The following is a 115,343-nucleotide window of genomic DNA, read 5'->3' as shown; positions in this document are numbered from 1 at the left end:
CAGTAACGGTGCCCGGCTCTTCGGCATCGTGTTTCTGCTGATGGTGATGGGCGTAATGATTGCGGGTGGCCTGGTCGTTCTGAAGTGGATGAACGATGCCTCCCGTTTACCCCTGTCGAAGCTGGTGGTCACAGGGCAACTGCACTACACAACCCATGACGATATTCGTCAGGCGATTTTGTCACTGGGTTCACCGGGCACGTTTATGTCGCAGGACGTGAACGTGATCCAGCAGCAGATAGAACGGTTGCCATGGATTAAACAGGTTAGCGTGCGTAAGCAGTGGCCAGACGAATTGAAAATTCATTTGGTGGAGTTTACACCGGTAGCGCGCTGGAATGACTCACACATGGTGGACAGCGACGGTGTGTCATTCAGCGTCCCGGCTAACCACATGGGTAAAGAAACGCTGCCGATGTTATACGGTCCAGAAGGCAGTGAAAAAGAGGTGCTGGCGGGTTATCACAGTATGGATGACGTGCTGAAAGCCATGAAGTTTACCCTGAAGGTGGCGTCGATGACGGCGCGACGTTCATGGCAGTTAGTGACCAGCGATGATGTCCGCATTGAGCTGGGGCGGACCGATACCATGAAGCGTCTGAATCGTTTTATTGAGCTCTATCCGGTGCTGCTGCAGCAAGGTCAGAATGAACACAAGCGCATCAACTCGGTTGATTTACGCTATGACTCTGGCGCTTCTGTTGGCTGGACACCGATAGTGATGGATCCACAGGACAGTAATCAGCAACAAAACCAGGCACAGGCTAAACAACAATGATCAAGGCAACGGACAGAAAACTGGTAGTTGGACTCGAAATCGGCACTGCGAAGGTCGCCGCCCTGGTTGGGGAAATTCTGCCCGATGGTATGGTCAATATTATTGGGGTCGGCAGTTGTCCGTCCCGCGGTATGGATAAAGGCGGCGTAAACGATCTTGAGTCGGTGGTGAAATGCGTTCAGCGCGCCATCGATCAGGCTGAGTTGATGGCGGATTGCCAGATCTCCTCTGTTTACCTTGCTTTATCGGGCAAACATATCAGCTGTCAGAACGAAATCGGGATGGTTCCGATTTCCGAAGAGGAAGTGACTCAGGATGATGTCGAGAACGTGGTGCATACTGCGAAGTCAGTGCGCGTTCGTGATGAGCATCGTATCCTGCACGTTATTCCGCAGGAATATGCTATCGACTACCAGGAAGGCATCAAAAATCCGGTCGGCCTGTCTGGTGTGCGCATGCAGGCAAAGGTGCATTTGATCACCTGTCACAACGACATGGCAAAAAATATTGTTAAAGCCGTTGAACGTTGTGGCCTCAAAGTTGACCAACTGATTTTTGCCGGTCTGGCGTCCAGCTTTGCGGTCCTGACCGAAGACGAACGTGAACTGGGTGTTTGTGTCGTGGATATTGGTGGCGGCACAATGGATATCGCCGTCTATACTGGCGGTGCATTGCGTCATACTAAGGTGATTCCCTATGCGGGGAATGTGGTAACCAGCGATATCGCCTACGCATTTGGTACGCCGCCCACCGATGCGGAAGCCATTAAAGTGCGTCACGGCTGTGCGCTAGGATCGATTGTAGGTAAAGATGAAAACGTTGAAGTGCCGAGCGTAGGCGGACGTCCGCCACGAAGCCTGCAACGTCAGACGCTGGCAGAGGTGATTGAGCCACGTTATACCGAGCTTTTAAATCTGGTCAATGACGAGATTTTGCAGTTACAGGAACAGCTTCGCCAGCAGGGCGTTAAGCACCATCTGGCAGCCGGGATTGTGTTAACCGGCGGTGCGGCGCAGATTGAAGGTCTGGCAGCCTGCGCACAGCGCGTATTCCATACGCAGGTGCGCATTGGACAGCCGCTGAACATTACTGGCCTGACGGACTACGCCCAGGAGTCTTACTATTCCACGGCGGTCGGGCTGTTGCACTACGGTAAAGAGTCACATATGAACGGTGACGCAGAGGCTGAAAAGCGCGTTTCCGTGGGTAACTGGTTTAAACGTATTAATAGTTGGTTAAAAAAAGAGTTTTAATTTTTGTAAAAGGGGATCATGCTGTTTTCTTTAGTGATCTCCAGGCGACAGGCACATAACGGAGAGAAATCATGTTTGAACCTATGGAATTAACCAATGACGCGGTGATTAAAGTCATCGGCGTCGGCGGTGGCGGTGGCAACGCCGTAGAGCACATGGTACGCGAGCGTATCGAAGGTGTGGAATTCTTCGCTGTGAATACCGACGCGCAGGCGTTGCGTAAAACAGCAGTCGGCCAGACCATCCAGATTGGTAATAACATTACCAAAGGACTGGGAGCGGGTGCGAACCCGGAAGTCGGCCGTAACTCTGCAGAGGAAGATCGCGAAGCACTGCGTTCTGCGCTGGAAGGGGCAGACATGGTGTTCATCGCAGCAGGTATGGGTGGCGGTACCGGTACCGGCGCTGCGCCTGTTGTGGCTGAAGTGGCCAAAGATCTAGGTATTTTGACCGTTGCGGTCGTGACCAAGCCCTTCAATTTTGAAGGCAAAAAGCGCATGGCCTTTGCTGAGCAGGGGATCGCTGAGCTGTCCAAGCACGTGGATTCACTGATCACTATCCCAAACGACAAGCTGTTAAAAGTTCTCGGACGTGGTATTTCCCTGCTCGACGCGTTTGGTGCGGCTAACGACGTGCTGAAAGGCGCCGTACAGGGGATCGCCGAGCTGATTACCCGTCCTGGCTTGATGAACGTGGACTTTGCTGACGTACGTACCGTGATGTCAGAAATGGGTTACGCGATGATGGGTTCAGGCGTGGCTTGTGGTGAAGACCGTGCAGAAGAAGCCGCTGAGATGGCGATCTCCAGTCCACTGCTGGAAGATATCGACCTCTCTGGTGCGCGCGGCGTGCTGGTCAACATTACTGCGGGCTTCGACCTGCGTCTGGATGAGTTCGAAACCGTGGGTAACACTATCCGCGCCTTCGCTTCAGACAACGCGACCGTTGTAATTGGTACCTCTCTGGATCCAGAGATGAATGACGAACTGCGCGTCACCGTGGTGGCAACTGGTATCGGCATGGATAAGCGTCCAGAGATCACGCTGGTAACGAACAAACCAGCCAGCCAGCCTGTCATGGATCATCGTTACCAGCAGCATGGTATGTCCCCGCTGCCGCAGGAGCAAAAACCTGCTGCGAAAGTGGTAAACGATCAGAGTGCACAGTCAAACAAAGAGCCCGATTACCTTGATATTCCGGCGTTTTTGCGCAAGCAGGCCGACTAGGAATAACCTTATAATTGGGATTTCCCGCTCTTTGTGCTAAAGTGTTCGCCCGCTGGTAACGTATACTGGCGGTCGGAAAGCGATATTGCGAGATAATAACGATGATCAAACAAAGGACATTAAAACGTATTGTTCAGGCGACAGGTGTCGGTTTACATACCGGCAAGAAAGTCAGCCTGACCCTGCGCCCTGCGCCGGCTAATACCGGGGTCATCTATCGTCGCACTGACTTGAATCCACCGGTTGATTTTCCGGCTGATGCAAAATACGTGCGCGACACCATGCTGAGCACCTGCCTGGTGAACGATGAAGGCGTGCGTATTTCGACAGTTGAACACTTAAATGCCGCACTGGCAGGTCTGGGCATTGACAACATTATTGTCGAAGTTGATGCGCCAGAAATCCCAATTATGGACGGCAGTGCAGCGCCTTTCATCTATCTGCTGATGGATGCAGGCATCGAGCAGCTGAACAGCGCGAAGAAATTCGTGCGTGTTAAGCAGACCGTGCGTGTTGAAGACGGTGACAAATGGGCTGAGATCAAACCCTACAACGGTTTCTCGCTTGATTTCACCATTGATTTCAATCACCCGGCTATCGATTCCAGCTCTCAGCGTTACCAGATGAAATTCTCTGCCGAAGCGTTTGTTCGTCAGATCAGCCGTGCACGTACTTTTGGCTTCATGCGTGAAATCGAATATCTGCAGTCTAAAGGCCTGTGCCTGGGCGGTAGTTTAGATTGTGCGATTGGCCTTGATGATTTCCGCGTGCTTAATGAAGAAGGCCTGCGTTTTGAAGACGAGTTTGTGCGTCACAAAATGTTAGATGCCATCGGCGATCTGTTTATGTGTGGCCATAACGTTATTGGCGCGTTTACCGCGTACAAATCGGGTCATGCTCTGAACAACAAACTGCTGCAGGCCGTTTTGGCGAAGCAGGAAGCCTGGGAATGGGCGACCTTCGAAGACGAAGCTGAATTGCCACTGGCGTTTAAAGCACCTAATCTGGTTCTGGCCTGATATCGGCTCAGAACGTAAAAACGGCTGGTTGCGCTGACACTCTCTCCGGTCAGTTGCACCAGCCGTTTTTTTATTGCCTCGCCATTCATTTCTGCTTGCTGCGACAGCATTCTCCGCTCAGAACGACCAATTGCTGAATTGCTGAATTGCTGAATTGCTGAATTGCTGAATTGCTGAATTGCTGAATTGCTGAATTGCTGCGACAGCATTCTCCGTTCAGAACGACCAATTGCTGAATTGCTGCACAATCGCGCGCGATTTCTCCCACTGTCGCACTAAACTCAGGTGTCGCCGCGCCACATTAGTGTTACTATCTCTGGCGCTTTTACAGGCTGCATGCTGCTGAAAACAGCAGTGAATAATTAAAATGTTATGCGCAATGGAACAATTGTGATCGGAATTTTTCTACGCTGGCGACAAATAGGTAGACGCTATTTCTGGCCTCATTTCCTCCTGGGAATGGTGGCGGCCAGTCTTGGCTTGCCGGCGTGTGCGCAAACCACTGAACTCAATACGGCATCCGAAGCCTCAGCCAGTAGCCTGTTCATTGGCAATGCGGTCCGTTTTGATCATTTGATCCGTCTTCAGGAAGCCTCGCGACGCCCCAGTTTTACGGTTGACTACTGGCACCAGCATGCCATTCGCACGGTTATCCGCCATCTCTCTTTCACGTTAACGCCACAGGCGCAGGCGGAAGAGCAGGTGCATCCGCTGGCCGCACAAAAGCTGGCGTTGATTGATTCCCTTCATGCGTTATTAACGTCTCAGGCGGCACAGTCCGGCATCCCTGTTGGTTTGTCCCCGCAACCTCTTCCTGCTGCTCCGGTATCCTCACAGGCTGACGGACACGGCAAAGTGCACGGTATCCGTGCCGGACCCGCGCCATTGTTCTGCTAATCTTTGTGCTTTAAATCCCATTTTAGATTTCGCAGTCCGGGTGACCCGGCTGAATTGAGAATATATTTATTATGTTAATCAAAATGTTGACCAAAGTTTTTGGTAGCAGCAACGATCGTACTTTGCGCCGTATGCGTAAAAACGTTGATATCATCAACAAGATGGAGCCGGAATTCGAAGCGCTCTCTGATGAAGAACTGAAAGCCAAAACTGAGCTGTTCCGTGAGCGCCTGAAAAAAGGGGAATCACTCGAAAGCCTGATTCCTGAAGCTTTTGCGACGGTACGTGAAGCCAGTAAGCGTGTGTTTGGCATGCGCCACTTCGACGTGCAGCTGATTGGCGGGATGGTGCTGAATAACCGCTGTATTGCAGAGATGCGCACCGGTGAAGGTAAAACCCTGACGGCAACCCTGCCAGCCTATTTGAACGCGTTAACCGGAAAAGGCGTACACGTCGTTACCGTCAACGATTATCTGGCCCAGCGTGATGCGGAAAATAACCGCCCCCTGTTTGAGTTCCTTGGCCTGAGCGTCGGGATCAACATGTCAGGCCTGCCTTCCGTCGCCAAACGTGAAGCTTATGCCGCAGACATTACTTATGGTACCAACAACGAATACGGTTTCGACTACCTGCGTGACAACATGGCGTTCAGCCCTGACGAGCGCGTACAGCGTAAGCTGCACTATGCACTGGTGGATGAGGTTGACTCCATCCTGATTGATGAAGCCCGTACGCCATTAATCATCTCGGGTCCGGCAGAAGACAGTTCAGACCTGTACACCAAAGTGAATAAAATCATTCCTCATCTGATTCGTCAGGAAAAAGAAGACTCAGACAATTTCCAGGGCGAAGGTGACTACTGGGTTGATGAGAAAGCGCGCCAGGCACATATGAGCGAGCGCGGCCTGGTCAAAGTTGAAGAACTGCTGGTGAGCCAGGGCATCATGGTAGAAGGTGAGTCGCTTTATTCACCGACCAATATCATGCTGATGCACCACGTTACCGCTGCGCTTCGCGCCCATGCGCTGTTCACGCGTGACGTTGATTACATCGTCAAAGAGGGTGAAGTTGTCATTGTTGATGAGCACACGGGTCGTACGATGCAGGGCCGTCGTTGGTCAGATGGTCTGCATCAGGCCGTTGAAGCCAAAGAAGGCGTTGAAATTCAAAACGAAAACCAGACGCTGGCGTCAATCACCTTCCAGAATTACTTCCGCCTCTACGACAAGCTGGCAGGGATGACCGGTACGGCTGATACAGAAGCGTTTGAGTTCAGTTCCATCTACAAACTCGACACGATTGTTGTCCCGACCAACCGTCCGATGGTGCGTAAAGATCTTGCCGATCTGGTTTATATGACCGAGAAAGAGAAGATTGACGCCATCATCGAAGATATTCGTGAGCGTACGGCTAACGGGCAGCCGGTTCTGGTGGGTACGATCTCCATCGAAAAATCAGAAGTGGTATCGAACGAGCTGACACGTGCAGGCATTAAACACAACGTACTGAATGCTAAGTTTCACGCCCGCGAAGCGGACATCGTGGCGCAGGCTGGTCAACCAGGCGCGGTTACCATCGCGACAAACATGGCGGGCCGTGGTACCGATATCATGCTGGGCGGTAGCTGGCATGCGGACGTTGCCGAGCTTGAAAACCCAACCGATGCGCAAATCGACGAGATTAAAGCCGCCTGGCAGATTCGTCATGATGCGGTGCTGGCCTCTGGCGGTCTGCATATCGTGGGTACTGAGCGCCATGAATCTCGCCGTATCGATAACCAGCTGCGCGGTCGTGCAGGCCGTCAGGGTGACGCCGGTTCTTCACGCTTCTACCTGTCAATGGAAGATGCGCTGATGCGTATCTTTGCTTCGGATCGTGTTTCAAACATGATGCGCAAGCTGGGCATGAAACCTGGCGAGGCCATTGAGCATCCGTGGGTGACCAAAGCCATTGCCAACGCACAGCGTAAAGTGGAAAGCCGTAACTTCGATATTCGTAAGCAGCTGCTGGAATATGACGACGTGGCCAACGATCAGCGTCGTGCTATCTACAGCCAGCGTAATGAACTGCTGGATGTGTCCGATGTATCAGACACTATCAACAGCATTCGCGAAGACGTCTATAAATCCATTATCGACAGCTACATTCCACCTCAGTCGCTGGAAGAAATGTGGGATGTACCGGGCCTTGAAGAGCGCCTGCGTAACGACTTCGATCTGGATCTGCCGATTAGCGAGTGGCTGGACAAAGAACCGGATCTGCATGAAGAGACACTGCGTGAACGTATCATGACGCACGCGGCCGAAAGTTATGCGGCAAAAGAAGAGATTGTCGGCGCAGAAATGATGCGCAACTTTGAAAAAGGCGTCATGCTGCAAACGCTGGATTCGCTGTGGAAAGAGCACCTGGCCGCAATGGACTATCTGCGTCAGGGCATCCACCTGCGTGGCTATGCGCAAAAAGATCCTAAGCAGGAATATAAGCGTGAATCTTTTGCCATGTTTGCCGCGATGCTGGAAACGCTGAAGTACGAAGTGATCAGCACGCTGAGCAAAGTCCAGGTGCGCATGCCGGAAGAGGTTGAAGCGATGGAGCAACAGCGTCGTGAAGAGGCCGAGCGTCTGGCGCAACAGCAGCATCTGAGCCACGCCAGCGAAGAAATTCTGGCAGCGGAATCTCTTGCGCAGCAGGGCGGTGAGCGCAAAGTGGGGCGTAACGATCCTTGTCCGTGCGGTTCAGGTAAAAAATACAAACAGTGTCACGGTCGTCTGGCCTGATAAGCGGTTAACGAAAAGGAGCCACTGGCTCCTTTTTTTTACTTTTCCGCTGACCATTCGGCCCCCTGAGCGGTTAACAACCTGCTTAACATGTTTTAGAATCAGCCCTCATTCACCCACTCTTCGGGATATTTTCATGAAGCACCTGCAGGTTGCAGTCGGCATCATTCGTAATGCCAGTAAACAAATTTTCCTTGCCCAGCGTGCGGCCTCTTCCTATATGGCCAATAAATGGGAATTTCCCGGCGGCAAAATTGAAGCCGGTGAGAGCGCAGAGGAAGGGCTGGTGCGCGAACTGGCCGAAGAAACCGGGATTGAAGTGACGCAGGCGCGGGCAATTGGCACGAAAGATCACACTTACGATGACCTGCGCGTGACGCTGCACTTTTTTCTGGTGGAAAGCTGGAAAGGAGAACCCTGGGGCAAAGAAGGGCAACCACAGCGTTGGGTCGATCAACAGGCGCTGATCGCCGATGAGTTTCCGGCGGCGAATCATGAGCTGATCGCACGTCTGGTGGCGGGCGAACTTTAACAGAGTGGGGCAGTAAAGCCCCACGTCTCACTCAGCGCTCTTCCTCACTCCAGTTGTCGCTGTCGTTTAAATCATCACTGCTGGGAATACGCTTCTCTTCCGCCGCCCATTCGCCCAGATCGATCAACTGACAGCGTTTACTGCAAAATGGCCGCCACGGACTGAGTTCATCCCAAATCACCGTTTTACCGCACTGTGGACATTCCACCGTCATTATCTCTTCCTGCATGTTCACCTCTAACAACAGGCCAGTTGGAAATTCAGGCGCGCAGGCACTTCGCCGCGCTCACTGTCCAATGGCATAAAACGAATCGCAAAACGGCTTTTATGGCCTGAAACCTGAGGATACAGCGCATCCTCCATTTCCAGCTGCAGCCGCAGTAAATCAGCGCCTTCAGCATTATCCTGGTAAAACCCATTCAAACTGGTTTGTAAACGGTAGGTACCTGACTGGCGAATCAAATCCAGCAACATCGCCAGCGTACTGTGCAGCGGGATAAGCGTTTCCATCCAGCGCGTCACCTGCGCGTCGCGCGTCGTCTGGGGCAGGTGCAGCCAGATGTGCAGGCCGGGTAAATCAAAGCTACAGCATCCGCCGGGAATGCTGAGTCGCTGGCGCACCAGGGCAATCAGACGATCTTCCCGCAGCTGCTGGCCCATTCGTGGGGCGCTGTTAAGCAAAACAGACTGCGCTTTGAGTTTGTCACGCAATGCATCGACCACGGACATATCGACACCGGGGACATCCGCCCAGGCGCGCAGTTTCGTTTGCTGGCGTTCAAGTTCTTTCAGCAACTCGGTGCGCATGTCGCCGCGCTCGAAGATATCCAGTAATTCGCCAACCAGGCGGAAAAAAGTCAGTGCCGTGGCGGTGTTTTCCAGCGGCATAATGTCATGCAACTGGTCGATCAAAAATTCCACGCGCAGCCAGGTACGCATTTTTTCATTCAGTGGATGTTCAAACAGAACGACTGTACTCATGGGTTAATCCTGTCTCGTTGCCGCAAGCTTTAGATAAAGCTGATGAAGTTTGGCAACCTGGGGTAGCGCCTTTTCAGGTGCGCCACTGTTATCAATAATATCGTCAGCACAGTCAAGGCGCTGTTGGCGCGTGGCCTGTGCTGCAAGAATACGTTTAGCCTGCTCAAGAGAAACATTATCGCGCTGCAGCGTTCGTCTGAGCTGCGTCTCTTCGTCGGTGTCGACCACCAGCACGCGATCGGCCTGGCGCTGCAGCCGGTTTTCGACCAGCAAGGGCACGACCCACAAAACATAAGGTGAGGCCGCCTGAGCTTTAAGCTGTTGCGTCCGGGCATTAATAAGCGGGTGAAGCAGCGCGTTTAACCAGGTTTTCTCATCGGGCGTCGCAAAGATGATTTCTCTTAGCCGTGAACGTTGCAACGTTCCCTGTTCGGTTAATATCGCATCGCCATAGCGTTCGATAATGGCCTGAAGCGCTGGCGTGCCGGGTTCAACGACTTCGCGTGCAATGACATCCGCATCAATGATATCGACACCGGACGCAGCAAAATACCCGGCAATCGTACTTTTACCGCTGCCAATTCCGCCAGTCAGCGCCACGGTGTAGGGGGGATTTCTCACTCGAACTCTCTTAGTCGGTCAGTATCACGCAGGTCAACGCGTCGTTACAGGAAAAAATGCGTGCCGGATCACACTAAAAATCCGCATCTGAATGTAATGGATTGTAGCGTAAATAAAGTGAAATTCGCAGTCTTGTTGCGGCTGGAATGGCGCGTATCATGAGACAGGGAAAACCCTGATGGCGTCATGTACGGCAGTGTATAACCTCTTACCAGGACACGATGTATGCGCATTGAAGAAGATTTGAAACTGGGATTTAAAGACGTACTGATTCGCCCCAAACGCTCCACGCTGAAAAGTCGCTCACAGGTTGAGCTGGATCGCCGCTTCACCTTTAAGCATTCCGGTCTGAGCTGGAGCGGCGTCCCGGTTATCGCCGCCAATATGGATACCGTTGGCACCTTTATGATGGCTGAGGCGCTGGCGGGTTTTCATCTTTTAACGGCCGTCCATAAGCATTACAGCGTGGAAGAGTGGCGGGCCTTTGTTCAGCGCGTGCCGGGTTCAGTACTGAACTATGTCATGGTTTCAACCGGTACCTCGGATGCCGATCTCAATAAACTGATTGCGATCATGGCGATCTCCGATGCGCTGCAATTTATCTGCATCGACGTCGCCAACGGCTACTCTGAACACTTTGTTGATTTCCTGAAGCGTGCCCGTGAAACGTTTCCCGGCAAGACAATCTGCGCGGGTAACGTGGTAACCGGTGAGATGGTGGAAGAGCTCATCCTGTCTGGGGCGGATATCGTCAAAGTGGGCATTGGGCCTGGCTCAGTTTGCACCACGCGAGTCAAAACGGGTGTCGGCTATCCCCAGCTTTCTGCGGTTATTGAATGTGCCGATGCAGCGCACGGTCTGAGCGGTCAGATCGTCAGCGACGGTGGCTGCAGCGTACCCGGCGATATCGCAAAAGCCTTTGGTGGTGGCGCAGACTTCGTCATGTTGGGCGGCATGCTGGCGGCGCATGATGAGTGCGAAGGTCGTATAACAGAAGAAAACGGTGAGCGTTTCATGCTGTTCTACGGCATGAGTTCAGAATCGGCCATGAAGCGTCATGCCGGTAGCGTCGCAGAATACCGCGCGGCCGAAGGCAAAACGGTGAAGCTTCCGTTACGCGGGCCGGTAGAGGAAACCCTCCGCGATATCCTTGGTGGTCTTCGTTCTGCCTGCACCTATGTTGGCGCTGAGCGTCTGAAAGAGTTAACCAAGCGCACCACCTTTATTCGGGTCGCCGAGCAGGAAAACCGAACCTTTAATCGTTAAGGTTGCCTGCTGCGTATGCAGTAAGGGCTATACTGCGCCTTTACTGCATCGCTTCTCCCAGCCCAAACACCGGCAAATACATGGCAATCACCAGCGTGCCAACGATGCCGCCAATCACCACCATCATGACAGGCTCCAACGAGGCGGCAAGGTTATCAGCCCGCATCAGCGTTTGCCCTTCATGCCATTCAGCCAGGCGCGCCAGCATCACATCCAGTGCGCCAGCCTCTTCCCCCACTTGAATCAACTGGCTGCAGAGCGGACTAAATAAGGGATGATTGCTCAGCGCCAGATACAGGGGATTACCCTGCGCAATGTGGTTCTGTAGCAGCCTGATGGCGTCCTGCCACAGTCGCGAGGACAGGGTGACTTTCGCTGCCTCAAGTCCCTGTAGCAGCGTGAGTCCAGCCTGCTGCGTCAACTGGAGAACGCTGTAGATTTGTGTCAGCTGATTGCCCTGCCATAGCCCGCCAACGATCGGAATGTGCATCAAAACGCGCTGTTCGCGCCGCTGCCAGTTTTCAGAACGCCGCCGCCACTGTTGCCACCCTGCGACCAGCAGAATAATCAATCCACTTAGCGGGAATCCCCATGCCTGTAATCGCTCAGAGAGCCCGATCACGGCCGCAGTGAACGCAGGCAAGGGAGCATTGAAGGAAGCATACACGGAAACAAACTCCGGCAAGACGAACAGCAGCATGCCGCAGGTAACGGTCAGTGCGACGGCCAGAATAAACAGCGGATAGCGCAGCGCCTTGATCACCTTGCTCCGCAAATGTTGCTGGCGCGTTTGCTGCTGTGCCAGCTGCTCGCAGCAGACATCCAGCTGGCCCGTCAGCTCACCCACCTCCATGAGCGCCGGGTAAAGCGGGGGAAATATTTGCGGCCACTGTCGTAAGGCGCTGGAAAAAGGTTCGCCCGCTAATATCTGATGTTGTAGAGCCAGCATCAAGGCTCGCCAGGGCGTCTGCGAATGTCCTTCGGCAAGCAGGCTCAGGCTTTGTGAAAGAGGAAGGCCTGCCTTAAGCAGCGTGGCGAGCTGGCGAATCAAGTCAATTTTGTGCTGCCACTTCCAGTCTCTTCGCCGCATCACCTTTCCCCGCGTCCAGCTGACGGGCAGTAAATGACGCTGTGCCAGGTCAGAAAACAACGTCTCGCCGTCAGGCGCAAGATGGTGGCCCGTTTGCAACCTTCCGCTGCCGTCTACCGCATGCCAGCGATACACATAAAGGCTAGTCATTATCCAGTCCGACAACGCGCTGCATTTCTTCCAGGGAGGTATCCCCACGGCTGACGGCTTCAAGACCTGATGCCAGCAGGGTGCGCATGCCCTGCTGTTTTGCCAGACTCAGCAAGCCCTCAAGTGGCATTTCGGCGGCAATGGCGTTTTGTAACTTAGCCGTTATGGGCAGTAATTCAAACAAGGCCAGCCGACCAAAATAACCGGAGAAGCAGTGATCGCAGCCCGGCGCCCGCCAGGTTTGTAACGTTCCGGGCCAAAGTGAGGCGGGAAAGTGGGCAACCGCCTGTGCTGGCTTACGGCAGTGAGGGCACAAACGCCTGACCAGCCGCTGGGCAACGATCAGACGAAGTGCGGAACCCAGCAGATAACCGGGAATGCCCATTTGACGCAAGCGCGTCAGCGTTTCCGCTGTCGAGTTGGTGTGCAGGGTAGAGAGAACCAGATGACCGGTCTGAGCTGCCTTAACGGCAATCTCCGCCGTCTCGCCGTCACGTATTTCACCGACCATCATCACGTCCGGATCCTGACGTAACAGGGCGCGTAACACGCGATTAAAATCAAGGCCATACTTTGGATTAATCTGGGTCTGGTTGATACCGGGGAGAGGGATTTCAACAGGATCTTCCACGCTGCAGACATTCTTATCAGGCTGGTTGATCGCGCTCAGGCCACTGTAAAGCGTGAAGGTTTTGCCACTCCCGGTAGGGCCCGTTACCAAAATCAGCCCTTGTGGCTGCCTGAGCGCGGCGGTCAGAAGGCGTAACTGCGCGGTGGGTAATCCCAGCTTGTCCAGCGACAAGGCCGCGCCCTCACTCTGAAGCAGGCGAACGACGGCTTTTTCGCCGCCCTGAACGGGCAGGGTAGAGAGCCGAAAAGAGGCCGATTTTCCGTCAATGTCACAACTAAACTGTCCGTCCTGAGGCAGGCGCCGTTCGGCAATATCCAGACCGGCCAGAATTTTCAGTCGTGCCAGCAGCGCAGCCGGTTGTGTATCAAACTGCAGGGGGAGAGGATGCAGGACCCCGTCAATCCGCAGGCGAATACGCAGGGTGCTCTGATAAGGTTCGATATGAATATCCGATGCACGACGCAGAGTTGCCTGGCGCAAAAGCTGACTGGCCGTATCAATGGTCGATTCGCCGGGAGCTTTTTCATTGGCCACCAAAGGTTTACGCATCGATTCAAACTGTTCTATCCGGGCACGAGGCCAGCACTCCACCTCTGCCTGACACTGGCTGGCAAACTGTAATGCCTCCATCAGGCCCGCCGGGACGCTTTCAGGAACGGCAAGGCGCAAGTGTGTCGCACTGTGCTCAAGGACAATCGCCCGAAAGCGCTGGCAGATGAGCGCAATCGCATCATCAGACGTGGGCATAGGCACCTCCCCGATCGGCAAAGCGGAACTGCTCCTGACAATTATCACGTAGCGTGGTATTAGCGCTGGTACAGGTGCGCTGCCACTGAATGCTGCCTTCATTGCTGTCCCACACGGGCAGCATTTCAACGCTTAGCCCGTTAAGGCTTTCCTGTCCGGTCAGGGTGATCGTGCCGTTCACGACGGTGACCGCTGAAACATACCGTGATGTTGTGCCTTGCGGAATCCCTCGCAGCCCGGCCTGGCAGGCGTCCGGGCCGCCGCGTTCAATGGCGCAAAGCTCAACCGCCGTTTTAAACGGCACCATCGTTTGCAGCATGTCGGTCAGCGCGGCGCGCTGCAGATAATTTTGGTAGGCGGGCAACCCAATAGCGCTGAGTATTGCCACGATGCCGACCACAATCATTAACTCGACCAGCGTGAATCCACGTTGAGAGATCATTGCATTACCTCCTGAATAAGAAGGTCGCAGTTTAAAAAGCCTGTGATGGCGTTAACAGCAGCAAAAGGAAAGAGTGGAAAAGGGCAGGCAGTAAATACAGCGGGTTACAGCAATACAGCGGTTACGCTGGAAGAAATAGCACAAAACAGGCCGTGCCAAGCGGCACGGCACAAGCTGTTATTTAGCGTCAAAGCGCATAGAAAGATCCAGGGCATGGACATGTTTAGTCAGTGCGCCGACGGAAACATAGTCCACACCGGTCTGAGCAATCTCCCGGATGGTCGTTTCGGTCACGTTGCCTGAGACTTCCAGCAGCGCACGGCCCTCGGTTATCTTCACCGCCTCGCGCATCTCATCCAGCGTGAAGTTGTCCAGCATGACGATGTCGGCCGACGCCGCAAGCGCGTCCTGTAGCTCCTTTAACGACTCAACTTCGACTTCGACCGGTACATCCGGATAGAGCCAGGAGGCTTTTTCCACGGCCTGGCGAATCGAACCACTGGCAATGATATGATTTTCTTTAATCAAAAAGGCATCTGACAGACCCAGACGGTGATTGCTGCCGCCACCGCACAGCACCGCATATTTCAAAGCTGTGCGCAGCCCTGGTAGGGTTTTGCGTGTATCCAGAAGCTGAGTCTGTGTGCCTTCCAGCAGCGCAACATAGCGACTGACTTCGGTGGCAACGCCAGACAGCGTTTGCACAAAGTTCAGGGCGGTGCGTTCGGCGGTGAGCAACAGGCGGGCAGGGCCCTCGATTTCAAACAGCAGTTGATCCGGCGTAAGCGTTTGGCCATCTTCCACGTGCCATGTCAGCGCGGTATAGGCACCCAACTGGTTGAAGACTTCCTCTACCCAGCGTTTACCACAAAAAACACCGGCTTCGCGGGTAATCACCCGGGCGTGGGCGCGACTTTCGGCGGGCAACAGTTGGGCGGTAATATCCCGTTCGCTGTCTACCTCACCGCCAAGATCTTCCTGTAATGCGCGTGCGACCGTTTCAGGAATATCATTTTCAATACGTTCAAGCAGCGCACTCCGGCGACTGTCAGGATCATAGCGACGCACAGACATAGCGTTCAGCTCCAGCAAAAGACAGATAACAGTGGGATTACCATATCCTGGATAACAAAGCGGTGCCAGCCCCGAGGGGATTTTTGTTTAGTATACTTAACAAACGGGCGAGAGTGAGGAGGGCGCGGCGCATTTTGGCGCAATAATGCCTTAGAATTCATGCTATTCTCAATTCGACTTCGCGATGAGAAATCAGTATGAAATTAGAACATGGATGGCTGACCGGTGTGCGCCAGGTACCGTCACCCCACTGTAATGAACGGCCGCACAACGAGGCGCCCTCTCTTCTGGTCATTCATAATATCAGCCTGCCGCCTGGCGTATATGGCGGGCCGTGGATCGATAAACTGTTCACGGGCACACTGCCCTCAGACGCGCATCCCTACTTTGCTGATATCGCGCATTTGCGCGTTGCAGCCCACTGCTTAATTCGTCGTGATGGCGAGATTGTGCAATATGTTCCTTTTGATCAACGCGCCTGGCATGCAGGCATATCGCAGTTTGAAGGGCGGGAAAACTGCAACGACTTTTCCATCGGTATCGAGCTGGAAGGAACGGACGTTGAGCCCTATACCGAAGCGCAATACCACGCGCTGCATCAGGTCACGCAAATTTTGTTACAGCACTATCCGATAACGCCTGCTCGCATTACCGGACACAGCGACATTGCACCGGGACGTAAAACCGATCCCGGACCGGCGTTTAACTGGCAATATTATCTGCAGCGGTTACCGCAACAAAAATCGTGATTCATCTGGAGTAACTATGACGTTATTTACCTTGTTACTGGTTTTAGGTTGGGAGCGGCTGTTTAAGCTGGGAGAGCACTGGCAACTGGATCATCGGCTTGAACCTGTTTTTCGTCGCCGTCGGCAGGTTTCCCTCATGCGTACTCTGTTGATGTTGTTGGTCGTGATGGCATTGACCGCGCTGGTGGTGTGGAGCCTGAAAGGGATTCTGTTTGGGATCCCGCAGCTTGTGTTCTGGATTGTGGTGGGATTACTGTGCATCGGTGCCGGTGTGGTGCGTCAGCATTATCATGCCTATCTGCAGGCGGCGAGTCGGGATGAGGCGGCCGCGCATCAGGCGATGGCGGCAGAACTGACCTTGATCCACGGCGTGCCGGTTGAATGCAGCGAACGCGAATTTTTACGCGAGTTACAAAACGCCCTTATCTGGATTAACTTTCGTTTCTATCTGGCGCCAATGTTCTGGTTTGTGGTGGGCGGCGCATGGGGGCCAGTTTTACTGGTCGGCTACGCCTTTTTACGGGCCTGGCAAAGCTGGTTGGCAAAACACGGTACGCCAATGGCGCGCGCGCAATCAGGCGTGGACACGCTTTTGCATCTGGTTGACTGGATCCCGGTCCGCCTGGCGGGCGTTGCCTATGCGCTGCTGGGGCATGGTGAAAAAGCGTTGCCTGCCTGGTTTGCATCATTAACCGACAGGCATCGCTCTCAATACCATGTGCTGACGACGCTGGCACAGTTTTCGCTGGCCCGCGATCCTCATACCGATAAGGTTGCTACGCCACGTGTTGCGGTGGCGCTGGCAAAACGCATTTCACTGGTATTAGTGGTGGTCGTGGCGCTCTTGACCATTTACGGGACGCTGGTGTAATCCGCAGGTGGCACGCCAAAATCCGGTGTGCCATCTTCACGCCAGTAAAAATATTTCAGGCGCGTGTGGCGGTTGCCATCCCACAGTGGATCCCCTTCAATTTCCGTATAGTTGCGCGCATGGTAGACCAGCAGATCCCGCCCCGCTTCATCCTGGGTAAAACAGCTGTGCCCAGGGCCGTACTGGCGGTTCTCCCAACTGGTTGAGAATACCGGCCGCGCTGACTTCTGCCAGGCCAGTGCATTAAGCGGATCGGCATCACGCGGAATCGACAGCAGGCCCATACAATAATTCTCATCCGTTGCGCTGGCGGAATAGGTAATAAAAAGCCGGTCGCCATGCACTATCGCCGCCGCCCCTTCATTAACACTAAAGCCTGCGCACTCCCATTCATATTCCGGACGGCTCAGCATGACCGGTTTACCTTTAAGCGTCCATGGGTTGCGCAGCTCCGCAAGATAGAGGTTGGAATTGCCCGGAATGCCGGGATCTTTCTGCGCCCATAAATACCAGTTTTTACCCTGATGAACGAAGTGAGTGGCGTCCAGCGAGAAGCTGTCGATATGGCTCAAAACCTGGCGTACAGGCTGCCAGCGGCCGCTGAGCGGATCCTCACCCTCGCAAACCAGCGCATACATGCGGTGCTGAAACAACCCGTCTTTGATGTCACGCGAGGGCGCTGCGGCAAAATAGATGACCCATTGACTGTCAATGTGATGCAGCTCCGGCGCCCAAATCAGCTCGCTGAAGGGACCGATATCGGGCTTGTGCCAGATCACCACCGGCTCCGCGTGGCGTAAGTCCATTAGCGTACTGGCGCGTCGGATTTCCAGACGATCGTATTCCGGCACAGAGGCAATAAAGTAGTAGTGCTCTCTGTGGCGCAGGATAAAAGGATCGGCACGCCGTTCGATAAAGGGGTTCGGCCAGTGTTCACTCATTTCAGTGCTCCTGTCTGGATCTCGCTCAGCGGCTGGTTGCTGCCCGACTGTGCCGCGATGCGACGCAGGGCAAGATCGCGTTGGATGGTTTGCATTAAGGTACGATCCACTTTCATCAGTCGTACTACGCCCGCGGTGATCAAATAGCCGATGCCAGGAATAACGGTAAACAGCAGCACGATGCCGTTAATCGCCTGGGCGGATTGCTGCTTAGCTCCCGCATCGTAACCGTAAGCGGAGAGCAGGAACCCCACCATCGCCCCTGCTACCGCTAACCCGACCTTGAGAAAGAACAGGTTGCCTGAAAAGCTGATACCCGTGATGCGCTTGCCAGTTTTCCATTCACCGTAGTCATCCACGTCTGCCATCAGGGACCAGTGCAGGGGGGAAGGAATTTGATGCAGGATATTCAGCAGGAAGTAAGCGATAACGATTGCTACGGTGGCATGAGGATCAAGCCCGTAGAAGCCGCAGGAGAACAGGGCCAGGACAATATTGGTCCAGAAAAAGACTTTCAGCTTGCACCAGCGATCGGTCAGCACTTTGGCCAGCGTACTGCCCAGCATCATGCCCACCACGCCAAGGCTGATAAACAGCGTCGCAAAGTGCGGCGTTTGGCCCATTACCCAGGTCACGTAATACATGGTCGCCGCCATACGAATAAACCCCGGACACACGTTGCAGAGCGTGAGCAGCAGAATGCGCACCCATTGGTCATTCTTCCAGACATCGCGCAAATCGTGTTTCAGGTCATCATTTGTCGGCACGGCAGGATGAATACGTTCACGGACGTTTGCGAAACAGAACAGGAACATCGCCAGGCCGACCAGGGCCAGTACGCCCATCGCCATTTGGTAGCCGCGCGCTTTATTGTCGCCGCCAAACCACTCTGCCATGGGCAGTAAAGACAGCGAGAGAATCAGCGTGGCAATCCCCACCATCACAAAACGGTACGACTGACAGGATACACGCTCGCCAGGATCGTTAGTGATCACGCCACCCAGCGAGCAGTAGGGGATATTGATCGCGGTGTAGGTCAGGGACATGAAAAAATAGGTCACAAACGCCCAGATAACTTTGCTGTGATAGCTCCAGTCAGGCGTGGTAAACATCAGCACACTGAATATAACGTAGGGCACCGATACCCACAGCAGCCAGGGGCGAAAGCGCCCCCAGCGGCTTTGGGTTCTGTCGGCAATCGCGCCCATTATCGGATCGGTAATGGCATCCAGAATCCGGACGGAGAGTAACAGCACACCGACCAGCGCCGGGGCTAAGCCAAATACGTCGGTATAGAAATAGCTGAGAAATAACATGACGGCACCGCCAATCATGTTGCAGCCGGCATCACCCATGCCGTAACCCAGCTTTTCTCTGAACGAGAGGGTTTTACCTGTCATTAATGTTTCCTGCAGAACAATTAAACAGAAAAGAAGTATTAATGTTTAATCAGCAGGATGAGCGGCAATAAATCGTTGCGATGATGGACAAAACAGCCATGCGAGAAGAAGTGTGAACCGCGTCGGGTCTGGTGACGGCCCACCCGCTGAAAAATGGCGGCGGGTGGGCAGGGGGATCAGGCTTTTTGCGTCTTATTTTTGACGAAATAGCCAATAGCAAGAACGATCAGCCAGACAGGAATCAACCAGACGGAGATGGCCATCCCCGGCGTCATGGCCATCAGAACCAGAATGCCGGCCAGGAACACCAGGCAAATCCAGTTACCCAGCGGGTAGAGAACGGCCTTGAATCGGGTGGTTACGCCTTGCTGATTTTTCTTTTTACGGAATTTCAGGTGCGCCAGGCTAATCATCGCCCAGTTGATGACCAGGGCAGAAACGACCAGCGACATCAACAGGCCAAACGCTTCAGCCGGCATAAGAAAGTTGAGCAGTACACACAATGCCGTGGCAACGGCCGACACCAGAATACTCATCACGGGCACACCGCGACGGTCCACGTTCAGCAGCGCTTTAGGTGCATTGCCCTGCTGCGCCAGACCAAACAGCATACGGCTGTTACAGTAAACGCAGCTGTTATAGACCGACAGCGCCGCAGTCAGAATGACGACGTTCAGCGCGTTAGCCACCATCGCATCGCCCAGCTCGTGGAAAATAAACACAAACGGGCTGGTTTCTGCGGTTACGCGCGTCCACGGCATTAAAGAAAGCAGTACCGCCAGCGAACCGATATAAAAGATCAGAATACGCCACAGCACCTGATTAGTGGCTTTAGGAATCGTGGTTTCAGGATTGTCCGCTTCGGCAGCCGTAATCCCTACCAGCTCCAGTCCGCCGAACGAAAACATAATAATGGCCATGACCATCACCAGTCCGCCCAGGCCGTTGGGCATAAAGCCGCCTTGCTCCCACAGGTTGCGCACGGTGGCCTGTGGACCGCCGGTACCGCTAAACAGCAGCCAGCCGCCGAACAGGATCATGGCAATAACCGCAATCACCTTAATAATGGCGAACCAGAACTCCATCTCACCAAACACTTTTACATTGGTCAGGTTAACGGCGTTGATCAGCACAAAGAAGATGGCGGCTGAGGCCCAGGTAGGAAAATCAGGCCACCAGAACTGGATATACTTGCCCACCGCGCTCAGCTCGGCCATCGCCACCAGCACATACAGGACCCAGTAGTTCCAGCCGGAGGCAAAACCGGCGAAGTTGCCCCAGTATTTGTAAGCGAAATGGCTGAAGCTGCCGGCGACCGGCTCCTCGACGACCATTTCGCCGAGTTGGCGCATGATGAGAAAAGCGATAAATCCGGCAATGGCATAGCCTAAAATAACGGCCGGGCCAGCGGATTTGATAACCGACGCACTGCCCAGAAACAGGCCGGTTCCCACTGCACCACCCAGGGCAATCAACTGAATATGGCGGTTTTTTAAACCGCGCTTCAGCGATTCGCCGTGCTGTTGTTCCATACACACCTCATGATGTTGTTATTCTTCGCCGCAGGATGCTCTGACTGTAAAGAATTAAATACACGTAAGACTGATATTTTTAGGGAATCTGACTTGCGTAATGCCGCCAGCTGTAACCTGCCGACCAGAATAGTGATAAGCGCAGGGCTTTGCACCTGCTTTCGCTTTACCTGTTACGAGTTGGCTGAAAAAGAAGCAGCGGAAAAAGGGGGATGTTGACGAGGTGGGTAAAAAACGAACCTAAACGCAGCGAAAGGAAAGCGCAGCGAGCTAAATCGGTTTAACTGGGAGCTTTGTGTAATTTTAGGTAAACCCGAAAAAATTTAACATTGAGTTAACACCCTGTTTTCCACTTTTCAACTCAACAGTTAATGCAAAAGCACAGCCTTACGTCACCTTAATGTCACCGATGCCGTATAGACACAAGGTGAATACTTTGTTACTTTACGGGCTCCTTTTTTGAATTGGTATTACCAATTTACTTTATCAGACAGGCACACTAAGAAGGGAAGATGGCTTACATTAAGATTCGTCAACCCAAACTCTCCGATGCCATTGAGCAGCAACTTGAATCCCTGATTATGGAAGGGACGCTGCAGCCGGGAGAGAAGTTGCTCCCCGAGCGCGAACTCGCCAAACAATTCGATGTTTCACGTCCGTCTCTCCGTGAGGCAATCCAGCGTTTAGAAGCGAAAGGATTGTTACTACGCCGTCAGGGCGGCGGAACATTTGTACAGAAACATCTCTGGCAGAGCGTGAGCGATCCTCTCGTTGGGCTTCTTGCCGAGCATCCGGAATCGCAGTTTGACCTGTTGGAAACGCGCCACGCGTTAGAAGGCATCGCCGCTTACTATGCCGCGCTGCGCGGTACAGAAGAGGATTTACAGCGGATTCGCGACTGCCATCTTCATATTCAGCAGGCGCAGGACAGCGGCGATCTCGACGCTGAAGCAGACGCAGTAATGAAGTATCAGATCGCTGTCACAGAAGCAGCCCATAATGTCGTGCTTTTGCATTTGCTACGATCAATGGGACCTATGCTGGAACAGAACGTTCGACAGAATTTTGAATTGCTCTACTCGCGCCGGGAAATGCTGGCGAAAGTGAGCGGTCACCGCGCCAGAATTTTCGAGGCGATTGTGGCTCGTGAGCCGGAACAAGCACGCGAGGCTTCACACCGTCACCTGGCGTTCATTGAGGAAATCTTGCTGGACAGAAGTCGGGAGCAGAGCCGTCGAGAACGCTCCCTGCGTCGTTTACAGCAACGTAAGGAATAACGTGCGGCAAAGATCGTGCGAACATGTGCGACGAGCCTGTCTCCCTGACGTTAACAGGCTCCCGATTTTTCAACGTATTAGACACAGATAAGGAATACCCCCATGTCAGAACGTTTACACAATGACGTGGATCCGATTGAAACTCGTGACTGGCTACAGGCGATCGAATCGGTCATCCGTGAAGAAGGTGTTGAACGTGCACAGTATCTGATTGATCAGGTGCTGAGTGCAGCCCGCAAAGGCGGTGTGAAAGTTGCTGGCGGTGCTGCCGCAATCAGTAACTACATCAACTCTATTGCCGTTGAAGATGAACCGGATTATCCGGGCAACACCTCACTTGAACGTCGTATCCGTTCCGCCATTCGCTGGAACGCCATCATGTCGGTGCTGCGCGCATCGAAGAAAGATCTGGAACTTGGCGGCCACATGTCCTCCTTCCAGTCTTCTGCCACCATCTATGAAGTGTGTTTTAACCACTTCTTCCGCGCGCGCAGTGAAAAAGACGGCGGCGATCTGGTGTACTTCCAGGGCCACATTTCTCCGGGTATCTATGCCCGTGCTTTCCTGGAAGGTCGTCTGACTGAAGAGCAGATGAATAACTTCCGTCAGGAAGTGGATGGCAAAGGCCTGTCCTCTTATCCGCATCCAAAACTGATGCCGGAATTCTGGCAGTTCCCGACCGTCTCCATGGGTCTGGGCCCACTCAATGCCATCTACCAGGCTAAATTCCTGAAATATCTGGAACACCGTGGTCTGAAAGATACCTCCGGTCAGACCGTTTACGCTTTCCTGGGCGACGGCGAGATGGATGAGCCAGAATCCAAAGGTGCGATCACCATCGCCACCCGTGAAAAACTGGATAACCTGGTTTTCATCATCAACTGTAACCTGCAGCGTCTGGATGGACCGGTCACCGGTAACGGTAAGATCATCAACGAGCTGGAAGGCATTTTTGCCGGTGCTGGCTGGGAAGTGATCAAGGTTATCTGGGGCGGTCGTTGGGATGAACTGCTGCGTAATGACACCAGCGGTAAACTGATCCAACTGATGAACGAAACCGTTGACGGCGACTACCAGACGTTTAAGTCACGTGATGGTGCCTATGTGCGTGAGCACTTCTTCGGCAAATATCCGGAAACCGCTGCCCTGGTGAAAGACTGGTCAGATGATGAAATCTGGGCACTGAACCGTGGTGGTCACGATCCGAAGAAGATCTATGCGGCACTGAAAAAAGCGCAGGACACCAAAGGCAAGCCTGTTCTGATCCTGGCGCATACCATTAAAGGTTATGGTATGGGCGACACCGCCGAAGGTAAGAACATCGCGCACCAGGTGAAGAAGATGAACATGGATGGCGTTCGCTACATCCGCGATCGCTTCAACGTGCCGGTCGAAGACGACAAGATCGAATCTCTGCCTTACATCACCTTCGATAAAGGCTCTGAAGAGTACAACTACCTGCACGGCCAGCGTGAGAAGTTAGGCGGTTACCTGCCATCACGTCAGCCGAAGTTCACTGAAAAGCTGGAAATGCCAGCGCTGGAAGAGTTCAGTGCGCTGCTGGAAGAGCAGAACAAAGAAATCTCGACCACCATCGCGTTCGTGCGTGCACTGAATGTGATGCTGAAGAACAAATCGATCAAAGATCGCCTGGTGCCTATCCTTGCGGATGAAGCCCGTACTTTCGGTATGGAAGGCCTGTTCCGTCAGATTGGTATCTACAGCCCGAACGGTCAGCAGTACACACCGCAGGACCGTGAGCAGGTGGCTTACTATAAAGAAGACGAGAAAGGTCAGATTCTGCAGGAAGGGATTAACGAGCTGGGCGCAGGATCATCCTGGCTGGCGGCGGCAACCTCTTACAGCACCAACAACCTGCCGATGATTCCGTTCTACATCTATTATTCGATGTTCGGATTCCAGCGTATTGGCGATCTGATGTGGCTGGCGGGCGACCAACAGGCGCGTGGCTTCCTGGTCGGCGGTACATCAGGCCGTACCACCCTGAACGGCGAAGGTTTGCAACATGAAGATGGCCACAGCCATATTCAGTCACTGACGATCCCTAACTGTATCTCCTACGATCCGTCGTATGCCTACGAAGTGGCAGTCATCATGCATGACGGTCTGGTTCGCATGTACGGCGAAGCGCAGGAAAATATTTATTACTACATCACCACGCTGAACGAAAACTACCACATGCCAGCGATGCCGAAAGGTGCCGAGGAAGGTATCCGTAAAGGTATCTACAAGCTGGAAACCGTTGAGGGTAGCAAAGGTAAAGTTCAGCTCTTGGGTTCAGGCTCTATCCTGCGTCACGTGCGTGAAGCTGCCCAGATTCTGGCGACCGATTACGGCATTGGTTCAGACGTTTACAGCGTCACCTCGTTCACCGAGCTGGCCCGCGATGGTCAGGACTGTGAGCGCTGGAACATGCTGCATCCAACGGAAGCCCCACGCGTGCCTTACATCGCTCAGGTGATGAACGAAGCGCCAGCCGTGGCCTCCACCGACTACATGAAGCTGTTCGCTGAGCAGGTTCGCAGCTATGTGCCTTCAAGCGATTACCGCGTGCTGGGTACGGATGGCTTTGGCCGCTCTGACAGTCGTGAAAATCTGCGTCACCACTTTGAAGTGGATGCATCTTACGTTGTGGTTGCCGCGCTGGGTGAACTGGCTAAACGTGGCGAAATCGATAAGAAAGTCGTGGCGGATGCGATCGTGAAGTTCAAGATCGATGCCGATAAAGTTAACCCGCGTCTGGCTTAAGAGGTAACAGAGTAATGGCTATTGAAATCAAGGTACCAGATATCGGGTCAGACGAAGTTGAAGTCACCGAAATTCTGGTCAAGGTTGGCGACAAGGTGGAAGCCGAGCAGTCGCTGATCACCGTGGAAGGCGATAAAGCCTCTATGGAAGTTCCCTCGCCGCAGGCTGGCGTGGTGAAAGAGATCAAAATCGCAACCGGTGACAAAGTGGAAACCGGTTCGCTGATCATGATGTTTGATGCTGAAGGCGCTGCGGAAGCAGCCCCTGCCGCCGCCGAAGAGAAGAAAGCGGACGCGGCGCCTGCGCCAGCCGCTGCTGCGGCCACTGCCAGCAAAGAAGTTGCTGTGCCGGATATCGGCGGTGACGAAGTTGAAGTCACTGAGATTCTGGTTAAGGTTGGCGATAAAGTCGAAGCCGAGCAGTCACTTATTGTCGTCGAAGGTGACAAAGCGTCAATGGAAGTTCCGGCTCCGTTCGCGGGTGTGGTCAAAGAGATCACCATTGCGACCGGCGACAAAGTCAGCACCGGTTCAGCCATCATGGTCTTTGAAGCAGAAGGTGCAGCACCGGCCTCTGATGCGAAGCCAGACGTGAAAGAAGAAGCGGCATCGGCACCTGCCGCGGCTGCGGGCGCAAAAGACGTTAACGTTCCGGATATCGGGGGAGACGAAGTTGAAGTCACCGAGATCCTCGTTAAGGTTGGCGACAAGGTGGAAGCCGAGCAGTCACTGATCGTTGTTGAAGGCGACAAAGCCTCTATGGAAGTGCCAGCACCGTTTGCGGGTATCGTCAAAGAGCTGAAAGTCGCGACGGGCGATAAAGTCAGCACCGGCTCACTGATTATGGTCTTCGAAGTTGAAGGTGCTGCTCCGGCTGCCCCTGCGGCTGCGAAACAGGAAGCCGCACCGGCGCCTGCTGCCAAATCTGAAGCGAAAGCCGCAGCAGCACCTGCCGCCGCTAAAACAGAGAGCAAAGGTGAGTTCGCAGAGAACGACGCTTACGTTCACGCTACCCCGGTCATTCGTCGTCTGGCGCGTGAATTTGGCGTTAACCTGGCCAAAGTTAAAGGCACAGGTCGTAAAGGCCGTATTCTGAAAGAAGACGTTCAGGCTTACGTTAAAGATGCCGTGAAACGCGCAGAAGCCGCGCCAGCCGCCGCCAGCGGTGGCGGCCTGCCGGGCATGCTGCCATGGCCAAAAGTTGACTTCAGTAAGTTTGGTGAAGTTGAAGAAGTGGAGCTGGGCCGTATCCAGAAAATCTCGGGTGCGAACCTGAGCCGTAACTGGGTCATGATCCCACACGTTACGCACTTCGACAAAACCGATATTACCGAGCTTGAAGCTTTCCGTAAGCAACAGAACGCCGAAGCGGAGAAGCGTAAGCTGGACGTGAAATACACGCCAGTAGTCTTCATTATGAAAGCGGTGGCGGCGGCGCTTGAGCAGATGCCACGCTTTAACAGCTCACTGTCTGAAGATGCGCAGAAGCTGACGTTGAAAAAGTACATCAACATCGGTGTGGCGGTGGATACGCCAAATGGCCTGGTGGTTCCGGTCTTTAAAGACGTGAACAAGAAGGGCATTACAGAACTGTCTCGTGAACTGATGGCGATCTCTAAAAAGGCGCGCGATGGCAAACTAACCGCAGGCGACATGCAGGGCGGCTGTTTCACCATCTCCAGCCTTGGCGGCCTGGGCACCACCCACTTTGCGCCGATTGTTAACGCGCCAGAAGTGGCCATCCTTGGTGTGTCAAAGTCAGCGATGGAGCCAGTGTGGAACGGTAAAGAGTTTGCACCACGTCTGATGATGCCAATCTCTCTGTCCTTCGATCACCGCGTTATCGACGGTGCAGATGGCGCACGTTTCATTACCATTATTGGCAATATGCTGTCAGACATTCGTCGTCTGGTTATGTAAAAAGCGCAAAAGGCCGGCAAATGCCGGCCTTTTTGTAACATTCAGGGCACCGCGGTTGGCAGTTTATTAACAATTCTGTAAACTCTTGCGGTGAACATGTCCCGGTGGAATAAGGACATCATGAGCCTATTCCATTAGGCATAATTGGCGCAGTCAGCTTGCGTACCTGCCACGCAAACCCGTCAACGGTAGGGTGGTAGCAACATACGCAATATGGCCAGTTAACTAGCCTAATGGGATAGGCTCAGCGTCTGACCCGCCGGAAATCCAATAAGAGGTCATGATGAGTACAGAGATTAAAACTCAGGTCGTGGTACTTGGGGCAGGTCCTGCAGGTTACTCTGCAGCTTTTCGTTGCGCTGACTTAGGTCTGGAAACCGTACTGGTTGAGCGCTACAGCACCCTCGGCGGTGTCTGTCTTAACGTAGGCTGTATCCCGTCTAAAGCGCTACTGCACGTTGCCAAAGTGATTGAAGAAGCGAAAGCGCTGGAAGAACACGGCATTGTGTTTGGTCAGCCGCAAACGGATATCAACAAAATCCGCAGCTGGAAAGAGAAGGTGATTAACCAGCTGACTGGCGGTCTGTCAGGCATGGCAAAAGGTCGTAAAGTCAAGGTTGTTAACGGCCTGGGCAAATTTACCGGTGCGAATACGCTGGTGGTTGAAGGTGAAGGTGGTGCAACCACCATTAACTTCGACAACGCCATTATCGCTGCGGGCTCACGCCCAATCGAGCTGCCGTTCATTCCTCATGAAGATCCTCGCGTGTGGGATTCAACCGATGCGCTGGAACTGAAAGAAGTGCCTAAACGTCTGCTGGTCATGGGCGGCGGTATTATCGGTCTGGAAATGGCGACGGTTTACCATGCGCTGGGTTCAGAGATCGACGTGGTTGAAATGTTCGACCAGGTTATCCCGGCTGCCGATAAAGACGTGGTGAAAGTCTTCACCAAACGTATCAGCAAGAAATTCAACCTGATGCTGGAAACTAAGGTGACCGCCGTTGAAGCAAAAGACGACGGTATCTATGTTTCAATGGAAGGTAAAAAAGCGCCAGGCGAAGCCCAGCGTTATGATGCGGTTCTGGTGGCAATTGGTCGCGTGCCAAACGGTAAGGGCATGGATGCAGATAAAGCCGGCGTTGAGGTTGACGACCGTGGCTTTATCCGCGTTGACAAACAAATGCGCACCAACGTGCCGCACATCTACGCTATCGGCGATATCGTCGGACAGCCGATGCTGGCGCATAAAGGCGTGCATGAAGGCCACGTTGCGGCAGAAGTCATTTCAGGTCTGAAGCACTACTTCGATCCGAAAGTGATTCCGTCCATTGCCTATACTGAACCAGAAGTTGCCTGGGTAGGTCTGACCGAGAAAGAAGCGAAAGAGAAAGGCATCAGCTACGAAACTGCCACATTCCCGTGGGCAGCATCCGGCCGTGCTATTGCTTCTGACTGCGCAGACGGTATCACCAAACTGATTTTCGACAAAGAAACCCATCGCGTTATCGGTGGCGCCATCGTTGGTACTAACGGCGGTGAGCTGCTGGGCGAAATTGGTCTGGCCATTGAAATGGGCTGTGATGCAGAAGACATCGCATTGACCATCCATGCGCACCCGACCCTGCATGAGTCAGTAGGCCTGGCCGCTGAAATCTTTGAAGGCAGCATCACCGATCTGCCTAACGCGAAAGCGAAAAAGAAATAAGTTTCAGAACTGAAATAGCGGCCCCTTATGGGGCCGTTTTTTTATGGCTTAGTTTCATTCGGATAATGAAAGAAATAAAGGAAAGGGTGCCTGCGCTAACACGTTTACACGGGCAAAAATGGCGTAGTCAATCCCGCCATTAACGCATTTTTTACTGTCTGGTTTCGTTATTCAAGACAAATGAAAGTTCAGTACTCATTATTCTGAGGCGAAGTTCACATAATGAACGTCAATTTGATAAACGTAATCCTAAGAGCATTGACCCGCTGAAAACAAGCGAGCCTTATTTCGACTTGATGGTGGCACCTCTCTTGATTTTATCGTGCGAGGGGTTAGCGCTTGCAGTGTTGAGGTATCAGTGTTTCCCCCCGCTCGCACGCGTTAAAATTATTGTGAGCGGTTCCTGTCTCTTTCCACCTCAGGTTCTCACGTCAGGCAGAATGATTCAGGTACCCAACCGCAGTCTGCGCATGTAATATTTCAGTGTCTCTTTATATTTTATTGGATTATTTAGTGAACCATTAATAAGATCGTCAGAGGTTAATGCGTCCTGGTCAAAAGGTTTTATATTTATTTTTTGGCGCCTTTTTAATTTTTAAAGCGAGGTCACGTTGTTATTCAATTTTTATGATTGCCTGCTTCGTTATTATTAAGGCGTAGCCAGTCAATAAAATGCCGCAACGGCGCAGAGACATAACGCCTGCCAGGATAATACAGCCAGAAGCCATCTGCATGTTGGGTAAAGCCACTGAGCAGTTCAACGAGTGCGCCGCGCTGCAGATGGGCGCTGACCACGGCTTCCTGTAAGAAGGCGATCCCTGCCCCTGAAAGGGCGGCCTGCAAAATCCGCTCGTTGTTATCCAGCACCAGCGGGCCACTGACCGCGACCTCCTGCCTTTGCCCCGCGTGCCAGAATTCCCAGCGATAGCGTCGGCCACTGGGGAAGCGGCGTTCGATGCAGGGAAATGCAAGCAGTTCATCCGGCGTTTGTGGTGCGCCATGACGTTCGATTAAGGCCGGGCTTGCGACAACCAGAGTGCGCATTGCCGGGCCAAAGGGCAGGGCAATCATATCCTGTGCCAGCACATCGCCATAGCGAATGCCTGCATCAAAACCCGCTTCCAGAATATCGACCAGCGCATCATTACTGTCAATTTCCAGCGTGATTTCCGGATAGCGCTGGATAAACGGCAGAATCAAGCTTTCAAAGAACAGTGTTTCAGCAGAACGCGGCATATTGAGTTTCAGCTTGCCGTGTGGACGCGCCCGCCAGTCATTAAGTTCATCCACGGCCTGAGAGAGTTCGACCAGCGCGGGTTGAATACGCTGGAGAAAATGCGCGCCCGCTTCGGTCAGGGAAACGTTGCGAGTGGTGCGGTTAAGCAGCCTCACGCCGAGCCGCTGCTCGAAATGGCGCATAGCATGGCTGAGTGCCGAGGGCGTGACGTTACGCGCCTGCGCGGCTTTGCGAAAGCTACGATGGTGCGCAATCGCACAAAACATTTCCAGTTCCTGAAGCGTTGCCCGGGATAGCGTCATTGATGAATTTTTCTCACTGAATTAGAAAATTAAGCACAATTGTTGTTGCGATTGATGAGGATTATAACAATAACATCGCAATAATGAGGAAGATGTCATGCAACAACGTCAATTAGGTAATCAGGGTTTACAGGTATCGGCACTCGGGCTGGGCTGCATGGGCATGACCTTCGCCTATGGCAACACGGATGAGTCACAGGCATTAAATACGCTCTCCCGCGCATTTGAACTGGGCATTAATTTTCTGGATACCGCTGAGATCTACGGGCCCTTCACAAACGAAGCGCTGATTGCAAAAGCCCTTAAAGGCCGCCGTGATAGCGTGACCGTTGCGACGAAATTTGGTTTTAGCATTAGCGGTGCCGGTCAGGGCTGGGAGAACATGACCGGTGTGAACAGTCAGCCACAGCATATTCGCGAGGCAGTAGAAGGATCTTTGACGCGTCTCGGCACCGATCATATTGACCTGCTTTATCAACATCGTTTCGATCCCGCGGTGCCGATCGAAGACGTGGTGGGCACGATGGCAGATTTAATTAATGAGGGAAAAGTGCGCTACCTCGGCCTGTCGGAAGTGTCTGCCGCCACGCTGCGCCGTGCCTGTGCCGTACATCCGATTTCGGCCTTACAAAGCGAGTACTCACTTTGGACTCGCGATCCCGAGCAGGGCATTCTTGCTACCTGCCGCGAACTTAACGTCGGTTTCGTGCCATACAGCCCTCTGGGCCGCGGTTTTCTGACCGGTAAGCTGGCAGCGGTGACCGACCTTGATCCGCATGATTTCCGCCGTGGCTTGCCGCGTTTCCAGCAGCAGTCACAGCAACATAACCAAAAGTTAGTGGATCAACTGATGGAGATGGCGCGGGGTTATGGTATTTCTGCGGCTCAACTGGCACTGGCGTGGGTTTTAGCGAAGGGTGAGGATATCGTGCCTATTCCGGGAGCAAGCAAAGTCCACCATCTGGAAGAAAACTGTGCCGCCGCGTCAGTTGCGCTGAAAAAGGTCGACATCGACATGCTGGATACTGTGTTTGCCCCGGAAAACATTCGCGGTGAGCGCTACGCCAATGCAGAATACGGTATGATCGACCGCTAAACGTAATCGGGTATGACTGTGTTAGCAGGCGGGGCTTTACGCCCTGCTTTTTTTCCGTTTACACCGGATTAGTTAGCGCATTCTGCTACAGAAAACCCTAATGTTGCTTTTTTGTAAACAGATTAACAAGGCGGTTAAATCCTGCTATGCTGCCCCACGCGGAACCGGGCACCTTACCCTACTCATGGAATGCGTTGTCATCAGGGTGCACCGGAAACCCATACAATGAGAGCGAGGAGAACGTCGTGCTAGAAGAATACCGTAAGCACGTTGCCGAGCGTGCTGCCCAAGGGATCGTACCTAAGCCATTAGATGCTTCCCAAATGGCCGCGCTGGTTGAACTGCTAAAAAATCCACCTGCGGGTGAAGAAGAATTTTTGACCGATTTGTTGGTCAACCGCGTACCACCCGGCGTCGATGAAGCGGCGTATGTTAAAGCAGGTTTCCTGGCTGCTGTCGCCAAAGGCGAAACAACCTCTCCTCTGGTATCTCCTGAAAAAGCTGTTGAACTGCTCGGTACCATGCAGGGCGGCTACAACATCCATCCTCTGATTGAAGCATTAGATGATGCGAAACTCGCACCGATTGCGGCAAAAGCGCTTTCCCACACGTTGCTGATGTTTGACAGCTTTTACGACGTTGAAGAAAAAGCCAAAGCAGGCAATCCACACGCGAAGCAGGTGATGCAGTCGTGGGCGGATGCCGAATGGTATCTGTCACGTCCTGAGCTGGCTGAAAAAATTACCGTTACGGTTTTCAAAGTCACGGGTGAAACCAACACCGATGACCTGTCTCCGGCACCGGATGCCTGGTCACGTCCGGATATCCCACTGCATGCCCTGGCGATGCTGAAAAATGCCCGTGAAGGCATTGAGCCGGATGAGTCAGGCAACATCGGTCCGATCAAACAGATCGAAGCACTGCAGGCTAAAGGTTTCCCGCTGGCCTATGTGGGCGACGTTGTGGGCACAGGTTCATCCCGTAAATCGGCCACCAACTCGGTGCTGTGGTTTATGGGCGATGACATCCCTAACGTGCCGAATAAGAAAGGCGGTGGTGTTGTTCTGGGCGGCAAGATTGCGCCTATCTTCTTCAACACCATGGAAGATGCCGGCGCGCTGCCGATCGAAGTGGATGTGAACGACCTGAATATGGGTGATGTCATTGATATCTATCCGTTTAAAGGCGAAGTGCGCAATCACGAAACCGGCGATCTGCTGGCCAGTTTTGAACTGAAAACCGACGTGCTGATTGATGAAGTGCGTGCCGGTGGCCGTATTCCACTGATCATCGGTCGTGGCCTGACCAGCAAAGCGCGTGAATCCCTGGGGCTGCCTGTCAGCACCGTGTTCCGTATCGCGAAAGACGTGGCGGAAAGCTCACGCGGCTACTCACTGGCGCAGAAAATGGTTGGCCGCGCCTGTGGCGTGGACGGCGTCCGTCCGGGTGCCTATTGCGAACCGAAAATGACCTCGGTGGGCTCGCAGGATACCACCGGTCCTATGACCCGCGACGAGCTGAAAGACCTGGCATGTCTGGGCTTCTCTGCCGATCTGGTGATGCAGTCATTCTGTCACACGGCGGCTTATCCTAAGCCAGTCGATGTGAACACGCACCACACGCTGCCAGACTTCATCATGAACCGTGGCGGCGTTTCCCTGCGTCCGGGTGATGGCGTGATTCACTCCTGGCTGAACCGTATGCTGCTGCCGGATACCGTCGGCACCGGTGGCGATTCCCACACCCGCTTCCCAATCGGTATTTCCTTCCCGGCAGGTTCGGGTCTGGTTGCCTTTGCGGCAGCGACCGGCGTTATGCCACTGGATATGCCGGAATCGGTACTGGTACGTTTCAAAGGTAAAATGCAGCCCGGCATTACGCTGCGCGATCTGGTTCACGCCATTCCGCTGTATGCGATTAAGCAGGGCCTGTTAACCGTTGAGAAGAAAGGTAAGAAGAACATCTTCTCCGGTCGCATCCTTGAAATTGAAGGTCTGCCCGATCTGAAAGTGGAGCAGGCGTTCGAACTGACCGATGCCTCTGCTGAGCGTTCTGCTGCAGGCTGTACCATCAAGCTGGATCAGGCGCCGATCAAAGAGTATCTGACATCTAACATTGTCCTGCTGAAATGGATGATCTCAGAAGGCTACGGCGATCGTCGTACGCTTGAGCGCCGTATCGAAGGCATGGAGAAATGGCTGGCGGATCCACAGCTGCTCGAAGCCGACGCCGATGCAGAATATGCTGCGGTGATTGACATCGATCTGGCGGAGATCAAAGAGCCGATTCTGTGCGCGCCAAACGATCCCGACGATGCGCGTCTGCTGTCAGATGTGCAGGGCGAGAAGATTGATGAAGTCTTTATCGGTTCGTGCATGACCAACATCGGTCACTTCCGCGCGGCAGGTAAGTTGCTGGACAGCCACAAAGGCCAACTGCCAACCCGTTTATGGGTCGCACCACCGACCAAAATGGATGCGGCACAGCTGACGGAAGAAGGCTACTACAGCGTGTTCGGTAAGAGCGGTGCGCGTATCGAGATCCCGGGTTGTTCACTGTGCATGGGTAACCAGGCACGTGTCGCCGATGGCGCAACGGTCGTTTCGACCTCAACCCGTAACTTCCCGAACCGTTTGGGTACAGGGGCTAACGTCTACCTGGCTTCTGCGGAGCTGGCGGCGGTCTCATCACTGTTAGGTAAGCTGCCAACGCCAGATGAGTATCAGCAGTTTATGGCGCAGGTGGATAAAACGGCTAGCGATACCTATCGCTATCTCAACTTTGACCAGTTGAGCCAGTACACTGAAAAAGCGGATGGCGTGATTTTCCAGACCGCCGTCTGATTGCTGACCGTTGGTCCATTTAAGAGGGACGCTCTGGCGTTCCTCTTTTTTTATGCCTGAAAAGTGTCCTGAAGGAAGCCGGATGTGTGCGCTAAGCAGGTGCATGGTAATGAAAATAGCGGTATAACAGCGCGAGTGACTGATAAAGAGATAAGATCATGGAGTATGAATTTCTACGTGACATCACGGGCAAAGTGAAAGTTCGTATGTCGATGGGACATGAAGCACTGGGCCACTGGTTTAATGAAGAGGTCGAGCACGATGCCAGCGTGCTGGATGAGGTAGAAGCGGAAGCCCATAAATTAAAAGGAAGTGAACGTCAGTGGCAACGTATCGGGCGGGAATACACGCTGTGGATGGATGACGAAGAGGTGATTGTCCGCGCGAATACGCTGAATTTTGAAGGCGATGAAATGGAAGAGGGCATGAATTATTACGACGAAGAAAGCTTGTGCTTCTGCGGTATGGAGGATTTTCTGGCGGTCATTGCTGCCTGGCGGCGCTTCATGCAAAACAGATAATACCGGTGAGTATTGCAGGCCCTGTGGTTCCCCTCCGTATTGATTGATTATGCTCAACTAACCGCGCGCTATTCTGCGATTCATGCCGCAATTTTCCTCTTAATGATTTAATATCATCATGGTGATTATAATTAATCATAATGGTGATAATATGGATATTAAAGCAACAGTTGAAAAAATCCCGGGCGGTATGATGGTTGTCCCGCTGGTTTTAGGGGCCATCGTGAATACGCTCGCGCCCGAAGCCTTACAGGTGGGCGGCTTTACCACCGCGCTTTTTAAAGAAGGTGCACCTGCTCTGATTGGGGCATTTTTGTTTTGTATGGGCGCAGGGATATATATCAAAGCGGCACCCAAAGCCTTGTTGATAGGCGGTGGCGTCACGGCAAGCAAGTTTCTTGTTGCTGTGGCCGTGGGCTTTGCTGTGGATACCTTTTTTGGCGCGGAGGGGCTGTGGGGACTGACGTCGGTCGCCGTCATTTCGGCCATGAGCAATACGAATGGCGGCCTTTATGCTGCGCTCGCGGGGGAGTTTGGCCAGGACAATGAAGTCGGCGCGACCCCCGTGATCTCCCTTAACGATGGTCCGGTACTCACCATGATTGCCCTGGGCGCGGCAGGGATGGCAAATATTCCTGTCATGTCGGTGGTGGTGGTGATCGTCCCCATGCTGCTGGGCATGTTGCTCGGTAATCTCGATCCAAAAATGCGCGATTTTTTGTCTCAGGGCGGCCCGATACTGATTCCCTTCTTTGCCTTTGCGTTGGGTGCCAGCATTGATTTTGCCATGCTGCTCAAAGGCGGGCTGGCTGGCATTGTTCTGGGGGGCTTAACCACGCTCGTCGGCGGCTTCTTTAATATAAAAGTCGATCGCTTGTTAGGTGGCAGCGGAATTGCCGGCGCGGCGGCATCCAGCACGGCGGGCAATGCTGTCGCCACGCCTGTTGCTATTGCTCACGCCGATCCCGCCCTGGCAGACGTCGTTGCGTCGGCCACGCCGCTGGTCGCGACGTCGGTCATTGTTACCGCAATTTTAACGCCCATGCTGACCTCATGGGTGGCAAAGAGTAATCAGCAGCGATCGCTGTCATCCACGGAGAAGTTATGATGAAAATGCTTGTCATCGCCGACGATTTTACGGGCGCAAACGATACCGGTGTCCAGTTGGCCAAAAAGGGCGCACGCACCGAAGTGATGCTGACGCCACAGCAGAAACCCTCGCGGCGGACTGACGTACTCGTCATCAACACGGATAGCCGGGCGCTTAGCGCAGAGCAGGCGAGCATTGCCGTTACTCAGGCGCTTTCTGCCTGGCTGGGCACGACGCAAAATAACGTACTGATTTATAAAAAAATCGACTCGACCTTGCGGGGGAACCCCGGGGCAGAGATTGCCGCGGCTATGGCGGCAAGTGGTGCCACGCTGGCGATCGTTGCCGCGGCCATACCTTCGGCAGGCCGCATCACGCGCCAGGGTGAGTGCCTGGTGCACCAGCGTCCGTTGCTGGAGACAGAGTTTGCCAGCGATCCTCGCACCCCGATTATTTCGTCGCGAATCAGTACGCTTATCGGCTTACAGACTCGTCTGCCGGTGAGTGAAATGTCGCTGGACGTGGTAAGAGGCGGTGAGCTACGTGCCCGGCTTGAAAGTCTGGCCCGGCAGGGAGGGGGCATCGTGGTCATGGATGCCGAAAATGATAACGATCTGACGCTAATTGCCCAGGCCGCCCTGGCCATGACCCAGCCCCCTTTATTGGTCGGTGCGGCGGGGCTGGCGAATGCACTTCCGGCTGAAAGTTACATGACTATGCATCAAACTCTGCCCGTATTGGTGGTGGCAGGCTCAATGAGTGAAATGACCCGACGTCAGGTTGAGCAGGCGCAGCGCTCAGGACGCGTTGACGTTGTCAGAATAGCGGTACAAACCCTTCTGGGGCCTAAAGATGAGTGCGAACATATCGTGGCCCAGGCGTGCGAGATTCTGATGCAGAACAGGCACTGTGTTCTTCAGACCAGCAGCAGCGTTGACGATCGTAATCAGATTGATGCTCTGACCGCGCACTACGAACTGAGTCGAGAAGCCTTAGGTGAAAAGCTGAGTCAGCGGCTGGGAGAAATCACGTTGGCGATTCTCGATCGTGCTCGTACCGGCGGCCTGTTTCTCACCGGTGGGGACATCGCTATTGCGGTGGCTAACGCATTGGGCGCTGAAGGTTATCGTATTCAGAGCGAAGTCGCTCCCTGTATCCCCTGCGGCACCTTCGTGAACAGTGAAATTGATGACCTGCCGGTTATTACCAAGGCGGGGGGATTTGGCACAGACAGTACGCTATGCGAAGCCCTGCACTACATAGAAGAGTTGTATCTCCAACCCTAAGCCCGGGCCTGTACATCGGCGACGTTGCAGTCGATGTGCAGGTTAAAATCGATTTCAGAGAGCACAAGGTAGGGCTGATTTGTATTAAGAGCACGGGGCACAGGGCAATATTTAACGCCGCGCGCGATGTTCTGTTTTATTAAAATATAACCTTTCACCAAAAAGATGAGGAGATGACAGGCGGTTTTGACATGAGTGATAACATTTAATTGGTTAATAATGCGATGGCGCTAAGTCAAATTAACGTTGCACTTTATTCCTTCAACGCAATGTTGTAAGCATTTTCATTCTCATCTCTTTTAAAAGCCTTTGATTTTAATCTTTTTTATTTCGGTGGGTTAATTCACGCTCCGCTGAAGCTGCATAGTGATAGATAAGCATCTCTGCGATTTTTTGAAGTGGCTTAAAATTAAAAAGGTAACGCAGTGGAAATTTCAGCAACTGCGTTAATAATCAACTGGACATTAATGCGTTTATATTGGCGTCACTCATTTTTGGGTGCGTTAACAGGCTTTTCATTAAATTTACATGCCTGATTATTAATGTTTTTGCCATTAGTCTCAGTTAATTAATGGAATTTATTTATTTTTTTCCACTCGCGGAGAAATTATGCTCAGCAACACATCTATCAGAACACGACTCTATATTGCATTTGGCGCGATTACGCTGGTCATGATTGTCGTTTGTGGCCTGTTTTATGCTGGTTTTGGCCGGGTAACACAAGCCAGCCAGCTTAATATTCATACTTATCAGGTTGTTGAAGGATTAAACAAGGCCACCGAAAACCTGCTTAATATGGAGACGGGCGTGCGTGGTTTTGCGCTCAACGGCAAACCGCAGATGCTGGTCCCGTTTAATGAAGGAAAACAGGCATTCAGTCGATATATAGAGAGTACGCATCAGCTGACCCAGGATAATCCGGAACAGCAGAAACGTTTAGTTGATTTGGAAAACAGACAAAAGGCCTGGCTGGAAACCTATGCCCAAAAGGTGATCGATGCGCGCGAACGCCTGAATCAGGGCTCGCTGGATCAGCAGCGCTTTTTTGAGCTCTTTGCCTCGGGTGAAGGGAAAGTTCAAATGGATGCGATGCGTTCTGTCATTGAGTCAATGATTGCCACTGAAAAATCGTTGCTGCAGGCCCGTGCAGACGAGTTAATCACTGAGCGTACAAAGACCAGAATGACGTTAACAGGCGGGCTGGTGCTTTCGACAGCCATCTCATTGGTGCTGGGACTGCTTATTTCCCGTAGCATTTCCCGTCCTCTGACGCTGGCGGTGAATACGGCTGATACCATCGCCCGGGGCGACCTGACCTCCGTGATTACCGTGGATCGAAAGGATGAGACCGGCAAGCTGCTTGCGGCGCTGGCCAATATGCAAAATCATCTGCGGACACTGGTTTCTCAGATCAAAGACTCCGCTGCGTCGGTTGAACTGGCAGCCAGCGAAATCGCACAGGGAAATACAGAGCTCTCTTCCCGCACGGAGGAGCAGGCTGCCGCGTTGCAGCAGACGGCAGCCAGTATGGAGCAGATTACCGCTACCGTGCGCAACAACACTTCCGTCGCAGAATCCACCGCCTCTTCGGCTCGCGAGACGGAATCGCTGACCCGCGCCAGTGAAAAAGCCGTCAATGAAATGAGTCAGACCATGCACAGCATTTCGGTGAGTGCGGCCAAGGTCAAAGAGATTACGGCGGTCATTCAGAGCATCGCGTTTCAGACGAACATTCTGGCGCTGAATGCCGCCGTTGAAGCAGCAAGAGCAGGTGAACATGGTCGCGGTTTTGCCGTGGTGGCGAGCGAAGTCCGGACGCTGGCTCAACGCAGCGCCTCGTCGTCACGAGAAATCGGCACCCTGATTGAAGAAGCCGTCAGTGGCGTCGAGAAAGGCGTAAAAGCGGCAGATAATACGGCACACAGTATTCTTAAAGCCGCGAGCGAGGTCGCCTCGCTGGCACAATATATGGATGGGCTGGCTCTGGCATCGGTAGAACAAATGCAGGGCGTTTCGCAGGTCAGCGTGGCTGTGACCCAAATGGACAGCGTAACGCAGAGCAACGCGGCGTTGGTCGAACAGTCCGCTTCTGCATCTCAGTCGTTAACGGAACAGGCAAGGAGCCTGAGAGTATTAACGGCCGCGTTTCAGATCTGATGCCCATCGGCCAGCCAGGGTAAATCATGCCTGGCTGGCTGTGCCGGATGGCTTAACGGGTCAGAAAGTTTTCCAGTTCGTGACCTTTATTGCCCGCTTTATCAAATTGCGCCGCGTAGTAATCGCAATTATGTTTCTTATGGCGTGAAAGCGCCGCCATTTTCCGGATTTCCTTTATCCCTTTTCCTTTCAGCCCACAGGCCAGCCGCTCAAGTGCACGGGCGTTTTCAAACTGATCGAACGCGCGGGGATAGATCAGTTGGGGAACGCCATTCTTGAGTAACTGCGCGGTGGTGCCAATACCGCCATGATGAATGGCAAATAAGCACGTTTCGACAAGGGCAATATTCAGTTGAGGTACGGTCATCACGTCATCGTTCACCGACAAGGCGGTTGCTGTTGGCGTAACAAGTACGCATTTTAACCCCTCAGCTTTTAAGTCCTGCAATATCTGGCTAACGGACTTTTTCTCAGCCAGTGCCCAACTGGTAAAAAACACCACCGTTCGGGAGTCAATAAAGGCGGTAATCTGTTCGTCATCCGTTGATGCACGGCTTTTATTAAGCATAAAACCAGCGTAAAACCCGTTACGCGCTTTTTTCTGATAGAACCAGGGTTCATATAACACGATCGAACGCTGTCCACCGCTCACCCAGTCAGCATAAATATTTCGACAGGCGGGCAGGTGATTGTCGCGGCGTAATTTGTCCAGCGTATCCTGAAGTGCGGGTGACACCAGTGCGCGTTGAAATAAGGCCAGTTTCCAGTTCAGATTCACTCGCAGGCCTTTTTCCAGCGCGTTAATCACGCGCCCGGGCTGCAATTTTAAATTTGAATTGGTCAGGCTGATTGCATATTTCTTAATCTGGTATTTGTCACTTACCGCTTTTGCAGCGAAGCACCATAAAGAATGAATGATAATGCAGTCATCATCCACAAGGGCGCTCATGGCATTGAACATGGCTTCCTGCTGTTCCGCCATATAGTGTGAGATACGTTTCAGAGAGTGCTTTTTTTCCCACAGCGAACGGTCCTGTACCGCGTTGACGTACGTTTCTTTATCGCCCACCGCAACAAAGGAAAGTCCGCGAGAAACGGCTTCTGACCTGAAGTAATCGTTAGCGAGCAAATAAACATCGTGATTTTTTTCTTTCAGAAGCGATCCAATTTCAATACAGGGAAAGACATCGCCAGCTGAGCCGAGTGCGCCAATGATCACTTTCATTTCAGACACCAATCTGGTTAAAAATGGTGTTAAAGGCGGCAGCCGTACGCTCCCGGCTAACTTTTCCTTCCAGATCTAAAAAGTGTCCCGCATCTCTGATCTGATAAAAGCAGGTTTTGTCCGACTCGCCGCAAATCTCTTCAATGTTTTTCTGCGGCGTATGAATATCCAGATCGCCATTGATAAAGTGAAACTGACATGCCGAATTATCGATAATACTTTTGTAGTCATGATTGCGAATATTAGCGATTTGCTCAAGGTGGAAGCGCCCCTGGCGGTACTCAATTTCATCCAGCGTGGTGAGGTGTCTGAAATTGCAGAATTTCATTTTGTTCGGCAAATAGGCGCCGACTTCTTCGTTCATCAAATGCGCAAGATCGACAAATTTTTTCTCTTTTGAGTACAGATTTGCCTGTTTAACGTAGGTGCGCATTCGATCGTTAAATTCGAAAGAGTAAGACGCAATAATGGCGTGTTCCAGGCCATCTTCGCCGTTATTTAACAGCTTCAGCGTCGATGCGCCGCCCCACGAAGCAGAGGCAATAATGTTAGGCTTATAGATTGAAATAATTTCCCGAATGATCGCCACTTCATCATCCAGCGTAACGATATTACAGTCCTGCTCATTGTAGGGTTTCGATTTGCCGGAAAAAGGCAGATCGAACGTAATCACATCTGATTTATCCGCCAGAAACCGCTTCCAGTTCCGAAAGGAAGACGAGGTCGCCAGCGCGCCATTTATCAGGATGGTCCTGTTACGTGTGGGCACGCTGCATTTCACTAATTCCACATAAACGTTAAGTTTGTTTATGTTTATAACAGAGTATGCGTGACTCATATCACTCTCCTTACCAACGATTACCCGCGAAAAGTAAATTTTTTTAATGTATATCACAGGGTGATGTGATCATTAAGTTATTTTTATGTTTTATTGATTTTTTTAATAGGGTTCTTTTTATGTCTATGATAGTTAAGGTTTTTAATGAGGTTTTAGATGACTAGCCTTAAATGGCTTACTTTTAATCAAAAATTAAGTTTATGTTTTCTTGCGATATAATGTGATCTTCCTCATGGAAAAAGCATTGGTTAGCGTGGCGTAAAGCGATGCAGTTTGTTAGGTCATATCATTTTAATTAAAGAAATTCATGTTAACTAAATTAATGATTTTGACGGATCTGGATTGGTTTTTTAGTGTTTAGTACTGAATATTTGAATTAATACCTGTGTTGTAGCGGAAAAGAGACAAGAACGGCCGGAGGAGGGCAGCGATGACAGCGCTGAGCAGGAGAAAGTGAGACGCGGGGTTCTGCGCGTATTACAAGAAAAGTGCTCGCGGCAACCAGGCGATAAAGCCACCAGAAGAGGCAAATTAACCGGACGGCGGCCATCCTGGTTTGCAGCGCATAATAAGTCCTGTTCTGGTTGAAACCGGAAGAGGCATGGATGATGACGAAGGAGAAAATGGCCCCCAACGCAGGGGGCAGGGCAGCGGTAGGGTGACTAGTACGTTTTTAATCCCACTGACGGAATATTTCTGCCGTAGTAAATCTCACGCATTTCCTTCCACAGCAGGTCGGTAATACGTTTATGCTCCTGAGGCGTCAGATCTTCAGGGCGGGTATTGAAAAGATAGTGTTTTAAATCAAACTCTTTTAATAACATCTTGGTGTGAAAGATGTTTTCCTGGTAAACGTTAACATCCACCATGTCGTACATGCCCTTCATGTCTTCAGACATAAAGTTCTGAATAGAATTTATTTCATGGTCGATAAAATGTTTCACGCCGTTCACATCACGCGTGAAGCCGCGCACGCGATAATCCACCGTGACGATGTCTGACTCCAGCTGATGAATCAGATAATTAAGCGCCTTAAGAGGGGAGATCACGCCACAGGTCGATACTTCGATGTCGGCACGGAAGGTGCAAAGGCCGCCTTCTGGGTGGCTCTCTGGATAGGTATGTACACAGATATGACTCTTATCAAGGTGCGCAACGACGGAGTTGGGCAGCGGACCCGGATGTTCTGACGTATCAATATCTTTGGGATCGATGGGTTCCTCACTGACCAGAATGGTCACGCTGGCACCCTGTGGCTCATAATCCTGACGGGCAATATTCAGGACATTTGCGCCAATGATGGAACAGGTTTCGGTCAGAATTTCTGTCAGGCGATTGGCATTATATTGCTCATCGATATAAGCAATATACCCATCACGTTCAGCTTCAGTATTTGCATAGCAAATATCGTAGATACAAAAACTCAGGCTTTTGGTCAGGTTATTGAAGCCATGTAGTTTTAGCTTTTGCAATTTTATTCACCCCCTTATAAATGCCCAGTCAGCGCGGGTCTTCCAGTGCATTCAACAGATATTGTGGCAGGGCAAAGCTGCCAGTATGAATCGCCGGTGTATAGTAACGGCAGCGCAAGCCAGAGGCTTCGAAACGCGCCTGTAACAGGGCCGCGTCGGGCTGGCGCAAAGCAGGATTGTCGCTGGCCCAGGCAAACGTCATGATCCCGCCATAGTAGGTCGGGATAGCCGCCTGATAAAAGCTGACATCCTGGAAGTAGTGGCTGAGTTTACGATGGCTGTTCACTGCCTCATCCTGCTGCAGGAAGCAGACGCCGTTTTGTGCAACGAAAATACCGTTCTCATTCAGGGCTTTTTTACAGCCTGCATAGAATTCAGAGGTAAACAGGCTTTCGCCCGGACCGATGGGATCGGTACAGTCTGAGATAATAACGTCAAACTTTTCAGTGGTGTGATTGACGAAATTCACGCCGTCATCGATAACCAGATTGAGACGCGGATCGTCGTAAGCGCCGGCACTGTGATTGGGCAAATACTGACGGCAAAAGGTGACCACGCCAGCATCAATCTCGACCATTGTGATTTTTTGGATATCAGCGTGGCGGGACACTTCGCGCAACATGGCACCGTCGCCGCCGCCGATGATCAGCACGCTTTTTGCCGAGCCGTGAGCCAGCAACGGCACGTGCGTCATCATCTCGTGATAGATAAACTCATCACGTTCGGTTGTTTGCACCACGCCATCCAGCGCCATGACGCGACCCATGGCCGCGTTTTCAAAGATGATTAAATCCTGGTGGGCCGTTTTATCCCGATAAAGCTGTTTATCGACGGTAAAATACTGGCCAAAGCCGGCATGAAGTGTTTCATACCACATCTCATTTTGGGCCATGATGAAGCTCTCCTTTCGTGACATCACCCCGAAAATCGGCGGGACATCATAGCTAACTATGATAGTCCTTGCACGGGCAAATGTCTGGTGGGAGAGCGGGCTGGCGCGCTACTTTACATAAGCAAGCAGGCTGAGAGAATCCCGGGCCAACGACTTACATTTTTGGTCATTAGCAATGGCGATGCCGCTTAAATCACGATAGCTGGCTTCGCCGAGGGCTTTCATGTTGTAGTTGTTGTAATTGCTTAAGTCCCAGCGGTTCTGCTGAGCAAAAAACACCAACGCCTTACGAATCTGCGCATCGGGCAAATCCTGGTAGCCACAATCATTTTTTAAATAAACGAATACGGCAGTGAGATCGGCAAGATCTTCTGCTTCGGATTCGCTCAGGGCAAAGCTGGTGGAGGAGAAGCCGAAGAGTCCCGCCAGCAGCAGGATCTTGATGCTTTTCTTCATAGTTATTCTCATCAGATAATTGTCTTAAGACGTTAGCACAGTTATGTAAAGATTTTCGATCAATTTACGCTTTTCGGGGCATTCTGTCCGGCTATGCTTGACCTTGCCATAAGGGCAGGGTTTAGGCTTCAGGTAATTTCGTTACAAGGATGCTGATTATGCAACGTCGCCACTTTTTGAAACTCAGCGCGGCACTGGGCGCGGCGGGTGCGCTGCCGCTCTGGAGTCGCTCGCTCATGGCCGCTACCCGACCGCCGCTTCCTATCCCCGCGCTGCTGGAGGCGGATGCGAATGGACTGTACAGCCTGACGGCGATGGAGGGCACGACGCAGTGGCAGGGGAAAGCCGTACCCACCTGGGGCTACAATGGCAGCCTGCTGGGCCCGGCGATTCGCCTGAAGCGCGGTACGACAGCCACCATCAACATTCATAACCGGCTTAAAGAAGCGACGACGCTTCACTGGCACGGGCTGGACATTCCCGGTGAGGTAGACGGCGGCCCACAGGGCGTCATTGCGCCGGGGGCGATGCGTCAGGTGACCTTTACCCCGGATCAGCCTGCGGCAACCTGCTGGTACCATCCGCATCTACACGGCAAAACCGGCCATCAGGTCGCTCAGGGCCTGGCGGGGTTAATTTTGCTGGAGGATCAGCCGTCAGGTACGCTCCGGCTGCCCAGCCAGTGGGGCACCGACGATGTACCGCTTATCTTTCAGGATAAGCAGCTGAGTCAGTCTGGCGAGCATATCGATTATCAACTTGACGTGATGCGCGCGGCGGTGGGCTGGTTTGGCGACATGATGCTGACGAATGGCGTGCAGTATCCGCAGCACGCCGTGCCGCGTGGCTGGCTACGTCTGCGCCTGCTTAACGGCTGCAATGCCCGTTCGCTGCATATCGCGGCCAGCGACAAACGTCCCCTGTATGTTATCGCCAGCGACGGTGGGCTGCTGTCGGAGCCGGTGAAAGTGGATTCACTTCCGCTGCTCCCCGGTGAGCGTTTTGAGATCATGGTCGATACCTCTGACGGCAACGCCTTTGATATCGTTACGCTGCCGGTCACGCAAATGGGCATGACGCTGGCACCTTTCGATCGCCCCCTGCCGCTGGTGAATATCTTGCCGCTGCGGATCATGGCCAGTGCAACTTTACCCGACCAGCTCGCCACGCTGCCAGCTGTGCCAAAAACAGAAGGCCTGACAGCGCGCTGGCTGCAGCTCAGTATGGATCCCCAGTTGGATCAGCAAGGTATGCAGGCGTTAATGGCGCGTTACGGTGAGAAAGCCATGGGCAAAGGAGGGCAGCACGCTATGCCAATGGGCAACGACGCGAGCGAGATGAAACATGACAGCGGCGCAGAGACGATGGATCACCAAAATATGGACCATGGCGCAATGTCCACTGCCGCGTATGATTTCCATAACGGCAATAAAATTAACGGTCTGGCATTTGATATGACGCGTCCCGCCTTCAATGTGAAACAGGGCGCCGTGGAAAAATGGACCATTTCCGGCGAAGGCGACAGCATGCTGCATCCTTTTCATATTCACGGTACGCAGTTCCGTATTCTTTCAGAAAACGGCAAACCGCCCGCCGCCCATCGTCAGGGATGGAAAGACATGGTGAATGTCGACGGCTGGCGCAGTGAAGTACTGGTGCGTTTCAATCACGCCGCCGCCGCCGATCATGCTTATATGGCCCACTGCCATTTGCTGGAGCATGAAGATACCGGGATGATGCTGGGCTTCACCGTGACCTGATCAGGCTTGTTCAAGGGCCAGTCGGATGTCTTCTACCAGATCTCCGGCATGTTCGATGCCGATCGATAAGCGTATCGTCGCGTCGGTAATACCGATGCGCTCACGGACTGCATCCGGCACGCCAGAATGCGTGGTTGTGCCGGGATGGCTGGCAAGTGACTCGGTGCCGCCCAGGCTAACGGCCTGCTTAAACAACGCAAGCGCATTGAGAAAGCGAAACGCAGCAGGTTGTCCGCCCACGATATCAAAAGAGAAGGTCGAGCCGGCGCCGCTGCACTGCTCGCGATACGTTTTGCCTGCGGGGCTTTCTGCATCCAGATAGGGCAACCAGTGCAACGCTGCTACCTTAGGATGCGGCTGCAGAAAGGCGGCAACGGCTTCGGCATTGCGAAAGGCTTTTTCCATGCGCAGCGACAGCGTTTCCAGCGAACGGCTAATCATCCAGCTTGAGTGCGGATCCAGTTGCGTACCGATAGCGCTTCGCAGGGCGCGAATTTGCGTCATCAGCGTTTTCTTACCCATCACCGCGCCAGCGATCAGGTCAGAGTGCCCGCCGACATATTTCGTCAGAGAATACAGCGATAAGTCCGCCCCCAGCGTCAGCGGCTGTTGAAAAATCGGGCCCAGCAAGGTGTTATCACAGGCGATGACCGGACGCGAACCCTGATGCCGATCGATCTCGTCGGCGATGCGCCCCATCAGCGCAATATTCACCAGGCTGTTGGTGGGATTCGCCGGGGTTTCCACCAGAATCATCGCGACGCGCCCCTGCGCCATCGCACGATGAGCCGCATCACGCACTTTTGCTTCATCGTGTCCGTCGCTGAAGCCGACCGCCTGAATGTCCAGATTGTGCAGTGTCTTACTCAGCAACGTTTCCGTGCCGCCATACAGCGGCTGCGAATGCAGAATGACTTCTCCCGGTCGTGCAAAGGTTAACAGCGTTGTCGAGATAGCCGCCATACCGGAAGCAAACAGGGCACAGCTTTCCGCCTGTTCGTAAATGGCCAGGCGATCTTCTACGATCTCGCTGTTGGGATGATTAAAGCGGGAATAAACCAGTCCGCCGCTTTTGCCTTCCGGAGGCTGACGACGTCCTGAAACATAGTCGAAAAAATCGCGGCCTTCTTCTGCGCTGTCAAAAACAAAGGTAGAGGTAAGAAACACGGGCGGCTTCACGGCACCTTCCGACAGGCGAGGATCGTAGCCATAATTCAGCATCTGAGTTTCAGGATGCAGTTGACGATCGCCAACGTGCGTTTTCTTACTTGAGGGTGAAGTCATTGAGATCTCCCAATAAGGTCGTTAACTGCATAACGATATGTTGATAAAATCCTATCATGCAGCAATTAATGCTGTTAAATGCTGTGTTGTTCTAAGGTAATGCTGAGTGTGCAACTGCCAGACGACAGGTGAAGATTTTTACTACACGTAAACGTTTGCTTTTTCCGCGCGGCATCAGTACGCCTTTCTACTATGATAGACTGCGTGGCTTTGTGAGCTACCGGGCAAAAGGCAATGAAACATACTGTTGACGTAATGATCCCTGAACAGGCAATCGCCGCGCGCATCGCTGAACTGGGCAAAGAAATCACCGACCATTACCGCGACAGCGGCAGTGATATGGTGCTGGTGGGGCTACTTCGTGGCTCATTTATGTTTATGGCTGATTTATGCCGCGCCATTGACGTTCCGCACGAAGTGGATTTTATGACCGCATCCAGTTACGGCAGCGGTATGTCCACGACCCGGGATGTGAAAATCCTGAAAGACCTGGATGAAGATATTCGCGGCAAAGATGTTTTAATTGTCGAAGACATTATCGACTCCGGTAACACGCTTTCGAAAGTGCGTGAAATCCTGCGCTTGCGTGAGCCAAAATCCCTGGCGATTTGTACGTTGCTGGATAAGCCTGAACGTCGGGAAGTCAACGTCAACGTTGAATACGTCGGCTTTTCTATTCCCGATGAGTTTGTGGTGGGCTTTGGTATTGATTATGCACAACATTATCGCCACCTGCCTTACATCGGCAAAGTGGTGCCGCTCGAAGACTGAATGCCGTTGACCGCACATTCTTCCAAGGCCTGAGCCCGTCGTTTCGTGTAGGCTTGTCGCGCAACAGCGTTACTGGCGCTGAAAATCGCCCTTAACTAACAGATTAGCCATGCCGTGACGATAGCGTTGTTCAAGATTCTCCCGGCTGCTTGCCGTCACATCAAGATTGCGCAGGCAGCCATCCTGGATACCGTAAACCCAGCCATGGAGCGACACTTTGCGTCCACGTTTCCAGGCGGATTGCAGAATCGTGGAATGCCCAAGATTATAAACCTGCTCAACAACGTTGATTTCGCAAAGTTTATCCAGGCGTTTATCCGGCGGGAGTTCCCCCAGTAACACGCTATGCTTGTACCAGAGATCGCGAATGTGCAGCAGCCAGTTATCTATGAGACCCAGCTCCGGGTTATCCATAGCGGCCTGAACACCACCGCAGCCATAGTGGCCGCACACGATGATATGTTCAACTTCTAACACCTCTACCGCGTACTGCACCACAGAAAGGCAGTTGAGGTCGGTATGAATGACCAGGTTGGCGACGTTGCGATGAACAAACAGTTCGCCGGGCTCAAGGCCGGTAAGGCGTTCGGCGGGCACGCGGCTGTCTGAACAGCCAATCCAGAGGAAACGCGGTTTTTGCGCCTGAGCCAGTCGCTCAAAAAAGCCGGGATCTTCTTTGACCAGTAATGTGGACCATTCGCGGTTATTACTGATCAGGGTATCAATATCTGTCATGGCGTTAAGCAACCTGTTACTGCGCATTTGCGTGCGCGTACTATAGGCGAAGGCTTCCTAAATTCAAACGGCATTACAATGCCATACAACAGGGTATGTATTCAGAATGACCTATGCACTGGAACTTTCCCGGCTGACCAAGACCTATCCCGGCGGCGTACAGGCGCTCAAGGGCATCGATCTGAACGTCGAAGCCGGTGATTTTTATGCGCTTTTAGGGCCTAACGGCGCGGGTAAATCGACCACTATCGGCATTATCAGTTCGCTGGTGAATAAGTCTGAGGGCAGCGTCAGGGTTTTTGGCTACGATCTGGAAAAAGACGTAGTGAACGCCAAACGCCAGTTGGGCCTTGTCCCACAGGAGTTTAACTTTAACCCGTTTGAAACGGTCATGCAGATCGTAGTGAATCAGGCCGGTTACTATGGCGTTGAGCGTCGTGAAGCCCTGCAACGTGCGGAAAAGCACCTGAAGCAACTCGACCTGTGGGAAAAACGCAACGAGCGTGCGCGGATGTTGTCCGGTGGCATGAAGCGTCGTTTGATGATCGCCCGCGCCCTGATGCATGCGCCCAAGCTGCTGATTCTGGATGAACCTACCGCCGGGGTCGATATTGAACTGCGCCGCTCGATGTGGGTGTTTTTGAAAGATCTGAACGCGCAGGGCACCACTATCATTCTGACCACTCACTATCTTGAAGAGGCAGAAATGCTGTGCCGCAACATCGGCATTATTCAAAATGGCGAGCTGGTGGAAAACACCTCAATGAAATCTCTGCTGTCAAAGCTGAAATCGGAAACCTTTATCCTGGATCTGGCCCCGCGCAGTCCGCTGCCGTCGCTGGAAGGTTTCCAGTATCGCCTGGTCGATACATCGACGCTGGAGGTCGAAGTCCTACGTGAGCAGGGGCTGAACAGTGTATTTAGCCAGCTCAGCGCTCAGGGCGTGCAGGTACTGAGTATGCGCAACAAAGCGAATCGTCTGGAAGAGCTGTTCGTCGGCCTGACGCAAGGAAAAACAGGAGCTAAAGCATGACACATTTGTACTGGGTGGCGTTAAAGAGCATCTGGGCCAGGGAGGTGAACCGCTTCGCCCGTATCTGGATTCAGACGCTGGTGCCACCCGTTATCACCATGACGCTGTATTTTATTATCTTCGGCAACCTTATTGGTGCGCGTATCGGCGATATGAATGGGTTCAGCTACATGCAGTTTATTGTGCCTGGCCTGATTATGATGTCGGTGATCACCAACGCCTATGCCAACGTGGCTTCCTCGTTTTTTAGCGCCAAGTTTCAGCGCAATATCGAAGAGCTGCTGGTGGCACCGGTGCCGACGCACATCATCATTGCGGGCTATGTCGGTGGCGGTGTGGCACGCGGCGTTTGTGTCGGTGTGCTGGTTACGGCGGTGTCGCTGTTTTTTGTCCCTTTCCATGTTCATTCATGGATGATGGTTGCCGTCACGCTGCTGCTCACTGCCGTGCTGTTTTCGCTGGCCGGCCTGATTAACGCGGTGTTTGCCCGTACCTTTGACGATATCAGCCTGATACCGACCTTTGTACTGACGCCATTAACTTACCTGGGCGGCGTGTTTTATTCGCTGGCGCTGTTACCGCCCGTGTGGCAAGCCATTTCAAAGCTGAACCCGGTGGTGTACATGATAAGCGGCTTCCGCTTTGGTTTCCTCGGCATCCACGATGTTCCGCTGGCGCTGACCTTATCGGTACTGATTGCCTTTATCGTGGTGTTCTATATCGCGGTCTACTTCCTGATTCAGCGCGGGCGCGGATTGCGTACCTGATGCCATGACGGACAAAAAAAGCAGCGATATCGCTGCTTTTTTTATGTGGGCCGGGCTTACGCCAACTGTACCGGCAAGGCTTTCGCCAGGCGCTTCATCTGATTATCCCCTTCAAAGTAGGCCACGTTGGGCTTCCACTGACGGGCTTCTGCATCTTCAACCTGCACATAGGAGCAGATAATCAGGATATCGCCTTCACAGGCACAGCGCGCCGCTGCGCCGTTGACCGAAATGATTTTTGAACCTCGTTCGGCGGCGATAGCATAGGTAGAGAAACGCTGACCGTTGGTCACGTTGTAAATATCGATGGCTTCGTATTGCAGGATGCCAGAAGCATCAAGGAAATCCTGATCGATGGCGCAGGAGCCTTCATAGTTGAGGTCTGCCTGCGTCACCTTCACGCGATGCAATTTGCCTTGTAAAACCGTGCGAATCATAGTCAGAAACCTTGTTATACAGCCAAAAATACGACCTGCAGCCTTTACTGCGTGAGGTCGACCTGTTGATTATCGATCAGCCGTGCGTTCCCCAGCCAGGCCGCCATTAAAACCACGGCACGCTGACTGTCCACCGTCAGAGGGGCTAGCGTTTCTGCATCGCAGATTGCCAGGCCATCCGGCCGCAATCCTTTTTCCTGCAGCGACAGATTCGCGGCATCAATAATATCGTCAATCTGCCGCTCGCCATTAGCCAGTCGGGCGGCCATTTCATTCATTACCTGACTCAAACCGGGGGCCAGCTTGCGTTCATCGTCAGTGAGATAGCCGTTGCGTGAGCTGAGCGCCAGGCCATCTTTGGCACGGACGGTGGGCACACCGACAATCTCAATGTCGAACCCCATATCCGCCACCATTTTACGAATGATGGCTAACTGCTGAAAATCTTTCTCGCCGAAGCAGGCTATATCGGGCTGAACCAGATTAAACAACTTGCTGACGATGGTCGCGACGCCGCGAAAATGGCCGGGACGGCTCGCGCCTTCCAGCAGCGATGACAACACCGGGACCTCTACGAACGTCTGATTGGCCAGCCCCTGGGGATAAACCTCGGCAGGTGAGGGCGCAAACACGACATCGACGCCGTGACGGTTGAGCTTCTCGCAATCCTCCTGGAGCGTACGCGGATAGCGAGCCAAATCGTCAGGACGATCAAACTGCATGGGGTTGACGAAAATGGACACGATAACGATATCACCCCGTTCACGCGCCTCGTCGACCAGCGTTAAATGCCCTTCGTGCAGGTTGCCCATTGTCGGCACCAGCGCGATACGTTTACCTTGCTCGCGCCAGCGACGAACGTCACGTCGCAACATAGGCAGAGTGTCGATGATCAGCACGGCAATTCTCCTGAATTACTGGAAACTGTGTTCAACAGCGGGATAGCTTCCTGCTTCAACTTCAGCAATATAGCGGCGGATGGCCGCCCGGATGTCGCCGGTCTCAGCCAGAAAGTTTTTCGCAAATTTGGGCACGTGCCCGCCGGTGATCCCCAGGGCGTCGTGCATGACCAGTATCTGACCGTCGGTAACGTTACCTGCGCCGATACCAATCACCGGAATCGCCAGCGCCTGGGTCACGCGCTGCGCCAGCGCAACAGGGACACATTCCAGCACCAGCAGCTGAGCCCCCGCCGCTTCGATAGCCAGCGCATCAGCCAGAAGCTGCTCCGCGCCTGCTTCATCGCGCCCCTGTACTTTATAACCGCCAAAAATATTCACAGACTGCGGCGTTAATCCCAGATGGCCACATACCGGCACGGCGCGCTCCGTCAGCATGCGTACGCTGTCTGCCAGCCATGCGCCGCCTTCCAGCTTCACCATATTGGCTCCGTCTCGCATGAGCTGCGCTGCGTTATTAAAGGTTTGCTCTGGCGTGGCATAACTCATGAAGGGCAGGTCAGCCAGTAAGAGCGACTGAGGCGCACCCCGACGCACCGCTGCAGTATGGTAGGCGATATCGCTTACCGTTACAGGCAACGTCGAATCATGGCCCTGTACGGTCATTCCCAGCGAGTCGCCTACCAGTAGCACCTGAATGCCCTCATCGGCAAACAGCCGGGCGAAACTAAACTCGTAGGCGGTCAGGGTCGCGAATTTTTTGCCGCTTTCTTTCCACTGACGCAAATGAGAAATGGTGGTGGGTTTCATGGCGCTCTCAACTCAGAAATTCAGATGGACGCATTTTACTGTATCGCGTTGCTGAGCGGAATCTGTGACGTGTGAATAGATGATCAACTGTGCCAGGGACGGATGCTGGAGCAGTCAAGTCTGGCCAGAAGCGGCTGAAGCGGGCGGCCATCAGGCAGGTGCAGATTGGGCGCAATCGCCAGCAGCGGTACCAGCATAAATGCGCGATTAAGCAGGTCGTAATGCGGCACGATCAGCCGATCGCTGTTGAGGCTGGCTGTACCAAACAGCATGATATCAATATCCAGTGTGCGCGGGCCCCAGCGCTCGGCTTTGCGAACGCGACCATGTTCCCGTTCAATTCGCTGGGTTTGATCCAGGAGCGCCTCGGCAGTGAGCGTGGTTTCAAGCGCTACCGCTGCATTAAGGTAGTCCGGCTGGTCGGGTGGGCCATAGGGCGGCGTGCGGTAAAAGGGGGAGGTAGCTACGCGTTGAGTCTCAGGGAGAGCGTCCAGGGCTGAGAGCGCTGCATCAATCTGATGCAGCGGATCGGCAAGGTTACTGCCTAATGCCAGATAAACCCGGGTCATGAGGCGTTGTTGTTATCACGACGCGGAGCCGTTGAACGGCGACGAGGGCGGCGCGTACGGCTGCGCGGGGCCGGATCGTCTCCCAGGGTATTCAGCATCGTTTTCTGCTGTGGCGGCGCGGCAACCTGGAACTCTCCCCACCACTTACTCAGGCGCAGCAGTTCCGGATTGTTTTCTACCTCCGCTCGCAGCGAGAGCAGGTCGTAAGCAGCACGGAACTTAGGATGCTCCATCAGCTTCCAGGCCCGCTTACCGTGGCGACGAGACATGCGTAGCTGCAACTGCCAGATGTCGCGAATCAACGATGTGATGCGCTTAGGAATGGCTAACGCACGGCAGGCTTCGTCCAGCGTATCGTTCATGGCCAGGGCAAAGGCATCGTAATAGGTCAGGCCACTTTCCTGCGCAATGCGTTCAGCCGCTTCGAGCTGTGGATACCAGAACATCGCGGCGAACAGGAAGGCCGGATTAACCCGCATATCATTTTGAATACGGTTATCCGTGTTCTTCAGCACCTGGGCCAGCATGCGCTCCATGTGGCTGTCGCCGTTCTCGGTAAAGTTACGGGCCAGCGTGGGGAACAGCGGCTGAAATAACTGGTATTCACACAGCTTAAGCCAGGTACTGTAACCATAGCCGGCCTGCAGCAGTTTTAGCGACTCTTCAAACAGACGCGCGGCGGGCACGTCACGAAGTAACGATGCCAGACGGGGAATCGGCTCAGCCGTTTCAGGCGCAATACGCATATTTAATTTGGCAGCGAAACGCGCAACGCGCAGCATGCGCACAGGATCTTCGCGATAACGGGTTTCCGGATCGCCAATCAAGCGAATAATCCCTTGCTGCAGATCGTTCAGACCACCAACATAATCCCGCACCGAAAAATCGGCCACGCTGTAATAGAGGCTGTTGATCGTCAGATCGCGACGCTGAGCATCATCTTCGATGCTGCCGAAAATATTGTCGCGCAGCAGCATACCGCTCTGGGCACGCTGAGAATTGTTATGATCGTCGCTGGTCTCTTCAATCTGATGATGACCGCGGAATGTCGCCACTTCGATCACTTCCGGCCCAAACATCACGTGCGCCAGACGGAAGCGGCGGCCAACCAGACGGCAGTTGCGGAACAGTTTACGCATCTGCTCCGGCGTGGCGTTTGTGGTCACGTCGAAGTCTTTAGGCTTCTGTCCCAGCAGCAAATCGCGCACGCCGCCGCCAACAAGATAGGCTTCATAACCGGCTTTATTCAGACGATACAGCACCTTGAGGGCATTTTCGCTGATGTCTTTACGTGAGATGGTGTGGCTTTCACGAGGAATGATGGTCATATGACTCTCAGGTTCAACCTCTGCTGGTGCTTCCTCGTCATCACGCTTCAGGACTTTCCGGCAAAAATTAGCGACTCGGGTAAAAATGGGACACCTCGACAGTGACAATTAGGGTGTAGGTAAAATCAGCGGCTAATCATAGCCTGTTGTGAATCATTTGAGAATGCTGTTGTCTATGCATCCGTTATCAGGGCGTTATCGTGAGGTATCAAAGCGATATTCCACTGCTTCACGGCGTCAGACAGCAGTTTCTCCTGCGTTTTGTCCATCCAGCCTTCGGCGACAGGCTGCCCCAGAAAACGTAAAGCCTGCACCAGGCTCGGCCGCGTATCCCCTTCCGGTAACGCGGGCGCATGATTTTGCTTAGAAAGTTTGTGACCATCGGCCGTCGTTGCCAGCGGCAAATGCAAATAGTCCGGCAGCGTCCAGCCAAATTGCTGGTAAAGGGCAATCTGCCGTACCGTAGGCTCAATTAAGTCTGCACCGCGCACAATTTCCGTGATGCCCTGATGATGATCGTCCACGACGACAGCCAGATTGTAAGCAAACAGCCCATCACGACGATGAATGATAAAATCTTCCTCAGCCAGCCGCCGATCGGCAATGATCTCGCCTCTGAGCCGATCCTGAAAACCATAAACAGGCGCATGCTGGCGCAGGCGCAGGGCCGCACCTTCGGGGCCGCGTTGACGATCCCGACAGTGACCATCATAAAAGCCACCGGCTTGCTGAATGCGGCTTCGGGTACAGGTGCAGAAATAACTTTGACGGTGCGCTCTTAACCAGTGCAGTGCATCGCGATAAGCGTTGTGTCTCTGGGATTGCCACATCACCTCGCCATCCCAGTACAGGCCGTAATGCTCCAGCTGTTGCAGAATACGCGTTGCGGCACCGGCGACTTCGCGCGGCGGATCGATATCTTCAATACGAACCAGCCAGCGGCCGTGCTGTGAACGTGCGCTCAGGTAACTGCCTAACGCAGCAATCAGGGAGCCGAAATGGAGTTCGCCAGAGGGAGATGGCGCGAAGCGCCCAACGCAGGATGAGTATGACATAGGCGTTATGAATCACACGGCGGAAAAAGTGGGACTTCTTCCGCCGTGTGGCTGCAGTCAGACGGCAACATTAACCCGCCATTTGCTTCTCACGAATTTCTGCCAGTGTCTTACAGTCGATACACAGATCGGCAGTAGGACGCGCTTCAAGACGGCGGATACCGATCTCTACGCCACAGGAATCGCAATAGCCAAAGTCATCATCTTCGACTTTCTTCAGCGTTTTCTCGATCTTTTTAATTAACTTACGCTCGCGGTCGCGGTTACGCAGTTCCAGGCTGAACTCTTCTTCCTGAGCGGCACGGTCAACCGGGTCAGGGAAGTTAGCAGCTTCATCCTGCATATGTGTAACGGTGCGATCGACTTCGTCCCGCAATTGATTGCGCCAGGCTTCCAGAATCTTGCGAAAATGGTCCAGTTGCGCGTCATTCATATACTCTTCGCCCGGCTTCTCCTGATAAGGCTCCACCCCAGCGATGGCGAGAATACTCAGGGACGATGTTTTACGGTTTTGCCCTTCTTGCATGTTGTTTCTCTCCTGGATAACACGCACTATACCCTTCGATAGCCATCGGTAAGCGCATTCACGCTGACCGTGTTTATGGCCCTCTCCTGGGTACATCGATCCCCCAACGGGGAAAAAACAGGCCGCTATAAATAACAGAAGCAGTCAAGGTTGGCAATTATTCCTGATCGCATCTTGACAAGCCTGTGAGGAACAGCGTAGTTGACCCCTGACAGAAGGTAGTCATATCACAGAAGGATGCCAGTGATATTACAATGTTACGTCAACCGGCGTCGTTAATAACATCCCGGCGGATGACAGTTCTGCCCGATAAGCCAAAATCTCCACGCCACTCAGCTGCGCCTGTACCAGTTGCTCTGCGTAAGCGGCATCAATGTGACGCGCCGGGGAAACGTCCTCAATCCCCGAGTGCAGAACGGCAAACAACAAAACGGCCCGATGACCCTCTGCCACAGCCTGACTCAGCTCGCGCAGGTGTTTCTGTCCTCGAATCGTCACCGCATCCGGAAAATAGCCTTTACCTTCCTGTAAAAGCGTCACGGATTTCACCTCAATATAGCACTCAGGTCGATCCTGTGCCTTGAGCAGGAAATCAATTCGGCTTTTTTCAGTGCCATATTTGACTTCGGCCTGACATTCCTCGTAGCCCGCCAGTGGTAAAATCTGGTTTTTGCTTAGCGCCTCACGTACCAGTTGGTTAGCGCGCAGGGTATTCACGCAGATCCAGTGGCCCTGCTGCGTCTCGGTCATCTCCCAGCTATGCGGATATTTGCGCGTCAGGCTGTCAGAGGTTGAATACCAAACGGTGTCGCCCGGGGTTGCACAGCCGGTCATTGCGCCGGTATTGGCGCAATGTATTGTCAGCGTCTCGCCTTCAGGCGTCACGACATCGGCCAGAAAACGTTTATAGCGGGTAACCAGTCGCGCAGATTTGAGAACGGGGGAAAAAAGCATAAGGCTCCTGATTAAGGCAGTAAGGGCCAACTGGCCAGCGTGCGGTAGCGGGTCCGGCCTTGCACGTACTCGGAGGCGAAAAGGGAAAATTCGCTGGCTGAAAATTGCCAGTGAAAGCCGCGAGGGGGCAGGGCGACGGGCTGCGTCGCCGCACGCAGCAGCGTCACGTGGGGATGAAAGGGCTGGGCCGGTTGCCCGCAGCCGTGTCGCGCGGCCTGGGCGCGCAGCAGGCTTGCTAACTGTAACAAGCCGCGCGGCGGACGCTGGCAACCCAGCCACACCACGCCGGGACGAGGCCAGTGGCCCGCATCGTCTAATGCGACGTCAAACGCGGGCTGGCGGATACGCGACGCCAGCGTCTGCAACTGGGTTGAGGTTTCAGGGGAGACATCCCCCAGAAAAGCCAGCGTCAGGTGGAGGTTGGCGGCTGCAATCGGGCGGCCAGCATCCTCACTAAACGTGTGTGCCCGCCAGTGCACCAGTTGCTGTTGCAGCGCCTCTGGCGGGGTAATAGCAAAAAATAAGCGTTGTGACGCCATGGCGGTCTCCGGCAATCCTCACGGATGAGTGCTACAATGCGCGCCATCTTAACACAGCCATTCGTGGAGTTTGCGGTGAGTGATCTACCCGTCAGCGCGGTGTTGCCTGACCTTCTGAGCGCGCTTAACGACGCCTCAAACATCCTGCTGGCCGCGCCCACTGGCGCAGGTAAATCCACCTGGTTGCCGCTTCAGCTTTTACAGCATCAGGCGATAGCGGGACGCATCATTATGCTGGAGCCGCGTCGGCTTGCCGCACGTAATGTGGCGCAACGGCTGGCAGAACAGTTGGGTGAACAACCCGGCGCGACCGTAGGCTACCGTATGCGTGGCGAAAGCTGCGCAGGGCCGATGACCCGGCTTGAAGTGGTGACCGAAGGCATTCTGACCCGAATGCTGCAGCAGGATCCCATGCTGGACGGCGTATCATTGGTTATCCTGGATGAGTTTCATGAGCGCAGCCTCCAGGCCGATCTGGCGCTGGCGCTGCTGCTGGACGTGCAGCAGGGGTTGCGTGAAGATTTGAAAATCCTGCTGATGTCGGCGACGCTCGATAACGCCAGGCTGGCAGCCTTGCTACCGAATGCCCCTCTCATTACCTCGGAAGGGCGGAGCTACCCGGTTGAGCGACGCTACACGGCGCTGAGCCAGACTCTGCGGTTTGAAGAGGCGGTCGCGCGCGAAGTCGCGCAGTTGCTGCGAGAGGAAACGGGCTCACTGCTGTTGTTTCTGCCTGGCGTTGCGGAAATCGAGCGGGTAAAGCGAGAGCTGGAAGCGCGCGTTGACGCTGATGTGGATCTGACCCCGCTGTATGGCGCACTTCCCCTTGCGGCCCAGCAACGGGCCATCCTGCCTGCCGCCAGCGGACGCCGCAAAGTGGTGCTGGCGACCAACATCGCCGAAACCAGCCTGACAATTGAAGGCATTCGCCTGGTGGTGGACAGCGCGCAGGAACGAAGCGCGCTGTTTGATGCCCGCAGCGGTGTGACGCGGCTGCAGACCCAGCGCGTCAGTCAGGCCTCCATGACGCAGCGCGCCGGACGAGCCGGACGTGTCATGCCCGGTATTTGCCTGCATCTGGTAGCGCAGGAACAGGCCTCACGCGCGCCTGCGCAGAGCGAAGCGGAAATTTTGCACAGCGATCTCACCTCGCTGTGGCTGGAGCTGCTGCAGTGGGGATGTACCCGTATCGATCAGCTACAGTGGATCGATCTGCCGCCGGAAAAGCATTTGCGCGCGGCCCGGCAGCAGCTGTTGCGGCTGGGGGCGCTGGACGATCAGGGCCATCTTAATGCCCAGGGACGACGAATGGCGCAGTTGGGCAGCGACGCCCGTCTTAGCGCGATGTTATGTGCGGCAGGCGGCGACGCTGATGCCGTTGCCAGCGCGGCCTTGCTGGTGGCCATTCTGGAAGATCCTCCTCGCAGCGCCAGCGTCGATTTACGTGACGCGCTTTATCGTCCATCGCCTCAGTGGCAACGCCGCGCACAGCACTGGCAAAAACGCATCGGCGTCCTGGGTGGCCGGGTGGACGAAGACCGGTTTGCCGCGCTGCTGACTGCTGGATTCAGCGACCGCCTGGCACGACGTCGTGATAACAGCGGCCGGTATCAGCTCGCTAACGGACTGGGCGCGATGCTGGACGAACAACAGGCACTGACGCGTTACGAATGGTTAATCGCGCCCACATTGTTACAAGGCAGCAGCGCGCCGGACGCGCGCATCCTGCTGGCCATGCCCGTCGATATTGATACCTTGACGCAACAGTGTCCGCTGCTCGTTGAACAGCGTACCGAGGTGGAATGGGATGAGGAGAAAGGCACACTGCGCACGTTGCGGCGTGAGCAGATTGGCGAACTGGTCCTGAAAACCCAACCGCTTGCCCGGCCCGATGCAGAAGTACTGCAGGCGGCCATGCTACGGTGGATCAGTAAAAAAGGACTCTCGGTGTTGGGCTGGACGCCGGCGTCCGGGCAGTTGCGCCTGCGCATTCAGTGTGCGGCCCAATGGTTACCCGAGGAGCCATGGCCTCAGGTTGATGACGCCAGCCTGCTTGAGTCGCTCGAACACTGGCTTCTGCCTGAGATGAGCGGAGTGCGCGACCTGAAGAGTTTACAGTCCGTGAACCTTGTCAGCGCGCTCTTACATTTGCTCACATGGTCACAACGTCAGCGGCTGGATACTGTGCTGCCAACTCATTACACTGTGCCCACCGGAAGTCGGCTGCCCATCCGCTATGATGCGGATAAACCGCCTGCACTGGCGGTACGCATCCAGGAAATGTTTGGCGAAGCCAGCAATCCGACCGTGGCAGAAGGGCGGGTTCCACTGGTACTGGAGCTGTTATCGCCCGCCCAGCGCCCTTTACAGATCACCCGCGATCTTGCGGCCTTCTGGCGGGGTGCCTATGCGGACGTGCAAAAAGAGATGAAAGGGCGTTATCCCAAACATCCCTGGCCTGACGATCCTGCCTCTGCCTTGCCGACAAGGCGGACAAAAAAGAATACGTCACAGGGCGGAACCTCAGGTTAATTCAGAGGGTTCTGCCATGCGACAGTGAAGAAAGCAGTTAGAGTAGCGGCGCAGCCGTAAGCTATGCCTGGAGAATAAAACGCATGTCTGGGAACGATCGCGAACCTATTGGGCGCAAAGGAAAACCGCTGCCACCGCGCAGCAGCGCCCGCCGTGGGCGGCGCAGAGACATCGATGACGATGCTCAGGACGATTTTGATGATGACTACGAGGAGGAAGCGCCGGTGCCACGTAAAGGTAAAGGTGGAAAACCGCCGCGCGGCAAACGCCGTTGGCTGGGATGGTTAATTAAGCTGTTCCTGGTATTTGTGGTGGTAATGGCCGCGTGGGGCGTATACCTCGACTCGGAAATTCGCAGCCGTATAGACGGGAAAGTCTGGCAGCTGCCCGCCGCCGTATATGGTCGTATGGTCAGCCTTGAACCTGGCATGGCCTACAACAAAAGTGAAATGATCGCGCTGCTTGAAGGCACGCAATACCGTGAAGTTTCACGTATTACGCGCCCGGGTGAGTTCTCGGTCAAGGGCAACACCATTGAACTGTTGCGCCGTCCGTTTGATTTTCCGGACAGCAAAGAGGGGCAGATCCATGCCCGTATGACCTTTAGCAAAGATGAACTCAGCGAGATTAAAAACGTTGAAACCGGACGTGATTTTGGTTTCTTCCGTCTTGATCCACGTCTGATTACCATGCTGCAGTCACCCAACGGTGAACAACGCCTGTTTGTGCCCCGTGCGGGCTTCCCGGATCTGCTGGTTGATACGCTGATCGCCACCGAAGATCGCCATTTTTACGAGCATGACGGTATCAGCCCGTATTCTATCGGTCGTGCCTTCGTCGCGAATATTACGGCAGGTAAAGCGGTGCAGGGCGGCAGTACGCTGACTCAGCAGCTGGTAAAAAACCTGTTCCTGACCAACGAGCGTTCACTGTGGCGTAAAGCGCGTGAAGCCTATATGGCCGTGATCATGGACGCCCGTTACAGTAAAGATCGCATTCTGGAGCTTTACCTTAACGAGGTGTACCTCGGCCAGGCAGGTAACGATCAGATTCGTGGTTTCCCCCTGGCCAGCCTTTACTACTTTGGCCGACCAGTAGATGAACTGAGCCTCGATCAGCAGGCAATGCTGGTTGGCATGGTAAAAGGCGCTTCGCTCTATAATCCATGGCGTAACCCGAAGCTGGCGCTGGAACGACGCAATCTGGTTCTGCGCTTACTGCAGCAGCAGAAAGTCATCGACCAGGAACTGTATGACATGCTGTCAGCCCGTCCGTTAGGCGTGCAACCGAAAGGCGGTGTGATCACGCCTCAGCCTGCCTTTATGCAAATGGTGCGTAATGAGCTGCAGGCGAAGCTGGGCGACAAGGTCAAAGATCTGTCGGGTGTGAAAATTTTCACCACGTTAGATCCGGTCTCACAGGATGCCGCTGAAAAAGCGGTGATCGACGGTATTCCCACCCTGAAAAAGCAGCGCGGTTTGAAAGATCTGGAAACCGCAATGGTGGTCGTTGACCGCTTCACGGGTGAAGTTCGCGCGATGGTCGGCGGCGCCGATCCGCAGTTTGCAGGCTATAACCGTGCGTTACAGGCTCGCCGTTCAATTGGTTCTCTGGCGAAACCCGCGACGTATCTTACCGCACTGAGCCAGCCGAATACGTACCGGCTGAATACCTGGATCGCCGACGAACCTATTGCGCTGAAACAGCCCAACGGCAGCGTCTGGAAACCCATGAATGACGACCGCCGCTTCAGTGGCAAAGTTATGCTGGTGGACGCGTTAACCAACTCTATGAACGTGCCAACGGTGAACCTGGGCATGACGCTGGGACTCAATGCAGTGGTGGATACCTGGACCAAACTGGGCGTGCCAAAAGATCAGCTCAACCCGGTGCCGGCTATGCTGCTGGGCGCACTCAACCTGACGCCGGTTGAAGTTGCCCAGGCGTTCCAGTCGATTGCCAGCGGAGGGAATCGTGCCGATCTGTCTGCAGTGCGCTCCGTCATTGCGGAAGACGGAACCGTACTGTACCAGAGCTTCCCACAGGCCCAGCGGGTTGAACCGGCGCAGGCGGCCTATTTAACGCTCTACACGATGCAGCAGGTTGCCGATCACGGTACAGCGCGCGCCCTGGGCGCGCGTTTCCCGAATGCGCATCTGGCAGGTAAAACAGGCACCACAAACGACCTGATCGACAGCTGGTTTGCGGGCATCGACGGTAAAGAAGTAGCGATAACCTGGGTAGGGCGTGATAACAACCAGCCCACCAAACTGTACGGTGCCAGCGGCGCCATGCAGATCTATCGTCGCTATCTTGATAACCAGGCACCCATGCCGTTGCAGCTGACGCCGCCTGAAGATGTCACGATGATGAATATAGATTCGGCAGGCAACTTTGTTTGTGGCTCGGGCAGCAGCACCTGGCGTTCGCTACCGGTTTGGGCGCTGGATCCCAACGCGCTGTGTCAACAGCAGCAGCAGCAGGTTCAGCAGCAGCAAATGCAGCAGCAACAACAACAGCAACAGCAGCAACAATTGCAACAGCAGCAACAACAGGAACAGAAAGACAGTAATGGCGTTGCGGGCTGGATAAAAGATATGTTTGGTAAATAACCGGCTAAAAGCGGTTAAAAAAAGGCACTCCGGTGCCTTTTTTTGTGCCTGCTGATGATGAAGGAATCGAGCGACAAACAGCGCCACTGATGGGAATTCCGCTTGCAGAAAATGTTGGATCTCGCATATTATCGAAACGTTATAATAATCATTATCGTTTCGATTCGCTTATTCATCCCCATTTGAGAGACACCTTCATGACTGCGCGCACCACCACTTTTGGTTTCCCACAAAGGTTATTTACCCGTCGCCCTCTGGCACTGATGATTGCGCTGCTTTCCGGCGGCGCAAGTTCGCTGGTCTTCGCCGAACAAACGGTGGTGGTTTCGGCCAACGGTGGTGCCGCTGTCGGGCAGGAAAATCCGTGGGGACCGGCGGCCACCGTTGCTGCGAAACGCAGCGCTACCGGTACCAAAACGGATACGCCGATTGAAAAGAACCCGCAGTCGGTTTCCGTGGTCACGCGTGAAGAGATGGAGATGCGCAACGTCAGCAGCGTCAAGCAGGCGTTTAACTATACGCCAGGCGTACTCACCGGCAACCGCGGCAGCTCTTCGGTCATTGACGCGCTGTCGATTCGCGGCTTTAGCGAAACCAACACCAATCAGTATCTTGATGGGCTGAAGCTGCAGGGTGACAACTACTCTGAATTCGCTATCGATCCCTATTTTCTGGAGCGGGCTGAACTGCTGCGCGGTCCGGTTTCCGTGCTGTACGGTAAAAGCAATCCCGGCGGGGTTGTCGCTTTAGTCAGCAAGCGTCCCACTCAGGAAACGCTGCGCGAAGTCCAGTTCCAGATGGGCAACCATAATCTTTATTCCACCGGTTTCGACTTTGGCGGTGCCATAGACGATGCGGGCGTATACAGCTATCGCCTGACAGGCCAGGCCAGCAGCCAGGATGCCCAACAGGCGAACAATAAACAAAAGCGTTACACTATCGCCCCTTCATTCAGCTGGCGTCCGGATGAAAATACCCGTTTAGATCTGCTGACCTATTTCCAGAACGAGCCGGACACCGGCTATTACGGCTGGCTGCCGCGTGAAGGGACCGTTGTGCCGATCACCCGGCCTGATGGCAGCCAGTACAAACTGCCGACCAACTTTGATGAGGGCGAGAAGAGCAACCGCATCTCACGCAACACCAAAATGCTGGGCTACAGCTTCGAGCACCGTTTTGATGATACCTGGACGGTGCGTCAGAATCTGCGCTATGCCGAGTTAACCACGGATTACCGCAGTATTTACGGCTTTGGTTATAATCCGGACACGCAGCTGATTACGCGCAATTCAGCACTTTCCAAAGAGAAGCTGAACCAGTTTGCTGTGGACAATCAGGTACAGGCTAAATTTGCCACCGGTGAACTCGCTCATACCTTATTGCTTGGCGTTGATTTCCAGCGTACCCGTAATGATATTGACGCACAGTTCGGTACGGCAACAGCGTTAAATCCGTTTAACCCGCAATATGGCAATGATACGACTTCGCCCTATGCTGAACCCTACAAGCACTTAAATAAACAGCGCCAGACAGGTTTGTATGCGCAGGATCAGATGGAGTGGGATCGCTGGGTTCTGACGTTAGGTGGCCGATATGATTACGCCATGACGTCAGTATACAACCGCTATAACGGTAATCTCGATCGTCAAAACGATCAGGCCTTTACCTGGCGCGGCGGTCTGAACTACGTATTCGATAACGGTATCGCACCTTACTTCAGCTACAGCGAAGCCTTCCTTCCTAATGCGGGCTCGACGTATGAGGGGAACGCGTTCGATCCTTCTCGGGCTAAGCAGTATGAAGCCGGTGTGAAATATGTACCGAAAGATCGGCCAATCGTCATGACAGCCGCGGTATATGAACTGACTAAGACCAAAAATCTGACGGCAGATCCCAACCCATTGCATCCGTTTGCCAGCATCCAGAGCGGCGAAATCCGTTCTCGCGGTGTGGAACTGGAAGCCAAAGCGGCGCTGAACGCCAACGTGAACCTGACGGCTTCTTATACCTATACCGATGCCGAATATACGGAAGATACCCAGCTCCAGGGCAAAACCCCGGTACAGGTGCCCAAACACATGGCGTCACTGTGGAGTGACTATACCTTCCACGAAACCGCGCTGTCAGGCGTCACCGTCGGAGCGGGCGTCCGTTACGTGGGCGAAAGTCAGGGGCTGTATAGCACAGGTCCTGATGTCAACCAGAACTTTAGCGTGGCGGGTTATACCACTTTCGATGCTGCACTGAAATATGATTTAGGACGTTTTGGTTTGCCTGGCTCAACGGTAGGCGTTAACGTTAACAACCTGTTTAACCGCGACTACGTTGCCAGTTGTTACCGTGAGTATGCGTGCTACTGGGGCGCAGAACGGCAGATTACAGGTACCGCCACGTTCCGGTTCTGATAGATGAGGGCGCTCCGGCGCCCGTTTACAGGGATTACCATGCAGCTTCCGCAGCATCAACAAACGACCTTCCAACTGGAGAATGCCAGCTTTCGTGTACCCGGTCGCACGCTTCTCCAGCCGCTGTCTCTCTCTTTTACACCAGGCAAAGTGACCGCACTGATAGGTCATAACGGTTCAGGCAAATCCACGCTGTTAAAAATGTTGGGACGGCATCACGCGGCCAGCGAAGGCCGGGTGCTCCTTAATGGTCGGCCTGTAGAGAGCTTAAAAAGCAAAGTGTTTGCCCGTGAGGTCGCCTATTTACCGCAGCAGTTACCGGCTGCCGAAGGCATGACGGTGCGTGAGCTGGTGGCCATCGGGCGTTATCCCTGGCATGGGGCGCTGGGACGTTTCAGTCAGGAGGACCGGGCACGCGTTGAGCAGGCGATTTCGCTCGTCGGATTAACGCCTTTTGCCTCTCGTCTGGTAGACAGCTTATCGGGTGGGGAACGGCAACGGGCCTGGCTGGCGATGATGGTGGCGCAAAACAGCCGCTGTCTGCTGCTGGATGAACCCACTTCCGCACTGGACATTGCCCACCAGGTGGACGTGCTGGCCCTGATTCAGACGCTGAGCCGGGAGCATGGCTTAACCGTCATTACCGTATTGCATGACATCAACATGGCGGCCCGTTACTGCGACCATCTGGTGGCATTACGTGGCGGCGGGCTTATCGCGCAAGGCGGCCCGGAGCACATCATGCAGGCGGACGTTTTGCAGGATATCTATGGTATTCCAATGGGGATCTTTCCCCATCCTGGCGGCGGCGCGCCGGTGAGCTTTGTGTGTTAAGGACAGGATAATGCCCGATTTATTCCGCCGTCGCCTGATGATGGCGATGGCGTTATCGCCACTGATGAGCCCCTTTTCACTCCAGGCGGCGCAGCCCGATCCCGCTCGCATCATCGCGCTGGAGTGGTTACCCACCGAACTGCTGCTGGCGTTAGGCGTTAAGCCCTTTGGGGTCGCCGATGTGCATAATTATAATATCTGGGTCGGGCAGCCAGCCTTGCCTGCCGGCGTGGTGGATGTTGGGCTGCGTACCGAGCCTAACCTTGAACTGATGACCCAGATGCATCCCTCCCTGATTCTCTGTTCAAACGGCTATGGACCGCCTAAAGAGAAACTCCAGCGTATTGCGCCCATTATGGGGTTTGACCTGCACGGCGGCGACGGTAAACCCTTGTCGCGCGCGCGTGTCTCGCTGCGCGCGCTCGGGGCCAGGCTGGGGCGGGAAGCTCAGGCTGAAGCGCATCTGCAATACGTGGATGCGGAAATCGCCGCAGCCCGTCAGCGTCTGGCTCCCTATGCCGGACGCGCTATCTTGCTGATGTCACTGCTTGACAGCCGCCATGCCATCACCTTCGGTAAGAACAGCTTATTCCTTGAAGTCATGGAACGGCTTGGCCTGAAGAATGCCTGGCAGGGAGAAACCAATTTCTGGGGAAGTTCAGTGATTGGCCTGGAAAGGCTGGCGGCGTTTCACGATGTCGAAGCCATCTGCTTCGACCACGACAATGCGGCCGTTATGCAGCAGCTGTCGCGCAGCCCGCTGTGGCAGGCAATGCCTTTTGTCCAAAGCGGTCATTTTCAACGCGTACCGGCGGTCTGGTACTACGGGGCAACATTGTCGGCCCTGCATTTTATACGCGTGCTGGAACATGCGCTGGAGAAGGTCTGATGCGGCATCGTTATTTTCCTGTCACCGTGCTGAGCGTCCTGTTTCTGCTCGCGCTGGCGCTCACCGCGATAAACCTTCAGCAGGCCCTGCCTCCGGGGCAGTGGACTCAGGCCTTGTGGTCACCGGATACCGCTAATGTCCAGCAGATGGTGTTTCACTACAGTTTGCTGCCGCGCTGGGCGCTGGCGCTGTTGGTGGGTGCCGGTCTGGGATTAGCGGGCTTGCTGTTTCAACAGGTACTGCGAAACCCGCTGGCGGAACCGGGAACGCTAGGGGTTTCATCCGGCGCACAGTTGGGGATCACCGTCGCCACATTGTGGCACCTGCCGGGCGGAGCACTCACCCAGCAGCTTGCCGCCTCAGGTGGTGCGTTGCTGGTGGGGGCGCTGGTCTTTAGCGTGGCCTGGAGTAAACGCTTATCGCCCGTTACCCTGATTCTGGCAGGGCTGGTCCTGAGTCTCTACAGCGGGGCGGTTAATCAGATCTTCGCCATCTTCAATCACGACCAGTTGCAAAATATGTTCTTGTGGAGCACGGGCGCACTGAATCAGATGAGCTGGGACAGCGTTACCCAGCTCTGGCCGCGCCTGGTGCTGGCGCTGATACTGTCACTGGCGCTTCTGCGGCCGCTGACGCTCATGGGGTTGGACGATGGCGTGGCAAAAAACCTCGGGCTGGCCCTGTCCGTCACCCGGTTAGCGATTCTGGCGCTGGCAATACTGCTGAGCGCACAGCTGGTGAGCGTCGCCGGCATCATTGGTTTTATCGGCCTGTTTGCGCCGCTGCTGGCAAGGCTGCTCGGTGGACGCCGCTTGCTGAGCCGCATGCTGCTGGCTCCGCTGATTGGCGCATTGCTGCTGTGGCTGGCGGATGCCTGCGTCCTGTGGCTTACGACGCACTGGCGCGAGGTTTCCACCGGCACGGTGACGGCGTTACTGGGCGTGCCGATTCTGCTCTGGCTGCTCCCGCGCCTGCGGACGGGGTCCGTTCCCCCCGCACTGGATCAGGGCGACAGCGTGCCGGTTGAACGTCATCATTTTCTGCGCTGGAGCCTGACCGGTCTGGTGGTGTTAGGCATGCTGGCCTGGCTCTGTCTGGCGTTTGGACGGGACGCGCAAGGCTGGATCTGGACCCAAGGTGACATGCTCAATGCGCTGCTTCCGTGGCGCGCACCGCGCGTGCTGGCGGCCCTGGCGGTAGGCTTAATGCTGGGCGTAGCCGGTAGCCTGATTCAGCGACTGACCGGTAACCCGATGGCCAGCCCGGAAGTCTTGGGCATCAGTTCCGGCGCGGCCTGCGGTGTGGTCGTGATGCTATTCCTGGTACCCGGTAATGCGCTGGCGTTTCTGTTGCCTGCCGGTGCGCTGGGCGCAGCGGTAACCCTGGCGATCATTATGCTGGTTGCCAGCCGTGGCGGGTTTTCACCCGAACGCATGCTGTTGGCCGGGATGGCGTTAAACAGCGCTTTTGTCACCATTCTGATGTTGTTGATGGCCAGTGGCGATCCCCGGATGTCGGGTTTACTGACCTGGATCTCCGGCTCGACCTATAACGTCAGCGCCACCCAGGCGCTGCAAAGTGCAGGCTGTGCAGTCGTGCTGGTGTCGTTAGCGCCGCTGGCCAGCCGCTGGCTCACGCTGCTGCCTTTGGGAAGCGCCACGGCGCGCTCGGCCGGCATGGCGCTCACCGCCTCGCGGCTGGCGCTGCTGCTGCTGGCCGCGGCCTTAACGGCCAGTGCCACGCTGACGATTGGGCCATTGAGCTTCGTGGGGCTGATGGCACCACACATGGCGCGCATGCTGGGGTTCCGTCGCGCGTTGCCGCAGCTGTTGCTGTCGGGTGTGCTTGGCGCAGGTTTAATGATGATAGCTGACTGGTGTGGGCGAATGGTGGCGTTCCCAAACCAAATTCCGGCGGGATTGATGGCCACATTTTTAGGGGCACCCTATTTTATTTGGTTATTGCGGCGCGCTCGTTAAAAAAAAGACCGGCGTTTGCCGGTCTGCATTTTTTACAGCTTAGCGAAGCAGCGACGGGCGGCATCGACAGTGTGCTGAATGTCCTCTGCGCTGTGCGCCAGCGACATAAAACCGGCTTCAAAGGCGGACGGCGCAAAGTAAACGCCTTCTTCAAGCATCAGGTGGAAAAAGCGCTTGAAGCGTTCAACATCGCACTGCGTCACATCTTTATAGCAGGTGACGCTGTCGGCATCGGTAAAGAACAGGCCAAACATGCCGCCAACCTGATTCACCACCACCGGAATATTTTCCTGTTTTGCCGCGTCGAGCAGTCCCTGCGCTAACTGTGAGGTCAGACGATTGAGTTTGTCATGCATGCCCGGCTGGGCAATCTGGGTTAAGCAGGCATAGCCGGCAGCCATAGCGACAGGGTTACCGGACAGCGTACCCGCCTGATAAACCGGTCCGGTCGGTGCCAGTGCCTCCATGACTTCGCGACGGCCGCCAAAAGCACCCACCGGCATACCGCCACCGATGATTTTGCCGAGGCAGGTGAGATCCGGTTTGACGTTGTAGTACTCTTGCGCACCGCCCAGGGCAACGCGGAAACCCGTCATCACTTCATCGATAATCAGCAGTGCGCCAAACTCATCACAGAGCGCGCGCAGGCCGGGTAAGAATTCGGGTTGGGGCGGAATACAGTTCATGTTTCCGGCCACGGGCTCGACAATAATAGCGGCGATAGCCTGCGGATACTGTTCAAACGCAGCGCGCACCGAATCCAGATCGTTATATGTACAGGTCAGCGTATGCTTGGCAAAATCGGCGGGCACGCCCGGTGAGTTAGGCTGCCCCAGCGTCAGCGCACCGGAACCGGCTTTCACCAGCAGATGGTCGGCATGACCGTGGTAGCACCCTTCAAACTTGATGATTTTGTCGCGACCGGTAAAACCGCGCGCCAGACGAATCGCGCTCATGGTGGCTTCGGTGCCGGAGTTCACCATGCGCACCATTTCCATGCTGGGAACCAGTTTACACACCAGCTGCGCCATGGTGACTTCCATCTCGGTTGGTGCCCCGAAGCTCAGGCCGCGCTGGGCAGCCTCAATCACGGCCTGACGAATGCCATCATTGTTATGTCCCAGCACCATCGGGCCCCATGACCCAACATAGTCGATGTACTTTTTACCGTCGGCGTCATAAAGATATGCACCGTCAGCATGCTCAATGAACAGCGGAACGCCACCCACACCGGTAAACGCCCGTACCGGCGAGTTCACACCGCCGGGGATCAGGCGTTGTGCTTCGGCGAACAGTTCTTCAGACTTACTCATTTTCGGCTCCAGCAGTTCATAAAATATCGGGCTATTCTACGGAAGAGGGGCTGCTGACGAAAGGCCGCTATAATCATCAAAGTGAATCCGGCACAGAGTGCGAAGCTGAAAGCTTGATTGCGCCGGGTCGCTGGCAGATAATAGCAATATTGAGGTCGTTTTCTGACCCGGACGTTTACGGAGTAACTCATGAGTGATGAAGTAGTAGCACTGCCGTTGCAGTTTACCGACGCAGCAGCCAAAAAAGTTAAGAATCTGATTGCTGACGAAGAGAACCCGGCACTGAAGCTGCGTGTGTATATCACTGGTGGTGGTTGCAGCGGCTTTCAGTATGGTTTTACATTCGACGATCAAATGAACGACGGCGACATGACCATTGAAAAGCAGGGCGTCTCGCTGGTGGTTGATCCCATGAGCCTGCAGTATCTGGTGGGCGGTTCTGTGGATTACACGGAAGGGCTGGAAGGATCGCGCTTTATCGTCACCAACCCTAACGCCAAAACCACCTGCGGCTGCGGGTCGTCATTCAGTATCTGATTATCGGGCCGCCTCTGCGGGCGGCCTCGGTTACCATTCAACCGTCACCAGACGATCGTTCGTCCCGCTGCTTCCCTGTCGCTTTAACACCGTTTGTGTCACGCGCGGCTGTGCGTTTATCTGACGACCGCACTCAACCTGCGGCACAGACTGCCCCATTGAACGGTTAACTTCACAACGTGAATAGATGACGAGTCTGACGTTAATAGAGCCGGTCGTCGATCCCGCGTAGGCCTGCTGCGCGATCAGAAGCCCTATGGCCAGAAGCGGTGCTTTGGTCATATTTAAATTCCTGGTGTAGTCGAATGCGCTAAGCGCTAAAACGGACATCGGGCATACGTGGCACGTGTCTCATACTTAAAATTAACGGCAGTCAGGGTGATTTCTTTAGTTGACGGTGTAACGCATGCAGAACCGACAGCATTATTTACCCGGGTGTAGGCCTTTACACAGTTGGTCGGCGGCTAACAGGATGCGCGGTCCCGGACGGCTGAGCCAGTCGTCGTTAATGGCAATCACGCTGACGTTAAGCTGCGGTCGCCAGAACTGCGCCGTGTGACTTGCCTGCTGTGCATCACCTGTTGTGACGATGACCTGCGGATGGCGCATCAACACCTGTTCCCGGCTCACCTGGGGCCAGCTCACCGCACTGTCGGCAAAGATATTCTGCCCGCCACACAGCCTGATGATATCGTTTTGCAGCGTCGCCTTAGCCGCGGTAAACATGGGCGAAAAGCCAAACTGCAGAAAGACGGGAACGGGATGTTGTGTGTGGTAGCGCTTCCGCAAAGCCGCTTCCTGCTGGCGCAGCTCCCCGGCGGCTTGTGCGGCACGTTGCGGCGCTGGACTCCACTTTGCTAATCCTGCCAGTGCATCAATCATGCCATCCAGCGTTGCGGCATTGACCCATTCAACCTTAATACCCAACTGCTGCAGCTGGTCTACCTGACGCTGCGGATTGCCGCCGCGCCACGCCAACACCACATCGGGTTTAAGCTGCAAAATACGTTCAAGATTGATGCCCTGCCAGTTAGCGACCTGTTCAATGTTTTTTGCTTCAGGCGGATAGCTGGACCAGGCGCTGACCGCAATCGGGGTAATACCTGCGGCAAAGGCGAGCTCAGTCAGATGGGGAGCAAGGGTGATGACGCGGGGTGGGGCAGCATACAGGCTGCTGCTCAACAGCAGCAGCCAGCACAACAACAGCCGTTTAGCCACGAGCCAGACGGGCCAGCAAATTTTCAACCATCAGTGACGACTGGCTGGCCGCGACGCTCAGAAACTCGTCAAAACTCAGGTGTGATTCCTTATCGGCCACGTCGGAAATCGCTCTGACGACCACAAAAGGCACCTGGAACTGATGACAGACATGGCCAATGGCGGTCGCTTCCATTTCAACCGCAATAGCCTGTGGGAAAGTCGCCCGGATGCGCGCCAGGGGCTCAGCCCCGTTGATAAACGCATCGCCGCTCACCACCAGGCCGCGAACCGCGTTCAGGTTGAGCTGGTTAATGCAGGCTTCCGCCTCGGCAATCAGGGTGCTGTCAGCCGTAAAGGCAGCCGGACAACCTGCCATCTGGCCCGGCTCATAGCCAAACGCGGTCACATCGGCATCGTGATAGCGCACTTCTTCCGACACCACGATGTCACCTACGGCTAACGTCGGGGCTAAACCGCCTGCGGAACCGGTATTAATAACGAGATCGGGTTTACACAGCTGCAGCAACAGTGTGGTGCCAAGGGCTGCCGAGGTTTTACCAATGCCTGATTTCAGCAAGGCAACGTCAACACCATTGAGTGTGCCAGTGTAAATTTCACAGCCCGCCAGAGACAGAGTCTGACGATTTTCAATTTTGTCACGCAGCAGGGTCACTTCCTGCTCCATTGCGCCAATGATGCCTGCTTTCATTTTGCGTCTCGCTAATGTAATGAATGTAAAAATCGGGCATAGTCTATCATGGCACTGACGGGATCATTTCACGAAAAAATAAGGGGACAGGTATGGCGGCGATCAATTTCAGGAAGAAGATCAGCTTCACTCGCCCTTATAGCAACCGTAAAGATCCGCAAGGTGAATATTTTATTACCCGCCATTTTGAAAGCGATCGTGGACGCATCATTAATTCGGCGGCCATTCGCCGACTGCAACAAAAAACCCAGGTCTTTCCGCTTGAGCGCAACGCCGCCGTCCGTTCACGCCTGACGCATTCGCTTGAAGTGCAGCAAACCGGTCGATATATCAGCAAAGAGATTCTGCAAACCTTAAAAATGCAGGGTGGGCTGGCAAAATATGGACTGGACGACATGGAAGGGGCCTTTGAAAGTCTGGTCGAAATGGCGTGTCTGTTGCATGACGTCGGGAATCCTCCGTTCGGGCATTTTGGCGAAGCTGCCATTAACGACTGGTTTGAAGATAATCTGGCTGCCGAACTGGTCGATCCGCTGGTGGCTGGCGTCGAAAGCGAAGAGCAGCGCCAGTCCTTTGATCAAATGAACGCTATGATTCGTCAGGATTTATGCCATTTTGAAGGCAATGCCCAGGCGATCCGTATGGTGCACACCTTGCTGCAGCTCAACCTGAGCTACTCTCAGGTGGCCTGTATTCTTAAATATACCGCGCCGGCATGGTGGCAGGGTGAGAAACCGGCCGAATTTAGCGTATTAATGAAAAAACCGGGCTTTTATTTGTCTGAGCGGGAATATATCAGCGATCTCCGTGCCGCGACGCATCTGACGGAGCATCATCGCTTCCCGCTGACCTATATCATGGAAGCGGCTGATGACATTTCATATTGTATTGCCGATCTGGATGACGCCGTCGAAAAAGCCATTTTCAATGTCGACAGTTTGTATGAATTCCTCAGCAAAGCCTGGGGGCCAATAAATAACAATGATGCGTTCAGCCGTACCGTAGGTGAGGCCTGGCGCGAAGCAGGAAGTAAAAAACGCCGCAGCCGAAGCGATCAATTTTTCATGTCCCTCCGGGTTAATGTTCAGAACGTTCTGGTCACCTATGCCGTTAAACGTTTTATCGACAATCTGCCCGCTATTTTTGACGGAAACTTCAACCATGCATTATTAGAAGATGGCGGCGAAGAGGGGCGTTTATTACAAATATTTAAAACTGTAGCACGGCAGCAGGTGTTTAATCATTCCGAAGTTGAACAGCTGGAGCTGCAGGGTTATCGCGTCATAAAGGGGTTGCTTGAAATATACCAACCGTTAATGATGTTGAATTATGAAGACTTTACTACACTGATAAATGAAGATTTTTTGCGCAACCATCCGATTGAGACACGTCTTTTCCATAAACTTTCCGGAAAGCACAGAAAAGCCTATCTGTATAAAATGCGCACGCTGGTTGTTGAACACAAATATGAGCGTTTGTTATGGGAACGTTATTATCGCTTTCGTCTGATTCAGGATTACATTAGCGGCATGACCGATCTCTATGCCTGGGATGAGTACCGTCGTTTGATGGCGGTGGAATAAGCAGAGAATTGTAAAGAGCGCGAATAAATTTTTACCTTTGCCTAAAACTTTTCGAGGAACTTCGCGCTAAAACATTTATCTCAACATTCGACCACAGCAATGGTCAGTATATCCATCATTGTGAGATACCAAAATGAAAAAAACCTCGTTAATGTTAAGCGCTCTGGCGCTTAGTCTTGGCATGGCACTGACCCCTGTGAGTGCTTTCGCTGCGGAGACATCCTCTTCCGTTTCATCTTCCCCAAGCCAGCCGTTGCCAAGCCTTGCCCCCATGCTGGAGAAGGTGATGCCTTCCGTTGTGAGCATCAGCGTGGAAGGCAGTACAACGGTCAAAACGCCGCGTATGCCGCAGCAGTTCCAGCAATTTTTTGGCGATAATTCGCCTTTCTGTCAGGACGGTTCTCCGTTCATGGGCTCGCCGCTGTGCCAGGGCGCGGGCGGGAGCGGCGGCGGTGCGCCTGCAGGCCCGGATACGCAGCAGCAAAAATTCAGAGCGCTGGGTTCTGGCGTGATCATTAACGCAGAAAAAGGCTATGTGGTAACCAACAACCACGTGGTCAACGATGCGACGAAAATTCAGGTCAAACTGAGCGATGGTCGTAGCTACGACGCCAAAGTCATCGGCAAAGATCCCAGCTCGGATATAGCGCTGATTCAGCTGGAAGGCGCGAAAAATCTGACTGCCATTAAAATGGCTGACTCCGATAATTTGCGCGTTGGCGATTATACCGTAGCAATCGGTAACCCCTATGGTCTGGGCGAAACCGTAACCTCGGGCATCGTGTCGGCGTTGGGACGTAGTGGTCTGAACGTTGAGAACTATGAAAACTTTATCCAGACCGATGCCGCGATTAACCGCGGTAACTCGGGTGGCGCGCTGGTGAACCTCAACGGTGAGCTTATTGGTATTAACACCGCGATTCTGGCCCCAGACGGCGGCAACATTGGTATTGGTTTTGCCATCCCCAGCAACATGGTGAAAAACCTGACCGCACAGATGGTGGAGTATGGTCAGGTGAAACGCGGTGAGCTGGGTATCATGGGAACAGAGCTCAACTCTGAACTGGCTAAAGCGATGAAGGTCGATGCGCAGCGCGGCGCCTTTGTTAGTCAGGTCGTGCCCAATTCCGCCGCAGCGAAAGGCGGTATTAAAGCGGGTGACGTGATCGTTTCTATGAACGGCAAGCCGCTCACCAGCTTTGCCTCGCTGCGCGCTGAAGTCGGCTCTTTACCGGTAGGCACGACGCTGAAGCTGGGCCTGCTGCGTGATGGCAAACCGCTGGATGTCTCCGTGCAGCTGCAGCAGAGCACCCAGGACAAAGTGCAGTCCGCTACGATTTACACCGGCATTGAAGGTGCAGATCTGAGTAATAACGCAGGCAAAGAGAAAGGCGTGCGGGTCGATAGCGTGAAAGCGGGCAGTGCGGCGGCAAGAGTGGGTCTGAAAAAAGGCGACCTGATTCTTGGCGTCAACCAGCAGCCGGTGACCAACTTAGGGGAACTACGCAAGATCCTCGATACCAAACCACCGGTGCTGGCGCTGAATGTGCAACGTGGCGACACATCGCTCTACCTGCTGATGCAGTAATCACTGCTTGATGCTTATCAGGCGGACTTCGGTCCGCCTTTTTTATGGCACAGATCACAAATGTGATGCCTGCCGCATTTCTGCCAAAGCCGGCGCGGCTATGGGCGAATGCATAATGTTCTCCGCGTGTCACACGGCTATTCTGTCCTTCCTCTCATATGACTCAGGAGATAAGGATGGCTACCTGTCATCTCGACGCGCGGCTGGCGCAGGAAATTGTTGCGCGCACCATGAAAATCATTGATGGCAATGTCAACGTGATGGATGCGCGTGGGCGAATCATTGGCAGTGGTGACAGGGAACGCATCGGGGAGTTGCATGAGGGCGCGCTGTTGGTGTTGTCTCAGGGGCGCATCGTGGATATCGACGATGCTGTGGCAAAACATCTGCACGGCGTGCGGCCAGGCATCAATCTTCCGCTACGTATTGACGGGGCGATCGTGGGCGTCATTGGCCTGACAGGCGAGCCGGGCGCACTGCGTCACTATGGCGAATTAGTCTGTATGGCGGCAGAGATGATGCTGGAGCAGGCCCGGCTATTACATATGCTGGCTCAGGACAGCCGACTGCGTGAAGAGCTGGTGCTCAACCTGATAAGAAGTGATGCGCTGACGCCACAGCTGACAGAGTGGGCACAGCGCCTGGGTATCGATCTTAATCAGCCCCGCGTGGTGGCAGTGATCGAAGTCGACAGCGGGCAGTTAGGCGTGGACAGCGCCATGTCTGAATTACAGCAGCTGCAAACCTTACTCACCACCCCCGTTCGGGATAACCTGATAGCCATTGTGTCGCTAACCGAAATGGTCGTACTGAAACCGGCATTAAACACACACGGACGTTACGACCGTCACGATCATCGCAAGCGGGTTGAGCAACTGATGCAGCGAATGAACGAAAGCGGTCATCTGCGCATGCGTATTGCGCTGGGCAACTTCTTTACCGGTCCGGGCAGCATCGCCCGCTCTTACCGCACTGCGCGCACCACCATGGCCGTTGGAAAGCAGCGCATGCCAGACGTCCGCAGCTATTTTTATCAGGATCTGATGCTGCCGGTATTACTGGACAGTTTACGCGGTGGCTGGCAGGCGAACGAGCTGGCACGTCCGCTGGAAAAACTGAAAAGCATGGACAGCAACGGTTTACTGCGCCGGACCTTAAGCGCCTGGTTCAGCAATAACGTCCAGCCCGGCGCAACATCACGCGCGCTGTTTATTCATCGTAATACGCTGGAGTATCGACTGAATCGGATCGCTGAGTTAACCGGACTGAACCTTGGTCATTTTGACGATCGATTACTGCTGTATATTGCGTTACAGCTGGATGAGCAGGGCTGATGACGCTGCTTATGAAACCATGAGGACGCCCGATGCGTATATTGCCCGCCATACTTTGCCTGCTAATCGTTACGTTTACCTGCCAGGCACGGCCTGACAGCCTGATTTTTCTCTCTACTGATGCCCTGATGAATACCCGGCAGGCTTTGCAGAATCATCAGGCGAGCACACTGACGGAACAGGCCTGGCGTCAGCTGCAACATCAGGCAGAAAAGGCGCTCAGCCAGCCCGATCCCAGCGTGATGGATAAGGGGCTGATGCCGCCCAGCGGATCGCGGCATGACTATCTGAGCCTGAGCGCCTACTGGTGGCCGGACGGAAAGCAGAAAACGGGGTTGCCCTGGATTCGTCGGGATGGTGAGATTAATCCCGACACGAAAAATAACCAAACCGACGGCGTGCGGCTGGCGCGCTTTAGCGCAGATGTACAGACACTCTCGCTGGCCTGGTTCTTTTCTGGCGATGCACGCTATGCCAGCAAAGCACAATCGATGATCCGCCACTGGTTTATCGATCCTGCCAGCCGTATGAATCCAAACCTGAATTATGCCCAGGGGATTCCAGGCAGGACGCCTGGCCGTCATGATGGCGTACTGGATGGGCGCTATTTTGCGACCCGCATTGTTGATGCGCTGGTGCTGTTGCGCCAGTCACCCGGCTGGCGCGACAGCGACGAGGCGGCGTTACATCGCTGGTTCAGTGACTATCTTAGCTGGCTGCAGACCAGCCAGCTGGCGCAACAGGAGCGGGATGCCCCAAATAATCATGGCAGCTGGTACAGCGTACAGGTTGCCGGTATTGCCGCTTACCTGGGCAAAAACACGGTGATCGCTGATATGTCGGCGCTGGCCAAACGAAAAATTGATGGGCAAATACAGAAAGAGGGGACTCAGCCACTTGAGCTGGCGCGAACCCGCTCCTTTCATTACAGCGTCTTTAATTTGCAGGCGCTAACCGCTATCGCGGCGTTAGCTTCTCAGCGTGGGCTGGACGATCTCTGGCACTACCAAAACAAGCAGGGTGGCTCGCTACTGGCGGCGCTGGATTATATGGCGCCCTTTAGCGATCCATCACGCCGCTGGCCGTGGAAAACCCGCGAACGCCAAAGCGAGCGGTTAATCCCCTTACTGCTGTTGGCTGACGTCACACTTAAGTCAGAACGTTACCAATCCTGGATTGATCGTCCTGAATGGCGTACCGGCTCAGCAGAGGTGCTACGTGATGTGGTGTTACTCAGGCGATAGCCGCGCAGATTGCCAATAAAAAAGGCCAGACGCGTCAAGTGAATCACACTTAATGCGGCTGGCCTGATGTAAATCTGAAATAATTAACGGCCGCTGCGGGTCAGTTTTTCCAGATCGGATTCAATTTCGGCGATTTTATGGGAAACGACGCCTTCAAGATGACGCAGATCATCAAGGATTTTACGTTTCAGATCGACTTCCACCTGATCGCGCTGGCAGATCTGGTCCAGTTCATCGATCACATAACGCAGGTTCGGGCTGATTTCCTGCACTTCGCGATAGCCTTGTGACGCGTTATCAGCAACGACGGTCTTGCGCTGGCGAGGATATTTAAATTTCACGCTTTTGGCGAAAAATTCACCTTTATCTTTGCGGAAATAAATTTTCAAAATATCGTTATTCGCTTCCTGACGCAGGCTGTAGCGATCGATATCGTCAGGGTTACTAATGCCTAAGCTCTTAATATTGTCATACATAATTATTTTCCACCAAATGATAGGCGCGCAGAATTGTTCATGACTTAATGACTATAGACATAAATAACATGAATCAGTGCGCAACAGGATTTAACTGGCGCGAATTATGACCTGGATGAAAAGTAAACGCACCTGTTGGTTCGTGTAGAAAAACAACATTACCCGTAACAGCTGTAAACAAAAGATGACGGGCTGCCGTACAGCCCGTCCGACAGATTAGTCGATCGTACGCAGCAGTTCATTGATGCCGGTTTTCGCCAGCGTTTTCGCATCAACTTTTTTCACAATGACTGCGCAGTAAAGGCTGTAGCGGCCATCTTTAGACGGCAGGTTACCGGATACCACGACCGAGCCGGCAGGCACGCGACCGTAGTGGATTTCGCCGGTTTCGCGGTCATAAATTTTGGTGCTCTGACCGATATAAACACCCATTGAAATCACGGAGCCTTCTTCAACGATCACGCCTTCAACGATTTCAGAACGTGCGCCAATAAAGCAGTTATCTTCAATGATGGTGGGGTTGGCCTGCAGCGGCTCGAGTACGCCACCGATTCCTACACCACCGGATAAATGTACGTTTTTACCAATCTGTGCACAGGAACCGACGGTTGCCCAGGTATCAACCATTGTGCCTTCGTCCACAAAGGCGCCGATGTTCACGTAGGAAGGCATCAGAACCGTGTTGCGCGCAATAAAAGCCCCTTTGCGAACGGCAGCGGGCGGCACCACGCGGAAGCCGGCTTCTTTGAAGCGCGCATCGTCCCAGTCGGCAAACTTCATTGGCACTTTGTCGTAAAAACGGGTTTCAGCCCCTTCCATCACCTGATTGTCATTAATGCGGAAAGAGAGCAGAACGGCTTTTTTCAGCCACTGATGCGTTACCCATTCGCCGTCGATTTTTTCAGAAACGCGCAGTTCACCACTGTCCAGTTTGGCGATAACCTGATTAATCGCCTCGCGGGTTTCAGTATCCACACTGGTCGGGGTGATGTCAGCGCGACGTTCGAAGGCAGATTCAATAACACTCTGTAACTGTTGCATATTTTTTCCTGATCTGTCATTTGTGGTGCCAGCCAGTGACCGGCACGGGTAAAAAGTTGATGTTCACAAATTGAAGCGGGTCACACTTTATCGTTTGGATTAAGGGCTTCTGTCAACCGTTGTTGCAACGTCTGACGCATTTCCTCATCCAGTGCCTTGCGTTCGCTATTGGCTAAAATAAACAAATCTTCCACGCGCTCGCCAATGGTGCTGATGCGCGCACCATGCAGAGAGACGCCGAGATCGGCAAACACTTCCCCCACGCGCGCCAGTAAACCGGGCTGATCCAGGGCTACCAGCTCCAGATAACTGCGGCGATCGGTGTGAGTTGGCAGGAAATTCACTTCGGTATCCACGCTAAAGTGCTTAAGCCTGGCGGCCTGACGGCGGGTGCGCGGTGGCACCCACTCTCTCTGGGTTATCGCCTGCTCCAGCGCCTGAATGATCATCGCATGACGATCGGGCGACAGGGGACTGCCATCCGGCTCCAGTACAATAAAGGTATCCATCGCCATGCCATCGCGGCTGGTAAAAATTTGCGCATCATGCACGCTGAGGTTGCGACGATCCAGCTCTCCTGCCACGGCGGCGAACAGGTGCGGGCGATCGGGACTCCAGATAAAAATTTCGGTCCCGCCGCGCGTTGCCTGCGGGCTGACCAGCACCAGCGGTTGATTAAGATCGTGTCCCAGTAAGTGGCGGGCATGCCAGGCAATCTGGTTGGGCGTATGGCGCAGAAAATAGTCGGCGCGACAGCGATTCCAAATGTGATGTAACCGCTCTTCATTGATGTTGTCCATACGCAGCAGCGCCAGCGCCTGCAGGCGATGATGACGTACGCGTTCCCGCAGATCCGGACTGTTTTCCATGCCGCGACGCAGCTGTTTTTCGGTGGCGAAGAACAACTCTCGCAGCAGACTTTGCTTCCAGCTGTTCCACAGGCTCTCATTGGTGGCACAGATATCAGCGACTGTCAGGCACACCAGGTAACGCAGTCGGTTTTCGTTCTGCATGACCTCGGCGAACTGCTGAATCACCGTGGGGTCCTGAATATCACGACGCTGCGCGGTCACGGACATTAACAGATGATGCCGTACCAGCCATGCGACAAGCTGCGTTTCACGCGAGTTAAGGCCGTGCATCTCGGCGAACTCCAGCGCATCCTGCGCGCCAAGAACAGAGTGATCGCCGTTACGTCCTTTCGCAATGTCATGCAGCAGCGCCGCCATCAGCAGTAACTCTTGCTGAGGCAGGCGCGGCCAGAGTTCAACGCATAAAGGATGTTGTGGACGCGTCGCTTCGTTGGCAAAACTTTCCAGCTTCTGAAGAACCCGAATGGTGTGCTCATCCACGGTATAGGCGTGGAACAGGTCAAACTGCATCTGCCCAACGATCTGACCCCAGAGCGGCGTATAGGCCCAGAGTACGCTATGGCGATGCATCGGGACTAATGCACGACTGACCGCACCGGGATGACGCAGGATCGACATAAACAGACGGCGTGCTTCAGGCAACTGACAGAGCGGCTGCTTAAGGTGGCGACGTGTGTGGCGCAGGCGGCGCAGCGTGGTCGAATAGATCCCTTTGATATTGTCATTGCGTACCATGACGTAAAACATGCGCATTATCGCCTGAGGCTCCCGATCAAACAGCGTTTCATCGCGCAGATCGATCAGGTTACCCCGTAGCTGAAAGTCATCATCAATAGCGCAGGGTTTTTCATTGGTAGAGAGGGCCAGAATGGCTTCATCGAACAACTGCAGCAGCATCTGATTCAGTTCGCTGATACGACGCGTGACGCGATAAAAATCCTTCATCATGCGTTCAACCGGCTCGTTGCCTTCGCCCTGATACTGAAGGCGCTGGGCAACGCTAAGCTGGCGATCGAACAGTAGCCGGTTGTCATAACGCGGCAGCAACAGATGCAGCGCAAACCGAATCCGCCAGAGAAAGGCCTGGCATTCATTCAGTTCGGCGCGTTCGGCGTCGGTCAGAAAGCCAAAGCCCACCATCTCGTCGAGCGTTGTCGCGCCGAAGTGCCGTCGCGCAACCCACTGTAACGTATGAATATCACGTAAACCGCCCGGGCTGCTTTTAATATCCGGTTCCAGGTTGTAGCTGGTACCGTGATAGCGCGTATGACGCTCTTGTTGCTCTTCAATTTTGGCGGCAAAAAAGCGGGACGACGGCCAGAAGCCATCGCTAAAGACATTTTTCTGCAGTTCGAGGAACAGCGCGACATCACCGGCCAGCATCCGCGCTTCAATCAGGTTGGTCGCCACCGTCAGGTCGGATAAGCCTTCCAACAGGCACTCTTCCAGGCTACGCACGCTGTGGCCCACTTCCAGTTTGAGATCCCACATCAGCGTCAGCAGCGCGCTGGCGCTTTGGGCGGCCTCTTCGTTAAGCGGCTGGCGGCTGAGAATCAATATGTCAATATCGGAAAGCGGGTGAAGCTCACCCCGACCATAACCCCCGACAGCAACCAGAGCGATGGATTTCATGCTGTCGAAGCCAAAGTAACGCCACAGGCGACGCAGAAGGCGATCGATAAACAGGGTTCGGGCATGAATCAGATTCTCTGCCGCCTCACCGCTATCAAAGGCCGCCGCCAGGTGCTGTTGAAAGCACTCCAGGCGCTGCTTGAGTATTTCACGTGATAGCTGATCGTCCTGCCACTCGCCAGGCGAATCATTCAGACCGTTTTTCACTTCTTGCGACAGGCTCATGCAGCGTTCTCATCAGTAACCATAAAAAAACCGGCAGAGCGCCGGCCTTTTATCAGGGGAGGAATTACGCCTGGTTAACTAACACCGCGGGAAGGGTGTCGTCTTTACGCAGGGTTAAAATCTCACAGCCGTTATCCGTCACCACAATAGTATGCTCGTACTGCGCCGACAAGCTGCGATCTTTGGTTTTCACCGTCCAGCCGTCTTTCATGGTACGAATGCGATAATCACCGGCGTTCACCATCGGTTCCACGGTAAAGGTCATGCCGGCCTGCAGGACGACACCGCTGTCGTCTGCATCGTAGTGCAGAACCTGTGGCTCTTCATGAAAGCCCTTGCCGATGCCATGACCGCAGTATTCACGCACCACTGAGAAGTCATTCGCTTCAACATATTTCTGGATAGCGCGGCCCAGCTCGCGCAGGCGAATACCCGGCTTCACCAGACGCAGTGATAAATAAAGGCTTTCCTGAGTCACGCGGCACAGGCGCTCACCCTGGATCGTCGGCTTGCCGACGATAAACATTTTCGAGGTATCGCCGTGGTACTCGTCTTTAATCACGGTCACGTCGATGTTAACGATGTCGCCATCTTTCAACGGACGATCGTCGCTCGGAATACCGTGACAGACCACTTCATTTACCGAGATGCAGACGGATTTCGGAAAACCGTGGTAACCCAGGCAGGCAGAAATCGCCTGCTGATGCTGCGTAATTTGTTCGTGGCAGAGACGATCCAGTTCACCCGTGGTCACGCCAGGCTGCACATGGGGTTCGATCATTTCTAACACTTCGGCGGCGAGGCGGCCAGCGACGCGCATTTTTTCGATTTCTTCGGGGGTTTTAATTGAGATTGCCATTAAATTATTCCGCTGCTGCTGAAATTTTCAGCGATAATGAATGCTGTGCTCTCATGTTAACAGCAAGCCAAAAGGGCTGCCAAACAGAGAACGCACCACAGGCCGTAAGCGAACATTTATTGGCTTCCAAAGCGTGATTGTGGTATAAAGCGCGCCGACGATTCTCTGTATGGCCGTTAAGGTCAGCGGGAAACGCAATAATCTCACTATGTGTAATAAAACACACATGTATCGACACATACGCCGGGGTGCCTTGAAAGAGGTCGGTTGTATGGGATACATGGAGGCCCAACCCCAATTAAACTAGAGGTAGTAATCATGGCAACTGTTTCCATGCGCGATATGCTCAAGGCTGGTGTTCACTTCGGTCACCAGACCCGTTACTGGTGCCCAAAAATGAAGCCATTCATTTTCGGTGCGCGTAACAAAGTTCACATCATCAACCTTGAGAAAACTGTACCAATGTTCAACGACGCTCTGGCTGAGTTGACCAAAATCTCTTCCCGTAAAGGTAAGATTCTGTTCGTTGGTACTAAGCGCGCTGCTGCCGAAGCGATCAAAGAGTCTGCACTGAGCTGCGACCAGTTCTTCGTAAACCACCGCTGGTTGGGTGGCATGCTGACCAACTGGAAAACCGTTCGTCAGTCTATCAAACGTCTGAAAGAGCTTGAGACGCAGTCTCAGGACGGCACTTTCGACAAACTGACCAAGAAAGAAGCGCTGATGCGCGCTCGTGAACTGGCCAAGCTGGAAAACAGCCTGGGCGGTATCAAAGACATGGGCGGTTTGCCGGATGCACTGTTTGTTGTCGATGCTGACCACGAACACATCGCAATCAAAGAAGCAAACAACCTGGGTATCCCAGTATTTGCTATCGTTGATACTAACTCTGATCCAGATGGCGTTGATTACGTTATCCCAGGTAACGACGATGCGATCCGTGCTATCAACCTGTACCTGACTGCCGTTGCGACCACCGTTCGCGAAGGCCGCTCTCAGGATCTGGCTGAGCAGGCTGAAGAAGCGTCTTTAGAAAACGCTTAATTAAGGTTTGCTCTGCATAAGAGCCCTTAGCATTCAGATGTGATCTGTAAGGGGCCAAACATGGCCCCTTTATTTTATCCAAGTCTGTTACGCCCCTGTTCAGGACGGCGGGACAGAGTAAATTTTCCGCAAATAAGTACCTTCTGATGCACTTGTGCTCAGGTACGAACCGAGGATTCTGGAATGGCTGAAATTACCGCTGCATTGGTAAAAGAACTGCGTGAGCGTACTGGCGCAGGCATGATGGACTGCAAAAAAGCGCTGACTGAAGCGAGCGGCGACATCGAGCTGGCGATTGAAAACATGCGTAAGTCTGGCGCAATTAAAGCAGCGAAAAAAGCGGGTAACGTTGCTGCTGATGGCGTAATCAAAACCAAAATCGTTGGTAACTACGGTGTGATTCTGGAAGTGAACTGCCAGACTGACTTCGTAGCAAAAGACGGTGGTTTCCAGGCGTTTGCTGATAAAGTTCTTGACGCTGCTGCGGCTGACCGCATCACCGACGTTGAAGTGCTGAAAGCACAGTTCGAAGAAGAACGTGTTGCCCTGGTTGCTAAAATCGGCGAGAACATCAACATTCGTCGCGTTGCTCTTCTGGAAGGCGAAGAACTGGGCAGCTACCTGCACGGCGCACGTATCGGCGTTCTGGTTTCTGCCAAAGGCGCTAACGAAGATCTGATCAAACAGATCGCAATGCACGTTGCGGCAAGCAAACCTGAGTTTGTTAAGCCAGAAGACGTTTCTGCGGAAGTGGTTGATAAAGAATACCAGGTTCAGCTGGACATCGCGATGCAGTCTGGTAAGCCAAAAGAGATCGCAGAGAAGATGGTTGAAGGCCGTATGAAGAAATTCACCGGTGAAGTCTCTCTGACCGGTCAGGCATTCGTTATCGATCCAAGCAAAACCGTTGGCCAGGCGCTGAAAGAGCAGGGCGCTGACGTGATCAACTTCATCCGCTTTGAAGTGGGCGAAGGCATCGAAAAAGTTGAGACTGATTTTGCTGCTGAAGTTGCAGCAATGTCCAAACAGTCTTAATGATCTGAAAGAACCGCCAGATGGCGGTTCTTTTTTGTCTGCCACAGGCAAAAGATACGTTTTCAGTTTCATCCCAATAGTAATTCTTTTGCTCTAAGCGGATGATTGATCGAAATTACTTCTTATTCATCATATCTTCCAGGACGAATTGACCATGGCGACCAACGCAAAACCTGTTTATCAACGTATCCTGCTAAAACTCAGTGGCGAAGCACTTCAAGGTGCAGAGGGTTTTGGTATCGACGCGAGCGTGCTTGACCGCATGGCTCAGGAAGTCAAAGAACTGGTCGAGCTGGGTATCCAGGTGGGCGTTGTGATTGGCGGCGGTAACCTGTTCCGCGGAGCCGGCCTGGCGCAGGCGGGCATGAACCGCGTCGTGGGTGACCACATGGGGATGCTTGCTACGGTAATGAACGGCCTGGCGATGCGTGATGCACTGCACCGCGCATACGTCAATGCCCGTCTGATGTCCGCGATTCCCCTCAACGGCGTTTGCGATAACTACAGCTGGGCAGAAGCCATCAGCCTGTTACGTAATAACCGTGTGGTTATCTTTTCTGCGGGTACGGGCAATCCTTTCTTCACGACGGATTCAGCCGCCTGTCTGCGTGGTATTGAAATCGAAGCGGATGTGGTGCTGAAAGCCACGAAAGTTGACGGTGTTTACTCGGCCGACCCGGTGAAGCACCCTGATGCAACGCTGTATGAAAAACTGACTTATGCGGAAGTGCTGGATCAAGAGCTTAAAGTGATGGATCTCGCCGCGTTTACGCTGGCGCGCGATCACAAACTGCCAATCCGCGTTTTCAATATGAACAAACCTGGCGCATTGCGTCGCGTAGTGATGGGTGAAAAAGAAGGTACCCTGATTACGCATTAATACCCGAGGCGAGATAAAATAAGGTATATTCTGTCAGTGCGGTAATGTTTAGCCGTGCACCAGTCAGGATTATCGATGATTATCGATCCCGCTTCCGGTGATGCCGGAACTGGCCAGGTCAAACCGAATCCAAGGGTTTTAACGTGATTAACGACATTAAAAAAGATGCTGATACGCGCATGGACAAATGCGTCGAGGCATTCAAAACCACTATCAGCAAGGTACGCACAGGCCGTGCTTCACCTTCTCTGCTCGACGGCATTATCGTTGAATATTACGGTACGCCGACGCCACTGCGTCAGCTGGCTTCCGTTACCGTTGAAGACTCCCGCACGCTGAAAATCAACGTGTTTGATCGCTCTCTCGGCCCGGCCGTTGAAAAAGCGATTATGGCGTCCGATCTTGGCCTCAATCCAAACTCAGCGGGTTCGGACATTCGTGTTCCGCTCCCTGCGCTGACGGAAGAGCGTCGTAAAGATCTGATTAAAATCGTACGCGGTGAAGCCGAGCAGGGACGTGTGTCTGTACGTAACGTTCGTCGCGACGCCAACGATAAAATCAAAGCGTTGCTGAAAGATAAAGAAATCAGCGAAGACGACGAACGTCGTTCGCAGGATGAAATCCAGAAAATGACCGATGCGCACATCAAGAAAGTTGATGCGGCACTGGCCGAAAAAGAAGCGGAGTTGATGGACTTCTGATTCCATCATCGCCGACCAAAACGCCGTACAGAGAGGCATTCTGACAGAATGTCACCTCTGGCGGCGTTTTACATTGTGCCCCACGCTTTCACCTCTACATGGACAGCATTATGAAGCGATTAACTCTGCTCGGTTCAACCGGTTCGATAGGCACCAGCACGCTGGCAGTCGTCAGTGCCAATCCTACGCGCTATCAGATCACGGCGCTGGTTGCCGGTAAAAACGTGGCCCTGATGGCTGAGCAGTGCGTACAGTTCCAACCCCGCTATGCGGCGATGGCAGACGAAGAAGCCGCTGTTGCGCTACGTGAGCGACTGAGAGCATTGAAGGTGAAGACTGAAGTGCTCTCCGGCGTTCAGGCAGCCTGTGAACTGGCCGCGCTGGATGAGGTTGACCAGGTGATGGCGGCGATTGTGGGCGCCTCCGGTTTACTGCCCACGTTGGCAGCGATTCGCGCGGGTAAAACCGTCCTGCTGGCGAATAAAGAATCCCTGGTGACGTGCGGCCGTTTATTTATGGAGGCGGTGCGCCAGCATAAGGCGCAGCTGTTGCCGGTAGACAGCGAGCACAATGCGATTTTTCAGAGTTTGCCCGCTACCATCCAGCATCAGTTAGGTTACGCTGACCTGCAGAATAACGGCATTGAGTCGATTATTCTTACGGGATCGGGTGGCCCTTTTCGTGACACAAATTTAGCGGATCTGCGCAATATGTCGCCAGATCAGGCTTGTGCACATCCGAACTGGTCAATGGGGCGTAAAATCTCGGTTGATTCGGCCACCATGATGAATAAAGGTCTTGAATACATTGAAGCTCGTTGGCTGTTCAACGCCAGTGCCGCGCAGATGGAAGTGATTTTGCACCCCCAATCGGTGATCCACTCCATGGTGCGTTACTGCGATGGCAGCGTGCTGGCACAGTTAGGTTCACCTGACATGCGAACCCCTATCGCCCACAGTATGGCCTGGCCAGCGCGTATTCACGCTGGGGTCACACCGCTGGACTTTACCCGCATGTCGGCGCTGACGTTCTCAGAACCTGATTTTGGCCGTTACCCCTGTCTTAAACTGGCAATTGATGCCTGCGAGGCCGGGCAGGCGGCCACCACCACGCTTAATGCTGCCAATGAGATCGCCGTGGCGGCGTTCCTGAATCAGCGAATTCGTTTTACCGATATCGCAGCGTTAAACAGCGCAGTGCTGTCATCGCAGCACGGCCAGGAACCGGATTCAGTGGACGCTGTCATCGAAATCGATCGTATGGCACGCGCCGCTGCGACCGAAATGTTGCCACGCTTCACGGCATAACAACGATTGCGTTGAGGCTATTTGTTCGCTTCAGGTGAAAATGTTATAGTCGCTGGCTCGCGTTTAACGGTCTGTCACCAAATTCGGTGTGGCCTGGCAGACAGTGCCGGGATTTGTACCGGGCGCAATGTATTCAGAAACCACAGCATTTCTGATGAAAGGAATTGATTACGCGTTATGTCGTCTGAAAATCACAACAACACCGATGACCAACAGGGAACCGGTCCACGCCACGTTGCTATCATTATGGATGGCAATGGCCGTTGGGCTAAGAACCAGGGAAAACTGCGTATCTCCGGTCACAAAGCGGGCGTGAAATCAGTACGTCGCGCCGTTAGCTTTGCCGTCAGTAATAATCTTGAAGCGTTAACGCTTTACGCCTTTAGTAGCGAAAACTGGAGCCGTCCTGCGCAGGAAGTCACTGCCTTGATGGAGCTGTTTGTCTGGGCGCTGGACAGTGAAGTGAAAAGCCTGCACAAGCATAATGTTCGCTTACGCATCATTGGCGATATCAGCCGCTTCAGCCCCCGCATTCAGGAACGTGTCCGTCGGGCAGAAGCGCTGACGGAGAATAACGATCGACTCACGCTAAACATTGCTGCGAACTACGGCGGGCGATGGGATATTATCGAAGGCGTTAAAAAGTTGGCTGAACAGGTTCAGGAAGGCTTGTTACGCCCTGATCAGATAACCGAAGAGAGCCTGACGTCGCAACTGTGCATGAACCAGTTGGCGCCAGTGGATTTAGTGATAAGGACCGGGGGAGAGCATCGGATTAGCAACTTCCTGTTGTGGCAAATTGCCTATGCGGAATTCTATTTTACTGATGTGCTCTGGCCGGATTTTGATGAACACGTTTTTGAAGGTGCACTGAATGCATTCTCTCTGCGGGAGCGACGCTTTGGCGGCGCTGCACCAGGCGGCGCCTGAGCAATCTGGGGGTAACCTTTGCTGAAGTCTCGTCTGATCACCGCGCTGATTCTCATCCCGCTGGTGATCGCTGCATTGTTCTGGTTACCGCCTGTTGGCTTTGCAATTATTACGATTATTATCTGTATGCTTGCCGCCTGGGAATGGGGGCAGCTGTCTGGTATGGCATCGCGTCAGCAACGGATCTGGCTCGCGCTGATATGCGGTCTGGCTCTGACGCTGATGCTGTTTACGCTTCCTCCCTACGAACATAACGCGCACCTGCCGCAGGTGGCGGGCTGGCTGTGGGCCTCACTGGCCTGGTGGATTGCCGCGCTGTTACTGGTTCTGTTCTATCCTGCCTCTGCTGCGTTATGGCGGACTTCCCGACCCTTGCGTCTGCTGTTTGGTGCGTTAACGGTCATTCCTTTCTTCTGGGGCATGATGGCGCTCCGCCAGTATCATTACGAAGCCGATCACTTTGCCGGTGCCTGGTGGCTGCTGTTTGTTATGTTTCTGGTATGGGGTGCCGATTCCGGTGCCTACATGTTCGGCAAACTGTTTGGCAAACATAAGCTGGCGCCAAAAGTGTCGCCCGGTAAAACATGGGAAGGTTTTCTGGGCGGACTGATCTCTTCTGCGCTGATTGCCGTCCTGTTCGCCAGTTTTGCGCCGCTTTCCGTTCCCACCGGCACGCTGGTGATCTGCGCCGTGATTTCCACCCTTGCTTCGGTACTGGGCGATCTGACGGAAAGCATGTTTAAACGCGAGGCCGGTATCAAAGACAGCGGGAGCCTGATTCCCGGACATGGCGGTATTCTTGACCGCATCGACAGCCTGACAGCAGCAGTGCCGGTATTTGCCTGTTTATTGCTGTTGGTGTTTCAGACACTTTAAGGGCAAGCGACGATGTTAAGCGTAATCTGGAGTTTTGCCGCATTTATCATTGCACTGGGCGTGTTAATCACCGTGCATGAGTTTGGCCATTTTTGGGTGGCGCGGCGTTGCGGTGTGAGAGTAGAGCGCTTTTCTATCGGCTTTGGCAAGGCGTTATGGCAACGCCGCGATCGTCACGGCACCGAATTTGTGATTGCGCTCATTCCCCTTGGCGGTTATGTCAAAATGCTGGACGAGCGGGTAGAAAGCGTTCCCGCCGAGCTTCGGCACCAGGCGTTTAACAATAAAGCGATTTGGCAGCGCGCGTCTATTATTGCTGCCGGCCCGATTGCCAATTTCCTGTTTGCTATCTTTGCCTACTGGGTCGTGTTCATCCACGGCGTGCCGGGTATTAAACCGGTAGTTGGTGAAATTCTGAACGGTTCGGTCGCCGCAGAAGCGCAAATTACACCCGGGACGGAACTTAAGGCCGTTGACGGTATCGAAACGCCTGACTGGGAAGCTGTGCGCATGGCATTGATCGGTAAAATCGGTGATGCCAGCACGACATTAACAGTGGGTCGTTTTGGCGAACAGGGGACGCAGCAAAAACAGGTCGATTTGCGCAACTGGCAGTTCGAACCTGATAAGCAGGACCCTGTCGTCGCACTGGGAATTCGTCCCCGGGGCCCGCAGATTGAAACGACCCTGGCTGAAGTGCAAAAGAATTCGCCTGCCAGTGCAGCCGGTTTGCAAGCTGGCGACAGGATCGTTAAAGTCGATGGTCAGTTATTATCGCAGTGGCAGCCTTTTGCTACCCAGGTTCGGGATAACCCAGGAAAAAGTATTGCTCTTGAGGTCGATCGCAACGGTGATGCGGTGCAGTTAACCCTGACGCCCGAAGCGAAACCTGGGAACAAAGCACAAGGGTTTGCGGGGGTGATTCCCCGAGTCGTACCGCTGCCAGACGAGTATAAAACGGTAAGACAATATGGTGCGTTTTCAGCCATTGGTGAAGCCAGTGTAAAAACCTGGCAGTTAATGAAGCTGACCGTCTCTATGTTGGGCAAGTTAATAACCGGCGATGTGAAGCTGAACAACCTGAGCGGCCCGATTTCGATTGCGCAAGGTGCAGGTTTGTCAGCCGAGTATGGAATGATTTACTACCTGATGTTCCTGGCGTTGATTAGCGTCAACTTAGGGATCATCAACCTGTTCCCGCTACCGGTTTTAGATGGTGGGCACTTGCTCTTCCTTGCGATTGAAAAGATCAAAGGGGGACCGGTGTCCGAGCGAGTTCAAGACTTTAGTTACCGCATCGGTTCAATACTGCTGGTGATGTTAATGGGGCTTGCACTTTTCAATGATTTCTCACGTTTGTAACCGCTGGAACGCGAGCTTACGTGGGATGTGTTAGGAAAACGCATAATAACGATGGCGATGAAAAAGTTGCTCATAGCGTCGCTGCTGTTTAGCAGCGCCACCGTTTACGGTGCAGACGATTTCGTGGTGAAGGACATTCATTTCGAAGGGCTGCAGCGAGTCGCCGTCGGCGCGGCTCTGCTGAGCATGCCAGTTCGGGTTGGCGATACGGTGAATGACGATGACGTCAGAAATACCATTCGCTCCCTGTTCGCAACTGGCAACTTTGAGGATGTTCAGGTCCTGCGAGATGGTAATACGCTGATTGTTCAGGTCAAAGAACGTCCCACCATCGCCAGCATTACCTTCAGCGGTAACAAAGCGGTTAAAGACGATCAGCTCAAACAAAACCTTGAAGCCTCAGGCGTGCGCGTCGGCGAAGCGCTGGACCGCACCACCATCTCTTCGATTGAGAAGGGCCTGGAAGACTTCTACTACAGCGTGGGCAAATACACCGCCAGCGTTAAAGCCGTAGTCACACCGCTGCCGCGTAACCGCGTCGATTTGAAACTGGTGTTTACCGAAGGTGTTTCTGCCAAAATTCAGCAGATCAATATCGTCGGTAACAAAGCTTTTAGCTCCGACGAGCTTATTTCCCGCTTCCAGTTGCGTGACGAAGTGCCGTGGTGGAACGTGGTGGGCGACCGTAAATACCAGAAGCAGAAACTGGCGGGCGACCTTGAAACCCTGCGCAGCTTCTATCTGGATCGGGGTTATGCGCGTTTCAACATTGATTCGACCCAGGTCAGCCTGACGCCGGATAAGAAAGGCATCTACATCACCGTGAACATTACCGAAGGCGATCAGTACAAGATTGCTGGCGTAATCGTTAACGGCAGCATGGCGGGTCATTCGGCCGAAATCGAACATCTGACCAAAATTCCGGCGGGCGAGCTGTATAACGGCACGAAAGTCACGTCGATGGAAGATGACATTAAGAAACTGCTGGGTCGCTACGGCTATGCCTATCCACGTGTTGTGACACAGCCTGAAATTAACGATGCGGATAAAACCGTTAAGCTGCACATCAACGTCGATGCGGGTAACCGCTACTACGTGCGTAAAGTGCGCTTCGAAGGAAACGATACATCAAAAGATGCCGTACTGCGTCGTGAAATGCGTCAGATGGAAGGCGCCTGGCTGGGCAGCGACCTGGTCGATCAGGGCAAAGAGCGTCTGAATCGTACGGGCTATTTTGAAACCGTTGACGTGGATACGCAGCGCGTTCCCGGCTCACCTGACCAGGTTGACGTGGTCTATAAAGTTAAAGAACGCAATACCGGTACCTTTAACTTTGGCGTCGGCTACGGTACAGAAAGTGGCGTGAGTTTCCAGGTCGGTGTTACCCAGGATAACTGGCTCGGCACCGGTAATACCGTGGGGATTAGCGGCACTAAAAACGATTACCAGACCTATGCAGAATTCTCCCTGACCGATCCCTACTTTACCGTTGACGGTGTGAGTCTGGGCGGCCGGGTGTTCTACAACAACTTTAAGGCCAGCAACGCCGATCTCTCCGGCTATACCAACAGAAGTTACGGTACAGACGGTACATTGGGCTTCCCAATCAACGAGAACAACTCGCTGCGCGTCGGTCTGGGCTATGTCCATAACGACCTGTCTGACATGCGTCCACAGGTTGCGATGTGGCGTTATCTTGACTCGGTCGGTAAGCCACAGCAGTTGAACAGCAACGGCGACTTCTCTGCTGACGACTTCACCTTTAACTATGGCTGGACCTATAACACGCTCGATCGTGGTTTCTTTGCCACCTCAGGTAACCGTACTAACCTGAACGGCAAAGTCACGATTCCAGGTTCAGATAACCAGTTCTACAAAATGACCCTGGACAGCCAGCAGTATGTTCCGATCAATAAAGATCATACCTGGGTTGTGTTAGGTCGCGGTCGTGTGGGCTACGGTGACGGCATTAGCGGTAAAGAGATGCCGTTCTATGAGAACTTCTACGCCGGCGGTTCGAGTACCGTGCGCGGGTTCCAGTCCAATACCATCGGTCCGAAAGCCGCTTACCTGAACAATGGCTCGTCATACTGTAACCTGAGCGATCCGAACGGTATCTGTAAGTCGAGCGATGCAATCGGGGGTAACGCGATGGCGATTGCCAGCCTTGAGCTGATCACGCCAACACCGTTCCTGAGTGAGAAATATTCGAATTCCGTCCGCACTTCGCTGTTTGTGGATGCGGGTACGGTCTGGGATACTAAATGGCAGAACACGGCGGAGACGCGCGCTGCCGGTATTCCTGACTACAGCGATCCGAACAACATTCGCGTTTCGACCGGTGTGTCTTTACAGTGGATGTCACCGCTGGGGCCGTTAGTCTTCTCCTATGCCCAGCCGGTTAAGAAAGTTGAGGGAGATAAGTCAGAGCAGTTCCAGTTTAACATTGGTAAAACCTGGTAATGTTCTGTACAGGGATGTTAAAAAATTAGCTTGCACACGTGGGGCATTGCTATGCTCCACGCTGCAAACATACATGTTGAGGGTAAGGAGTTTATAGTGAAAAAGTTGTTATGTGCAGTTACTCTGGGTGTTGCATTGGCTGCTTCTGCTGGCGCACAGGCGGCGGATAAAGTCGCAACTGTGGATCTGAGCCAGGTTTTCCAGAAATCACCTCAGCGCGCGACTATCACCAAGCAGCTCGAGAGTGAATTCCAGGGCCGCGCGGCAGAACTCCGTTCTCAGCACGACAAAATCCAGCAGGAAATGCAGGATCTGCAGCGTAACGCGCCAACCATGAAGGCGAGCGAGCGCAGCAAGAAAGAGAAGCAGATTGACTCTGAGCGTAATGCTTTCCAGGCAAAAGCCGACGCGTTTGAGAAAGACAACCAGACCCGTCAGGTTCAGGAGCGTAATAAGCTGCTGGAAAAAATCCAGACTGCTGTTCAGTCGGTTGCCAAAAGCGGCGGCTATGACCTGGTGCTGAATTCTCAGGCTGTGCTGTATTCGGGTTCTGATGTTAAAGACATCACCGATGAAGTTGCGAAGCAGGTTAAATAATCGATGTCATCAATTCGACTGGCTGATTTAGCCCAGCAGTTGGATGCAGAATTGCACGGAGATGGCGATATCGTCATCTCCGGCATTGCTTCTATGCAATCCGCCACCACTGGTCAAATCACGTTTCTTGCCAACAGCCGTTACCGCGAGCAGCTCGCCCTGATCCAGGCTTCAGCCGTGGTGCTGACGGAAGCGGATCTGGAGTGGTGTAAAACCGCCGCGCTGGTTGTTAAAAACCCCTATCTTACCTATGCGCGAATGGCGCAGTTACTTGATACGACGCCGCAGCCTGCGCAGCACATTGCGCCGAGCGCCGTGATCGATTCCAGCGCCAGACTGGGTGAGAATGTGTCCATCGGCGCCAATGCCGTTATTGAGTCCGACGTGGTACTCGGTGACAACGTGGTCATCGGCCCAGGCTGTTTTGTGGGCAAAAAAACCCGTATCGGCAACGGCTCGCGTTTATGGGCTAACGTCTCGGTTTACCATGAGGTGCAGATTGGTCAGGATTGTCTGATTCAGTCCGGCACGGTGATAGGTTCAGATGGATTCGGTTATGCTAACGATCGTGGCAACTGGGTGAAAATCCCGCAGTTGGGTTCGGTCATCATTGGCGATCGTGTCGAAATCGGTGCCTGTACCACCATCGATCGTGGTGCGCTGGATAACACTCTGATCGGCAATGGTGTTATCATAGATAACCAATGTCAGATTGCTCACAACGTGGTTATTGGCGACAATACTGCGGTTGCTGGCGGTGTGATCATGGCGGGTAGTTTGAAAATTGGTCGTTATTGTATGATTGGCGGTGCCAGCGTCATTAATGGCCATATGGAAATCTGTGACAAAGTAACCGTAACCGGCATGGGCATGGTTATGCGTCCGATAACAGAACCTGGTGTATACTCCTCAGGCATTCCATTACAGCCCAACAAAACCTGGCGCAAAACTGCAGCGTTGGTGATGAATATCGATGAACTAAGCAAACGCTTAAAAGCAATCGAGCGGAAAGTCGGCAAAGACGACTAGACGCCATCCCATGACAGACCGGCTTTCATAATAACAGTGTTAAGCAGGGAAGCCAGGCGCCACGGAACCTATTTGCGGCCTGCCAACGATCATGATGATCGGTGCAGGCCGTGTTATTGATGTCATCAGATTTTTAGGACAGGAAGAGTATTTTGACTACTGAAACTCATACTCTGCAAATTGAAGAGATTTTAGAGCTGCTGCCGCACCGTTATCCGTTTCTGCTGGTAGATCGCGTGCTGGATTTTGAAGAAAACAAATATCTGCGCGCCGTAAAGAATGTCTCCTTTAACGAGCCGTTTTTCCAGGGGCATTTCCCTGGTAAACCGATTTTTCCCGGCGTTCTGATTCTGGAAGCGATGGCACAGGCCACCGGCATTCTGGCATTTAAAAGCGTGGGTAAACTGGAGCCAGGCGAGCTTTATTATTTTGCTGGCATTGATAATGCCCGTTTCAAGCGTCCGGTCGTACCGGGCGATCAAATGATTATGGAAGTGACCTTCGAGAAAACCCGCCGTGGTCTGACTCGCTTCAATGGCGTAGCGACTGTCGACGGTAAAATCGTCTGTGAAGCGACCATGATGTGTGCCCGTAGCCGGGAGGCATAACTCGTGATTGATCCAACCGCCAACATCCATCCCAGTTCAGTTATCGAAGACGGGGCTGTTATCGGCCCCGGCGTTCATATTGGTCCTTTCTGTTTTGTCGGGGCGAATGTCGAGATTGGTGAGGGAACCGTCCTTAAGTCACACGTGGTGGTAAACGGCCATACGCGTATCGGTAAAGACAACCAGATCTATCAGTTTGCTTCTATCGGTGAAGTGAATCAGGATCTGAAATACGCGGGTGAACCTACCCGTGTTGACATTGGCGATCGTAACCGTATTCGTGAAAGCGTGACGATTCATCGCGGCACGGCGCAGGGTATTAACACCACGACCATTGGTAGCGATAACCTGTTTATGGTGAATGCCCATATCGCCCATGACTGCGTGGTGGGTAACCGCTGCATTTTCGCCAATAACGCGACCCTGGGTGGTCATGTCACTGTGGATGATTTCGCTATCATTGGCGGCATGACGGCGGTGCATCAGTGGTGCACTATTGGTTCACATGTCATGATCGGCGGTTGTTCAGGCGTTGTTCAGGATGTCCCTCCGTATGTGATTGCGCAAGGCAACCATGCCACGCCATTCGGTATCAACATTGAAGGCCTGAAGCGCCGTGGCTTCAGCAAAGAAGCACTGCACGCTATCCGCAACGCCTACAAGTTACTTTATCGCAGCGGCAGAACGCTGGATGAAGTCAAACCGGAAATCGAGGCGATTGCTCAGCAGCACAGCGAAGTGCAGCCTTTCTTTGATTTCTTTGCTCGTTCTACTCGTGGATTAATTCGCTAATTCATGTCAGCGCGTCCCCTTACGATTGCCCTGGTCGCCGGAGAAACCTCTGGCGATATCCTTGGCGCAGGCCTGATTCGGGCATTAAAAGCGCGTCATCCTGATGCCCGTTTTGTTGGTGTCGCGGGTCCGCTAATGCAGGCCGAAGGTTGCGAAGCCTGGTATGAGATGGAAGAGCTGGCGGTGATGGGCATTGTGGAGGTGCTGGGGCGGTTACGGCGTTTATTAAGTATTCGTCGCGATCTTACGCAGCGCTTTACCGCGCTTCAGCCTGACGTCTTTGTCGGTATTGATGCGCCGGATTTCAACATCACGCTGGAAGGCCATCTCAAACGCGCAGGCATTCGCACCATTCATTACGTCAGCCCCTCTGTCTGGGCCTGGCGACAAAAGCGCGTCTTTAAAATCGGCCGCAATACCGATCTGGTATTGGCGTTTCTGCCGTTTGAAAAAGCCTTCTACGACCGTTTCAACGTTCCCTGTCGCTTTATTGGTCATACCATGGCGGATGCCATGCCGTTACAGCCCGATAAGGCCGCCGCTCGCCGCCATCTTGGCATAGACGAGCACGCGCTCTGTCTGGCACTGCTTCCCGGCAGCCGGGGTGCCGAAGTCGAAATGCTGAGTGCGGATTTCCTTAAAACCGCACAGCGTCTGCGTACGCACTATCCGGCGCTGGAAATTGTCGTGCCCCTGGTTAACGCTAAGCGCCGCGAACAGTTTGAAAAAATTAAAGCGGAGGTCGCGCCTGAGCTGCCGATGCACCTGCTGGATGGTCAGGGCAGGGAAGCCATGGTGGCAAGTGATGCTGCGCTACTGGCTTCGGGAACGGCGGCGCTGGAGTGCATGCTGGCAAAATGCCCGATGGTGGTTGGCTACCGCATGAAGCCGTTTACCTTCTGGCTGGCTAAACGACTGGTCAAAACGGATTACGTCTCTTTGCCGAATCTGCTGGCCGGGCGCGAACTGGTCAAAGAGCTGTTGCAGGATGAATGTCAGCCTGAGGCGCTGGCCGCGGCGCTGGATCCGTTGCTGCATGCCAGTCGTGAACGTGAAACGCTGCTGAACACCTTTTATGAACTGCACCAGCAGATCCGCTGGAACGCTGACGAACAAGCCGCAGATGCGGTGCTGGAGCTTGCCAATGGCTGATTTTATCTATCCTGCCGCCGGTTGTATTGCCGGGGTGGACGAAGTCGGGCGCGGGCCATTAGTCGGGGCCGTTGTGACCGCCGCCGTGATCCTCGATCCCGCGAATCCTGTTCCCGGCCTGGCAGACTCCAAAAAACTGTCAGAAAAACGCCGTCTCGCGCTGTTTGATCAAATCAAAGAGAAAGCGCTCGCCTGGAGCCTGGGGCGCGCAGAACCGGACGAGATCGACAATCTTAATATCCTGCACGCCACCATGCTGGCGATGCAGCGCGCGGTCGCTGGCCTGTCCATCACGCCAGACTTTGTGCTGATTGACGGCAATCGCTGTCCGGCGTTGCCGATGCCTTCTCTGGCAGTGGTGAAAGGCGACAGCCTGGTCGCCGAAATCAGTGCCGCCTCCATCATCGCCAAGGTCACGCGCGATCGTGAAATGGCAGAGCTGGATTTGTTGTTTCCGCAGTATGGTTTTGCGCAGCATAAAGGTTATCCTACGGCGTTACACATGGAAAAATTGACGCAGTACGGTGCAACCCCTCATCACCGCCGCAGCTTTGCGCCGGTGCGTAATGCGCTGATTGATGCCGATGTACTGGCGAGCAGCCTGACCACGCTGCGCTAATCCGAACCTGTTTTAACCGGAAACTGATATGGCCGAACCCCGTTTTATACATCTGCGCGTACACAGCGACTATTCCATGGTCGACGGCCTGGCGAAAACCGGCCCGTTGATCAAGAAAGCGGCTGCGCTGGGAATGCCAGCCATCGCGATTACCGACTTCACCAACCTTTGCGGGCTGGTGAAATTTTACGGCGGTGCGCACGGGGCAGGGGTTAAACCGATTATCGGGGCAGATTTTAACGTTGCCAGCGAGTTGATGGGCGATGAACTGACCCAGATTACCGTGCTGGCGGCAAATAATACCGGCTATCAGAATCTGACACTGCTGATTTCCCGTGCTTACCAACGGGGTTACGGTATTGCTGGCCCGATTATCGATCGCGACTGGCTGGCCGAACTGCAGGAAGGACTGATTCTGCTGTCCGGAGGCCGTCGAGGGGATGTTGGCCGCAGCCTGCTACGAGGTAACAGCGCGCTGGTGTCTGACTGCCTGGCTTTCTATCAACAGCATTTCGCCGATCGCTACTTCCTGGAGCTGGTCCGTACCGGTCGTCCTGATGAGGAGAGCTATCTGCATGCGGCGGTTGAGCTGGCGATTGCAGAAGGGATCCCCGTTGTTGCCACGAATGAAGTCTGCTTCATCAATGAAGAAGATTTCGACGCCCACGAGATCCGCGTTGCCATTCATGATGGTTACACGCTCGACGATCCGAAACGTCCTCGCCATTACAGTCCTCAGCAATACATGCGCAGCGAAGAGGAGATGTGCGAGCTGTTCGCGGACATCCCGGAAGCGCTGGAAAACAGCGTAGAGATTGCTAAGCGTTGTAACGTCACGGTCCGGCTGGGTGAGTACTTTCTGCCCCAGTTCCCGACAGGGGATATGACCACCGAAGACTTTTTGGTGATGAAATCCCGCGAGGGGCTGGAAGAGCGCCTCGCGATGCTGTTTCCGGACGAAGCCGTACGGGCCGAAAAGCGGCCGGAATACGATGAACGTCTGGAAGTGGAACTCAACGTTATTAACCAGATGGGGTTCCCTGGCTACTTCCTGATCGTGATGGAGTTTATCCAGTGGTCGAAAGATAACGGCGTGCCGGTTGGGCCGGGCCGTGGTTCTGGTGCGGGATCCTTAGTCGCCTATGCGCTCAAGATCACTGACCTTGATCCGCTCGAGTTCGACCTGCTGTTCGAACGTTTCCTAAACCCAGAACGTGTTTCCATGCCCGACTTCGACGTCGATTTCTGCATGGAGAAACGTGACCAGGTGATTGAACACGTGGCCGACATGTACGGCCGCGAAGCGGTGTCTCAGATTATTACTTTCGGTACGATGGCGGCTAAGGCTGTCATTCGTGACGTGGGACGCGTTCTGGGCCATCCCTATGGTTTTGTCGATCGTATTTCAAAGCTGGTGCCGCCCGATCCGGGCATGACGCTGGAAAAAGCCTTTGCTGCAGAACCGCAACTGCCGGAAATTTATGAGGCCGATGAGGAAGTCAAAGCGCTAATCGATATGGCGCGCAAGCTGGAAGGTGTTACGCGAAACGCTGGTAAGCACGCGGGTGGAGTAGTGATCGCGCCCACCAAAATTACCGATTTTGCGCCACTGTACTGTGACGAAAACGGCCAGTATCCGGTGACGCAGTTTGATAAAAATGATGTGGAATATGCCGGCCTGGTGAAGTTTGACTTCCTGGGGCTGCGTACGCTGACCATTATCGACTGGGCACTGAAGATGATTAACCCGCGCCGTGAAAAGCAGGGGTTGCCGCCGATCGATATCGCCACCATTCCGCTTGAAGACAAGAAAAGCTTTGATATGCTGCAGCGCGCGGAAACCACGGCGGTTTTCCAGCTTGAATCGCGCGGCATGAAAGATCTGATCAAGCGTCTGAAACCTGACTGCTTTGAAGACATGATCGCCCTTGTGGCGCTGTTCCGCCCTGGCCCGTTGCAGTCGGGCATGGTGGATAACTTTATCGACCGTAAGCACGGTCGGGAAGCCATCTCCTATCCTGATATCCAGTGGCAGCATGAAAGCCTGAAGCCGGTTCTCGAGCCGACCTACGGCATTATCCTGTATCAGGAACAGGTGATGCAGATCGCCCAGGTCCTGTCTGGCTATACGCTCGGCGGGGCGGATATGCTGCGTCGCGCCATGGGTAAAAAGAAACCCGAAGAGATGGCCAAGCAGCGCTCCGTTTTTAAAGACGGCGCTGAAAGCATGGGCATCGACGGCGAACTGTCGATGAAAATCTTCGATCTGGTAGAGAAATTTGCCGGATACGGTTTTAACAAATCGCACTCTGCGGCTTATGCGCTGGTGTCCTATCAAACGCTGTGGCTGAAAGCGCATTATCCGGCCGAATTTATGGCTGCGGTCATGACGGCGGATATGGATAACACGGAAAAAGTGGTTGGCCTGGTGGATGAGTGCTGGCGCATGGGGCTAAAGGTCCTGCCGCCGGATATTAACTCGGGCCTGTATCAGTTCCACGTCAATGATGAGGGCGAGATCGTTTACGGCATCGGCGCCATTAAAGGCGTCGGTGAAGGGCCGATCGAAGCGATCATCGATGCGCGTAACGAGGGCGGTTATTTCCGGGAGCTGTTCGATCTCTGCGCGCGCACCGATACCAAAAAGATCAACCGTCGGGTCATGGAAAAACTGATCATGTCAGGTGCCTTTGATCGTCTCGGCCCACACCGCGCTGCCTTAATGAGCGCCCTTAACGATGCGCTGAAGGCGGCGGATCAGCATGCGAAAGCCGAAGCGATCGGCCAGGCGGACATGTTTGGCGTACTGGCCGACGAGCCTGAACAGGTAGAACAGTCCTATGCCAGCGTGACGCCCTGGCCGGAACAGGTGCAGTTGGATGGTGAACGAGAAACCCTTGGGTTGTATCTTACCGGCCATCCTATTAATCAGTATTTAAAAGAAATTGAGCGTTACGTTGGCGGGATGCGTTTGAAAGATATGCATCCTACCGATCGTGGTAAGATTACCGTTGCGGCAGGTCTGGTGATTGCTGCGCGTGTAATGGTGACCAAACGCGGCAACCGAATTGGTATTTGTACACTTGACGATCGTTCCGGCCGTCTCGAAGTCATGTTATTTACCGATGCGTTAGATAAATACCAGCAACTGCTGGAGAAAGACCGTATCCTGATCGTCAGCGGACAGGTCAGCTTTGATGACTTCAGTGGTGGGCTTAAAATGACCGCCCGGGAAGTCATGGACATCGACGAAGCGCGCGAAAAATACGCCCGTGGACTTGCTATCTCGCTGACGGACAGGCAAATTGATGACCAGCTATTAAACCGACTCCGTCAGTCCCTGGAACCTCATCGTTCAGGGACAATTCCGGTGCATCTCTACTATCAGAGAGCCGACGCGCGAGCGAAGCTACGCTTTGGTGCAGCGTGGCGAATTTCGCCCAGCGATCGTTTACTCAACGATTTGCGGTCGTTAATTGGATCGGAGCAGGTGGAACTGGAGTTTGACTAAAACAGGAACATTATGAGTCTTAATTACCTGGATTTTGAACAGCCAATTGCAGAACTGGAAGCGAAGATTGATTCGCTAACCTCGATTGGTCGTCAGGACGATAAACACGTCAATCTCGACGAAGAAGTGAAGCGACTGCGCGAGAAAAGCGTTGAGCTGACCCGTAAAATCTTCGCCGATTTGGGCGCATGGCAAATTGCACAACTGGCACGCCATCCGCTACGTCCTTATACCTTTGATTACGTGCGCAATGCCTTTGACGATTTCGATGAGCTGGCGGGTGACCGTGCTTATGCGGATGACAAAGCCATTGTGGGCGGGATTGCGCGCCTTGATGGTCGCCCGGTCATGATCATTGGTCACCAGAAAGGACGTGAAACCAAAGAGAAGATTCGCCGTAATTTTGGCATGCCAGCACCAGAAGGCTATCGCAAAGCGCTGCGCCTGATGGAAATGGCTGAGCGTTTCAAGATGCCAATCCTGACCTTTATCGACACGCCGGGCGCTTATCCTGGCGTTGGTGCGGAAGAGCGTGGTCAGTCTGAGGCAATTGCCCGTAATCTGCGGGAAATGTCCGGTCTGAAGGTGCCTGTGATCTGTACGGTCATCGGTGAAGGCGGTTCCGGTGGTGCGCTGGCTATTGGTGTGGGTGATAAAGTTAACATGCTGCAGTACAGCACTTACTCTGTTATCTCTCCGGAAGGCTGTGCCTCTATTCTGTGGAAAAGCGCCGATAAAGCGCCTCTGGCAGCCGAAGCGATGGGTATTACCGCGCCGCGTCTGAAAGAGCTGAAGCTGATTGACTCGGTTATCCCTGAGCCACTGGGCGGGGCGCATCGTCATCCTGTCGAAATGGCGCAGTCGCTGAAACAGCAACTGCTGGCCGATCTGGCAGATCTGGAAGGGCTCAGCACCGAAGAACTGCTCGATCGCCGTTATCAACGTCTGATGAGCTACGGCTACGCCTGATTGTGCTTCATGACGATAAAGCGGACTTCGGTCCGCTTTTTTTATGCCATTAATCTGACTGCAGTTGAGTGGCATCATTCGCTATGCTTACTTAATGCCTCAACAATCAGGGAGATGTGCATTGAATATTCTGGCGATCATGGGCGCGCATGGCGTGTTTTACAAAGATGAACCCTTGCGCGAACTGGAAGTCGCGCTGAGTCAGCAAGGTTTTCAACTCATCCGGCCGAAAAACAATGACGATCTGCTAAAACTCATTGAACACAATCCCCGTATCAGCGGCGTCATTTTTGACTGGGATGAACACAACAGCCCGGAGCTGTGTGGTGAAATCAATCAGCTTAATGAATACCTGCCGCTGTATGCCTTTATCAATACCCATTCCCAGATGGATATCAGTATTAATGAAATGCGTATGCCGCTGCATTTCTTTGAATATGCTCTGAATGCCGCCGACGATATTGCTCTTCACATTCGCCAGTACACAGATGACTACCTCGACAACATCACGCCGCCGTTGACCAAAGCGTTGTTTACCTATGTGAAAGAGGGGAAATACACCTTCTGTACCCCTGGCCATATGGCCGGTACGGCCTTCCAGAAAAGCCCGGTCGGCTGCTTGTTCTATGACTTTTTTGGTGCCAATACGCTGAAGTCGGATATCTCGATTTCGGTAACGGAACTGGGATCGCTGCTGGACCACACAGGGCCGCATCTGGAAGCCGAGGAGTATATCGCCCGCACTTTTGGTGCGGAACAGAGCTACATGGTGACCAACGGCACCTCGACCTCGAATAAAATCGTCGGAATGTATGCTGCCCCGGCAGGCAGCACGATTCTGGTGGACCGCAACTGCCATAAGTCGCTCACGCATCTGTTGATGATGAGCGATTTGATCCCCATCTGGCTCAAGCCAACACGCAACGCATTGGGTATTTTGGGCGGTATTCCGCAAAAAGAGTTCACCCGTGCCAGCATCGAGCAAAAAGTGGCGGTCACGCCGCGCGCCAGTTGGCCGGTACATGCGGTGATTACCAATTCGACCTACGACGGTTTGCTCTACAACACTCAGTACATCAAGCAAACCCTTGAGGTGCCGTCGATCCACTTTGATTCTGCCTGGGTTCCCTATACCAACTTTCATCCCATCTATGAGGGGAAAAGCGGCATGAGCGGTGAGCGGGTGCCGGGTAAAGTCTTCTATGAAACGCAGTCCACCCATAAACTGCTGGCGGCTTTTTCCCAGGCTTCGCTGATTCATATTAAAGGCGACTATGACGAGCAGACGTTTAATGAAGCCTACATGATGCACACCACCACCTCACCGAACTATGCCATCGTCTCATCCATTGAGACAGCGGCGGCGATGCTGCGGGGAAATCCGGGCAAAAGGCTCATTAACCGGTCAGTGGAACGCGCCCTGCATTTCCGTCGTGAGATACAGCGGTTGCGAGAAGAGTGCGACAGCTGGTTTTTTGATATCTGGCAGCCTGAACACGTTGATGAAGCCCAGTGCTGGCCGATACAGCCGGGGGAAGAGGACTGGCACGGATTCACCCAGGCCGATCGCGACCACATGTATCTTGATCCGATCAAGGTAACGATCCTGACACCCGGCATGAGCGAGCTGGGCGTGATGGCGGAAGAGGGCATTCCGGCGGCGCTGGTGGCGAAGTTCCTGGATGAGCGCGGCATCGTGGTTGAAAAAACCGGCCCTTACAATCTGTTATTCCTGTTTAGTATCGGCATTGATAAAACCAAAGCGATGAGCGTGCTGCGAGGGTTAACGGAATTTAAGCGCGCCTACGATCTCAATCTCCGGGTCAAAAATATGTTGCCGGATCTCTATGCGGAGGATCCCGATTTTTATCGCAACATGCGTATTCAGACGCTGGCGCAGGGGATCCACCGTCTTATCCAGCAACATGATTTACCGCGGCTCATGTTGAAGGCGTTTGACGTGTTGCCCGAGATGAAAATGACGCCGCACCAGGCTTTTCAGCAACAGGTGAAGGGCAATATTGAAACCGTGAACATCAATGAGCTGGTGGGCCGCATCTCTGCCAACATGATCCTGCCTTATCCTCCGGGCGTTCCTCTGGTGATGCCTGGTGAAATGATCACAGAACAAAGCCGCGCCGTACTCGACTTCCTGTTAATGCTGTGTAGCATTGGACGCCACTATCCTGGCTTTGAGACGGATATTCACGGCGCGATCCTCACCGAAGAGGGGGAATATCGGGTACGTGTGCTGAAACAGGCCGGGTAACAGGACGTCATGTTTAACAGGAAGCAACGATGCTACAGCTAACGCACATCCATCATATCGCGATCATTGCATCAGACTATTCGCGCAGCAAAGCGTTTTACTGCGACATTCTGGGGTTCGAACTGCAAAGCGAACACTATCGTGAAGCGCGTGATTCGTGGAAAGGGGATCTGGCACTGAACGGTCAGTATACGATTGAGCTGTTTTCGTTTCCCAAACCGCCCGCACGCGTCAGTCAACCGGAAGCCTGTGGCCTGCGTCATCTGGCCTTCAGCGTGCCGGACGTTGAAGCGGCGATGCGCTATCTGGCAACGCAAGGCGTGATATGTGAAGCGATCCGCATCGATGAGCTAACCGGAAAGCCCTGCACGTTCTTTGCCGATCCGGATGGTTTGCCGCTGGAACTCTATCAGGCGTAAAATGGCGGCTTTGGGCGACTCCACTGGCCGCGGTATGGATTGAGAACATGTCTGATTTTGACGCACTGTTAAAGGAAAATGACGCGCTGGTCGTGGCGTTCAGCGGTGGTCTGGATTCTACCGTTCTGCTTCATCAACTGCGGGCCTGGCAGCAAGCGCGCCCGCGGTCACGGCTGCGTGCGCTGCATGTGCATCATGGCCTCAGCCCGAATGCCGATAGCTGGGCAGCGCACTGCCTGTGCCTGTGCGAACGGTGGCAGATTCCTTGTGAAGTCCTGCGTGTGCAGGTAACGGATCAGGGACAAGGCATTGAAGCGGCAGCGCGGCAGGTGCGCTATCAGGCTCTGGGGCAGGCGCTGTGCGCGGATGAAAAGCTGCTAACCGCGCAGCATCTGGACGATCAGTGTGAAACGCTGCTCCTGGCGCTGAAACGCGGCAGCGGCCCGGCGGGCCTGGCGGCCATGCCGGCGGCGGCGACGTTTGCCGGACATGCCTTACTCAGACCCTTGTTAAACCATTCCCGCCTGAGCCTGGAGCAGTATGCCGAGGCGCATCAACTGGTCTGGGTTGAAGATGAAAGCAATCAGGATCAGCGCTATGACCGAAACTTTCTGCGTCAGCAGCTGTTGCCGACGGTTCTGCGCCGCTGGCCGCATTTTGCCGAGGCGTCGGCGCGCAGTGCCGCCTTGTGTGGCGAGCAGGAGCAACTGCTGGATGAGTTACTGGCTGAGCCGCTTAGCGAGCTTATTCAACCCGACGGTAGCCTGTGCTTCACACCTTTGCTGACCATGAGTGAGGTAAAAGGCAACGCCCTGCTGCGCCGCTGGCTGGCCGCTCAGGGCGAGAAAATGCCGTCGCGCGAAGCATTACGCCGAATCCGTCAGGAGATCATGTTGTGCCGTGAAGATGCGCAGCCGCGCCTGAAGCTGGGCAACCACGAGATCCGTCGCTACCGGCAGCAGCTTTACCACTTGCCGCTCAGCGCCTCTTTAGCTGACTGTGAAATCGCCTGGAATGACGTCGAACAACCTCTGCATTTGCCACAAAACCTGGGCGTACTGACGGCCGAAAAAAGCACGAGTACGCTTCGCTGCCCACAACCGCAGGAGCAGGTATTCGTGCGGTTTCACGCAACAGGCTATGTGCATATCGTGAATCGCCCAGGCGGACGAGACATAAAAAAAATCTGGCAGAGGCTGAATATCCCGCCCTGGCAACGCGCGCGCATTCCATTAATTTATTTTAATCAGACGTTGATTTGCGCGCCCGGGCTGTTTGTTACCCGCGAAGGTGCCAGCGAGGATGCCGCTGGCTGGCAAGTCAACTGGCAGAAAACGACGGGAGAGCCGGAATAATGCAACGCATAGCAGCCTTGCTGCTGATAACTGTTTTACCGGTCCACGCCGCAGGCGATGTGAAAGCGGGTGAGCAACGCGCGGCCGCCTGTATGGCCTGCCACGGGGCACAGGGTAAAGCAACCACGCCTCTCTATCCCAATCTGGCTGGCCAAAATGCGGCCTATCTTAACCAGGCATTACAGGCCTATAAGAAAGGGGAACGAAGCGGGGGACAGGCTGAAGTCATGAAGGCATTTGTGGCAGGCTTAAATGATGAGAATATGGCGAATTTAGCCGCCTATTACAGTTCGTTGAAACCTGAATGAGGTGGGCGGGAGTGCATCCCGCCCGACGGGAAGTGAATTACTCTTCGCTGACAACAACGGTGCCGAGTTCAGGATGGCTGAAGCTGGCAATGTGATCGAGGCGTAACTCGCGCGTTTCACCGGAAAGGTCAATCGCCAGATATTCAACGTTTTTACGTGAAAGAATATCTTTGGCTTTGGCCTTAAGCTGTTCACCGTCTTTTAACTCCAGCGACAGCATCCAGTTTTTTTGGCAGGCGAGTTCCAGATTATCGTAGTCATCGCAATTGATGGGTTTATAAGCTTCATTCATCAACATAGTCGCTCACCAATAAGTTTGCGGCGGCATAGGCCGCCTGTTCCCTGAGAGAAGCGTTTAGCGCAACATTCGCGGCAATATCATCTAGCGCTTTTAAGGCGCAGCCAATGGCATCGGGTACATATCCCAGATCTCCGCTGCCGATTTCGGCATATTTTTGGCGAACTAACTCACAATATTTTTGCACAGGCACCTCCTCAGCAGAGCAGAAACACTCTGGTTGATTAGCGACTATATCACAGGCATTTCCAGAAAATCAGCCAGGCAAAAACAGGAACCGCGCGCAAATCACTGCTAAAGTAGCTGGCTACGCCGTCTAAGACGACTCAGGATAAAGCACGAAAGGTTCAGTGAATGGATAGCCCGATACAAAGAAACGCGTACTGCACGCAGGCAGGTGACAGATGATTATGCTGTCACGCAACGTTGAGCTGCCGGACAGTGAAATTGAACTGACGGCTATTCGGGCGCAGGGTTCTGGCGGTCAGCATGTGAATAAAACCAGCACAGCCATTCATCTACGTTTCGACATTGCCGCCTCGTCCTTGCCACCGTTCTATAAAGAGCGACTGCTAAATGCCAGCCACCACTTAATTACCGGTGACGGAACCGTGATCATCAAGGCGCAGGAGTACCGGAGTCAGGAGATGAACAGGGAGGCGGCACTGCAGCGGCTGGTCAACCTGATCCGCGAACTTACCACGGTAGAGAAAGTCCGGCGCTCAACACGACCTACGCGCGCCTCGAAAGAGCGCAGGCTGGAGGGCAAGTCACGGCGCAGCAATACCAAAGCGCTGCGCGGCAAGGTGCAATAAGGGACATGTGCATGGGGCGTTATGACAAGTCAGACAGGAACAGAATGCGGGAACAAGCCTGATAGTCGCACGTTATTCAGCAAAAAAAAACGCCCCTTAAAGGGGCGTTATAGTGCGGTTACTTGTTAAGCGCGTTAAGCAGAAATTCGACAATTTCATCCTGCTTGATCATCTGCTTCTCACCGGCACGACGGGCTTTATACTCAATCTCCTGATTATCAAGATTGCGATCGCCAATCACGATGGTGTGCGGTACGCCAATCAGCTCCATATCCGCAAACATCACGCCCGGACGCTCTTTACGATCGTCCAGAATCACCTCTACGCCTTTGGCGCGCAGCGTGTTGTAAAGCTCTTCCGCTAACTCTTTCACGCGGAACGATTTCTGCATGTTCATCGGCAGAATCGCCACTTCGAACGGCGCCAGCGCAGCAGGCCAGATGATGCCGCGGTCGTCATGGTTCTGCTCGATGGCCGCCGCAACCACGCGGGTGATGCCGATGCCGTAGCAGCCCATGGTCATGATCTGGTTACGACCGTCTTCGCCCTGTACGGAGGCTTTCATCGCTTCAGAGTATTTGGTGCCCAGCTGGAAAATGTGGCCGACTTCGATACCACGTTTAATCTGCAACGTACCTTTGCCATCCGGGCTCAGGTCACCTTCCACGACGTTACGCAGATCGGCTACCTGCGCCATTGGCAGATCGCGTTCCCAGTTGATGCCGAAATAGTGTTTACCCTCAATGTTGGCACCGGCACTAAAATCGCTCATCTTCGCCACGGTACGGTCTGCGATAACTGGCATATTCAGCCCCACTGGGCCGAGCGAACCAGGACCCGCACCAACCGCTGCGCGGATCTCTTCTTCGGTGGCAAAGGTCAGCGGAGAAGCAACCAGAGGCGATTTCTCTGCCTTGATTTCGTTCAGTTCGTGATCGCCGCGAACCAGCAACGCCACCAACGCGTGACCGCTTTCTTCTGCGCCCTTCACCATCAGGGTTTTCACGGTTTTCTCAATCGGCTGCTGGAACTGGCTCACCAGTTCTGCGATGGTTTTGGTATTCGGCGTATCCACCTCACGCATCTCTTCTGCAGGCGCAGGACGATCGCCCGCGGGCGCGACGGCTTCAGCAAATTCAATGTTGGCGGCGAAGTCAGACGCCGTTGAGAAAATCACGTCATCCTCACCGCTCTGCGCCAGCACCTGGAATTCGTGAGATGCGCTACCACCAATTGAGCCGGTATCAGCCTGCACTGCACGGAAATCCAGCCCCATACGATTGAAAATCTGGCTGTAGGCGCGATACATCGCGTCATAGGTTTCCTGCAGCGATTCCTGAGAAGTATGGAAGGAGTAAGCATCCTTCATAATGAATTCACGCGAACGCATTACGCCAAAGCGCGGGCGCACTTCATCACGGAATTTAGTCTGGATTTGATACAGATTCAGCGGCAGCTGTTTGTAGGAGCTCAGCTCATTACGAATCAGATCGGTGATCACTTCTTCGTGCGTCGGACCGAGCACAAACGGGCGCTCATGGCGATCGGCAACACGCAATAGCTCTGGACCGTACTGTTCCCAGCGACCGCTCTCCTGCCACAGATCGGCGGGTTGCACCACAGGCATTGAAATCTCAATGGCACCGGCATTGTTCATTTCTTCACGGACGATGTTTTCGACCTTTTTTAATACGCGCAGTCCGGTTGGCAGCCAGGTATATAAGCCTGAAGCCAGTTTACGGATCATCCCGGCACGCAGCATCAGCTGGTGGCTGATCACTTCCGCGTCAGAAGGTGTCTCTTTCTGAGTAGAGAGCAGATATTGAGTAGTACGCATTGATTACGATTCCAGTTGATCGGAAATTCACAGACAAAATTTGCTGGCGGCTAGTGTACCAGTGAGATCACTGGCTAAAAAGCGGGTTTTAACGCGGATCGATAGCCACGACTTCCGTCCCTGCGTCATCAATGCGCCAGCGCACGTTAAACTCCATTAGCCAGGCGGCATATTCCCTGTCCTGGATTTCGCCTTTACGGTAAGCGGGCCGCGGATCCTGAGCGAGAACGTCGCTGATAAAGCGTGCCAGATGCGGATAGCGGGCGTGCTGTTGCAACTGCTGTTGGGCAAGCGCTGAAAACCGGACCGGCATAGTGCTTTCCGGCGCGGCCTGCGCGAAACCGGCGCGCGCTTCGGGCAGGGCCTCGGCAAAAGGCAGGTAAGGTTTAATATCGACAACCGGCGTACCGTCCACTAAATCCAGGCTGCCCAGTTGCAGAATGACCTGCTGCTTCTCGCAGCGAATGCCTTTGAGCTCAACCAGCGACATGCCGACGGGATTGGGGCGAAAGGTGGAGCGGGTGGCAAAAACGCCCATGCGCGCGTTACCGCCCAGCCGTGGAGGCCGTACGGTAGGGCGCCAGCCGCCTTCCATGGTCTGATGAAAAACAAACAGAATCCAGAGGTGGCTGAAGTCTTCCAGGCCGCGCACGGCATCCGCCTGGTTATAAGGCGGCAAAAGATGCAGTTCGCCGCCGCCGTCCTGTACCAGCCCAGGCTGACGCGGCACGGCGAACTTCTCTTTCCAGGGAGAACGGATCACGCCGATTTGCGCAAAGGCGAATTCACTCATTGACTGGTGACTTTCAACGCCGATCCCTGACAAACAGCCTGACGGTAGCAGCCCGGCGTGCTGCTGACGATTTCACATTTATGCAGCAGCACAGCATTGGCTTTCATCTGTGACGCTTTAATCTGCATACGTTTACGTGCGGTAGCGATATTTGGGGGGGAGCTCTGATTGCTCACCTGGCAATCTTCAGCGGACACTTCGCCTAAATCGCGGAAGGGTTTGCTCACCAGATCGGCCGCATCGGTGTAAACCTTAACAGGCGCGGGACGATACGTTGGCTTACGTGTCGGTTCGCTGGATTGCTGCGGATGAGAAGGTGCGCTGCTTATTGGGTGGTACTCTCGAACACACCCTGTCAGCATCAATGCTAACAAGCAGAGCGGTAAAAAACGCATGGCAACATCCTCAAGTTTCAAAAAGTGGCGTTATTGAAACAAGGACACGGATAAATAACAAGTCAGCAAAGCGCAATATCAGAAAGGGCGGCTATAAGCCGCCCTGAGGAGAGATGGGAGGCTGAATTACCAGCCTTTAACTGCACCACCGTTAAAGACTTTGTTCGCCGCATCCGCGACCTCGTCAGACTGATAAGCCTGCACGAATTTTTTCACGTTTTCTGCGTCTTTATTGTCCTCACGCGCAACAATCAGGTTCACGTACGGTGAGTCTTTATCTTCAACAAAGATGCCATCTTTCGCCGGTGTCAGGCCGATCTGGCTGGCGTAAGTCGTGTTGATGACCGCCAGTGCGATTTGCTGATCGTCCAGTGAACGTGGCAGCTGTGGCGCTTCCAGCTCAACAATCTTCAGGTGTTTTGGATTCTCAACGATATCCAGTGAGGTTGGCAGCAGGCCCACACCGTCTTTCAGCTTAATCAGGCCCACTTTCTGCAGCAGCAGCAGCGAACGACCAAGGTTAGTTGGGTCATTAGGAATGGCAACCTGCGCGCCGTCCTGCAGTTGGTCGAGTGATTTGATCTTTTTCGAGTAGCCCGCAATCGGATAAACGAAAGAATTACCAACGGATACCAGCTTGTAACCACGATCTTTGATTTGTTGATCCAGATACGGTTTATGCTGGAAGGCATTCACATCAATATCACCTTTGCTCAGTGCTTCGTTAGGCAGCACGTAGTCGTTAAAGGTGACCAGCTCAACATCCAGGCCATACTTGTCTTTAGCGACTTTAGCCGCCGCTTCCGCAACCTGCTGTTCTGCGCCGACAATCACGCCCACTTTAATGTGGTTTGGATCTTTGGCTTTTTGATCGCATCCTGCCAGCGCAATCGCGCCAATTAATGCACCCACAGCGGCAATTTTTTTAAATTTGAAAGACATATCCTTTCCTTAATAGTGATATTGCTTGCTTATTTATGGGACACAGCACGCACGATGCGGTCGCCACAGAATTGTATGAGATACACCAAAACGACTAATAACACTAATACCGTATTCATCACTGTCGCGTTATATCCGATATAACCGTATTGGTAGCCAATCTGTCCAAGACCGCCCGCGCCCACGGCTCCGCCCATAGCAGAGTAGCCGACCAGCGTAATCAACGTGATGGTGGCCGCATTGACAAGGCCGGGCAGGGCTTCGGGCAGAAGCACTTTTCGCACGATTTGCATCGGTGTGGCACCCATGGCGCGTGACGCTTCGATCAGTCCGGTTGGCAGTTCCAGCAGGGCGTTCTCAACCATACGGGCAATAAAGGGCGCCGCACCCACGGTCAGTGGCACAATGGCTGCCTGTAAACCGATAGAGGTGCCAACAATGATGCGGGTAAACGGAATCATCCAGACCAGCAGGATAATAAAGGGAATAGAGCGGAAGATGTTGACCAGCGCCGACAGCACCCGATACAAACCTTTGTTTTCCAGAATCTGACCCGGACGGGTCACATAGAGCAGGACGCCTACTGGTAATCCCAGTACGAAACCGAAAAAGCCAGAGACAAAGGTCATCATCAACGTTTCCCACACGCCGCGCCCCAGCAACGCAATCATCGCTTCAGACATAACCTAGTACCTCTACTTTTACGTGATGTTCCTGCAGCCACTGAATCGCGGCCTGTGTATCGCTTTCGCTGCCGTGAATTTCCGCCAGCATGATGCCGAACTTCACACCGCCGGCATAATCCATCTGCGCACTAATTATGTTGTTGTTGATATTGAAACGACGCGCGGCTTCAGACAGTAAAGGTGCATCGACAGACTGCCCGGTGAATTCCATACGCAGTAAGGGCATGCTCTCTGGGCCTGCTTCAGGTGACAGGCGCTGTTGATAATCGTCCGGAATATCCAGATGCAGCGTTGACTGGATAAACTGTTGTGCCAGCGGCGTTTTAGGATGCGAGAAGACTTCGCTCACGCTGTCCTTTTCAATTAACTCGCCCTGGCTTATCACTGCGACCTGATCGCAGATGCGTTTTACGACATCCATCTCATGCGTAATCAGCAGAATGGTCAGGCCAAGACGACGGTTAATATCTTTGAGCAATTCAAGAATCGAACGGGTTGTTGCCGGATCGAGCGCGCTGGTGGCTTCATCACACAGAAGGACTTTGGGATTGCTTGCCAGCGCACGCGCGATAGCGACGCGCTGTTTCTGACCACCGGAAAGATTGGCTGGCCAGGCGTCGTGTTTATCAGCCAGGCCGACCAGATCCAGCAGCTCGGTCACACGCTTTTTAATTTCCTCACGAGAGAGCTGACCCAGCTCTAACGGCAGCGCAACGTTGCCTGCAACCGTGCGTGAGTTCATCAGGTTAAAGTGCTGGAAAATCATGCCGATCTGACGGCGGGCTTGAGTCAGTTGCCGTTCGCCCAGCGCCGTTAAGTCTGCACCGTCAACCAGCACGCGGCCGGAAGTCGGGCGTTCAAGCAGATTCACGCAACGAATGAGCGTGCTTTTACCGGCACCGGATGCACCGATGACGCCATAGATTTGCCCGGCAGGTACGTGCAGGCTGACATTTGATAATGCCTGTATCGATCGCGAACCTTGCTGGAACACTTTGGTAATATTTTCTAATTTAATCATTACGTTATTTATTATCGTCTTGCATTGTCCGTGGTCTGGTGTGCTCTCATCACTGAAAGCATGCATAAGCTGGATGGATGGTAAGGCATCCAGACGTCTAAATCAATGGAAGTGATTCAATCAGACATTCTCCCTTTAATCGCAATCGTGCGATACTGATCGGCAATTTTTATAGCAGGAGTTTTTACGTGACGAATAAAGTCCCGGCCATTTTTCTCGATCGCGATGGCACCCTCAATGTTGATCACGGCTACGTCCACGAAATCGATAATTTCCAGTTTATTGATGGCGTCATTGAAGCATTGCAACAATTAAAGAAGATGGGCTTTGCGTTGGTTGTCGTGACTAACCAGTCTGGTATTGCTCGCGGTATGTTTAGCGAAGATCAGTTTATGCGGCTTACCGAGTGGATGGACTGGTCGCTGGCCGATCGGGATATTGACCTTGATGGGATCTATTTCTGCCCGCACCTTCCCGACGCGACGATTGAAGAATATCGCCAGCAGTGTGACTGCCGTAAGCCTCAGCCCGGGATGTTACTGTCCGCGCAACAAGAGTTGCACATCGATATGGCGGCCTCTTATATGGTGGGTGACAAACTGGAAGATATGCAGGCCGCCGAGGCAGCCGGCGTAGGTAAGAAAGTCCTTGTGCGCAGCGGTAAGCCGGTCACGGCTGAAGGTGAAGCGCTGGCTGACTGGGTAATAAAGAGTCTTGCCGAGTTACCTGCCCGTATTAAAAGCGCGTAAAACAGCCCCTTTGTGCAAATTTCAGACGAACAGCAAAAAAGTTCAAATTTGCACTTGCGCTCTGTGAAAGCTTCCCTATAATGCGCCTCCACTGACACGGCACAACGGCTTACGTAACGCGGTGTTCAGCAGGAGGCTCCCAGGAGTTTCCGCCGGAGAAAAACTTCTGAAAAAGAGGTTGACTC

Annotated in this window: 101 protein-coding genes (1 of these 101 running past the window's edge); 58 read left to right on the top strand and 43 right to left on the bottom strand. The window is 53.8% G+C overall.

Features of this window, described 5'->3' with window-relative positions:
* From ftsQ to mutT, 7 genes are all read left to right on the top strand, one after another.
* Positions 1 to 778: the 3' portion of a cell division protein FtsQ gene (gene ftsQ, locus ACPXSQ_RS14825; protein ID WP_426144123.1), read on the top strand. It extends 62 nt beyond the left edge of the window; 778 of the gene's 840 nt are visible here — the last part of the coding sequence; its start codon lies off the left edge, out of view; its stop codon occupies positions 776 to 778.
* Entirely contained in the window at positions 775 to 2,031 is a 1,257-nt protein-coding gene (ftsA, locus tag ACPXSQ_RS14820) for a cell division protein FtsA (RefSeq protein WP_006117681.1), read from the top strand. Before ftsQ ends, ftsA begins: the two co-directional genes overlap by 4 nt.
* Before the next feature lie 71 nt (positions 2,032 to 2,102).
* On the top strand, positions 2,103 to 3,257 hold the full coding sequence (gene ftsZ, locus ACPXSQ_RS14815; protein WP_013024618.1) for a cell division protein FtsZ: 1,155 nt from the start codon (positions 2,103 to 2,105) through the stop codon (positions 3,255 to 3,257).
* Positions 3,258 to 3,358: 101 nt separating this feature from the next.
* Positions 3,359 to 4,276, top strand: a complete 918-nt coding sequence (gene lpxC, locus ACPXSQ_RS14810) for a UDP-3-O-acyl-N-acetylglucosamine deacetylase (protein ID WP_013024619.1) — start codon at positions 3,359 to 3,361, stop codon at positions 4,274 to 4,276.
* 390 nt (positions 4,277 to 4,666) lie between these two features.
* On the top strand, positions 4,667 to 5,173 hold the full coding sequence (secM, locus tag ACPXSQ_RS14805; RefSeq protein WP_014606586.1) for a secA translation cis-regulator SecM: 507 nt from the start codon (positions 4,667 to 4,669) through the stop codon (positions 5,171 to 5,173).
* 71 nt (positions 5,174 to 5,244) lie between these two features.
* Positions 5,245 to 7,950 carry a preprotein translocase subunit SecA gene (gene secA / locus ACPXSQ_RS14800; protein WP_013024621.1) on the top strand — a complete coding sequence of 902 codons (2,706 nt, stop codon included), beginning with the start codon at positions 5,245 to 5,247 and terminating at the stop codon, positions 7,948 to 7,950.
* A 136-nt stretch (positions 7,951 to 8,086) separates the two neighbouring features.
* Positions 8,087 to 8,482: an 8-oxo-dGTP diphosphatase MutT gene (gene mutT, locus ACPXSQ_RS14795; RefSeq protein ID WP_263751494.1), complete on the top strand. Its 396-nt coding sequence runs from the start codon at positions 8,087 to 8,089 to the stop codon at positions 8,480 to 8,482.
* Between the two features lie 31 nt (positions 8,483 to 8,513).
* Here mutT and yacG read toward each other — a convergent pair whose 3' ends face one another.
* The 3 genes from yacG to coaE are packed head-to-tail and all read right to left on the bottom strand — an operon-like array spanning position 8,514 to position 10,084.
* The gene (gene yacG / locus ACPXSQ_RS14790) at positions 8,514 to 8,711 is read right to left on the bottom strand and encodes a DNA gyrase inhibitor YacG (protein ID WP_014606584.1); all 198 of its coding nucleotides are present in this window, start codon (positions 8,709 to 8,711) and stop codon (positions 8,514 to 8,516) included.
* A gap of 8 nt (positions 8,712 to 8,719) precedes the next feature.
* A complete protein-coding gene (gene zapD, locus ACPXSQ_RS14785) occupies positions 8,720 to 9,463 on the bottom strand; it encodes a cell division protein ZapD (protein WP_210512053.1) in 744 nt (247 codons plus the stop codon).
* 3 nt (positions 9,464 to 9,466) lie between these two features.
* A complete protein-coding gene (gene coaE / locus ACPXSQ_RS14780) occupies positions 9,467 to 10,084 on the bottom strand; it encodes a dephospho-CoA kinase (RefSeq protein WP_015700956.1) in 618 nt (205 codons plus the stop codon).
* A gap of 225 nt (positions 10,085 to 10,309) precedes the next feature.
* Between coaE and ACPXSQ_RS14775 the strand changes: the two genes are divergently transcribed.
* Positions 10,310 to 11,350: a GMP reductase gene (locus tag ACPXSQ_RS14775; RefSeq protein WP_013024626.1), complete on the top strand. Its 1,041-nt coding sequence runs from the start codon at positions 10,310 to 10,312 to the stop codon at positions 11,348 to 11,350.
* A 40-nt stretch (positions 11,351 to 11,390) separates the two neighbouring features.
* Here ACPXSQ_RS14775 and hofC read toward each other — a convergent pair whose 3' ends face one another.
* From hofC to nadC, 4 genes are all read right to left on the bottom strand, one after another.
* Positions 11,391 to 12,590 (bottom strand): protein transport protein HofC, encoded by a 1,200-nt coding sequence (gene hofC / locus ACPXSQ_RS14770; protein ID WP_041457473.1) that lies wholly within the window; start codon positions 12,588 to 12,590, stop codon positions 11,391 to 11,393.
* Positions 12,583 to 13,968 (bottom strand): type II secretion system protein GspE, encoded by a 1,386-nt coding sequence (gene gspE, locus ACPXSQ_RS14765; protein ID WP_026021064.1) that lies wholly within the window; start codon positions 13,966 to 13,968, stop codon positions 12,583 to 12,585. The genes hofC and gspE overlap by 8 nt, the downstream gene beginning before the upstream one ends.
* On the bottom strand, positions 13,955 to 14,410 hold the full coding sequence (gene ppdD / locus ACPXSQ_RS14760) for a prepilin peptidase-dependent pilin (protein ID WP_013024629.1): 456 nt from the start codon (positions 14,408 to 14,410) through the stop codon (positions 13,955 to 13,957). The genes gspE and ppdD overlap by 14 nt, the downstream gene beginning before the upstream one ends.
* A 177-nt stretch (positions 14,411 to 14,587) precedes the next feature.
* On the bottom strand, positions 14,588 to 15,484 hold the full coding sequence (gene nadC, locus ACPXSQ_RS14755) for a carboxylating nicotinate-nucleotide diphosphorylase (protein ID WP_041457474.1): 897 nt from the start codon (positions 15,482 to 15,484) through the stop codon (positions 14,588 to 14,590).
* A 197-nt stretch (positions 15,485 to 15,681) separates the two neighbouring features.
* On the opposite strand from nadC, the gene ampD reads away from it, so the two are divergent.
* On the top strand, positions 15,682 to 16,233 hold the full coding sequence (gene ampD / locus ACPXSQ_RS14750) for a 1,6-anhydro-N-acetylmuramyl-L-alanine amidase AmpD (protein WP_013024631.1): 552 nt from the start codon (positions 15,682 to 15,684) through the stop codon (positions 16,231 to 16,233).
* A gap of 16 nt (positions 16,234 to 16,249) precedes the next feature.
* Positions 16,250 to 17,104 (top strand): beta-lactamase regulator AmpE, encoded by an 855-nt coding sequence (gene ampE / locus ACPXSQ_RS14745; RefSeq protein ID WP_013024632.1) that lies wholly within the window; start codon positions 16,250 to 16,252, stop codon positions 17,102 to 17,104.
* Here the strand turns inward: ampE and ACPXSQ_RS14740 are convergent.
* The 3 genes from ACPXSQ_RS14740 to aroP form a co-directional block, all read right to left on the bottom strand.
* On the bottom strand, positions 17,086 to 18,045 hold the full coding sequence (locus ACPXSQ_RS14740) for a glycoside hydrolase family 43 protein (RefSeq protein ID WP_013024633.1): 960 nt from the start codon (positions 18,043 to 18,045) through the stop codon (positions 17,086 to 17,088). The two genes, ampE and ACPXSQ_RS14740, sit on opposite strands and share 19 nt — an antisense overlap.
* Positions 18,042 to 19,445, bottom strand: coding sequence for a glycoside-pentoside-hexuronide (GPH):cation symporter (locus ACPXSQ_RS14735; RefSeq protein ID WP_014606577.1), 1,404 nt, complete (start codon positions 19,443 to 19,445; stop codon positions 18,042 to 18,044). Before ACPXSQ_RS14735 ends, ACPXSQ_RS14740 begins: the two co-directional genes overlap by 4 nt.
* 176 nt (positions 19,446 to 19,621) lie before the next feature.
* Positions 19,622 to 20,977, bottom strand: a complete 1,356-nt coding sequence (aroP, locus tag ACPXSQ_RS14730) for an aromatic amino acid transporter AroP (RefSeq protein ID WP_014592927.1) — start codon at positions 20,975 to 20,977, stop codon at positions 19,622 to 19,624.
* A 512-nt stretch (positions 20,978 to 21,489) separates the two neighbouring features.
* Between aroP and pdhR the strand changes: the two genes are divergently transcribed.
* The 4 genes from pdhR (at position 21,490) to lpdA (ending at position 28,650) form a co-directional block, all read left to right on the top strand.
* Positions 21,490 to 22,254, top strand: a complete 765-nt coding sequence (pdhR, locus tag ACPXSQ_RS14725) for a pyruvate dehydrogenase complex transcriptional repressor PdhR (RefSeq protein ID WP_013024636.1) — start codon at positions 21,490 to 21,492, stop codon at positions 22,252 to 22,254.
* A 102-nt stretch (positions 22,255 to 22,356) separates the two neighbouring features.
* Positions 22,357 to 25,023 carry a pyruvate dehydrogenase (acetyl-transferring), homodimeric type gene (aceE, locus tag ACPXSQ_RS14720; protein WP_014592928.1) on the top strand — a complete coding sequence of 889 codons (2,667 nt, stop codon included), beginning with the start codon at positions 22,357 to 22,359 and terminating at the stop codon, positions 25,021 to 25,023.
* Positions 25,024 to 25,037: 14 nt separating this feature from the next.
* The gene (gene aceF, locus ACPXSQ_RS14715; protein WP_042677426.1) at positions 25,038 to 26,942 is read left to right on the top strand and encodes a pyruvate dehydrogenase complex dihydrolipoyllysine-residue acetyltransferase; all 1,905 of its coding nucleotides are present in this window, start codon (positions 25,038 to 25,040) and stop codon (positions 26,940 to 26,942) included.
* A 283-nt stretch (positions 26,943 to 27,225) separates the two neighbouring features.
* Positions 27,226 to 28,650: a dihydrolipoyl dehydrogenase gene (lpdA, locus tag ACPXSQ_RS14710; RefSeq protein WP_014606575.1), complete on the top strand. Its 1,425-nt coding sequence runs from the start codon at positions 27,226 to 27,228 to the stop codon at positions 28,648 to 28,650.
* Between the two features lie 618 nt (positions 28,651 to 29,268).
* Here lpdA and ACPXSQ_RS14705 read toward each other — a convergent pair.
* Positions 29,269 to 30,189, bottom strand: a complete 921-nt coding sequence (locus ACPXSQ_RS14705) for a LysR family transcriptional regulator (protein WP_013024640.1) — start codon at positions 30,187 to 30,189, stop codon at positions 29,269 to 29,271.
* Between the two features lie 97 nt (positions 30,190 to 30,286).
* On the opposite strand from ACPXSQ_RS14705, the gene ACPXSQ_RS14700 reads away from it, so the two are divergent.
* From ACPXSQ_RS14700 to ACPXSQ_RS14675, 6 genes are all read left to right on the top strand, one after another.
* The gene (locus ACPXSQ_RS14700; RefSeq protein WP_013024641.1) at positions 30,287 to 31,285 is read left to right on the top strand and encodes an aldo/keto reductase; all 999 of its coding nucleotides are present in this window, start codon (positions 30,287 to 30,289) and stop codon (positions 31,283 to 31,285) included.
* Between the two features lie 245 nt (positions 31,286 to 31,530).
* A complete protein-coding gene (gene acnB / locus ACPXSQ_RS14695) occupies positions 31,531 to 34,128 on the top strand; it encodes a bifunctional aconitate hydratase 2/2-methylisocitrate dehydratase (protein WP_085980279.1) in 2,598 nt (865 codons plus the stop codon).
* Between the two features lie 158 nt (positions 34,129 to 34,286).
* Positions 34,287 to 34,649: a protein YacL gene (yacL, locus tag ACPXSQ_RS14690; protein ID WP_013024643.1), complete on the top strand. Its 363-nt coding sequence runs from the start codon at positions 34,287 to 34,289 to the stop codon at positions 34,647 to 34,649.
* Positions 34,650 to 34,800: 151 nt separating this feature from the next.
* A complete protein-coding gene (locus ACPXSQ_RS14685; RefSeq protein ID WP_015700944.1) occupies positions 34,801 to 35,757 on the top strand; it encodes a 2-keto-3-deoxygluconate permease in 957 nt (318 codons plus the stop codon).
* Positions 35,757 to 37,025 carry a D-threonate kinase gene (gene dtnK / locus ACPXSQ_RS14680; protein WP_031283385.1) on the top strand — a complete coding sequence of 423 codons (1,269 nt, stop codon included), beginning with the start codon at positions 35,757 to 35,759 and terminating at the stop codon, positions 37,023 to 37,025. Before ACPXSQ_RS14685 ends, dtnK begins: the two co-directional genes overlap by 1 nt.
* A gap of 609 nt (positions 37,026 to 37,634) precedes the next feature.
* Complete coding sequence (locus ACPXSQ_RS14675; protein ID WP_014606568.1) at positions 37,635 to 39,182, top strand: methyl-accepting chemotaxis protein; 1,548 nt, start codon at positions 37,635 to 37,637, stop codon at positions 39,180 to 39,182.
* 52 nt (positions 39,183 to 39,234) lie between these two features.
* Here ACPXSQ_RS14675 and ACPXSQ_RS14670 read toward each other — a convergent pair whose 3' ends face one another.
* From ACPXSQ_RS14670 to ACPXSQ_RS14650, 5 genes are all read right to left on the bottom strand, one after another.
* Entirely contained in the window at positions 39,235 to 40,407 is a 1,173-nt protein-coding gene (locus ACPXSQ_RS14670) for a nucleotide disphospho-sugar-binding domain-containing protein (RefSeq protein ID WP_014592934.1), read from the bottom strand.
* Between the two features lies 1 nt (position 40,408).
* Positions 40,409 to 41,176, bottom strand: a complete 768-nt coding sequence (locus ACPXSQ_RS14665; protein WP_227008665.1) for an alpha/beta fold hydrolase — start codon at positions 41,174 to 41,176, stop codon at positions 40,409 to 40,411.
* Positions 41,177 to 41,907: 731 nt separating this feature from the next.
* Complete coding sequence (gene speD / locus ACPXSQ_RS14660) at positions 41,908 to 42,717, bottom strand: adenosylmethionine decarboxylase (protein ID WP_013024649.1); 810 nt, start codon at positions 42,715 to 42,717, stop codon at positions 41,908 to 41,910.
* A 28-nt stretch (positions 42,718 to 42,745) separates the two neighbouring features.
* Positions 42,746 to 43,609, bottom strand: a complete 864-nt coding sequence (speE, locus tag ACPXSQ_RS14655; RefSeq protein WP_014606566.1) for a polyamine aminopropyltransferase — start codon at positions 43,607 to 43,609, stop codon at positions 42,746 to 42,748.
* 108 nt (positions 43,610 to 43,717) lie between these two features.
* On the bottom strand, positions 43,718 to 44,065 hold the full coding sequence (locus ACPXSQ_RS14650) for a YacC family pilotin-like protein (protein ID WP_014606565.1): 348 nt from the start codon (positions 44,063 to 44,065) through the stop codon (positions 43,718 to 43,720).
* Positions 44,066 to 44,223: 158 nt separating this feature from the next.
* Between ACPXSQ_RS14650 and cueO the strand changes: the two genes are divergently transcribed.
* Complete coding sequence (cueO, locus tag ACPXSQ_RS14645) at positions 44,224 to 45,825, top strand: multicopper oxidase CueO (protein WP_426144122.1); 1,602 nt, start codon at positions 44,224 to 44,226, stop codon at positions 45,823 to 45,825.
* On the opposite strand, the gene ACPXSQ_RS14640 is transcribed toward cueO, so the two are convergent.
* Positions 45,826 to 47,109, bottom strand: coding sequence for a cystathionine gamma-synthase family protein (locus ACPXSQ_RS14640; RefSeq protein WP_014592938.1), 1,284 nt, complete (start codon positions 47,107 to 47,109; stop codon positions 45,826 to 45,828).
* A gap of 234 nt (positions 47,110 to 47,343) precedes the next feature.
* Here ACPXSQ_RS14640 and hpt point away from each other — a divergent pair, with 234 nt between their 5' ends.
* A complete protein-coding gene (gene hpt, locus ACPXSQ_RS14635; protein ID WP_014592939.1) occupies positions 47,344 to 47,880 on the top strand; it encodes a hypoxanthine phosphoribosyltransferase in 537 nt (178 codons plus the stop codon).
* Positions 47,881 to 47,949: 69 nt separating this feature from the next.
* Here the strand turns inward: hpt and can are convergent, their stop codons facing one another.
* On the bottom strand, positions 47,950 to 48,615 hold the full coding sequence (gene can / locus ACPXSQ_RS14630; protein ID WP_014606563.1) for a carbonate dehydratase: 666 nt from the start codon (positions 48,613 to 48,615) through the stop codon (positions 47,950 to 47,952).
* A gap of 106 nt (positions 48,616 to 48,721) precedes the next feature.
* Here can and ACPXSQ_RS14625 point away from each other — a divergent pair, with 106 nt between their 5' ends.
* Both ACPXSQ_RS14625 and ACPXSQ_RS14620 read left to right on the top strand, forming a co-directional pair.
* Complete coding sequence (locus ACPXSQ_RS14625; protein ID WP_013024656.1) at positions 48,722 to 49,648, top strand: ABC transporter ATP-binding protein; 927 nt, start codon at positions 48,722 to 48,724, stop codon at positions 49,646 to 49,648.
* Entirely contained in the window at positions 49,645 to 50,415 is a 771-nt protein-coding gene (locus tag ACPXSQ_RS14620) for an ABC transporter permease (RefSeq protein WP_014592940.1), read from the top strand. Before ACPXSQ_RS14625 ends, ACPXSQ_RS14620 begins: the two co-directional genes overlap by 4 nt.
* Before the next feature lie 56 nt (positions 50,416 to 50,471).
* On the opposite strand, the gene panD is transcribed toward ACPXSQ_RS14620, so the two are convergent.
* The 9 genes from panD to thpR form a co-directional block, all read right to left on the bottom strand.
* On the bottom strand, positions 50,472 to 50,852 hold the full coding sequence (gene panD, locus ACPXSQ_RS14615; protein WP_013024658.1) for an aspartate 1-decarboxylase: 381 nt from the start codon (positions 50,850 to 50,852) through the stop codon (positions 50,472 to 50,474).
* Between the two features lie 44 nt (positions 50,853 to 50,896).
* A complete protein-coding gene (gene panC, locus ACPXSQ_RS14610) occupies positions 50,897 to 51,751 on the bottom strand; it encodes a pantoate--beta-alanine ligase (RefSeq protein ID WP_013024659.1) in 855 nt (284 codons plus the stop codon).
* A gap of 15 nt (positions 51,752 to 51,766) precedes the next feature.
* On the bottom strand, positions 51,767 to 52,561 hold the full coding sequence (panB, locus tag ACPXSQ_RS14605) for a 3-methyl-2-oxobutanoate hydroxymethyltransferase (protein ID WP_110015292.1): 795 nt from the start codon (positions 52,559 to 52,561) through the stop codon (positions 51,767 to 51,769).
* A gap of 83 nt (positions 52,562 to 52,644) precedes the next feature.
* On the bottom strand, positions 52,645 to 53,130 hold the full coding sequence (gene folK, locus ACPXSQ_RS14600) for a 2-amino-4-hydroxy-6-hydroxymethyldihydropteridine diphosphokinase (RefSeq protein WP_013024661.1): 486 nt from the start codon (positions 53,128 to 53,130) through the stop codon (positions 52,645 to 52,647).
* Positions 53,127 to 54,545 carry a polynucleotide adenylyltransferase PcnB gene (gene pcnB, locus ACPXSQ_RS14595; protein WP_206099803.1) on the bottom strand — a complete coding sequence of 473 codons (1,419 nt, stop codon included), beginning with the start codon at positions 54,543 to 54,545 and terminating at the stop codon, positions 53,127 to 53,129. The genes folK and pcnB overlap by 4 nt, the downstream gene beginning before the upstream one ends.
* Positions 54,546 to 54,631: 86 nt before the next feature.
* Positions 54,632 to 55,513, bottom strand: a complete 882-nt coding sequence (gene gluQRS, locus ACPXSQ_RS14590) for a tRNA glutamyl-Q(34) synthetase GluQRS (RefSeq protein WP_013024663.1) — start codon at positions 55,511 to 55,513, stop codon at positions 54,632 to 54,634.
* Between the two features lie 70 nt (positions 55,514 to 55,583).
* Complete coding sequence (gene dksA / locus ACPXSQ_RS14585; RefSeq protein ID WP_006117731.1) at positions 55,584 to 56,039, bottom strand: RNA polymerase-binding protein DksA; 456 nt, start codon at positions 56,037 to 56,039, stop codon at positions 55,584 to 55,586.
* A 249-nt stretch (positions 56,040 to 56,288) separates the two neighbouring features.
* Positions 56,289 to 56,993, bottom strand: coding sequence for a DNA/RNA nuclease SfsA (gene sfsA, locus ACPXSQ_RS14580; RefSeq protein WP_014592945.1), 705 nt, complete (start codon positions 56,991 to 56,993; stop codon positions 56,289 to 56,291).
* A gap of 11 nt (positions 56,994 to 57,004) precedes the next feature.
* Entirely contained in the window at positions 57,005 to 57,532 is a 528-nt protein-coding gene (thpR, locus tag ACPXSQ_RS14575; protein WP_015700935.1) for an RNA 2',3'-cyclic phosphodiesterase, read from the bottom strand.
* Between the two features lie 36 nt (positions 57,533 to 57,568).
* On the opposite strand from thpR, the gene hrpB reads away from it, so the two are divergent.
* The 6 genes from hrpB (at position 57,569) to fhuB (ending at position 68,783) form a co-directional block, all read left to right on the top strand.
* The gene (gene hrpB, locus ACPXSQ_RS14570; RefSeq protein WP_028714827.1) at positions 57,569 to 60,064 is read left to right on the top strand and encodes an ATP-dependent helicase HrpB; all 2,496 of its coding nucleotides are present in this window, start codon (positions 57,569 to 57,571) and stop codon (positions 60,062 to 60,064) included.
* An 83-nt stretch (positions 60,065 to 60,147) separates the two neighbouring features.
* Positions 60,148 to 62,676, top strand: a complete 2,529-nt coding sequence (gene mrcB, locus ACPXSQ_RS14565; protein ID WP_426144121.1) for a bifunctional glycosyl transferase/transpeptidase — start codon at positions 60,148 to 60,150, stop codon at positions 62,674 to 62,676.
* A gap of 197 nt (positions 62,677 to 62,873) precedes the next feature.
* A complete protein-coding gene (gene fhuA / locus ACPXSQ_RS14560; RefSeq protein ID WP_426144120.1) occupies positions 62,874 to 65,081 on the top strand; it encodes a ferrichrome porin FhuA in 2,208 nt (735 codons plus the stop codon).
* 39 nt (positions 65,082 to 65,120) lie between these two features.
* Positions 65,121 to 65,915, top strand: a complete 795-nt coding sequence (gene fhuC, locus ACPXSQ_RS14555; protein ID WP_014606558.1) for a Fe3+-hydroxamate ABC transporter ATP-binding protein FhuC — start codon at positions 65,121 to 65,123, stop codon at positions 65,913 to 65,915.
* 10 nt (positions 65,916 to 65,925) lie between these two features.
* Complete coding sequence (gene fhuD / locus ACPXSQ_RS14550; protein ID WP_014592950.1) at positions 65,926 to 66,804, top strand: Fe(3+)-hydroxamate ABC transporter substrate-binding protein FhuD; 879 nt, start codon at positions 65,926 to 65,928, stop codon at positions 66,802 to 66,804.
* Positions 66,804 to 68,783: a Fe(3+)-hydroxamate ABC transporter permease FhuB gene (gene fhuB / locus ACPXSQ_RS14545; RefSeq protein WP_014606557.1), complete on the top strand. Its 1,980-nt coding sequence runs from the start codon at positions 66,804 to 66,806 to the stop codon at positions 68,781 to 68,783. The genes fhuD and fhuB overlap by 1 nt, the downstream gene beginning before the upstream one ends.
* 32 nt (positions 68,784 to 68,815) lie before the next feature.
* Here fhuB and hemL read toward each other — a convergent pair whose 3' ends face one another.
* The gene (gene hemL / locus ACPXSQ_RS14540) at positions 68,816 to 70,096 is read right to left on the bottom strand and encodes a glutamate-1-semialdehyde 2,1-aminomutase (protein ID WP_014592952.1); all 1,281 of its coding nucleotides are present in this window, start codon (positions 70,094 to 70,096) and stop codon (positions 68,816 to 68,818) included.
* Between the two features lie 189 nt (positions 70,097 to 70,285).
* Between hemL and erpA the strand changes: the two genes are divergently transcribed.
* Positions 70,286 to 70,633 (top strand): iron-sulfur cluster insertion protein ErpA, encoded by a 348-nt coding sequence (gene erpA, locus ACPXSQ_RS14535; RefSeq protein WP_013024674.1) that lies wholly within the window; start codon positions 70,286 to 70,288, stop codon positions 70,631 to 70,633.
* Between the two features lie 30 nt (positions 70,634 to 70,663).
* Here erpA and ACPXSQ_RS14530 read toward each other — a convergent pair whose 3' ends face one another.
* The 3 genes from ACPXSQ_RS14530 to mtnN all read right to left on the bottom strand — a co-directional run bounded on the left by ACPXSQ_RS14530 (position 70,664) and on the right by mtnN (position 72,542).
* On the bottom strand, positions 70,664 to 70,915 hold the full coding sequence (locus ACPXSQ_RS14530; protein ID WP_014606555.1) for a hypothetical protein: 252 nt from the start codon (positions 70,913 to 70,915) through the stop codon (positions 70,664 to 70,666).
* Positions 70,916 to 71,056: 141 nt separating this feature from the next.
* On the bottom strand, positions 71,057 to 71,851 hold the full coding sequence (gene btuF / locus ACPXSQ_RS14525; RefSeq protein ID WP_426144119.1) for a vitamin B12 ABC transporter substrate-binding protein BtuF: 795 nt from the start codon (positions 71,849 to 71,851) through the stop codon (positions 71,057 to 71,059).
* Positions 71,844 to 72,542, bottom strand: coding sequence for a 5'-methylthioadenosine/S-adenosylhomocysteine nucleosidase (mtnN, locus tag ACPXSQ_RS14520; RefSeq protein ID WP_014592954.1), 699 nt, complete (start codon positions 72,540 to 72,542; stop codon positions 71,844 to 71,846). The genes btuF and mtnN overlap by 8 nt, the downstream gene beginning before the upstream one ends.
* Positions 72,543 to 72,634: 92 nt before the next feature.
* Between mtnN and dgt the strand changes: the two genes are divergently transcribed.
* From dgt to ACPXSQ_RS14500, 4 genes are all read left to right on the top strand, one after another.
* A complete protein-coding gene (gene dgt / locus ACPXSQ_RS14515) occupies positions 72,635 to 74,125 on the top strand; it encodes a dGTPase (protein ID WP_014606552.1) in 1,491 nt (496 codons plus the stop codon).
* 133 nt (positions 74,126 to 74,258) lie between these two features.
* The gene (gene degP, locus ACPXSQ_RS14510) at positions 74,259 to 75,713 is read left to right on the top strand and encodes a serine endoprotease DegP (protein ID WP_013024679.1); all 1,455 of its coding nucleotides are present in this window, start codon (positions 74,259 to 74,261) and stop codon (positions 75,711 to 75,713) included.
* Positions 75,714 to 75,889: 176 nt separating this feature from the next.
* The gene (locus ACPXSQ_RS14505) at positions 75,890 to 77,047 is read left to right on the top strand and encodes a CdaR family transcriptional regulator (protein ID WP_014606551.1); all 1,158 of its coding nucleotides are present in this window, start codon (positions 75,890 to 75,892) and stop codon (positions 77,045 to 77,047) included.
* A gap of 32 nt (positions 77,048 to 77,079) precedes the next feature.
* Positions 77,080 to 78,291, top strand: coding sequence for an alginate lyase family protein (locus ACPXSQ_RS14500; protein ID WP_014592956.1), 1,212 nt, complete (start codon positions 77,080 to 77,082; stop codon positions 78,289 to 78,291).
* 83 nt (positions 78,292 to 78,374) lie between these two features.
* Here ACPXSQ_RS14500 and ACPXSQ_RS14495 read toward each other — a convergent pair whose 3' ends face one another.
* The 4 genes from ACPXSQ_RS14495 to map form a co-directional block, all read right to left on the bottom strand.
* The gene (locus ACPXSQ_RS14495; RefSeq protein ID WP_006117754.1) at positions 78,375 to 78,767 is read right to left on the bottom strand and encodes a DUF3461 family protein; all 393 of its coding nucleotides are present in this window, start codon (positions 78,765 to 78,767) and stop codon (positions 78,375 to 78,377) included.
* A 216-nt stretch (positions 78,768 to 78,983) separates the two neighbouring features.
* Positions 78,984 to 79,808 (bottom strand): 2,3,4,5-tetrahydropyridine-2,6-dicarboxylate N-succinyltransferase, encoded by an 825-nt coding sequence (gene dapD / locus ACPXSQ_RS14490; RefSeq protein ID WP_013024682.1) that lies wholly within the window; start codon positions 79,806 to 79,808, stop codon positions 78,984 to 78,986.
* Positions 79,809 to 79,888: 80 nt separating this feature from the next.
* Positions 79,889 to 82,537 (bottom strand): bifunctional uridylyltransferase/uridylyl-removing protein GlnD, encoded by a 2,649-nt coding sequence (gene glnD / locus ACPXSQ_RS14485; protein ID WP_133345028.1) that lies wholly within the window; start codon positions 82,535 to 82,537, stop codon positions 79,889 to 79,891.
* Between the two features lie 64 nt (positions 82,538 to 82,601).
* Positions 82,602 to 83,396 carry a type I methionyl aminopeptidase gene (gene map / locus ACPXSQ_RS14480; protein WP_426144118.1) on the bottom strand — a complete coding sequence of 265 codons (795 nt, stop codon included), beginning with the start codon at positions 83,394 to 83,396 and terminating at the stop codon, positions 82,602 to 82,604.
* Between the two features lie 318 nt (positions 83,397 to 83,714).
* Here map and rpsB point away from each other — a divergent pair, with 318 nt between their 5' ends.
* The 21 genes from rpsB (at position 83,715) to ACPXSQ_RS14375 (ending at position 107,622) form a co-directional block, all read left to right on the top strand.
* A complete protein-coding gene (gene rpsB / locus ACPXSQ_RS14475; protein WP_014592960.1) occupies positions 83,715 to 84,440 on the top strand; it encodes a 30S ribosomal protein S2 in 726 nt (241 codons plus the stop codon).
* A gap of 183 nt (positions 84,441 to 84,623) precedes the next feature.
* Complete coding sequence (tsf, locus tag ACPXSQ_RS14470; protein WP_013024686.1) at positions 84,624 to 85,475, top strand: translation elongation factor Ts; 852 nt, start codon at positions 84,624 to 84,626, stop codon at positions 85,473 to 85,475.
* A 154-nt stretch (positions 85,476 to 85,629) separates the two neighbouring features.
* Complete coding sequence (pyrH, locus tag ACPXSQ_RS14465) at positions 85,630 to 86,355, top strand: UMP kinase (RefSeq protein ID WP_006117760.1); 726 nt, start codon at positions 85,630 to 85,632, stop codon at positions 86,353 to 86,355.
* 143 nt (positions 86,356 to 86,498) lie between these two features.
* Positions 86,499 to 87,056 (top strand): ribosome recycling factor, encoded by a 558-nt coding sequence (gene frr / locus ACPXSQ_RS14460; RefSeq protein WP_013024688.1) that lies wholly within the window; start codon positions 86,499 to 86,501, stop codon positions 87,054 to 87,056.
* A 110-nt stretch (positions 87,057 to 87,166) separates the two neighbouring features.
* The gene (ispC, locus tag ACPXSQ_RS14455) at positions 87,167 to 88,363 is read left to right on the top strand and encodes a 1-deoxy-D-xylulose-5-phosphate reductoisomerase (RefSeq protein WP_024472048.1); all 1,197 of its coding nucleotides are present in this window, start codon (positions 87,167 to 87,169) and stop codon (positions 88,361 to 88,363) included.
* Positions 88,364 to 88,540: 177 nt separating this feature from the next.
* Positions 88,541 to 89,293 (top strand): (2E,6E)-farnesyl-diphosphate-specific ditrans,polycis-undecaprenyl-diphosphate synthase, encoded by a 753-nt coding sequence (gene ispU, locus ACPXSQ_RS14450; protein WP_013024690.1) that lies wholly within the window; start codon positions 88,541 to 88,543, stop codon positions 89,291 to 89,293.
* An 18-nt stretch (positions 89,294 to 89,311) separates the two neighbouring features.
* Positions 89,312 to 90,169, top strand: a complete 858-nt coding sequence (gene cdsA, locus ACPXSQ_RS14445; RefSeq protein WP_013024691.1) for a phosphatidate cytidylyltransferase — start codon at positions 89,312 to 89,314, stop codon at positions 90,167 to 90,169.
* Positions 90,170 to 90,181: 12 nt separating this feature from the next.
* Positions 90,182 to 91,531 (top strand): sigma E protease regulator RseP, encoded by a 1,350-nt coding sequence (gene rseP, locus ACPXSQ_RS14440; RefSeq protein ID WP_014592964.1) that lies wholly within the window; start codon positions 90,182 to 90,184, stop codon positions 91,529 to 91,531.
* Between the two features lie 51 nt (positions 91,532 to 91,582).
* Entirely contained in the window at positions 91,583 to 93,994 is a 2,412-nt protein-coding gene (gene bamA, locus ACPXSQ_RS14435) for an outer membrane protein assembly factor BamA (protein WP_014592965.1), read from the top strand.
* Between the two features lie 96 nt (positions 93,995 to 94,090).
* Positions 94,091 to 94,591, top strand: a complete 501-nt coding sequence (locus ACPXSQ_RS14430; RefSeq protein WP_014606549.1) for an OmpH family outer membrane protein — start codon at positions 94,091 to 94,093, stop codon at positions 94,589 to 94,591.
* A gap of 3 nt (positions 94,592 to 94,594) precedes the next feature.
* The gene (gene lpxD, locus ACPXSQ_RS14425) at positions 94,595 to 95,620 is read left to right on the top strand and encodes a UDP-3-O-(3-hydroxymyristoyl)glucosamine N-acyltransferase (RefSeq protein WP_013024695.1); all 1,026 of its coding nucleotides are present in this window, start codon (positions 94,595 to 94,597) and stop codon (positions 95,618 to 95,620) included.
* Positions 95,621 to 95,772: 152 nt separating this feature from the next.
* The gene (gene fabZ / locus ACPXSQ_RS14420; RefSeq protein ID WP_006117769.1) at positions 95,773 to 96,228 is read left to right on the top strand and encodes a 3-hydroxyacyl-ACP dehydratase FabZ; all 456 of its coding nucleotides are present in this window, start codon (positions 95,773 to 95,775) and stop codon (positions 96,226 to 96,228) included.
* 3 nt (positions 96,229 to 96,231) lie between these two features.
* Positions 96,232 to 97,020, top strand: a complete 789-nt coding sequence (gene lpxA, locus ACPXSQ_RS14415; RefSeq protein WP_019106447.1) for an acyl-ACP--UDP-N-acetylglucosamine O-acyltransferase — start codon at positions 96,232 to 96,234, stop codon at positions 97,018 to 97,020.
* Positions 97,021 to 97,023: 3 nt separating this feature from the next.
* Complete coding sequence (gene lpxB / locus ACPXSQ_RS14410; protein ID WP_013024698.1) at positions 97,024 to 98,172, top strand: lipid-A-disaccharide synthase; 1,149 nt, start codon at positions 97,024 to 97,026, stop codon at positions 98,170 to 98,172.
* A complete protein-coding gene (gene rnhB / locus ACPXSQ_RS14405) occupies positions 98,165 to 98,791 on the top strand; it encodes a ribonuclease HII (protein WP_014606548.1) in 627 nt (208 codons plus the stop codon). The genes lpxB and rnhB overlap by 8 nt, the downstream gene beginning before the upstream one ends.
* Positions 98,792 to 98,819: 28 nt before the next feature.
* On the top strand, positions 98,820 to 102,302 hold the full coding sequence (gene dnaE / locus ACPXSQ_RS14400) for a DNA polymerase III subunit alpha (RefSeq protein WP_014592968.1): 3,483 nt from the start codon (positions 98,820 to 98,822) through the stop codon (positions 102,300 to 102,302).
* 12 nt (positions 102,303 to 102,314) lie between these two features.
* Positions 102,315 to 103,271 (top strand): acetyl-CoA carboxylase carboxyl transferase subunit alpha, encoded by a 957-nt coding sequence (gene accA, locus ACPXSQ_RS14395; protein WP_013024701.1) that lies wholly within the window; start codon positions 102,315 to 102,317, stop codon positions 103,269 to 103,271.
* Between the two features lie 121 nt (positions 103,272 to 103,392).
* Positions 103,393 to 105,540, top strand: a complete 2,148-nt coding sequence (locus ACPXSQ_RS14390; protein ID WP_022622238.1) for a lysine decarboxylase LdcC — start codon at positions 103,393 to 103,395, stop codon at positions 105,538 to 105,540.
* A gap of 29 nt (positions 105,541 to 105,569) precedes the next feature.
* A complete protein-coding gene (locus ACPXSQ_RS14385; protein WP_013024703.1) occupies positions 105,570 to 105,959 on the top strand; it encodes a VOC family protein in 390 nt (129 codons plus the stop codon).
* A gap of 47 nt (positions 105,960 to 106,006) precedes the next feature.
* Positions 106,007 to 107,314 carry a tRNA lysidine(34) synthetase TilS gene (gene tilS, locus ACPXSQ_RS14380; RefSeq protein ID WP_110286477.1) on the top strand — a complete coding sequence of 436 codons (1,308 nt, stop codon included), beginning with the start codon at positions 106,007 to 106,009 and terminating at the stop codon, positions 107,312 to 107,314.
* Positions 107,314 to 107,622: a c-type cytochrome gene (locus ACPXSQ_RS14375; RefSeq protein ID WP_426144117.1), complete on the top strand. Its 309-nt coding sequence runs from the start codon at positions 107,314 to 107,316 to the stop codon at positions 107,620 to 107,622. Before tilS ends, ACPXSQ_RS14375 begins: the two co-directional genes overlap by 1 nt.
* Positions 107,623 to 107,659: 37 nt before the next feature.
* On the opposite strand, the gene rof is transcribed toward ACPXSQ_RS14375, so the two are convergent.
* On the bottom strand, positions 107,660 to 107,920 hold the full coding sequence (gene rof, locus ACPXSQ_RS14370) for a Rho-binding antiterminator (protein ID WP_013024706.1): 261 nt from the start codon (positions 107,918 to 107,920) through the stop codon (positions 107,660 to 107,662).
* Positions 107,907 to 108,107 carry a YaeP family protein gene (locus ACPXSQ_RS14365; RefSeq protein ID WP_014606545.1) on the bottom strand — a complete coding sequence of 67 codons (201 nt, stop codon included), beginning with the start codon at positions 108,105 to 108,107 and terminating at the stop codon, positions 107,907 to 107,909. Before ACPXSQ_RS14365 ends, rof begins: the two co-directional genes overlap by 14 nt.
* A 217-nt stretch (positions 108,108 to 108,324) precedes the next feature.
* Here ACPXSQ_RS14365 and arfB point away from each other — a divergent pair, with 217 nt between their 5' ends.
* Positions 108,325 to 108,735, top strand: coding sequence for an alternative ribosome rescue aminoacyl-tRNA hydrolase ArfB (gene arfB / locus ACPXSQ_RS14360; RefSeq protein ID WP_013024708.1), 411 nt, complete (start codon positions 108,325 to 108,327; stop codon positions 108,733 to 108,735).
* Between the two features lie 118 nt (positions 108,736 to 108,853).
* On the opposite strand, the gene proS is transcribed toward arfB, so the two are convergent.
* The 6 genes from proS to metN all read right to left on the bottom strand — a co-directional run bounded on the left by proS (position 108,854) and on the right by metN (position 114,409).
* Positions 108,854 to 110,572: a proline--tRNA ligase gene (gene proS / locus ACPXSQ_RS14355; RefSeq protein ID WP_013024709.1), complete on the bottom strand. Its 1,719-nt coding sequence runs from the start codon at positions 110,570 to 110,572 to the stop codon at positions 108,854 to 108,856.
* Positions 110,573 to 110,660: 88 nt separating this feature from the next.
* Complete coding sequence (gene tsaA, locus ACPXSQ_RS14350) at positions 110,661 to 111,365, bottom strand: tRNA (N6-threonylcarbamoyladenosine(37)-N6)-methyltransferase TrmO (protein ID WP_013024710.1); 705 nt, start codon at positions 111,363 to 111,365, stop codon at positions 110,661 to 110,663.
* Positions 111,362 to 111,760: an Rcs stress response system protein RcsF gene (gene rcsF / locus ACPXSQ_RS14345; protein WP_014592974.1), complete on the bottom strand. Its 399-nt coding sequence runs from the start codon at positions 111,758 to 111,760 to the stop codon at positions 111,362 to 111,364. The genes tsaA and rcsF overlap by 4 nt, the downstream gene beginning before the upstream one ends.
* Positions 111,761 to 111,886: 126 nt before the next feature.
* Positions 111,887 to 112,702 (bottom strand): MetQ/NlpA family lipoprotein, encoded by an 816-nt coding sequence (locus ACPXSQ_RS14340; RefSeq protein WP_014592975.1) that lies wholly within the window; start codon positions 112,700 to 112,702, stop codon positions 111,887 to 111,889.
* Positions 112,703 to 112,731: 29 nt separating this feature from the next.
* On the bottom strand, positions 112,732 to 113,385 hold the full coding sequence (locus ACPXSQ_RS14335) for a methionine ABC transporter permease MetI (RefSeq protein WP_013024713.1): 654 nt from the start codon (positions 113,383 to 113,385) through the stop codon (positions 112,732 to 112,734).
* Positions 113,378 to 114,409 (bottom strand): methionine ABC transporter ATP-binding protein MetN, encoded by a 1,032-nt coding sequence (gene metN / locus ACPXSQ_RS14330; RefSeq protein ID WP_020693764.1) that lies wholly within the window; start codon positions 114,407 to 114,409, stop codon positions 113,378 to 113,380. The genes ACPXSQ_RS14335 and metN overlap by 8 nt, the downstream gene beginning before the upstream one ends.
* 188 nt (positions 114,410 to 114,597) lie before the next feature.
* Here metN and gmhB point away from each other — a divergent pair, with 188 nt between their 5' ends.
* Positions 114,598 to 115,158, top strand: a complete 561-nt coding sequence (gmhB, locus tag ACPXSQ_RS14325; protein ID WP_014606544.1) for a D-glycero-beta-D-manno-heptose 1,7-bisphosphate 7-phosphatase — start codon at positions 114,598 to 114,600, stop codon at positions 115,156 to 115,158.
* Positions 115,159 to 115,343: the final 185 nt, after the last annotated feature.

Source organism: Pantoea sp. EEL5, from assembly GCF_049892805.1.
In the GTDB taxonomy this organism is placed as follows: domain Bacteria; phylum Pseudomonadota; class Gammaproteobacteria; order Enterobacterales; family Enterobacteriaceae; genus Pantoea; species Pantoea ananatis.
The sequence above is the reverse complement of the archived record's forward strand: the minus strand, read 5'-3'. Positions and strand labels throughout refer to the sequence as shown.

Excerpts from the sequence above, each read along its gene's own strand:
- ACPXSQ_RS14385 (WP_013024703.1), top strand. The coding sequence starts at position 105,570 with ATGCTACAGCTAACGCACATCCATCATATCGCGATCATTGCATCAGAC.
- ampD (WP_013024631.1), top strand. The coding sequence starts at position 15,682 with ATGAAATTAGAACATGGATGGCTGACCGGTGTGCGCCAGGTACCGTCA.
- proS (WP_013024709.1), bottom strand. The coding sequence starts at position 110,572 with ATGCGTACTACTCAATATCTGCTCTCTACTCAGAAAGAGACACCTTCT.
- ispC (WP_024472048.1), top strand. The coding sequence starts at position 87,167 with ATGAAGCGATTAACTCTGCTCGGTTCAACCGGTTCGATAGGCACCAGC.
- hemL (WP_014592952.1), bottom strand. The coding sequence starts at position 70,096 with ATGAGTAAGTCTGAAGAACTGTTCGCCGAAGCACAACGCCTGATCCCC.
- ACPXSQ_RS14495 (WP_006117754.1), bottom strand. The coding sequence starts at position 78,767 with ATGTATGACAATATTAAGAGCTTAGGCATTAGTAACCCTGACGATATC.
- lpxB (WP_013024698.1), top strand. The coding sequence starts at position 97,024 with ATGTCAGCGCGTCCCCTTACGATTGCCCTGGTCGCCGGAGAAACCTCT.
- ispU (WP_013024690.1), top strand. The coding sequence starts at position 88,541 with ATGTCGTCTGAAAATCACAACAACACCGATGACCAACAGGGAACCGGT.
- ACPXSQ_RS14625 (WP_013024656.1), top strand. The coding sequence starts at position 48,722 with ATGACCTATGCACTGGAACTTTCCCGGCTGACCAAGACCTATCCCGGC.
- glnD (WP_133345028.1), bottom strand. The coding sequence starts at position 82,537 with ATGAGCCTGTCGCAAGAAGTGAAAAACGGTCTGAATGATTCGCCTGGC.
- rcsF (WP_014592974.1), bottom strand. The coding sequence starts at position 111,760 with ATGCGTTTTTTACCGCTCTGCTTGTTAGCATTGATGCTGACAGGGTGT.
- pyrH (WP_006117760.1), top strand. The coding sequence starts at position 85,630 with ATGGCGACCAACGCAAAACCTGTTTATCAACGTATCCTGCTAAAACTC.
- dtnK (WP_031283385.1), top strand. The coding sequence starts at position 35,757 with ATGAAAATGCTTGTCATCGCCGACGATTTTACGGGCGCAAACGATACC.
- aceF (WP_042677426.1), top strand. The coding sequence starts at position 25,038 with ATGGCTATTGAAATCAAGGTACCAGATATCGGGTCAGACGAAGTTGAA.
- gluQRS (WP_013024663.1), bottom strand. The coding sequence starts at position 55,513 with ATGTCATACTCATCCTGCGTTGGGCGCTTCGCGCCATCTCCCTCTGGC.
- mtnN (WP_014592954.1), bottom strand. The coding sequence starts at position 72,542 with ATGAAAGCAGGCATCATTGGCGCAATGGAGCAGGAAGTGACCCTGCTG.
- bamA (WP_014592965.1), top strand. The coding sequence starts at position 91,583 with ATGGCGATGAAAAAGTTGCTCATAGCGTCGCTGCTGTTTAGCAGCGCC.
- ACPXSQ_RS14375 (WP_426144117.1), top strand. The coding sequence starts at position 107,314 with ATGCAACGCATAGCAGCCTTGCTGCTGATAACTGTTTTACCGGTCCAC.
- fhuD (WP_014592950.1), top strand. The coding sequence starts at position 65,926 with ATGCCCGATTTATTCCGCCGTCGCCTGATGATGGCGATGGCGTTATCG.
- mutT (WP_263751494.1), top strand. The coding sequence starts at position 8,087 with ATGAAGCACCTGCAGGTTGCAGTCGGCATCATTCGTAATGCCAGTAAA.
- speE (WP_014606566.1), bottom strand. The coding sequence starts at position 43,609 with ATGGCCCAAAATGAGATGTGGTATGAAACACTTCATGCCGGCTTTGGC.
- tsf (WP_013024686.1), top strand. The coding sequence starts at position 84,624 with ATGGCTGAAATTACCGCTGCATTGGTAAAAGAACTGCGTGAGCGTACT.
- secA (WP_013024621.1), top strand. The coding sequence starts at position 5,245 with ATGTTAATCAAAATGTTGACCAAAGTTTTTGGTAGCAGCAACGATCGT.
- ACPXSQ_RS14500 (WP_014592956.1), top strand. The coding sequence starts at position 77,080 with ATGCGTATATTGCCCGCCATACTTTGCCTGCTAATCGTTACGTTTACC.
- hpt (WP_014592939.1), top strand. The coding sequence starts at position 47,344 with ATGAAACATACTGTTGACGTAATGATCCCTGAACAGGCAATCGCCGCG.
- yacL (WP_013024643.1), top strand. The coding sequence starts at position 34,287 with ATGGAGTATGAATTTCTACGTGACATCACGGGCAAAGTGAAAGTTCGT.
- ampE (WP_013024632.1), top strand. The coding sequence starts at position 16,250 with ATGACGTTATTTACCTTGTTACTGGTTTTAGGTTGGGAGCGGCTGTTT.
- ACPXSQ_RS14700 (WP_013024641.1), top strand. The coding sequence starts at position 30,287 with ATGCAACAACGTCAATTAGGTAATCAGGGTTTACAGGTATCGGCACTC.
- aroP (WP_014592927.1), bottom strand. The coding sequence starts at position 20,977 with ATGGAACAACAGCACGGCGAATCGCTGAAGCGCGGTTTAAAAAACCGC.
- ACPXSQ_RS14740 (WP_013024633.1), bottom strand. The coding sequence starts at position 18,045 with ATGAGTGAACACTGGCCGAACCCCTTTATCGAACGGCGTGCCGATCCT.
- can (WP_014606563.1), bottom strand. The coding sequence starts at position 48,615 with ATGACAGATATTGATACCCTGATCAGTAATAACCGCGAATGGTCCACA.
- dgt (WP_014606552.1), top strand. The coding sequence starts at position 72,635 with ATGGCGGCGATCAATTTCAGGAAGAAGATCAGCTTCACTCGCCCTTAT.
- panB (WP_110015292.1), bottom strand. The coding sequence starts at position 52,561 with ATGAAACCCACCACCATTTCTCATTTGCGTCAGTGGAAAGAAAGCGGC.
- arfB (WP_013024708.1), top strand. The coding sequence starts at position 108,325 with ATGATTATGCTGTCACGCAACGTTGAGCTGCCGGACAGTGAAATTGAA.
- ACPXSQ_RS14640 (WP_014592938.1), bottom strand. The coding sequence starts at position 47,109 with ATGACTTCACCCTCAAGTAAGAAAACGCACGTTGGCGATCGTCAACTG.
- zapD (WP_210512053.1), bottom strand. The coding sequence starts at position 9,463 with ATGAGTACAGTCGTTCTGTTTGAACATCCACTGAATGAAAAAATGCGT.
- ACPXSQ_RS14505 (WP_014606551.1), top strand. The coding sequence starts at position 75,890 with ATGGCTACCTGTCATCTCGACGCGCGGCTGGCGCAGGAAATTGTTGCG.
- lpxC (WP_013024619.1), top strand. The coding sequence starts at position 3,359 with ATGATCAAACAAAGGACATTAAAACGTATTGTTCAGGCGACAGGTGTC.
- rof (WP_013024706.1), bottom strand. The coding sequence starts at position 107,920 with ATGTTGATGAATGAAGCTTATAAACCCATCAATTGCGATGACTACGAT.
- ftsZ (WP_013024618.1), top strand. The coding sequence starts at position 2,103 with ATGTTTGAACCTATGGAATTAACCAATGACGCGGTGATTAAAGTCATC.
- tsaA (WP_013024710.1), bottom strand. The coding sequence starts at position 111,365 with ATGAGTGAATTCGCCTTTGCGCAAATCGGCGTGATCCGTTCTCCCTGG.
- thpR (WP_015700935.1), bottom strand. The coding sequence starts at position 57,532 with ATGGCGTCACAACGCTTATTTTTTGCTATTACCCCGCCAGAGGCGCTG.
- ACPXSQ_RS14735 (WP_014606577.1), bottom strand. The coding sequence starts at position 19,445 with ATGACAGGTAAAACCCTCTCGTTCAGAGAAAAGCTGGGTTACGGCATG.
- degP (WP_013024679.1), top strand. The coding sequence starts at position 74,259 with ATGAAAAAAACCTCGTTAATGTTAAGCGCTCTGGCGCTTAGTCTTGGC.
- ACPXSQ_RS14775 (WP_013024626.1), top strand. The coding sequence starts at position 10,310 with ATGCGCATTGAAGAAGATTTGAAACTGGGATTTAAAGACGTACTGATT.
- hrpB (WP_028714827.1), top strand. The coding sequence starts at position 57,569 with ATGCGCGCCATCTTAACACAGCCATTCGTGGAGTTTGCGGTGAGTGAT.
- ACPXSQ_RS14335 (WP_013024713.1), bottom strand. The coding sequence starts at position 113,385 with ATGTCTGAAGCGATGATTGCGTTGCTGGGGCGCGGCGTGTGGGAAACG.
- erpA (WP_013024674.1), top strand. The coding sequence starts at position 70,286 with ATGAGTGATGAAGTAGTAGCACTGCCGTTGCAGTTTACCGACGCAGCA.
- nadC (WP_041457474.1), bottom strand. The coding sequence starts at position 15,484 with ATGTCTGTGCGTCGCTATGATCCTGACAGTCGCCGGAGTGCGCTGCTT.
- lpxD (WP_013024695.1), top strand. The coding sequence starts at position 94,595 with ATGTCATCAATTCGACTGGCTGATTTAGCCCAGCAGTTGGATGCAGAA.
- rnhB (WP_014606548.1), top strand. The coding sequence starts at position 98,165 with ATGGCTGATTTTATCTATCCTGCCGCCGGTTGTATTGCCGGGGTGGAC.
- fhuA (WP_426144120.1), top strand. The coding sequence starts at position 62,874 with ATGACTGCGCGCACCACCACTTTTGGTTTCCCACAAAGGTTATTTACC.
- fhuB (WP_014606557.1), top strand. The coding sequence starts at position 66,804 with ATGCGGCATCGTTATTTTCCTGTCACCGTGCTGAGCGTCCTGTTTCTG.
- pdhR (WP_013024636.1), top strand. The coding sequence starts at position 21,490 with ATGGCTTACATTAAGATTCGTCAACCCAAACTCTCCGATGCCATTGAG.
- yacG (WP_014606584.1), bottom strand. The coding sequence starts at position 8,711 with ATGCAGGAAGAGATAATGACGGTGGAATGTCCACAGTGCGGTAAAACG.
- ACPXSQ_RS14530 (WP_014606555.1), bottom strand. The coding sequence starts at position 70,915 with ATGACCAAAGCACCGCTTCTGGCCATAGGGCTTCTGATCGCGCAGCAG.
- map (WP_426144118.1), bottom strand. The coding sequence starts at position 83,396 with ATGGCAATCTCAATTAAAACCCCCGAAGAAATCGAAAAAATGCGCGTC.
- mrcB (WP_426144121.1), top strand. The coding sequence starts at position 60,148 with ATGTCTGGGAACGATCGCGAACCTATTGGGCGCAAAGGAAAACCGCTG.
- folK (WP_013024661.1), bottom strand. The coding sequence starts at position 53,130 with ATGACCCGGGTTTATCTGGCATTAGGCAGTAACCTTGCCGATCCGCTG.
- tilS (WP_110286477.1), top strand. The coding sequence starts at position 106,007 with ATGTCTGATTTTGACGCACTGTTAAAGGAAAATGACGCGCTGGTCGTG.
- cueO (WP_426144122.1), top strand. The coding sequence starts at position 44,224 with ATGCAACGTCGCCACTTTTTGAAACTCAGCGCGGCACTGGGCGCGGCG.
- dnaE (WP_014592968.1), top strand. The coding sequence starts at position 98,820 with ATGGCCGAACCCCGTTTTATACATCTGCGCGTACACAGCGACTATTCC.
- aceE (WP_014592928.1), top strand. The coding sequence starts at position 22,357 with ATGTCAGAACGTTTACACAATGACGTGGATCCGATTGAAACTCGTGAC.
- ACPXSQ_RS14670 (WP_014592934.1), bottom strand. The coding sequence starts at position 40,407 with ATGAAAGTGATCATTGGCGCACTCGGCTCAGCTGGCGATGTCTTTCCC.
- lpdA (WP_014606575.1), top strand. The coding sequence starts at position 27,226 with ATGAGTACAGAGATTAAAACTCAGGTCGTGGTACTTGGGGCAGGTCCT.
- gspE (WP_026021064.1), bottom strand. The coding sequence starts at position 13,968 with ATGCCCACGTCTGATGATGCGATTGCGCTCATCTGCCAGCGCTTTCGG.
- ACPXSQ_RS14340 (WP_014592975.1), bottom strand. The coding sequence starts at position 112,702 with ATGTCTTTCAAATTTAAAAAAATTGCCGCTGTGGGTGCATTAATTGGC.
- ACPXSQ_RS14650 (WP_014606565.1), bottom strand. The coding sequence starts at position 44,065 with ATGAAGAAAAGCATCAAGATCCTGCTGCTGGCGGGACTCTTCGGCTTC.
- dapD (WP_013024682.1), bottom strand. The coding sequence starts at position 79,808 with ATGCAACAGTTACAGAGTGTTATTGAATCTGCCTTCGAACGTCGCGCT.
- sfsA (WP_014592945.1), bottom strand. The coding sequence starts at position 56,993 with ATGCTTTTTTCCCCCGTTCTCAAATCTGCGCGACTGGTTACCCGCTAT.
- accA (WP_013024701.1), top strand. The coding sequence starts at position 102,315 with ATGAGTCTTAATTACCTGGATTTTGAACAGCCAATTGCAGAACTGGAA.
- metN (WP_020693764.1), bottom strand. The coding sequence starts at position 114,409 with ATGATTAAATTAGAAAATATTACCAAAGTGTTCCAGCAAGGTTCGCGA.
- ACPXSQ_RS14620 (WP_014592940.1), top strand. The coding sequence starts at position 49,645 with ATGACACATTTGTACTGGGTGGCGTTAAAGAGCATCTGGGCCAGGGAG.
- panD (WP_013024658.1), bottom strand. The coding sequence starts at position 50,852 with ATGATTCGCACGGTTTTACAAGGCAAATTGCATCGCGTGAAGGTGACG.
- rseP (WP_014592964.1), top strand. The coding sequence starts at position 90,182 with ATGTTAAGCGTAATCTGGAGTTTTGCCGCATTTATCATTGCACTGGGC.
- ftsA (WP_006117681.1), top strand. The coding sequence starts at position 775 with ATGATCAAGGCAACGGACAGAAAACTGGTAGTTGGACTCGAAATCGGC.
- dksA (WP_006117731.1), bottom strand. The coding sequence starts at position 56,039 with ATGCAAGAAGGGCAAAACCGTAAAACATCGTCCCTGAGTATTCTCGCC.
- ppdD (WP_013024629.1), bottom strand. The coding sequence starts at position 14,410 with ATGATCTCTCAACGTGGATTCACGCTGGTCGAGTTAATGATTGTGGTC.
- ACPXSQ_RS14685 (WP_015700944.1), top strand. The coding sequence starts at position 34,801 with ATGGATATTAAAGCAACAGTTGAAAAAATCCCGGGCGGTATGATGGTT.
- ACPXSQ_RS14675 (WP_014606568.1), top strand. The coding sequence starts at position 37,635 with ATGCTCAGCAACACATCTATCAGAACACGACTCTATATTGCATTTGGC.
- ACPXSQ_RS14705 (WP_013024640.1), bottom strand. The coding sequence starts at position 30,189 with ATGACGCTATCCCGGGCAACGCTTCAGGAACTGGAAATGTTTTGTGCG.
- hofC (WP_041457473.1), bottom strand. The coding sequence starts at position 12,590 with ATGACTAGCCTTTATGTGTATCGCTGGCATGCGGTAGACGGCAGCGGA.
- fhuC (WP_014606558.1), top strand. The coding sequence starts at position 65,121 with ATGCAGCTTCCGCAGCATCAACAAACGACCTTCCAACTGGAGAATGCC.
- rpsB (WP_014592960.1), top strand. The coding sequence starts at position 83,715 with ATGGCAACTGTTTCCATGCGCGATATGCTCAAGGCTGGTGTTCACTTC.